This is a genomic window from Eudoraea sp., from assembly GCF_039969275.1.
Taxonomy (GTDB): domain Bacteria; phylum Bacteroidota; class Bacteroidia; order Flavobacteriales; family Flavobacteriaceae; genus Eudoraea.
In genome coordinates this window covers 115344-230686 of sequence record NZ_JBDVOC010000010.1, presented here as the reverse complement: position 1 = coordinate 230686, position 115343 = coordinate 115344, and the positions used below count along the sequence as shown (strand labels likewise).

Sequence of the window (115343 nt, the reverse complement as noted above, 5' to 3'; positions counted from 1 at the left end):
TTTTACATTTTGCCAGATCGACAACCATCACAAATTTTTTCCCAGGAATCCCTATACGGGATTCTTCCGGAGTTGCCGGAAGATGCTGATGATTAAGATCTGCAATTTCTGAATTAGGAACCTGTACCAGTTTACCATCTGTTGTTAATAATGTAGTTTTTTCGTCAGATGCTTGTTTGCAAGAAGTAACAGAAAAATACGCCAAACCAGATACGGCAAGTGCACTTCCGGAAGATAGGTTTTTTAAAAATTTCCTTCGGGTAGGATTTTTGGAATTTTCATTTTCCATGATTCGTTTTTAAATTTAAAACCAGGGTTATAATTAAAAACTAATGTGAAAAGAAAATGGACAAAACGTCTCAATATCTTTTAAGAGATCAAATCAAAAAGAGATCGCATGAACACTAAAGAAAAAAAATAAGCTTATAGTTTAAGTAGCTCGTGTATGATCCCGTTTATTCAAATCTAACATCTAATCATTTGATATTGCATGATATATGTCATGTTTGTAATATTTATTACATAGATTTATACTACTATTTTTAGAATTTTGTCCTATTAAATATTTGAATTTGAGCCTAATGTGATTTTTATGCTAATAGCACAACAATTAAAAAATAATAATGTTTATTAACCTCTTTCTCCTCAAAAGAAAACCCGGGCTAATAGCCAGGGTTTCTCATTGTTTTTGGAACCTAAAGAATCATTTAAACATAAAATTTTTTTAATAAAGAAGCCTGTTCATCTATAATCACTTTCATTTCTTTAGCGGTCATGGACACTTCGGCTTTTTTTAACGATTTTCTAATAAACTTATCGGTCATTTATGTGTTAATGCCAACGATAAAGAAATACAGCAGTAGGTTGAACATTTTATACTTTATATTATAGATGAATCGGATATTGACTCATAGAAAAGGGGTATCTATTATTTATGGGTACTTTTTATTCATATTTATGGAATACTATTGTATAATGGCACCATTTTCTAAAATTAAATCATATGAATAGCCGGCCCCATAATCTTTGTTAATAGCTATGAAGGCCTGTACCGTAATTACATCACCTTCTTGCGCAGACATATCGGTTGTAATTATAAGATCAAAATCATCCTGACTTCCATCTTTAAGATGAATCCAGTTTTTTTTCATGATATTGTTATTCACTTTAACGCATCTTCCTTTTATTTGGACAGCTTGTCCATCAAATTTATTTGGATCTTGCATTAAGTCTGAAATTTCCGTATAAATTTTATAATCGATATTTTTGTCTTCGTCCGTAGTCACTTTAACGGGTTCTTTTTTCTTCTTGCTTATTTGAATATTATCAGTGGTCCCGGATGTATGCTTGGCACCATGCATCTGTGTTACCAGTTTGTTCACAAAATAAATTGTGTCAAAAACCCTATTATGTATTTTACTTTTAAAATCAGTTTTAAGCAAAGCCTCTCCATAAAAATAGGTTGAGTCAAGATTAATCTCACTTTTTTTAGTTGCTATCCAAAATGGATCTTTACCTTCTTTAACCCTTAGATATACATATTTGGATGCAGGGATTATTTCAAGAACCTTTATACTATGAATTTCGTTATCTACAATATCTGAAGATGAGATTCCTGTAGATTTTTTGGCAATGGAGAAGGGTTCTATAGTTTTAGGGCCTCTATTACAGCTAATTAAGGAAATAAAAAGTACAGAAATAAGAAGAATATAATTATAGTTCATAGGAATTGCATGCTGGTAGTTGTTAAAACAGGATTTATAATACCTGGTTTTTTTTAAAATTCAATTCTCAAAAAATATGTTCGTCAATAATGGCATCTAATTCTTCCTCTTGTAGTGGTCTTTCGGAATGTTTTATCAGTTTTCTCATAACCCTATTTGTAGATTGTCTAATTTCCAGAGAATCTTCTTCAATACCATTGGCTTTAAAATAGGCCTTAACCTTATTATTTACTATTATCTTATGTTTAGCTAAAAATACTCTTAAAGGAGCTTCCTTATACCAATGACAGAATGCCAGAAGTTCTTCGGTAATAATTTGATCTACTTTACCAATAGAGGCATTTCTTCTTTCTCTTGTATTTTCCAGCCCTACTGAAATTGTATCAAGATCATAGAGAGTTACATTGTTTCGATGTATCAATTCTTTATTAATATTACTGGGTAGTGCCAGGTCAATTAACAGTAATTTTTTATGTTCATTGACTATATTATTTATCAGCCGGTGAGAATTGCTTGCAGCACTGATAATCACATCAAAACCGTTGAAATCATTTTTAAGTACTTTTTCCCAGGGATAAACCTTGCAAGAATATCTTTTTGCTAAAATAACTGCATTTTTTTCAGTTCGGTTGCTGATATAAATATCATTGTAAGCAAACTTTGAATTATACTTAAAAAGTTGTTTTACAATATCACCTGCTCCTATAAATAGTATTTTTTTTGCTTGTCGTTGGTCTTTGCCGAAAGTACCACTCACCATTTTAAGGGATTTATACGCTACTGAAGTGGTGCCATCTCTGAATTCAGTTTCGTTACTTATTCGCTTATGGCTTTTAAAAACAGTCTGCATTGCCCGTTCCAGCAAGGAACCCTGTAAATGGTTGGTAATTGATAATTGATTCGCTTTCCTGATCTGGTGAATAATCTCTGCATCTCCCAATATCGAAGATGATAATCCTGATGATACTTCTAACAAATGCCTCACCGTATCTTCGGTGGAATTGCTGAGATCAAATAAATTTTTATCAATGGTAAGATTCCGTTCTTTATAGCTAATTATAAAGTCCCTTAGTTCTGTGGCGGTAGTATCCGAAGATTCAATATAAATCTCAGTTCTATTGCAAGTCGTTAGTAGAAATAACCCCACAATATCCGGAAAAGTATTTCGGATAAGTTCTGCTAAACTATTCTTTTCGCCATCTGAAATATGATATTCCTCTCTTTTAGAAACAGAAGCTGTTTTGTGCGAAATACTCATAAAACGCAGTGTCTTACTCATAATTAAGGATTCATCTTTAAAATTAATTTTCGTCATAAGTAGTGTCTCTGTCAAAAGTTTTACCGACTAAAATATTTTTTATTACCAAGCTTATTCAGGCCCTATTCTGCGAGTGTTCTCATATAATTAACAATAAGCCATCTGTCTTCATCATCGGGCATTTTTTTTGTGTATTCCGGCATATCCTCCCTGCCAAAACTGGATTTGTAAAACAATTCCCCGTCGGTTTGTGCCTGGTATTCTGCGGATGAAAAATCCCCTAAATCACCTTCTACATCTTTTGCTTTAGATCCGTCTCCATAACCTTCTTTACCATGACAGGATTTGCAATGCTTGCTGTATAAAGCTTTTCCTATTGCCTTGTCAACAGAAGGATCTGTTGGATTTTTCATATTTACATACTTCTCTGGCACCACCCATTTATCCTGTACTACGGTGGTGAAGGAATAGAATACAAAGGAGACAATTACCAGTATTAATAACATTTTAAGTGTTTTCATTTTTTAAGTTTAATTTTTTGAAATTCTGAATAAATTGGAAATTAGATATATAAATAATCCATATATTACCGCAATAATTAAATTTATAAATACTAATAGAAATATAGGTGTTTTATTTCTTGCAGACCACATTTTTCTTTGATCAAAAGTTATTTCCTCCACAATAGGAGTACCTACCGGGGCATTAACTATAGATATTACAGTTCCGTAGTCATCACTATCGTCGAGCACAACTTCAATAATTAAATTTCCATCAACACCGGGTATTCCTTCTTCAATAGGAACAAGAATGGTGCCATTTTCATCTGTAAAATTAAATTCTTCACCAATTTTTAGGGGATTAAATAATCGCTGCACCTGTATAATTAGTGATTCCCCAGCAAGTAGGCTATCTGTGGCAGTTTCCCTAAGCGTGGCTGTTAAATAATTTATACTGTCTTTTGCAATAAGATTTGCTACTATATGTGCATTTTTAAAACTAGTACTTTTTGAAGCTTTCCTGAACGAATCGTTTCCATTAAATGAAATTCCCAGGTTATAGGTATTTGTTGAGTCAGATTTTAAATCCATTGATTTATTCAATACAAATCTACTTTCACCTTTCATATTGGTTTTGGTATTCCCCAATATAATTTCTTCATCTTCAACCTCATTATAAACTGCGATGTCAATGTTGGGTACAGGCAGAGTTTCGTCCTCTATCTTGGCGGTTGCTTTGATATTTAAGTACGCATCGCCCTCCATTATCTTCACATAATCGGCTCTTAATCTTACCCTGTATTTTTCATCATTTTGCGCATATATATTTGATAAACCCAGGCAAAATAAGAACCCAATAGTCCAGGCTAAAAAAGCACTCCCAGATGTTGATCTATTTTTCATGATTCTGCTTTTTTATCTGTTTTCAACAATCCTTTTTCTTCAGCTATGCGCTGAATAGGAATTACAGGTAGAAACCTTACGAATAAAGTAATTATCAATAAAGCCATTGCCAGAGTTGCCCCGGTAATTAACCATTCATGTATACTCGGAAAATAATGATGCCATGACTCAGGTACTCCTTCTATTGGTAAAAATGGATGCAATAAGGTAGGTGTTACAATGATATATCGTTTCCACCAGGAACCTAAAACCACCATAATACCTACAATAAACACAGGCAACGGTTTTCTGCCATTTTTGAATAATAAAATGAGGATTGGTAAAATCAATCCGACTATCTGAGAAAACCAAAATATTGTCGCATATTCTCCGTAGACCAATGCATTTAAATGAATATCTTCTTCTACAGGAGCATTAAATATGGGAATCAAATATTCGTTTATATTAAAGTAAACGTAAACCAGGCAGGTCAAGAGTAAATATTGGGCTAGTTTATCAAAGTGATAATCCGTAATATAATGTTCGAGTCTTCTTACTTTTCTTATAATATAAACAACGGTAATAAGTGCCCCAAGACCAGCAACAAAGGCTCCAGAAGTAAAATATGCACCCATGTTGGTGCTATCCCACCCAATTCTGTAAGTTGTGGAAAATAACCAGGCATCAATGGTTTGCAACAATATCCCCACGGGTATGACCATTATGGCTATGATTTTGATGGATTTTGACTGAATGGCTTTTTGAACTTTACTCCCTGTCCAATTCAAAGATAATTTCCCGTACCATTTACTAAAGGTTGGCTTTGTTTTTAAGTGGTGCTTCTTAAGGATTGCTAAATCAGGTAACAAAGGAAAATACAGTAATAAAAAACTTAAGATAATTGAAGTTGGAATAATGATCACATCCCAGGTTATGGGGGATTGTAATCTGGCATAAATAAACAAGTTCAATAGCCTGTCTGGTCTTCCCATATCGATCATAATGGTAAAACCTGCCATAACAATGGAAGCCAATGAAATGATTTCCGCAATTCTAACAACCGGCGTTCTCCATGAATTATTTGTCAATCTTAAAACTGCAACCGTTGCAGACCCCACAAAGCTGGTAGCTACAAAAAATACAAAATTGGAGATATAAATTCCCCAAAGCGCATAATCTCGCATGTTGGTAACTACCTGTCCCTTATTTACCTGGTCTATATAAGCAATAAGCCCTAAAATTATAAAAACCACTAAAATGAGAGTCCAGATGGTACCTCGTTTCCCGAACTTTCTCGGTGCTAAATCGTTGATTAGAGACTCATATTTTGTCATCGCTATTCAGGTTTTTCAACAGATTGGAACTCATTGTAATCTTCCAGACCTTTTTCGAAATCCACAAGCCTGTCAACCGGAGGTAAATAGTATACACTGGGCGCGGTACCTAATTCTTCTAACAATCGATACCCTGCTTTATCTGTTAATAATTTACTTAAACGTAAAGTTTCCTCTCCATTGGTAACGGTATCTTCATATTTGTCTCCGAAATAGAAAACGCCATTAGGACAAGCCGTAACGCAATGAGGGAGTTCATTGTTTTTTATAGTATGAGGACAAAAATCACATTTGTCAACTGTACCTTTTAGACTAGGCATTCCGGCATAGTCAGGAGAAGGTGTTTCACCACTCAGGTGCATAGTAATTTCACTCATTTCACCTTGTTTAGGTTCTTCCCAGTTAAAAACCCTTATAGAATAAGGGCAGGCAGCCATACAAAAACGGCATCCGATACAGCGTTCATTGTCAATTAATACAAGGCCGTCTCTTCTTTTAAAGGTGGCATCTACCGGGCAAACAGTAACGCAGGCTGGTTGATCACAATGCATACAGGTTCTTGGCATCCAGTAAGGTGCAGTATCCTTTGATTCCTGCATCTTATGAACTTTTAACCACGCATTCTCTCCTGTTATATAATGGTGTTTATTGCAGGCAATTACACATTTTAGAGCATTTTTACATTTTGCCAGATCTATGACCATCACAAATTTTCGGTTGGGAATGCCTTCCCTTACATTGTATTTTTTATCATGGTCTTCAGAATGCTGTACCTCCATAACCTCGGATGAATCTATCTCTACAAGAGTTCCATCTACGGTCATTAATTCCATTTTATCACCGGAATGATTATTGGGTTTTGCATTTAATTTAGAAGTGATTTTAGAGATGCCCAAACCACCAATGGCCGCCGCAATACCAAGTTTTAATCCCTTATCAAGAAATTTCCGTCGTTCTTTTTTTGTATTATCTCCCATGAGCAGAATTACTTAAATGACATTAGATTTTTTTCCCAACCAGCTAAGAAAGGAGGTATTTGAAATGTTTTTCTTTACAATCTTTGACCTTTTAAGTGCACTAACTTTAACCTTAACGGTGGTGCCGTCTGGTTTTAAGAGGGTTTCATATTCTTCATCTTCTTTAGAAATTTTCACATCTTCAGTGGGTGCCTGGTTAAATCCAAAAAGCGGTAATAATAAAGTACCTCCCAATATGGGCAGGATTCGTCTTCTTGATATTCTTTTCCGGTTTTTGGATTTATCTTTCATACTATTCAGGTCTAAGCAATACTGTTTTTATGATTTATTCAGATTAAAAATTATAGAGTCTTGTAATATTAAAGCCTATTAAGAAATCCCCATAAAAGAAATCGTTTTCATTATACATATAATTTGATTGTGGTAAAATGCCTTGATAGTTGCTAAATGTTAGCTGGAAAGCGTGGCTTGATGTCCTGAATTCAACCCCTAAACCATATCCGGGTTCGGGATCAAAACCTTTGATTGGACTATCTGCATCATCTGGAAATAAATGATGGGTAAATGGTAGACTAATGTCTACCAGTATGGCAGTTTGAGGGCTTACCTTGTACCGCCCGCTAAGGGCAAGGCCAAACATGTCGTTCCTTACTCTGGGCTCTACCGCATTGTAATGTGAAATACTGGGCGCAATCTGCATAGAAAAATTAGGCGAAAACCGCCTGGCGATAATTAGCTGATGAAAATAGGAATATCGAGCCTGGTCTGTGGCAAATTGTTGTTTGTTATCAGCATTAATGGCAAAATTACCGTAGTAAGAAACACTTACAGGAACCTTTTTGGTACGGGTTTGCCTTAAGAGGGCTAATTTCCAGTTAAAATCCTGCATTACGTTAAATTTAGAAGTGCCAAATCCCAGAGTTACTCTGTCATGAACGGCATAGGAAACCCCAATTCTAATATTTGAATTTGCCCAAATCCCGGCCAAATCGGATGTTCCTCCATTGATTAGTCCAAACCTGTGAGCCATTTGTATCTCCATCGTATTTTTGCTGTAGAGTACATTGGTTGGGTTATCAATGATCCATGCACTTTCAAATGCAGCTCTTTCCAGCTTTACAGCTGTGGTATCTTTTACTTTTTCTTGTGAAACGACCAATAATGGTAACAATGAAAAAGCATAAAGTATTATTTTAATATATCTCATGTCTATAGTATTGAATTTAATTATCTAAAGCTCCTCGCTCAATCCAGGTTTTAACCAAGTTTATTTGTGAAGCTGGTAAAGCACCAGCTGGCGGCATCAGTTCGCCACTATTAGTTGTAATAAGGGTTTGATATAATATACTGGCATCTATATCATTTGGAATTATATAGCCACCATCAATAATAGATCCATATGAATTACCTACTGTTAGATCTGGAGGTGCAATGGTCGGATGACATGAAGCACAGCTAGTAGTAAAGATTGGCTGAATGTCAGTTGCAAATGAAACAACTTCTTCCTCGGGTATATCGGGAATAACTTCTTCCACAATTTCGTCATAATAACAGCTAGATAAAGAAAGCAATAGAGTTATGACCGCTGCTTTGCTTAATAATTTTAATATTTTTTTCATAATTGGAAATTTAAAATGTAACTAAAGGCAATGACCAAAATCAAATTTTGAAATTGAAAATTTAGTTTCCGTCATTGCCTGTTTTATCTAATTGTTATTCTTCTACTTCAAATTTTAATGTCAAAAATGCTTTAGTGGCATGTGCTATGGCTGCATTGTTAAATGTTGCGATTCCAAAAGGAAAATCTTGTAGTGATGAAAAATCAACATCTGCTCCTGTAGTATCTCCGGTTGAAAGTTTACGTTTAAATTCAAGTATCCAACCTGTACCGGTATATACGCCTACAGCAGTAATATCTCCTCTACTACCATTTGAAGGTTGTACCCAAACACTTGGCATACCAAATTTACCAGTAGTTTCACCATCACGTTCATAACCTTCCTCAGTGTTAGGATCAATAGTACCACCGTCATAGGTAAGAATACCTGTAGCGTCAACACCTGTTATAAGTTTAGCCTCTCCAGAATTGATTTCATCAATAGTGATCCAGTTATAATATTCCCTACCTGGAATAAAATACAATGGTACACTAACATCGGAAGTTCCGTTATTTAAAGTTTGAGAGTTGTTAGTATAAGGCGCTTGTCCGGCATTGGCATCACTATGTCTTCCGTTTGGTTGTACCTCATCTTGGTATTGGTCATCAGCTTGTTCATAAAAGCTAGTTCTGGCCTGTTTCCAGTGCCACATGTCAACAGATTGACCAGCTGCTACTGTATAATGACGAGCATAGCCGTCCGCTTCAGATAAACCAGTATGGCAGGTGGCAAAACATGTTTGTTCAGGCCAGCCATCTACAGTATTGTCAACATCCCAAAGGATTGCATATTTATCTTCGTAAAATGCATCTCTTGTTTTATTACCAGCTGCATCAAACAAAGGCCAACGACTTTCTTGTGCCCAAAGACTTGTTGCTGGATCAAAATACCAAGTATCCCTGGTAGTGGACTTTTTTTCATCTTTCCATTCTGCTAAAAAATAAATGTATTCATCGTCATAAAGCGCTCTTAAAGTAGATTCTTGAGTTTGACCCACATATCCTCGAAAAACCTGTGTCCCGTCATCACCTAGGGGATCAAGCACTTCTGTAGGAGCTATTAATATTTGTGCGTCGGCCCAAGCGACATCTATAACACCATCAATCAACGGACCGGAAAATACTCTTTTTGCCAATAAATCTGTCGTACTTGTGCCTGCACCCGTACTAACACCGTCCTGGCCGTCCTGGCCATCTTGGCCATCTTGACCATCTATACCATCAGCTCCTGGAACTCCCGGAACAGGATCACTAGTACATTGAATAAACAGTAAACTTGATACTAGCATCAGCAAGAATCCGAATAATTTAAAATTTTTCATAAAATTTAATATTAATTAAAGCCTTTTCTGTTTAGAAAATTAATTCTGTAATGCGGCTAATGAGTTTGTGATTATAGATCTGGCATAGTCAGGGTTATGAACACCACCACTTTTATCTTCATAAAAAAATAGGAAATTCCATGCAGCTTCAGCATCTTTTAAGTCAAAAAGTCCCACTTGCGGATGCCATTCACCATCTTCTAAGTGAACAATTCCTACTACAGGAACAGGTGTAACCCCATCGGCTTCAAAAACTGGATAATATTCGCCTAATGAATCCTGAGCAACTTCTTGTCCGACTACAGTTTCTAAAATACCTCCTAAAGTTTCCCAATCAGCTATCAGATCATCCATAACTTTAAGTTCCTCAAATGAAGAGCCAGGATGGCAAGTAGCACAATTATTTCCTGCAGGTGTCCAGGTATGACCATCAGAACCGTCTGTAGTGCCACCCATATGGCATTCTATACAAGAAGATCCTTGTCTATGAGCTGCGACCTGTACCGGTGGTATGGCTTCTACCAGGGTAAACGTGCTGTAAGCACCCAAGAGACCTTCCAATAAGGCGGTTTGTGGGCCATGATGTGGCCCCCAATGTGAACTTGTTTGTAAATACTTACCGTCCATATCACCAGTTGGAGCATCGCTCCTTGGTTGGTGGCAGTTTGCACAAGTGTTACTGGCATTTCCGTAGTCTATAGTGTAATCTATATTTTCTAAATTTCTTAAAGGAACTTCTTCTAGCGTTCTTACCGCGTAATCGTTTCCGTCGGTTTCAAAATCGAAAGATCTGTGAGTGCTGTGGCAACCATTACAATTTAGTGGATTAGAAACGGAATATCCATCAGGGTTAGATTCTCCGGTTTCTATGAATTCTATAAAGCCTTCGTTGTTGTGGCATTCTGCACAACTGGCTCGTGTACCAAAAAATCCCCAGGTAAAGCCTGTAGCGTGTTTGGTGGTAGACCAGGCCTCATAAATTGGTTCTCTTTTTTCATTTGAGTGACAAGCAATACATGAGGCTGCAGAACCGTCAACCCCGTCAACCCCGTCAATTCCATCAATACCAGGTATTCCATCTGCCCCGTCCTTTCCGGGAATAGGATCACTGGTACATTGAACACACAGTAAAGCTGATGCAAAAACCATCAGATAACCTAATAATTTTAAATTTTTCATAAGACTGTCTATTTAACCGGTTTATTAATCTTCTGTTAAAATTATGACAGCAACTAAACATAATTTATGACATATATCATGTTTTTTTTATGTTAAAAGCTTGAAAATCAGACTATTAAAAAAAACAATAAAAATTTGGTGCAAAAATTTAGGTAATTTAGGTTACAATCTAAACATGTTTTGGAACCCAAATAAGAACTGGAAAGGACAGGGCATTTAAAATAAACTTTGCTATTTTTGCGATCTTAAATTCGGGATATGGCTAGTTCCCACATAATGCGGGACAGGCTGGTAGCGTACTCCGCTTACAGCGAGATGGTCGCAAGGTTTCAGAGAGAGATATTATTAATGACAAAGAAAAATTAGAAGGTAAATAAATTCGGGATGTGGCGCAGTTCCCGCTTTCATCGGGACAGGCTTGGTAGCATACCCCACTTGCAGCGGGATGGTCGCAAGGTTTCAGAGAGAGAGATTATTAATGACAAAGAAAAATTAGAAGATAAATAAATTCGGGATGTGGCGCAGTCTGGTAGCGTACACGGCTGGGGGCCGTGTGGTCGCAGGTTCAAATCCTGTCATCCCGACTTAACCAAAAGTGATTTGTAAAACAAATCACTTTTTTTATTTGCACAGAGGGTTTATTAGGATTATCTAAATCCTGTTAGTAAGCTGAAGGAAATAAAAAAGGTGAAACGCAGTCCGTCCACTTTTCTACCCATCATGTTCAGCACTTGTATTTTCTCTTTTTCTACATCCTTATCAGAATCAATAAGGATGATTGAATTATGTGCTCTTGAGGCCCATTTTTCAATATTTTTTGCCATTGTGGCGAAAAATGGATTTGCAATATCGGGCACCATTAAGCCGATAGTAAATGTTTGAGACGCTTGCAGCCCTTTGGCAATTAAGTTTGGGGAATAACCAACCTCTTCGACATATTTCAGTACGGAGGCCATGGTAGCATCGCTTATTCTCCATTCTTTACCCTTGCCGTTAAGGATTCTAGAAACGGTGCTTACCGAGATACTAAGATCTTTTGCAATTTGTTTTAAGGTGGGCATCCAATTGATTTAAAGGAAGAAAAGGCAGCTAACAAAGCACTGCCGGAAAGAATTGACGGGCAGAACGGATAAGAAATAATTCAATGCACGAGAATGGTATTTTTTTGTAATTTGCCGCCATGTTACAAACACGCCAGCTAAATGCCATTATGTTTACCGACATCGTTGGGTATACTGCCCTGATGGGTAAAGACACTGACAAGGCTCTCGAATTGTTGCGCCTCAGCATGGAGATTCAGAAGCAATTGGTTGAGCAGTACAATGGCAAGTGGCTAAAGGAAATGGGAGATGGTTCCCTGGCAAGTTTTAATAGTGCCTTGGATGCAGTGAATTGCTCAATTGCGATTCAGGAATCCGCCAGGTCTAAAATCAACGCTAAGTTAAGGATAGGAATCCACCTGGGTGATATAACAATCGAAAATAACGATATATTTGGGGATGGTGTTAACGTGGCATCAAGACTTGAATCAATTGCTGATCCGGGAGGAATCTATATCTCAGATAACATAGAAAAATCCATCAAGGGTCAAACAAATGTTCAGGCTAAATATTTAGGGGAAATTAAGTTAAAAAATGTTGCTTACAACGTCAGGACTTATGCCTTACAAGGTTCTGGCTTACCAGTGCCTCAAGTAGAAGAGTACAAAGAAATATCCGGTCGATTCCTTGCTGCGGTGCAGAGACGCGGAGTGATTAGGGTTGCAATAACTTATCTTGCCTTCTCCTTGTTTTTGATGTTGTTACTGCCATATGTCGGTACAGTGGTAGCTTTGCCAATTTGGTCATCAACTGCCCTGCAAATAATACTGGTCCTGGGCTTCCTCATTGCAATGTACCTTGCCTGGAATTATGAACGGAGTCCAAAGGGTTTCGTCCGCACCAGCTCGCAACAATCCTGGCAGAATCCCAATAAAGGCAGTCAGAGCAAACCTCTTACCAGTAATTTAATAATTATATTGTTAGTTGTCGCCAGTGCTGTATTATACTTTTATCCCAGGTCCCCGGGCACACAAGAAAAGGTTGCTTCAGAAATTATTGACAAATCTATTGCCGTAATACCTTTTGATGACATGAGCCCCGGAAGTGATCAAAAATACCTCGCTGATGGAATGCAGGAGGCGATATTGAATCACCTGGCAAAAATCAAGGACATGCGAGTAATTTCCAGAACTACCATGGAAGCATATCGGGAATCCAATAAATCCACGCCATCGATTGCCAGGGACGTGGGCGTATCGTACATCCTCGAAGGAAGTATCCAGCGTATAGCAAATAAAGTTAGAATTACTGTTCAATTAATTCAGGGAAATTCAGATAAACATCTGTGGTCAGAAAATTATGACCGGGATCTCAGTGATATTTTTACTATCCAGACCGAAATTGCTAAACGTGTTGCAAAAGAATTGAACACGACCATTAGTGTCAAAGACCGGACGCTCATTGAAACCATTCCTACTACTAACCTCACAGCCTATGACTACTACTTAAAAGGAATGGATTTCAGAAATAGAAGCAATGAGGAAGAAGATCTTCGGTTTGCTGCTCAAATGTTTTCGCAGGCGATTGAAATCGATTCAACATTCACCTTAGCCTGGGTGGGGCTTGCCTCAACCTCAAGATCAACATACTGGTACCGTTTTAACAGAACGGAAGAGCTACTTGTGAAAACAAAACAGTATTTAGATAGGGCTATTGCACTGGATCCAGACAATTTTGAGGTCCGGCTAGAAGCCGGTAAATATCATTATCAATGTAAACTGGATTATGGAAAAGCCCTACCGATCTTCGAAAAGTTAAGATCTGAATACCCAAATAATTCCCAATTGTATGCATGGACAGGGTACATTTATCGAAGGATGGGTAACTTTGAAAAATCATTTAATAGCCTGGACCGTGCCATTTTACTAAATCCTTCTTCATGGAATGAAAGAGCGAACGCAGCCTATACATTGGTTATCCTCGGAAGATATGGAGAAGCTGAAGACTATTATACAACTGTTTTAGATCTGAATCCTTCCTGGGACGATGGCTATTCCAGCCTTGTGGAGCTATATCAAATTACGGGAAAAATTGAGCAGGCCAGAAGATTTACGAGAAACAAAAATCCTGATGACCACCCATGGATGTATATGACTATGAGTAAGACTGAACTCCTGGAAAGAAACTACGATGAAGCCATTCGTATTATTGAGGCTTCTCCTAGTGAATTTTTGGTATACGAAGATGAATTTATACCGAGGTCACAGCAACTCGGACTTATTTATTTAATGATGTCCAATAGGGAATTAGCAACAACTCATTTTCAGGAGGCCAGGCTAATTTTAGAAGACAAACTGAAGGAATTGCCCGATGATCCTCGTCTCTATAGTTCATTGGGAATTGTTTACGCCGGACTAGGGTTGAAAGAAGAAGCTGTAAAAGCGGGTAACAAGGCCTTGTCTATTATCAATTTCTCTGTTGATGCTATTGAAGGATACTACAGGGAATTGGATATGGCCAGGATCCTGACAATGAACGGAAGGTACGATGAAGCTATAAAGAAACTGGAGTTTCTTCTCCAGAGAAATGGCCACCTGTCCATGGAACTGCTCAAAAGAGACCCTTTCTGGGACCCCCTGAGGGATATAAATGAATTCAAGGAACTGATAGAAAACCCAAAGTATCAATTAAGTTTATAAATTATATAAACGCCGAACTTATTGACAATTAAGGAAAGAGGAAGAAATCATGAACTTGTTTGTATGTTTTAGAAGTACTGATGAATACGAGGGTGTTTCTGTAATGAATACATTAAAAACAAAATCCCAAAATGCCCTTGTTATATTAGAAGAAACAGACCGCAATCCTGAATGGAAAAAAAATGTATCTGATAAATTTTCGATAGCACATTATGTAGTCTTTTTAGTGGGGAGCACTACTTTTGAAAGTAAACATGTAAATTGGGAATTTAATAAAGCTGAGGCCCTGAATAAATACATTATTGGTATAAAACTTAAAGGGGCTACAGAAGAATCGTATTTAAGGTTTAAAAAGTATAAGATATTTGATAGTGCAGAAGAATGCCTGGAGTATATGTTAACAATGAAGGAAATGGGCGCTATTTACACCTATACAGATTGATTAATTATAATTATAGATTTATCCTATGAATGATCTTGTTAAGTTAACCTATGACGTTTTTGGCCATGTAATACCAGGAATGATCATCTTTTTTTCATTATATCTATTTTATGCCCCTCCAGACCTTATGCCCTGGCTGGATACAAAGGCAGCGATAGTAGCTGATAAAGGTTCGGTTATAATTATCATATCCTATATTATTGGTTTTGCTATTAACCCTTTTGGGAAATACGTATACCAAAACCTGGGTAAAAAACTTTGGCCCAAAAAGGAAAAAGAGAAGAAGAAAAAGAAGGAAAAGCATAATTTGGATATGAAGGTAAAATACAATGTGGAAATGGGGGTTTCAGATAATTTTATCCTAATCCGTGAAAAAAGCCCCAAAAATTTTGAATATATAGAACGCTGGTTCACGTATTGTGCAATGGCTCATAACCTTGCTATTGGCAGTCTGGTTCTGGCATTGGTGTCAGTATTTCAAATAATTACAATAATAATAGAATGGAAGGATTTTTATTGTTATTTAAATATATGGTTGCCCATTTTACTTTTTTCTATTTTTCTATTTTTTGTTTTATTAAATAGAGCCGTTATATTCTCTATTTGGGGGACCGATGATTTGTACGCCACAGTTTCACGATGCCTGCAGGAAGAAGAAGACAATAAAAATTAACCGCCCTACCCCGCTGTTTTATTTGCAACAATAAATCTATTCTTTGAAAGCTTACAAAAGTGGAGAAAATAGCTACATTTCAGAAGGCAGGTACAGATATTCGGTTTTCGGATCATTAAATACATTTTCGATTACTATTCTGTCATTTACATCAAAATATTCCTCGTCTACAAAAGTGAAGTAGATTTCATCAATTTTTGGTTTTTCTTTCTGAATTTTTGAGGCAAATATATTATAGGGATCATTATATTTATTATCTCGGATATCAACATCTTCGTCTCCTGCAGGGTTTTTAAATCTCTTTGAAACCAAAGTTAAACTATCCTTGTATAGTTGCTCACGCTGCAGAGAAACACGCAGGTCATATCTTTTCTGACTTACTAACATACAATCTTCCTTTAACATGGGAGTAGTACTTTTGTAGTAAAATACCCTGTCAGCTATTACTAAGACCAATAGTAACCAATCATGGCTTTGAGTTTGAACTGAATTTGGTATTATATGTACTGAATCCGGTGTTATACGTATCCCGATAAGATGTGCTTCATTGTCATTAAAACGCCAGTTACGCACTTTACTGCTTTCACATGGTTCAGTCTTCATCTTTTCTTTTATTCTCAATATTCTGTGAAACCAGGGTCTATTATCTTTCTCGGCAATTCCGATATTAGGGGGGAACTTTTTTACTTTATTTGGTGGCCTAGCTGAGTCAATTTTAATAGGTTGTTTGACCACTGAGTATGTTATTGGTGGGTTTTCATCAACAATAACTTTCTCTTCTTGTGATTCACAATCATCGGGCAAATTAAATGTGTCCGTCTTTGTAATTCCACTGGCATCGGTAACAGTAATGGTATAGGTACCAATTTGTGAGAGGTCCAAAAAAGCATTCTGGTCTTGTGGCCCAATTTTAGTGTTGTCTGGTTGTATTATTTCATAACTATACCCTTCTAAGCCATTCAATACGCTGACTGTAACATGGGCCTTGTTATTAGGTGTACAAGGATATTTTTCAATGGTAAATTCCAGCGAGCCTGGTGGTATCGTATCTTTTGTATCAAATGTTATTATTCTTCTTATTGGTAATTTTGGTTTTTCTATGGGTTTAATTGCCAACAAAGACCCTAATACCAGGACTAACAGGGCTAAAAATCCCAATGCAAATAACAATAGTCTTTTCTCCTTTTTGCGGCGCTTTTCTGTACTTATTAATATGGGCTCCACGAGGGTATCATGACTTAATTCATAACTAGTAGTGCCAACGGAGTTGAGAAAGGGTCGTAGTAAAAGATTATCTTCCAGGTTGTCTAATATAATTTTAGGTATTTTGTGTTTTTTTTCTATCGTAACTATATCTACAGGCACCCTGTTGCCTTCCACTATTAGCACAGTTTCAATGAAGTTTTTTACCTTAGGCCTGCTGATTAAACTTTTTCTAATTACGGTTATGGGGTTTTTAGGTTTTAGTGGATCCTTAACTAAGTTTTGACGACTTTTACCTATTGGTAGACCGGCAATTATTTTATTGTAATATTTCTCCCAAATAAGATCCAGATTCCCAATATTCTTATCCTTTTTCCAAAGATCCTTAACAGTAAATTGAAATTCAGTAGTTTCAGGGTTCGTTTTTTTTCTGTTTGAGATTTTTTCTTCAGCGTACTGGCCAATCAGCTGCAATTGAAAGGCTTCAAATCGTTTATTCTTAGTATCCATCAACCCTTTTAGGATATGCTCAAGAACCTCCTGGGTATAAGTAAATGAAGGCGAAGAAAAGTCACCTTCCATCTGCGCAGGTTTTACCAAAGCTTCCAGTGTCTGTGGCCCACTCAGCGGCAATAATTCATAGGTATAATTAAATACTTCTGGCAAAAACTTTTTAAGCCTGTCTAATTCCCCCATATAGTCATTCCGTAAGGATAAGACCACCTTAAGGTTTAAAGGTGCCAGAAGCTGCTCTATTTCAGTTTCGGTGAAGAAATTCTTATCAGACTTTAATTTTTGCGTAAGCAGGTCGCGTACGGATTTTGGAGACCTAAAGTTGAGCATTGTAGCCATCGATTGACTAAAGGTGTCCACATGATTGGGGTATTTAACAAAAAGTTCTTCAAAATGGTCAAATATCAAGGAGACTGCCTCAGCACCTTCGTGCAATAGTTGAATGATCTTAGCGTAATACCATAATTTTGCCGTTGGGTCTTTCGGCAATTCAGTAGCTATATTGAATTTATTTGATAAAAAAGTTTTTTCATTGGTTAGGCTCTCCAAGCGTTGTAACAGCAAATCCATAGGACTGCGCGCTTGCTCCTTCAAATGAATATTCAAGACTACATGCCGTTCCTGCTCAATCAGTTTTGGAATCACCCCAGCGTTCAATAAGGAGGTCTTGCCAAAACCTGATCTACCTACAAGTACCACCAGTTTTTCCAGTACAATAAGTTGGGATAGTTTCTTAATATCTTCAGTTCTCCCAAAAAACAATGCGCGGTCCTTCACTGAGAAAGGTCGGGTGCCCGGGTATCTGTAATGTTTTTCCATTGAATGCGGCTTATCGAAGGACGACTCTACGTTTTTTTAATATTCCCTTAAAATACCTTTTTTATATCTTCTATTAACACTTTAAAATTGGTGTCTTTCATCTTTTGAGAAGAGGAAAGGTTTATTTTTCGAAGAATCAGGGTGATGTCTGTAAAATTTTCTATTATTTCCTTTATAAAATCATAGTCCTCATCGAGTACTTTTCCGGCAGATTGACCTATTTCTTGATATTGCTTATCTAAATCTTCTTTTTTAACTATCCACTTTTGTTCATATTTTAATAATTCTTTGCGATCAAAAAAATTAGCGTCCTCCAGGCAAATTGGAAATATCCGAGTCAAAAACTCCTCATTTTTATATGTTTTGTGTAATTCCAGGAGTTCACGCATACAATTAATAGATTCCAAATACTTTTTACTTATCACAACAACAGCTCCATCGGTCTTTCCTATGCGTTTCATAAAATCTGGAATGTCGGCCTTATAGGCTAAGTTGTCCTTATCGATAAGAACGCGTAAATTTTCTTCTAGTAATCGCTTTTTCAGGCTCTCTGTTATTTTATCACTTTCCTTTCCCCAGGCATAAGAAATGAATAGTTCTGGTTGATAGGTATTTTCTTTATCCTCTATTAGCCCTTGTGATTTTGCCATGCATAGTCCTTCAATAATCTCGGCGGCTTTTTTATCATCATAAAATTCAACATCAAATTCGTCTTCGCAAAATTTCATAAGGTTTTCTTGGTCAATCAGGTGCGAGTGGAGGCCTTTATTGTCCACCTTCATAATCCAAAGTAAAAGTTGAAAATACCATTTCTCAAAACTGAATCCCAAAAACAAGACGACCTTGAATTCCTTCAATTGATCTTTAAGTTTAAGCTCCTTAGTTCCCATTATACTCTCTAAATATTCAAACAGATCTTTATAGGTTAATATCATGGAATTTATATGTTCGTAGTCACCAAAAATATTGTAGATCTGAGTATTATATTTTTTAATTCTTGATTGAGGAGTTTCTTTTTTATGGTAAAACCCATAATCATACCCCTTCCCTTTTTTATCAAATACTTTATTCAAGGTCTTATCCGGAGACGTATTTATTATCAAAGGAAATGGAATTTCCGCAAGATTTTCATAAATATCATTAGACGGAAGTGCCTCTTCAAAAAACTTTTTAATAGGTGCTTCAATTTTAATGTCCCTTGTTTTATCGTCAAAACTTAAAAATCCTTCATTTTCAGTTTGTGTTACCTTCCTAGGAAGCTTTGTTGTAAGGTAATTATTTAGTTTATCGTTGATACTATTGCCATCATTATCTTTTAATAAATTTGGGCCCAAAATTACCAGACAGGTACCATTGTTTATGTATTCTATTATTTCTTCTAAATCTTCATATTTAGTTGCAAGTTCTGTCTCCATAATCTTAATTTGGTTGATTATAATTTAATTCAGATGCCGTAATAAATCTGTGACTATTTGATCAATAAGATACTAAATTATCATATTACTTTCCTTTTCTTTCCTATTATAAGCAGCCGCTGTTGTGGCTTAAATAAAGTATCTGCTATTTTTTTACAGAAACAATGTAATTAGATTGTATTGTAAAATAACATAAGTGGGTTGAAATCAATAATTTATCAGATAAAAGTATCGCAATCTGGCATATTGTGGATTTGGATGTTCTCTATTGCATTTTGTTTGCCAATAAGCCGTCTTTACATAGGCCCCCATAGTAAATACCATCTTTTTGCGGTATCCTGGAACTTTTCATTTAAAGACGGTATAACCCTTATCTGTTGTGCGATTTTCTCAAAAGCATTACCTTAACACCTAATTCAATTATATACCAACCAAGGATAATTTACCGTAAGTTATTTTTTTTGGGAGGTGTTATAAATTTCTGAATCTGAAAACCATAAAAAAATCGAACAAAATTTCCTCAGTAAACCATGTCGAAGAGTACAACCAAATACTTTTTCAGTGGAACGAGACAGATAAGGACTATCCCAGGGACAAAACCATCATTCAATTATTTGAAGCACAGGTGGAAAGGACGCCTGACAACATTGCTCTGGTCTTTGAAGGGCGGAAATTGACTTATAGGGAGCTCAGCGAAAAGAGCAACCAGCTGGCCGGGCACATCAGGGTTCAATACAAGAAAAGGACGAATCATACGCTTAAACCTGATACAATGATTGCTTTGTGTCTGGATAGAAGTCTGGAGATGGTAATAGGGATACTGGGTGTACTCAAAGCAGGTGGTGCTTATGTTCCTATAGACCCATCTTATCCACAGGAGAGACTTGATTATATACTTAATGATAGTCAATGTGAATTACTGCTTATAAGGGACCTTACCTTTGATTGTAACTTAAAGTTGCCAAAGGATAAGGCAGTTCACATAGCAATGTCCGAAGGGTTTTATCAGAAAGAAAACTCTTCCAATCTCGGGCTATACAATCTATCAACGAATGCTGGTTATGTCATTTATACCTCCGGAACTACGGGAAAACCAAAGGGGGTGCTGGTTGAGCAAAGAGGGGTAATAAATTTGATAACAGACTTACTTTATAAATACAATACCGAATCTTCAGAACGATTCCTGCTTTTTGCCAATTATGTCTTTGACGCCTCTCTGGAACAAATTCTCTTATCCTTGTTTTCAGGAGGGACATTGTTTGTAATTGACGATAAAACAATTCTTGATAATAGCGGTTTTACAGATTTTGTAATTAATAATCGGATTACTCAAATAGATGCAACACCATCATATTTGAGTTCCATAGATCCATCAAAATTTAATTCTGTCAAAAGAGTTGTGTTTGGTGGCGAATACCTTTCAAAAAAGTTATTTGATAAATACAAGAAAAGCATTCCTACGGTTATAAACACATATGGTCCAACAGAAACCACGATAACATCGCATATATCAATCAATTCTTACTTACTGAATAATGTCAGGATTCAAAATGTTAAATCTTATGTTCTTGACACAAACAGAACTCCTGTTCCAATTGGAGTTGTAGGGGAATTATACATAGGTGGAGCTGGCCTTGCAAGGGGTTATCTGAACAATGAAGAACTAACGAAAGAACGTTTTATTCCCAATCCATTTGCAACCGAAGAGGACATAGCCAAAGGGTATACCCGCCTGTATAGGACGGGTGATTTGGTGCGCTGGCTTCCCGACGGCAACCTGGAATATGTTGGCAGGAACGATGACCAGGTAAAGATCCATGGCTACCGAATAGAGTTGGGGGAGATAGAGCATGCCTTGACTCAAGTTTCAGGTGTAAAGCAAAGTTGTGTACTGGCCAGGGAGCGGGAAACAGCAACAGGCAGTAATAAGTACTTAGTGGGTTACTATATAAAGGAGAGTGAAGGAGAGGTACCAACACAAACCACGATTTTAGAGAAGTTGTCCGCAGTGTTGCCGGACTACATGTTGCCGGCGGCTTTGGTAGCGTTGGAAGCCTTTCCATTGAACATCAATGGTAAACTGGACAAACTCTCCCTACCCGAGCCTGACTTTAGTTTAACTAACGCAGATTTTGTTCCTCCAACTACAGAAATAGAAACGGCCATATGCCAGATCTGGCAGGACGTATTGGGTTTGGAACAAGTAGGTATCACCGATAACTTCTTTAGGTTGGGTGGTAGCTCTATCCAGGCCATTCAGGTATCCCATCGGATGAATAAAGTGTTGGGTTGTGAAGTAAGGGTGGCTGATATATTTAAGTATAAAACTCCATTACAATTACTGTCTAAAAATTTAGGACAAACACAGATTAATATTCCCAAAACAGAGACCAACCCAGCTGTTCTTTCATTTGCTCAGGAGCGGTTATGGTTTATTGAGCAGTATGAAGAAGGGAGCAGCGCTTACCATATACCAGAGGTACTTGAGTTGGATAGCAAAGCAGATATGGAGGGGATAAAATATGCCCTTCAACAGATTGTTTCCAGACATGAAGTATTACGAAGCACGATTGAACATAGCAATGATCAGGGGGGAATGCAACGGGTACATGAAGGATCCTTAAAAATTGAAGAGGTACGCTTAACAGATAAGGATGACTTTGAAGCGATTATTAAAGAGGACATTAATCACCCCTTCGATTTAATTACTGAATATCCCATCAGGGTAAAGTTGTATAAGATTTTATCAGGGAAAGTAGCATCAGATAAAAAATCAGCAAGAACATTTTTGCTAATCAATACGCACCATATAGCGAGCGATGGATGGTCATCCAAAGTTTTTCAAAAGGAGCTTCTTGCTTATTATGAGGCGTATGTTAACAAGGACACCAAATTTAGTTTGCCCCCTCTGGAGATCCAGTACAAGGACTATGCCTTTTGGCAGCGCTCTTATTTGAACGGGGAACTTCTGGAAAAACAGCTAAACTATTGGAAGGATAAACTTTCGGGGTACCAGCCTCTGGAGTTACCCACAGATTATACAAGGCCAAACCAGACAGACTATAAGGGGGCTTATCAGGAATTCACACTCACCAGGAAAACCAGTGAAAAGCTAAGGACCCTGGCCAAAGACCTTGGTACTACCTTGCATAGTGTGCTGTTAAGCAGCATAAATATCTTGCTCAGTAAATACACAGGGCAACAAGATATCCTAATAGGAAGCCCAATAGCCAACAGGCATCACCGGCAAACCGAAGGGCTTATCGGATTCTTTGTTAATACACAAGTAAACAGGACTTTATTAACACAATTCCAGAGTTACGAAGACTTGATCCACCAGGTTCATCAGGATCAGATTGCTGCTCAACTACATCAGGACCTGCCCTTTGAGAAATTAGTTGAAGTAATTGGAGTAGAACGGGATGTGTCCCGTCATCCTATTTTTCAAGTCATGTTTGGGGTTCAAAGTTTTGTTCAAGACAGTAAAACAATAGATGAGCAAAGAAGATACTTCAAACCTTTTCAGAGATCTAATGCCTTCGAAACCGTAAAATTTGATTTGTCGATCTTCATAGATGAGGGTCAGGAAGAACTACATGGAGAAATTTGTTATTCTACCAGTTTGTTCCACAAAAATACTATTGCAAGGTTGATTGATCATTACACCTGTATTCTGGATCAACTGGTTGAATCACCGCAAGAAAAATACAGCAAACTCAGTTTACTCCGTCCTGAAGAATACAACCAGATCGTTTACGATTGGAATAAGACAGATAAAAACTATCCTAAAGACAAGACGATTAACCAGTTATTTGAAGAGCAGGTGGAAAAGGCGCCTGACCTAGTAGCCCTGGTTTTTGAAGATCAGGAGCTTACCTATCATCAGCTCAACGAAAAAAGCAACCAGCTGGCCAGATACATAAGGGCTCAATTCAGGAAAAGAACAAAACAGGAGTTAAAGCCAGATACTTTAATTGCGTTATGTTTGGACAGAAGCCCGGAGATGGTGATCGGGATAATGGCAGTGCTGAAAGCAGGTGGCGCTTATGTTCCTATTGATCCTTCTTATCCTCAGGAAAGGATAGATTACATCCTGGAGGATACTAAGGCGGAGCTGATACTTAGTCAGAAGCAGCTATCTAAAAACATTGGAATAGAGCTTCAAAAGGATAAGGTAATATATATTGACCTTTCAGAAGAATTATATCAAACAGAAAATACCTCCAACCTGATAGCATATAGCAGTGCCACTGACCTGGCTTATGTAATCTATACCTCGGGGACTACCGGAAAGCCGAAAGGGGTAATGGTGGAGCAAAAAAGTATTTCCAGCAAAAGTATTTTTTATAAGAATATATACGGGGTTAACTCTAAACAGATCAGCCTATTTTATCGAAGTTATGGGTTCGATGGGGCCATTGAAGAGTATCTAATTCCATTATTACATGGTGCCAGAACAATAATTTATGGCTCCCGAATTTTCGATCTATTCCTTTTCATAAGTATGATCAAAGATTACAATGTCACTAAAATTAATGTGCCCCCACAACTTTTGTATCAAATATTGGAGTCGGATAATTCAATTTTAAACAATATTAAAATATTAATTTCCGGAGGCGACAAGCTGGATTTCTCAATTCTTGATGATTTCAATTTTAATTGTACGCTATTTAATACCTATGGTCCGACAGAATGTACAATTGATTCGCACATTTACAAAGTAGACAATCATAAGAAGACTTACACTGCATACCAATCTTGTATTGGAAAGAATGTATTTGATGGAAAATCCTATGTTCTTGACGCAAACAAAACTCCTGTTCCAATAGGAGTGGTTGGAGAACTTCATATAGCGGGAGCAGGCCTTGCCAGGGGTTATCTAAACAATGAAGAACTGACGAAAGAACGCTTCATTGCCAATCCTTTTGCCACCGAAGAGGACATAGCCAAAGGGTATACCCGTTTGTATAAGACGGGCGATTTGGTGCGCTGGCTTCCCTATGGTAACCTGGAATATATTGGCAGGAACGATAACCAGGTAAAGATTCGGGGCTTTAGAATAGAGTTAGGTGAGATAGAGCATGCCTTAACCCAGGTCCCTGGTGTTAAGCAGAGCTGTGTACTGGCCAGAGAAAGGGGAACAGCAACCGGCAGTAATAAGTACTTAGTTGGTTACTATACATTGGATGGTGGAGATGCGGGGTTAAGCCAAACCACTATATTAGAGAAGTTGTCATCGGTGTTGCCGGACTATATGGTTCCCAGTGCTTTGGTAGAGATGGAGTCCTTTCCCCTGACTATCAATGGTAAACTCGATAAACGAGCCTTTCCTGAACCTAACTTCAATTCATTAGCTGAAGATTTTGTTCCTCCAACTACAGAAATAGAAACGGCCATATGCCCAATCTGGCAGGAGGTTCTGGGATTGGAACAAGTAGGAATCACTGATGATTTCTTCAGGATAGGTGGTGATTCTATTTTGAGCATCCTGGTATCAAGCCGAATCCGACTGTTAGGTTTTAATTGTCAGGTACGAGATATATTTTTACACAAAACCATTGAAAAGCTTTCAAAACATCTGAGTAGTAATAATACAATTGAAGTAACGCAATCAGAGCAAGGAATATTATCAGGAGAATTTGGGTTATTACCTATACAGCAGTTGTTTGCTGAGCGGGTCGAGGATGGCGAAATCGAGGCACCCAATCATTGGAACCAAAGCTTTTTAGTCAAAGTACGGGAATTAGATCAAAATAAGCTTAGTGCTGTTATTGGAAAACTGGTCTATTATCACGATGTGCTCAGGGTTAAATACCTCAGAAAAAAAGCCTGGAAACAGGTCTATCGACCCAGTATAAAATTGCCTCAACTTAACACCTTGGATGTCAGCCGGCTTTCGGAAACGGAAATCCAACAAAAACTTACTGAATGGCAAAGTGGCTTTGATTTGGATCGGGGGCCATTGTTCCAAATGGGGTACTTATACGGATATAAAGATGGCAGTGCAAGGCTCTTCTTTGCCTTACACCATATGATAGTAGATGGGGTGAGTTGGCGCATACTTGTAGATGATGTAAAGGACTTATATACTGGAAAAAGCCTGCCTGTTAAAGGAAGTAGCTACCGTCAATGGATAAAAAGTGTAAAGGCCTATCCCGCACAACACCCTGAAGAAGCATCCTATTGGGAAGCTCAACTTGAAGGGATGCCCTTATACGATATACCTAAATATAATCTGACCAGTCCAACTATAGCGTCCCTGGAATTAAATAAAACATTAACAAGGTCATTGTTACAAAAAGTATCAAAGGCATATCATACAGAAATCAATGATCTGCTACTGACCGCCCTGGCATATGCGCTTAAAGAACTCAACGGCAATGATACCCAGGGCATTACCTTAGAAGGACATGGCAGGGAAGCGATAGATCCATCCATAGACCATAGCCGTACGCTGGGCTGGTTTACAACGATGTTCCCGGTTAAACTGGAGTTGCAAAAAACCTTGAAAGAAAGCATCCAGTTTGTTAAAAAGAGATTGCGAAACATACATAACAAGGGTATAGGGTTTGGGGCTTTTGCGGTAGATGATACTACTACATTTACACAGAAAGAATTACCTCCGATTAGCTTTAATTATTTAGGGCAATTTGACACACAGCAAGAAGACTGGCAAATCTTAGCAGAGGATAGCGGTATCAGCATGCACCCCTCTAACACAGATCATAATTTGATTGACATTAACGGAATGGTCAGTAATGGAAAGCTTGGATTTAGTATTACAACTCTGTTTGGAGAAGAGACTACATTACAATTGTGTTATAGCCTGAAATCCCATCTGAAAACCATCATCAACCATTGTGCGGAAACCTTAGAAAAGGATGGGAGTAGTTATACCCCCAGTGACTTTAACTCCATTCGATTAAGTCAGTCTTTATTAGACATCTTACAATCTTATGCACGAGCCACCCAAAATGAGATAGAACACATCTACCCCGCCAGCAGTTTGCAGCAAGGATTCATTTATCATGCCCTAAGCCAGACTGAGGACGATGCTTACAGAGTACAGGATCTGTATGATTATCATCAGTCCATGGATATCGAAAAGTATATCAACGCATGGCAGTCATGTATTGCCCAATATCCTATTTTACGTACTGCCTTTAATTGGGATGAGGAGATTATCCAGGTTATTCATAGAAAGGGCAGATTGGAATACGAGATACACGATATCAGTGAACTTCCTACTCAACAAGCCAGGGACGAGCAGATCGAAACTATCCGGAGTGAAGATATAAAACGAAGATTTGATTTAACCCAGCCAACCCTGCTCAGGCTCCTTATCATTAAGCAGTCAGAGGATTTTTATACGATAATAAAGACTGAGCACCATAGCATATCAGACGGATGGAGCGGGCCTATTCTATTAACAAGATTGCATCAGTATTACCAGGCATTCACAGCGAACAGGATAATACCCATAAAAGAAGATACCGCCTATCTTGAAGCACAGGAATATATAAGCAACCATAAAAACACTATCGCAGATTACTGGCATAAAATGTTAGCTGAAGTTGACACTGCAAATGACATCAATGCCTTGCTTAGTAAACCTATAGATCTCAGCAGCTACAGGCGGGTAAATCAGCCCGATACATTCTCTTTAGAGATTAAAGGAAAAATTTATGATAAACTCAAATCTTTCTGTCAGCGCGAAGGGATTACGATTAATGTAATCGTGCAGTTTATCTGGCATAAGTTGCTACAGGTGTACAGCAGTAATACGAGAAGTATAGTTGGCACTACGGTATCAGGCAGAAATTTACCTATAGAAGGGATAGAAGAAAGTGTAGGAGTCTATATCAACACCCTTCCTTTGGTTATTGATTGGGAGAACAATGATACCATACACTCTCAACTACATCAAATTCAGCAGAAGATATCAGAATTAAACTCACATAGTTTCACTGATCTGGCGAAATTACAAAGCAAAGGTGAGCGACTATTTCATAGTCTGTTTGTTTTTGAAAACTACCCAGCACCCATTGTTAACGGTAAAGATGCTCTGAAAATCAGCATCCGTAATGTAATAGAGAAGGTGGATTATCCATTTTGTATTTCGGCTTATGAACAAAAGAGCTCCCTCACCATCAATTTAAATTATGATGCCAAACACTTAACCAGGGATAAAGCAAACCACCATATTGAAACCTTGAACAACATTCTTGATCAGGTCTTGAGGGACCCGACCCAATCGCACGCTCAGATTTCATTACTTCAACCTGAGGACTACAACCAGATTGTTTATAACTGGAACAGGACCAATAAAAACTTTACGCGAGACAAGACAATCTATCAGTTATTTGAAGAACAAGCAGAGAAATCACCAGCCAGCATTGCTCTGGTATTTCAAGGGGAGCAATTAACCTATGGGGAGCTCAATGAAAGGAGCAACCAACTAGCCAGGCATATTCGGGCTCAATACAAGAAAAGAACCAATCAAGTCTTAAAACCAGATACCTTGATCGCTTTGTGTTTGGACAGAAGCCTGGAGATGGTCATTGGTATTTTGGGTATCCTGAAGGCAGGAGGAGCGTATGTGCCGATAGATCCATCCTATCCAAAGGAAAGGATCGAGTTCCTTTTAGCAGATACAAATGCCGAGTTTGTTTTAAGTCAGAGACATTTAACACAAAACAGCGCTGTACTTCTTCCTGACAACAAAGTGGTCTATATCGACTTAACGGAAGAGCTCTATCTTGTTAAAAATAAGTCCAATCTAGAACCATATAGCAGCGCTTCAGACCTTGCTTATGTTGTCTATACCTCTGGAACCACAGGAAATCCCAAGGGAGTGATGGTGGAGCATGGAAGCATAACTAATTTGATTAGCGACTTACAGGAGAAATATAGTATAGAGTCCTCTGAGAGATTTCTTCTTTTTGCAAACTATGTCTTTGATGCATCAATTGAACAATTGTCTTTGTCCCTGTTTTCGGGAGGTACCTTATTTGTTATTGATAATCAATCCATTCGTGACAGTGGTGTTCTGGTAGACTTCATTGTGAATAATCGAATAACACATTTACATTCGACACCGTCTTATTTAGGTGCCATTGAACCCACAAGAATAAACACATTAAGAAGAGTAGTCTTTGGAGGTGAATACCTATCTGAAGAATTATTTACAAAGTACCGAAAAGTTATATCCAAAGTTATCAATAAGTATGGGCCAACTGAAACCACTATAACATCACTCGTATCTATCAATTCTCATTTGTTGAATAATGTCAGGATTCAAAACATTAAAATCTATGTCCTAGACCACAATGCTGTGCCCGTTCCGGATGGAGTTATTGGAGAGTTATGTGTTGGAGGAGCAGGTCTGGCCAGGGGATATCTAAATAATGAAGCCCTTACAGAAGAACGTTTTATTTCTAATTCATTTGCAACAGAAGCAGACAAGGCTGAGGGATTTACCCGCTTGTATAAGACAGGCGATTTGGTGCGCTGGCTCCCCGATGGTACCCTGGAATATATTGGCAGGAATGATGACCAGGTAAAGATCCGGGGTTATAGAATAGAGCTGGGCGAGATAGAGCATGCATTGACTCAAGTCCCAGGTATAAAACAGAGCTGTGTACTGGCCAGGGAAAGGGGAACAGCAACAGGCAGCAATAAGTACTTAGTCGGTTACTATGTAGTAGATAGTGATGGTGAGGAGGCAACACAAACCGCTATCTTAGAAAAGTTGTCAGCCCTGCTACCGGACTATATGGTACCCAGTACGTGGCTAGAGATGGAGTCCTTTCCCCTGACCATCAATGGTAAACTGGACAAACGAGCTTTACCCGATCCAGACTTTAGATCGGGTGAAGAGTATGTTCCTCCAATGACAGAGACCGAAATAGCAACATGCCAGATCTGGCAGGAGGTATTGGGCTTGGAAAAAGTAGGTATCACCGATGACTTCTTCAAGTTGGGAGGTAACTCTATACAGGCCATTCAAGTATCACACAGAATAAATAAAGCATTAGGAAGTACCATAAAAGTGGCCGACATGTTTAAGTTCAAGACAATCGATGGAATCTTGTCGATTTGTGGGCAATTTTCTGAACTGATAAAACCCTTTCAGCTTAATTACAATGCTAACCTGACTGATATGATATTTATTTCCCCTGGGCGCGCTGATTCAGAAATGTATCAGAATTTAGCTGAAATTCTAAATGCAAACTATAATTGCATAGGAATTGACAATTATAATATTCACAATAAAAAGAAAATAAATTCCTTAAATATACTTGCTAGTCACTACCTATCCGAATATGAACAAAAATATGTATTGAAAGAGCCCATAAATTTACTTGGTTGGTCTCTCGGTGGGCAAATTGCCCTTGAAATGGCCGCAATTCTGGAAATGAAAGGTTTTAGAAGTATTAATGTTGTTCTATTAGATACTTTTATACCTGATGACAGTATGCTTAACTTGAGAGATCTAAAGGAAGAGGAGGATTTTCTCATACAGGAAAGAAATGCGATGTTAAAAAAATTTGAGGCAGCATATGTAGAAAAAGTAATTTCCGCTTTGATTGCTGAGAGGGATTTGGCAAATTCTTCCATAAGTAACCATTTGAATCATACCAAGGTCGTTTTGTTTAAAGCCACTCAAAATCAGTCATTCGATGGCAATAATCAAGGAAATTCAAATTCGGAGGGAGAAAATACTAATAACTCTACCGCAAATAATGTTGATTTAATAGCAACACATGTGGAGGTAATAAATTTGGATTGCAACCACTATAATATTCTCGAGACAAATGCCGAAAAGATAAGCAACTCTCTTTTAACCAATCATACGACAAATAACTTAGATATGAAGCATACAAGCAATCCAGCATAATTACTTTTCCATTTATTAGTAATCAAATTGACAGCATTATTCTATACATATTTTGATAAACCACTGAGATCAGATCTTTTCTGGAGATTAACAAATCAATTACCACCTGATACAATTTCAAAAATTAAAAAATTTAAAAAATGGCAGGATGCTCATGCATGCCTTTTTGGTAGATTGCTATTGAGAGAGATGTTAAGTTCGTTTTGTATAGACCATGATCTGAGCAAACTAAGATATACCAAGTATCAAAAACCATATTTTGAAAACTCGGATTTCAATTTCAATATTTCTCATTCAGGAAAGTATGTGGTTTGTGCGGGATCCAATCAATCAAAACTGGGAGTAGATATAGAAGAAATCAAATCAATCAATATTCTGGATTTTAAAGAAGAATTCCATACTGAAGAGTGGGCACAAATTAAAGACTCCGGCAATAACCTGACCACCTTTTATGAATTTTGGACAATGAAGGAGGCAATCATAAAAGCAGATGGTAAAGGATTAACTATTCCCCTAAATGATCTTAATCTGTCGAACAACAATAATCGCGTAAAAATTGACCAAACTGTTTGGAGCCTCCATGAGATTCACCTAGATGAAGATTATGTTTGCCATATGGCTTACCTGGGGGAACCTGTCGATGGCATTATCCGAAGACTCGTTAATTTGGAATTATTGTGAAAAACAAAGTGCCAAATGCAATAGCTATTTGTTAAATGGTCAGAAAACCATTTAATTATGATATATGGTTGGCTTATCACTTTAGTAAGGTATTGGAAATATATTCCTGAGAGTTGAAGATACTTCGGAAATGCAGTAAATAAAAAATGATAAGGCGCAAGCCTTCGCTTTTCTATTTGCAATGAGGGTTTATTAGGATTATCTAAATCCTGATTTCTCAATCTTTCGGTTCCTGATAACTATCGAGATAGGGCTTGCAGCACGAAACTTCGTTTCATTTACTTTCTTTAATATTATAATTTCTTATTAGAAATTCAATACCTTTTTATAAGGAAACTACGGGTTTATCCATAGGGAAACCTGTCCCATAAAAGGTGAATTAACGGAACTACTAAAAGAGACCACAAATGGGACATTCCATGGAAATGTTTTCTCCTATATCTATACTGTTCTTTAAAATGGCCGCTTTTTAGCACCAAATTCGCCATAGTCATGCCCTTGCATTGGCGGTATCAATTCAATCTCCTATATTCATTAGGAGTATACCCCACTTTATTTTTGAAGAGACGGGTAAAATGCTGTGGATATTTGAATCCAAGCTCGTAAGCGATCTGACTTAAAGATTTATCGGGATCAAAAATTTTTTGCTTTGCTATTTCAATAATCTTATCCTGAATATGTTCATTGGCACTTTTTCCGGTATCTTTTTTGATCAGGTCTCCAAAATAATTGGAAGATAGGCTTTGTTCCTCCGCAAAATAACTTACCGAAGGTGTACCCAACTCCCTGGCTTTTCCTGTTTGGATATAGGAATTCAAGGAATTTTCAAACCGTTGGATAACTCCAAGATTTTCCTTTTCCCTTGTAATGAACTGACGATCGTAGAATCGAATACAGTATTTCAAAAAGAGCTCAATATTGGCAACGACGAGCTCTTTACTGTGTTTGTCAATACCTTGGGATAGTTCTGCACGTATCTTATCAAATAAGTCTAACACCAATTGTCGCTCTTTTTTTGAGACATGAAGTGCTTCATGAAATTGATAGGAAAAAAAAGTGTAATCGGTCATTGTTTTAGCCAGGTGGGTACCCCAAAGCAAATCAGGATGAAATAGCAGCGCATGGCCGGAAGGTTTAAAATTATTATCGATGTGCTCTACATGCACTAATTGTCCGGGTGCTAGAAACACCAATGTACCATCTTGGTAATCATAGTTCTGACGACCATATTTCAAAATACAGCCCTCCCCCTGTTTAAGAAAAATACCGTAAAAATGATACCGTACGGCATCAGCATGTTCCTGCCCCTCCCAAGTTCCTTCTGATAGATCATGCACACTTACCAATGGGTGCAATGTTGATAGATTGAATTTGGAGCAATAATCATCGACCTTTACCAAATCTTTAGTTGAAGGCATACTAATTTATATTTTTCCGAATTTAGTTAATGTTTTGTGAATAAACCATATAGCTAATCAAAATCAGTAAAAATGGTAGGTAATTCCGTAAATAGGGTAACTGATCTGTTTTAAATATTCCATAAGTTTGAGAAGTAAATATTTATAGACTACATAATGAACTTTAGGTATAAGGTCTAAAAATAAAAATATCCATTAGTAACTCTTAAACACATAAAATTGAAAAAATTATTATTCGGAATACTTTTAGTAGTAATTAGCGTTCCATCTTTCGCACAAAGTGCCAATATTGAAGAAGAAATCAAGGAACTCTCAAAACAAAAATGGCAATGGATGGCAGAAAAGGATGTGGACAAACTGGCATCCCTTTTCCATGACAAATCAAAATTTGTACACATGAGCGGCTCCTGGAAAAAGGACAGGGAGCTTGAAATCATTGAAACAGGAAGTATTTGGTACAAGAATGCTGATGTGCATGACGTGGCCGTCGAAGTTTTTGGAGACGACACCGCGGTGCTTTGGAACCGTATTACGCTTACCGCCCATGTAAGGGGAAATGACGTTAAAAATGAATTTACTGTAACGGAGTTTTATCAAAAGGAAGAGGACGGTTGGAAATTACTGGACCTGACCTTTAGCAGTGTACGGGACACGCATGAAATTGAACATTAAATAAAGTATAAACACTATTATGGCAAGAAAAATAATATGGAGCCTCTTTTTGGTCTTTTTAAGTGGACAGGTGGCCTTGGCTCAATCCACGGACATCGAACAGGAAATTACTCAACTCTCCCAACAAAAATGGCAATGGATGGCCGACAAGGATGCGGACGAGCTTGCAGAACTTTTCCATGACAAGGCCAAGTTTGTCCATATGGGCGGTACTTGGGGGAAAGACCGGGAGGTGGACATCATTAGAAGCGGATTCATCCATTACAAAAAGGCGGATGTCCATGAAGTCATGGTGGAAGCACTAAACGAAAATACGGTTATTCTTTGGAACCAAATTACACTGTTGGCGGTCGTTGGTGATAATGAGGTAACCACACCCTTTATGGTCACGGAAGTCTATGTAAAAGAAAACAGCAACTGGAAATTGGCCGATTTGACATTCAGTAAACTCCTCACCAGAGATTAATACAAGTTTGAAGGTCAAACTTGATGTAGCGAGGATTGAAATTTAAAGAAATACCAATGAAAAAGAACACTATTTCAAAACTGAACAAAGCAAAAAACAAAGGAGTAAACAGAAGGGATTTCAGGGAGGCTTTGGAAAAAATCCCATTGGTGGGCGTCCGAGGTCCTGAAACAGCATTGATAGATCAGTAAAATTTGAATCTGAATATGATGAGTAAATTTTTGACTTTGCTTTTCCTTTTTTCTTGTTGTTTGCAGCATGAAGGAGGTAAAGAACTACGTCAAAAACCCGAAGGCATTCTTATTGTCTATTTGTCAAGAACAAACAACACCAAAGTCCTTGCGGAAATCATACATCAAAAAGTTGGGGGTGATTTGGTGGCCTTGGAATTGGAAAATCCCTACCCTGATGATTATGATGCCATTGTAAAACAGGTGGCTCATGAAAATGAAACTAGATTTTTACCTCCTTTAAAAACAAAAGTTGATATGACCAGATACAATACCATTTTCTTGGGATTCCCAACATGGGGTATGCAACTGCCCCCGCCCATGAAAAGTTTTTTGCATGAAAATAAGCTGTCGGGAAAGTCCGTGATCCCCTTTAACACCCACGGAGGTTATGGTTTGGGCAACAGCTTTGAAAAGTTCAAGGAACTTTGTCCTTACAGTAATGTCCTCAAAGGATTTTCTATGAAAGGTGGCAGTGAGAGGGATGGAGTTTATCTGGCGATTAAGGGGGATAGAAAAAATGAAGCTGAAAGGCAGGTTGAAAAATGGTTGGGTGAACTCAAACTGTTGAAAAACAAGCCATAAGGCAATAAGAATTAACATTTTTTTAAATAAATCCATTGCCTCATAAGCGATAGGATTCCAACAAAATAGATAACTTTAAGCAAATCATTAGAAATCATGGCAAAATTCAACTTAAACATCAACGGAAAAACACAAACGGTGGACGTTGATCCCAACACACCTATGCTTTGGGTACTTCGGGATCATCTTAAACTGGTCGGAACAAAGTACGGTTGCGGGATTGCACAATGTGGTTCTTGCACTATTCATTTAAGTGGTATAGCGGTTAGGGCTTGTGTGCTTACCGTATCTGCCGTGGGCAATCAAGAAATCACTACGATTGAGGGACTTTCTGAAAATGCGGATCACCCGGTTCAAAAAGCATGGTTGGAAGTTGACGTACCCCAATGTGGTTATTGTCAACCTGGTCAAATTATGACCGCGGCAGCTCTTTTGGATAACAATCCCAATCCTTCCGATTCCGAGATTGAGATGGCCATGAATGGTAACATCTGCCGATGCGGAACGTATACCCGAATAAAAAAAGCCGTTCAACTAGCTGCTGAAAGTAATAACTCCTAAAGCCAAAACAATGACATTCATAAAAACAAAAATCGGAAGACGTGCCTTCATCAAGAACACGAGTCTAGCCAGTGGAGGACTTGTATTGGGCTTTAGCATCTTAAATGCCTGTAAGCCTGAACAAACCAAAGTAATGGCCGCTGTCGAAATGCCCAAGGAATGGTTCGAGATAAACGCCTACCTGAAAATTGGTGACAATGGTCTGGTGACCGTTTATACGCCCAATCCCGAATTCGGACAAAACATCAGAACCTCCATGCCCATGTTGATTGCAGAGGAATTGGATGTGGATTGGAAAAACGTCATCGTAGAACAAGCTCCCTACCACCCTGAAAAATACGGTTTTCAATTCACCGGTGGTAGCCAGGGAATTAGAAGAAGATGGGAACCCCTTCGCATGGCCGGTGCAACTGCCCGACAGATGTTGCGAGAAGCGGCGGCCCAATCTTGGCAAGTACCCATAGAAGAGATTACAGCCGAAGGAGGTCTATTGCAACATGAAGCAAGTAATCAATTGGCCGGGTATGGAGAAATGGCCTCCGCGGCTGCAAAGCTGCCCGTGCCCGATGAGGTAAAATTGAAAGAAGTCAAAGACTTTAGGCTCATTGGTAAATCCCATAAAAATGTGGATGCAAAAAGTATCGTCACGGGAGAACTTATGTTCGGATCCGATTATCAAAAAGAGGGTATGCTTATCGCTATGATCGAACATCCTCCCGCTTTCGGTATGACCTTGGAATCGGTAGATGGTAAAGCCGCAAAAGCCATGCCCGGCATCAAGGATGTAGTGACGATTAAAAGTTTTAAGGATGGATTTGAAAAAGGCGGGTTCGATACCAATGCCTTTCCTGAACTTGTGGCAATAGTAGGCAACTCCACATGGGAAGTGATGCAGGCCAAGAAACAATTAAAAGTGGATTGGAAACCTATTGCCGCCCAAACCGAAACTATTAGTGGTTTTAGAGGAAAAGAGACAAGAAATATTCCTGCTGGCCTTGAATCTACAGAAACCCATATGGCCAAAATTGAAGAATTAGCAGCCAAAAAAGGAAAACTGGTTCGTAAAGACGGTAATCCTGAGGAAGCTTTCAATAATGCTGCCAAAATTATAGAAAGAAGTTATTCCGCACCTTACCTTGCACATAATTCCATGGAGCCGTTGAACGCTTTTGCACATGTAATCGGGGATAAAGTAAAGATTGCGGCACCTATTCAGATTCCTTCATTGATTGTTCCCACGATTGCCAGCAGCCTGGGTATTCCAGCAGAAAATATTGAAATGGAAATGCCCCGTATGGGGGGTGGTTTTGGCCGTAAGGCCTACGCCCACTACGTGGTGGAAGCGGCCTTAATTTCCCAAAAAGTAAATGCACCGGTAAAGTTGATCTATACTCGGGAGGATGATATGACTAATGGAATCTATCGTCCTACCTATCATGCAACCTACCGTGCCGCTTTGGATGAAAACAACAATTTGATAGCCTTACATGTAAAGGCGGGTGGTATTCCGGAAAGTCCTTTGTTTGCCAATCGATTTCCTGCAGGTGCCATAGATAATTATTTGGCCGAAGAATGGTCAATTGATAGTAATATTACCATTGGCGCATTCCGTGCGCCACGCTCCAATTTCATGGCCGGGGCAGAACAAGCTTTCTTGGATGAATTGGCGGAGGCTATGGGTAAAGACCCAATCGAATTTCGTCTGGACTTGCTAAAACGGGCCGAGGAAAACCCCGTTGGCGAGCAGAATGATTATGATGCGGAGCGGTACGCAGGGGTGTTGAAGCTACTTCGCGAAAAAGCAGCGTGGGGAGAGAACAAAGCCAACGTCCATAGGGGCGTATCGGCCTATTTCTGTCATAATTCCTATGCTGCACATGTCTTGGATTTAGCCAATGAGAATGGCAAACCCGTAGTACAAAACGTCTGTTGTGCCATTGATTGTGGAATCGTGGTGAATCCCGATGCAGCTAAAAACATGGCAGAAGGAGCCATAATCGATGGCATTGGTAATGCCTTTTATGGGGAATTGACCTTTCAGGATGGTGTGCCCCAAAAGAAGAATTTTGACCAATATCAAATGATTCGAATGGCAGATGCTCCCAAAGGGATAGACGTTCATTTTGTACAAAACGAAATAGCTCCGACCGGAATGGGAGAACCACCGTTTCCACCTATTTTCGGAGCCTTGGCCAATGCCTTATACAAGGCTACCGGAAGAAGACATTATCAGCAGCCTTTTATTTCTGATAGACCGCCCATAGTAGGTTAATTATTCAAAATATCATTTATACAATGTCATTTGCAAGAACAAAGATTGGAAGACGTTCTTTTATAAAAACTACTTCTCTGGCCGGCGGTGGAATGCTATTGAGCTTCAATTGGCTGGCATCCTGTAAAATGACCCGGGAAGAAGTATCTGCTTTGCCCAAGGAATGGTTCAAGCTCAACGGATATTTAAAAATTGGTGACAATGGATTGGTCACCATCATGTCGCCCAATCCCGAAGGAGGTCAGGGGGTAAAAACCTCCATGCCAATGATCGTTGCCGATGAACTGGATATCGACTGGAAGGATGTAATCGTAGAACAGGCCGATTTGGATACCGATGCTTTTACACGTCAATTCATCGGTGGAAGCCAAGCTATAAGGCGCAGTTGGGTAAGCTTACGAATGGCCGGAGCTTCTGCGCGGCAGATGCTAAAGGAAGCTGCATCCCAAATGTGGCAGGTTCCAGTGGAAGAAATTACTACAGAGGCAGGGATTTTGCTTCACAAACCAAGTGATCAATCTGCAGGATATGGGGAAATGGCCTCAACCGCAGCTAAAATTCCGGTTCCTGAGGAAGTTGAACTAAAAGATTCGAAAGATTTTGACATCATCGGCACCTCTCGAAAGAATGTTGATGGTCCAAAAATCATAACAGGAAAACCTTTGTTTGGGTCGGACACAAATAGAGAGGGAATGTTGATCGCCATGATCGTGCACCCACCAGCATTCGGACTCAAATTGAAATCAATTGATGATGCGGCCTTGAGAAACATGCCTGGCATAAAAGATATTTTTACCATAAAAGTCTTTAATGACGATTATGAAAAGACCTTTTTTGATACCCGCACCTTTAACGAGGTTGCGGTGATAGTTGGCAATTCTACTTGGGAAGTCATGAATGCCAAGAAGGCGTTGAGAATAGAATGCGAGCCTATAGAAAGTGCTACGGAAATTAGAGATCGCTTTGGTAATAAATGGGAACAGCATACTCCTGCTGGACTGGAAAATACAGATGGCCATTATGCCCAAATGGAAGCCATGGCCAACAAACCAGCAACGGTGCAACGAAAAGATGGTAACCCTGTAACCGCATTCAAGAAAGCTGCTAAAATTATCGAACGCATGTATACCGCTCCTTTTTTGGTACATAACTGTATGGAGCCGATGAACTTTTTTGCCGACGTAAAAGATAGCAGGGCAGAACTTATTGGGCCACTTCAAAAACCGGAATTCACCGAGCAAACCCTTTCCGCTCGCACTGGAATACCCTTGGAAAATATCGAAATAAAAATGACCCGTTTGGGTGGGGGCTACGGACGAAGATCATACGCCCATTGGGCAATCGAGGCCGCACTGATTTCACAAAGAATGAAAACCCCTATAAAATTGATCTACACCCGTGAAGATGATATGACCGATGGTGTGTACCGTCCTGCTTACCATGCAAAATTCAGAGCAGGTCTTGATGCCAATAATAACCTAATCGCCTTTCATGTTAAAGCTGGTGGCATTCCCGAAAGTCCTTTGGCAGCAAATCGCTTCCCTGCTGGTGCAGTGGATAATTATTTGGCCGAGGATTGGACCATTGACAGCAACCTTACAGTTGGTTCTTTTCGCGCACCGCGCTCCAATTTTATTGCCAGTGCGGAACAATCTTTTTTGGATGAAGTAGCGGAAGCCGTCAGAAAAGACCCCATCGATTTTCGATTGGAATTGTTGGAACGGGCAAAAGAAAATCCAGTTGGGGAGGATAATGACTACGAGGCCGACCGCTTGGCCGGAGTACTCAAATTAGTCAGGAAGAAATCAAATTGGGGCGCTTCAGAGGCCAATGTCCATCGTGGTGTTTCGGCCTATTTTTGCCACAACTCCTATGTCGCACAGGTTCTTGATTTGGTAATGGAAAACAACAAGCCAGTGGTGCAAAAAGTTACTTGTGCGCTCGACTGTGGTGTTGTGGTCAATCCTGATGGCGCGAAAAACATGGCTGAAGGAGGAATTGTCGATGGAATCGGTAATGCCTTTTTTGGGGAACTTACCTTTAAAGATGGTATGCCCGAACAGAAGAATTTCGATACCTATCGCATGATTCGAATGAGCGAATCGCCTAAAGAGATTGATGTGCATTTTGTTGAGAATGATATAGACCCAACCGGACTAGGAGAACCGACCTTTCCACCCATTTTCGCGGCAGTAGCAAATGCATTATATAAGGCTACTGGTAAGCGTTTTTATAATCAACCTTTCACTATATAAAAGAAAGAGGTGGCGTATAACTTCCGAGCTATCAGTAGTGCGGGGGCAAAGCTGGGTTTTCCTTTCCGCCATTTACCTTAGCAAAGGCTTTTAGTTTAGATTTATTTTTCGTCAAAGGCAAAAGCGTAAAGATTTTACGGACTTCACAAAAATACCTCAACCTTTTGATTAAGAACCAGGGTCCGAATTGCTTTTAGGTTTTGTTAGCAAATGTTTTATTCTCTTTCTTTAAACGGTACTACTATTCCTTTCTCTACATAATTTTTTAATCCGTTTAGCAACATTGCCCAACAATATGATGATCCTCTAAAGTGTGCATTACACTCTGGCCATCCTACATGCCAGAATTTTATCAGAACATCGCCTTTTTGTTTTTCCAAATCGAATCCAAAAGAAGTTGGATCCCAATCTGCGTCAGATTTAGTCATTTTGATGTAAAAAGATTTGTTCTTCTCCAATTTTATAACTTTCCCGTACCAATTGTATTCTGATGTAAAGAAAAAATTATAATCTTCGTTTTCTTTTGGAATTCCTTCACATTTTAGCGGCCACCAGTTTATTAGATGTTCGGGTTCAGTTATAGCCTCGAAAATTTTGTGTATAGGAGCTTTAATCAGTAAATCGTGGTGAATGGAATAAGCCATGTATTAAATTAAAAATAAGATAAATTTCTAGTTAGTAATCTAGCTAAATGAATTATAGCCATTGTTAGCCTTTCTTTATTCCTTTTTTAATTGTTTATCAATTACATCAATTAATTCATTTACGGATTTTTGAATATCATGAAGTATGTTTTTACCGGCCATATTTGTTATGTAGTTCATCTCACATGAAAGGACGAGTTCACTATAATTTTCTTCAAATTTCTCCAAATCTACAGATTTTTTGATCACATCCTGAAATCCCATAAATCCTAGATCTCTGCTAAGCATGGGGACTACGCCAAATTCAAATTTCTGGTCTATCACTGCATCAATATTCTCATATCTCTTGTACTTATAATCATATAGATCAATCAATAACGATTTTATCTTTTCGGATTTGATATTATCCATGCCACTTGTTGACAAAAGCGTTTTGTACGTTCCATACCTTGGGAAAAAACTAAGTACCCCATTTCTAAATTGAAGCAAATGATGGTCGATTTCATTTGCTCCCAATGAGCCAAGTAAAATAGAGTGATCTGTGGTCATAAACATATTTTGACTCTCTAAACTTAGGTCCTGAATTCTAATAATTTTTACTAATTCTAAGGAGTCTTTCTGTAAACTAGAAAGAATTTTTTGATATGATTTATATTCAGATTTTCGATCTTTTTTTCTTTCATTCCAATTATTCACTTGAAGAGCAATGAGAATTCCTACCACTACAAGTAATATTTCTCCAATAGCGTAGAACAGATATTTGCTGAATTTGTTTTCAGTCAATAATTTTTGTCTAATTTTTCTAAAAAATTTGATCATAGTTATCACTTAAATTAACCCATACCACCTGGCTTCTCACGATTAAAGGTCTACCATATCTTTGCCTATCGTTGGGCCCTCAAAAGAATTTTATCATTAGTTAGTTGTTGGTCATAATGTCTGCTACGGTAGCTTTTCAGCCTTCGTAGCCTAGCTATTTGTGCCTCCGCTAAAGCTTCAGCGATACACGGTCGGCTAAGTAGGCCGAAGTAGCAATGAAGGCTAACGGTCTTGAATATGGCTTGTGGCGGGTTTAATTTTTTATCTGGTCGGACCGGCAATGTTTCCTTGCAGGTCTGGGCGTTCAAGATGCTGCTCTGAAAGCCATAAGCTATATTCGATATTAAGCAACGTTTTTTTCGTTGTATCGTTTTATTTCCTTAAAGTCTGCCTCTTTAGTTTCTCGTTCTTCCTCAATATCGTAGTCGTCCTGTAATCCCAGCCAAAACTTGGCAGAGTTACCAAAATATTTACTTAGTCGCAGCGCGGTATCGGCGGTAATACGTCGATTTCCTTTTATGATTTCAGATACTCGTGTTTGAGGAATTTTCAAATCTTTGGAAAGTCGGTAAGCAGTTATCTCCAAAGGTTCTAGAAATTCGAATATCAATATTTCTCCCGGATGTACATTTGCTAATTTTCTCATGACAATTCTTTTTAGTGATAATCTATAATTTCAACATTACTGGCATTTCCTCTGCTCCATTTGAAAATAATCCGCCATTGTTTATTGATTCGTATGCTATAAACATTTTTAAGTTTCCCGGTCAACTTTTCAAGTCGATTTGATGGAGGAATCCTTAAATCGGACAGATCCTGTGAGTTGTTCAACATTCTTAATTTTCGCCTTCCCATATTTTGAATATCGAGTGGCATTTTTTTTACACGCGCTCCATTCCAAATCGATTCGGTCTCTTTAGAGCCAAAGGATATTATCATACCTTTTACGTTACTAACGCCAAAGATAAGTATTTTATTTTAAATCGAGAATCCCTTTGATGTGTTGCCTAACGTTTAAATAAACGCCTGTTTTAATAGCGTTTATTTTGGGTTAAGCAATGTTCTTTGGTTTCATCCATTTTGATATCCAGGCAGACATCAAAAGCCCTTGAATTATTATCTCAGGCTGTACCTTCAAATGTGTCATTATTGTTATTTCAGGTCGCATGTAAATCATTCCATCAATTGTTCCAGGGGCGCAACTGCACTTGCCCAAAATCCAATGACTATATATATAGACGCGATAGTCCGAAAACGCTTTTGATATGTCCATGAATTTAGAACGGAATAAAATGGATAAAATACCAATCCCCCGGTTGCCGCCAGTCTTTGACTAGTGGTATACTACAGCTAGCCTTCTAACTATTGGCCTGCCCGGTATACCAATCCATTACAATAACTATTAGAATTACCATATTCTTATGAAATGATATTGCACTAACAAAACATACTTTGCAGGGATGAGTAGAAATTATAAATTTCACAATCCATCTGCGCCCTACTTTATTTCATTTGCTACTGTTTACTGGATAGACGTTTTTACAAGGCAGGTTTATTTTAATATTCTAGCACAAAGTGTAGATTATTGCAGAAAGGAAAAAGGAATGGAGTTGTATGCTTATTGCTTTATGCCAAGCCATGTTCATTTATTGTTTCGTTCTGCAAATGAAGATCCATCAGGCCTTTTACGGGATTTCAAAAAATGTACTTCAAAAAAAATAACAAAATCAATAGAAGAAAACCCAAAAGAAAGCAGGAAAGAATGGTTGTTATACATGTTCGAAAAAGCCGGCAAGAAGAAAAGCAATATATCTAATAGGCAATTCTGGCAGCATCATAACAAACCTATTGAATTGTGGAGTACAAAAGTTATTAAACAAAAGATTAATTACATTCATAATAATCCGGTTGAATCTGGTTTTGTAATGAATCCTGTGGATTGGAAATATAGTAGTGCAAGAAACTTTTCCGCAGATCATGCCATTTTGGAAATAGATAATATGGGCTTTTTAGGATAGGTTGTATTTTATCTGCTTTATTATGATACCCGCCATTTGCAAACTGGCGGTAGTGAGGTTTACCCACCAGTTACAAACTGGGGGTAGCAAGAGGTAGTGATGGTTACAAACTGGCGGTAGCAACGGTTTAATGCGATTATCTAAAAACAAAAGTACGGCCTGCTTTTTTGGCTATCTGCATACTAGGATTCCCTTGGTATACTCCTTATCTTGTACTTATAAATGTTATGACAGAGACCATAGATAATTAAATTGGGCTAATTCCTCAAACAAAATAAATAAGCATTGCTACAATTAATCTCATTAGAAGTTACAAATTTTAGAGCTATTAAACATGCACTTCTGAACTTTGACCAGATTACGCTTCTCATTGGCGAAAACGATTTAGCGAAATCTACACTCATGGAAGTCCTTTCAGCATCCCTTAACCCCAAATTGGATGATAAACTCCCGGAATTTACCTCATTTCACTTCTATAAAGATCCTGAAAAGGAGGTCCCGGAAAAAAGGCTTGAGATCAAACTTTTATTAAAACTTCAAAACAATGCCCGGCTTGACGAATTTAAAGAGCTAGAATTGCTTTCCGTTAAATCGGAAGAAGAGCTAAAAAAGGAACCCAAGTTAGAAGCTTCTTTTGTTTCATTATTATCCGGTTCCGATAGTACTATGGCATGGAGCTGTACTAACTTACAAAACGGAGCAGTTACCAAAGACCCGCGGGTACTTGCGGCGATAAGAAGGATAATACCCGTAATCCATCTGAGATTTGGGATTTTAACAGGGTTTTTAAATATCGTGGAAGCTGTTGAGGATGAAAATCCTGCAGATACTGATCATGAATACCAACTCAGGCATCAAATTTTTACTTCGGTAAATGAGATACTTCTTGGTACCACTCAGGATACCAATGCTTCTGTGAATAAGGGATTTCATGCCGTGGAAGAATTAATTGAGCATTATGGGCAACCCAATCAGGAATTAAAGAAAGAGGATGGACTGGTGGTAAGAATCAGGGAAATTTTACAAATGGTATCCCTCACTGAGAAAGAGAATTTGGCAGAGGCTTTAAAGCGATTTCAAAGGCTCACAGAAAAACTGGCAACCCTCGTATTAGTAAATGCGCTACTACGCTCCGGCCCTAAAAAGTTTGAAAAATATTCGCGCCCCTTGCTTATTTTTGAGCACCCCGAAGCTTTCCTGCACAAGACTACTCTTGCAACTATTGGCATCTTACTGGGTAGGATCCGCTGGCAAAAGATCATAACCACAAATTCAGGTTTGTTACTGAGCAGGGTTCCTTTAAAATCGATCAGAAGGTTACGCAGGAAGCAGGGTTTGATCCAGGTAAATAGTATCGATTCGCAGCTTTACACCAATGAAGATTTACGCCGCTTATCCTATCATCTCAGAGCTAAGTACAGTTCGGCTTCCTTTGATCGTTTCTGGATTCTCGTTGAGGGAGAATCTGAATACTGGATACTACCTCACCTGGCAAGGATCATGAACTATGAATTTCTGCAGGAGGGCATATCAGTTATCGATTTTGCTCAATCAGGTCTAACTCCCTTATTAAAATATGCTACAGACCTGGGTATTGGCTGGCATGTCCTGGTAGATGGTGATGAAGCCGGTCAGCGCTATGAAAAACAGATACAGGATTTTGCAAGTAAACACAACATTAAGAATCCCACGACCAGGCTAAAGCAAAAGGATATTGAGCATATGTTCTGGTACAATGGCTTTAAAAAAGAATATATTAAAGCCGCCCAACGCTTAAATGTTCCGGAGAATGAGAATAAACCGGGCCTAACTATTCGCAGGGCCATAAAAAATAAATCTAAACCATTCCTGGCCTTAAGTATTATTGAAGCTATTGCCGCCAAGGGCCTGGAAGCCATCCCGGATACGCTCTCCCAAATGATAGAAACTTGTATTGAGCAGGCCCGTAAAAACTAAACCTTGGTATTGATTAAATGGGTCACCCTCCGTTTCGAGGTATATACCACATATCTTTTTCCAGATCTATGCCTCCACCCATTTCTTCCTGCACAACCCGGTCAATTATATAAATGCCTTTTTTGGCCATTTCATCAAAAGTATCTAATCCGTCATTTGGAAAATTAACCCGCGTTCTATGGATATTAAATTTATCAGAAAATTTTCGTCCGAAGGCTTCTTCCACGCCTTCTTTCCCGAGCATAAAGCCCAAAAGACCACCCCAGGTGGCAGTGGGGTTATCCGAATCCCATCCGGCTAATGCTCCAATCTTAATCGTCTCTTTTATGTCTCCTTCCCCGTATAAAAGACTCACTATACTAGCGCCAAAATTAATTCCGGCAGCGAAACAACCATTGCAAAAAATATTTTTGGAGGTTATGGTATACCCATCTTCCTGGTTTACCTGATACCGTTCATACAAGTCGTCCCGTGCTTGTTCCCATGGGATGTTTTCATCGTACTTACCTTTCACAAAGTCGTACATTTTTGCAGCATATGAATCATTTGGAAGGTGTTCTCTGGCTTGAAGTGCCATCCATGCTATCTGTTCTTTTTTGGACAACTTTTCGTCGACATCTGAGGCCAGTGAATGCATGATCACATAGAATTCCGAGATCCATTGTGCATTTTCCCGGGCTGTTGTGCGGATGGGTAAATTGGCCATTTTTAAGGCTACATCGGGTCGGGAGGGAGAGAAAAGACCAAAAATTTCAGTAGTTAGCTGGGCATCAATCATCTCATGGTAATTATCATAGATACTGTCTTTAGTAATCTCCGGGTCACTTGTTTCAGGAGGAACCGCACCATTGAGCATCATATCAAGTGCTTTTTGATTTGACACCCATAAGAAATTTTCTTCTTCGTGTTTTAAATGCTTCAGCCAACCTTCTTTAATCTGCTTTCCAGATAAGATGCTGGTTTTGTTCGTATACAGTAAATGCTGATACATATATTCAATATCTGTATCATCATCTGCACCCCAAATCTCATCTTCACCCCTAAATACAAAATCTATGTTTTCTGATAATTCACTAGGAACGCCTTCACCCCAAATACTTGGCTGGTCTGGTGTTCCCCAATCCTCCCTGGTATAAAATGGCCCGGTTTTAACTTCCCCTATGTTCCCAATTTTGTCCATTTCGGTAACGAGGCCAGTCCAATTTGCGATGCATTGGCCCAGCCAAAATCCATATAGTTTGCTGGAATAGTCCGCACGAGAAATCACCTTATCTGTAGTTTTTGATGAATAGGGATTATATGTAAGTTCAGGATCAGCCAGTGTATTTTCAACCGGCTTTGACTTGTCTTTTTGAGCATCCTTGCATGATAAAATAAGTAAACCAAATAGGAGGGAAGTCACTACTGGAAATATTAATTTAAGCGTTTGCTTCATTTTGCTTGTAATTTAGGTGGTTAGTTTAACTTAAGTCTTTAAAAATAGGTTATTTTGTTTATTATTAAAAGCTAAAAGAACATTGCTAATTGATAAAAGATACAAATCTCAATTTTCTTATATCCTATTGTGATTCCGGCTAAGATTATACATTTATTCCAAGTCTTCGACCTTTAACTGTTTTTGGAGCCAGTATTCATCATCTCTGAATTCATAAGCTGTCGGTTTAAAATCGCCAACAAGGTCTACATCTGCTTTTGCGGGTATGGTCATATTCATACTCCAGTAGACCGCATTTACTAATAGTCTACGTGTGCCTTCATTTAACAAATCACTTGCTGCCCCAATAGTAGATGTGAATGCCTGACCTTCCTTCCCCCCCGGTATCTGATAACTTTTTGTCCAGGCAATAGGCATCATGGGATCATTAAGTAGCACTCCATTATCATTGGTTGTAGCTGCAATACTATCCGTAGGTCGCATTCCATAAAAGAGGTCTTCCTCATTGAACTCGCCTTCTCGCTCCATAACTTCTCCTAAGATAATGGGCTGTGAATCCCCGGGAAGAGGTAGTCGAACTCCGTAAACATCTGTGGGTCCCCAGATATCGCTATCTTCAATCCCGTTTATGATTGGATGTGTTTTACCTACTTCCGATATTACTCCTCTTGTACTTTGATGTTTATGATGCCCGTGATGTGAAATCCATTTTTCTCCTAAAACAAGGCGCCCAAATCCGTCTGCCCACTCTTTTTTGTCGCCGGCATACCCGTTACTATAATGTTTAAAATTAGAAGTGGATTCCGGATCAAAATTAAAGGCATGGGTAGCCGTTCTGATTCCTATTACGGGTCTTCCACTATGTAAATAACTATCTATGATTTGCATTTGTTCATCCGGGAGGGCCCTAAATCTTGTAAAAATTATCATAAGGTCTGCTGTATTCAATGATTCCAGACCTGGAATATTTTTGACATAATTGGCATTGATGATTCCTGGTTTTGAAGGATCCTGGGCAAAAAGTACGGTACACCTGAAACCATGTCTTTTAGATAAAATTTTGGCCAGCTGTGGTAAGGCCTCTTCAGATCTATATTCCTCATCTCCGGAAATTAAAACCACATGTTTGGCTTCTTTTGTTTCTGCATTAAATGTGAGCCATTGTTTTGGGCCTACATCTGCCTTTTCTGAACTTTTTTGTTCTTTTTTTTGGCCGCAAGCCATTATCAAAAGACAACCAAATAATAGAACTATTACTTTTTTCATGCGTTGAGTTTAAGTGCGAAGTGGTTATCAGTCTTCCATACTTTTTTTAATAAAAGAATATCCTTTGGTGTACACTTCCTCCATTGGCGAATAATCTCGCCAGACATTAATGGCATTGGCAAATTCTGGAATTATAGTACTAAAAGCCTCAATAGTAAGCCAGCCCTGATAATCAATTTCCTTTAAGCTTCTGAATACTTCATCCCAGTTTACCTGTCCGCTACCTGGGGTGCCCCGGTCATTTTCACTAATATGCACATGCCTCAAATACGGAGCGATTGTCTCAATTGCTTCAGCCTGACTTTTCTCTTCAATGTTACTGTGGTGTGTGTCGTACATGGCTCCAAGACTCGGATGATTTACTTGCTCGACTAAAGTCTTTAAACCGGCCATGGTGTTGTAGAGATAACATTCAAATCTGTTCAATGCTTCCGGCGCAAGAATAATCTCAGCCTCCCCTGCATATTCCGCTGCTTTTTGCAACATTTCAATACTCCATTGCCTTTCTTCCTCCTTAGGGGGCTGGCGGGTAAAATAGGCAAAGCTTGAATGGAATGGGCCACAAATAACCTCTGCATTGAGCGCTGCTCCCATGTCGATAGACCATTTTAACTTATCCAAGCCTGCATTACGTGTTTTCTGATCGGGACTGGCAATATTTTCTTCAGGGGCCAGGGAGGCAACACAAGTAACTCCCATTGCGATATCGGAGAAATGATTACCGAGCTTTGAATAGTGTTGTTCATTTCCTTCACCTAAGAATAATTCAATCCCATCATAGCCGGTTTCTTTTAAAGTATCGATTATGTCATAGTGTTGATCTGTAACATGATTGGTCCAGAGCAACATGTTCATTCCAATTTTCATTACATAAAATTTATAGACGTCGTTCAGAAAGAAAACCACATTCAATATCGGCGACTACAGTTTCCTGTTAAAGTTAGTAACAAATTAATGCCTACGCTAACACGGGTTCATTCTTCCGGTATTTCATCCAGAACCATAAGATGGTAAATAATACGATAAGGATTGCTGGAAAAATCACCATTGTTCCCAGGGTTTCCTGCCCGGCTATTAACTCCAGTTCATCGCCTTTAAGTCCTCTGGCAGCCACTTCGGCCCTGTCAGAATCGATCCAGTTGCCTATAATTGGCTGAAAGATAGAAGTTGAAAACATACCGACGGCTCCAATAACTGACATACCAAGAGCTCCGCTTTTTGGAATTTTGGTAGCTGTAAAACCAATCATATTAGGCCAGAAATAGGCAATTCCCAACGCAAAAATTACAGCAGCAACATAGGCCATTCCGCCAGTTTGCGTACTAAAAAGATAAAGACCAATCGTTGCTAAAATCGAAGATCCAAGCAGAACACCCTTTTGATGGAATTTTTTAACTATTGTACCTCCAAAATACCTTGCAACTGCCATTAGTCCGGTTATTAAAGCTAATATCAACATAGGATGCGCCCCACTTTTGGATAAGATAAGTCCAACCCATTGTTGCGGGCCAAACTCCGTTATTGCGGTAAAGGCCATACACACCATCATAAAAACAAATAAAGGTGAGAACATTGCCTTAAAATTACCTGCAATAGAGGCTGCCTCACGCATTTTGGCTTTTGGCCAGGTTTGTCCAAAGAATAAATAAGCATAAATTATTGTAGGTATCATAATAATCCAAATCTGGGATTCCCATCCGAAACCGGCATCGGTCATAAATTTGGAAGCCAGACTTCCTATAACAATACCGCCGGGAAACCACATATGAAATCTGTTCAACATTTTACTTATCCTGTTACTCTGATAGGCATCAGCGATCATTGGATTACAAGCCGCCTCTGTACAACCGTTACCCAACCCGATTAGCAAGGTGGATATTAATAGACCTGTATAACTGCCCGAATAAATGGTCATAATTACGCCAACCGCATGGGCGAAAAAGGCAAATTGCATAATTCGTTTTCCACCTACACTATGATATATCAATCCACCAATTACCATTGAGATGGGAAAACCTAAAAACCACATTGAGTTAATAAAACCCAATTGTTCAGCCGATAAACTTAATTCTTCACCTAGTTGTGGTAGAATACCGGCTCTTATACTAAAAGATAAAGCGGTAGTGATTAAGGCAAAACAACTACCATAAAAAAGTCGTTGAGAATTAATTGGGGGGGCGTTTGTAGTGTTTTCCATTTGTTGGTTTTGGTTTATTTACAAACTAAGAGTATTGAAAAAGAGTTAGTTTGAATTTATAAGATTAATGTCTTTTTTGCTAAAATCATAATTAATTTGCAAATGTCTTATCTAATCTCTGAAAAATCCCTTAGATTCTTGTCCAATTGATAAATTTTATTGATAATTGATTTTTAGCTAATTTAGGACAAAATACTGTCGCCCGCTTTTAAGAAAGCGGAAATCACAAAAAGAACAAATAAGTAAAAGCATGCAACAAAACAATTATCCTAAACTACACAATGCATCCTGGCCGGGTGTTGTAGGGAAAGGTCCAGATTCTGAACCACCAATTGCTATTGATACCATGATAGAGCTCACAGCAAATGCTGAGGTCAATGGTGTTAAATTTGATGGATTTGACCTTTTTCTTTTCGATCCGCATATGAATATTGATGCATCGGAAGATGAAATAAAAAAAATGGCCGATAAAGCCTTTTCAAAAAACCTTGAAATAGGAAGTTTGGTGGCTCCTGTCTGGACCCCCACCGGTGGAGGTTCTGCAATGGGCACTAAAGACGAAAGAGCTCAATTTGTAACTCAGGTTAGAAAATCCTGTATAATTGGACAGAAACTAAGAGAAATTGGCGTAAGGCCCAATGGAATTATACGAATAGATTCATCTATTGATCCGGAGACATGGGCTGCAGATCCTGTGGGTAATACAAAACTAATTGCTCAGACGTTCCGCGAGGCCTGTGATGTTGCAGCTGACTTTGGGGAATCTCTTGCCGCGGAAGGTGAGATTTGCTGGGGTGGGATGCATGGTTGGAAATCTATGTTAAATACTCTTGAGGCTGTGAACAGACCTAATATTGGATTTCAGGCAGATATGGCACATACCCTTTTATATCTTTTAGGGTATAATAAACCCGATGAAAGAATCTTGCCAGAGGACTTTAAATGGGAAGACAGAGACACTTTAACCGAAGGTCTTAAAACACTTACCGCTGCACTTAGACCATGGACTATAGATTTTCATGTTGCTCAAAATGATGGTACTGTTTTTGGCGCCGGATCTCATGATAAAACCGGTAGGCACTGTCAGGCTTCCGATCCAAAAGGGAAGTTGAACATTCCTGTTGACGCGGGGCACTGGTTAAGAAATGAGGATGGAACTCTGACTAAAAAAATCAGGCATATATGTTGGGATGGTTGTATGTTTCCCAATGAAGTGATGATGCAGCCTAAAACCTGGAATGATGTTTTGGGTGCCATGATAAAAGTTCGTGAACAGCATGGCTGGTATGAATCTGTTTAATTGCTAATCAAATACTACAGTACTAAAAATGGGAAGTAAGAAACAAATCAGAATAGGATTAATCGGGTACGGATTTATGGGGAGAACCCATTCTAATGCCTATAAAAGGGTAGGGGACTTCTTTCCGGAATTGGAATATCGCCCTGTTCTCAAAGCAGTTTGTGCACGAAATAAAGAACGTGTAAAAGTATTTGCAGAGCAATGGGGATACGAATCTGTTGAAACTGATTGGAAGGTATTAATTGCGAGGGATGATATTGATGCCGTGGATATCTGCACTCCTAACAACATGCATGCACAAATAGCTATAGCCGCTGCGGAGGCGGGAAAGATGGTGCTTTGTGAAAAACCACTGGCCAGAACAGTTGCAGAAGCACAACCTATGGTAGATGCCGTTGAAAAAGCAAGAGTCAACAATACAGTTTGGTACAATTATCGCCGGGTTCCAGCTGTAACTCTGGCCAAGCAACTTATTGATTCTGGAAAACTGGGCAAAATATTTCATTATCGTGCTAACTTTCTGCAGGATTGGACGATCAGTCCGGAACTTCCACAAGGAGGAGAGGGCTTATGGCGCTTAGATAATGAAGCGGCAGGTTCAGGGGTTACAGGAGACCTTTTGGCTCATTGTATTGATACGGCGATGTGGTTGAATGGCGGAATAAAAGACGTTTCTGCAGTAACCGAGACTTTTATTAAGGAAAGAGTACATACTGCCTCAGGGGAGGTGCAAAAAGTAGATATAGATGATGCATGTATCTTCCATTGCCATTTTGATAATGGTTCGCTTGGCCTTTTTGAATCTACTCGATATGCCCGGGGTCATAAAGCACTTTACACCTTCGAGATTAACGGGGAGCATGCTTCAATAAAATGGGACTTACATGACCTGAATCGTTTGGAATATTTTGATCACAGGGACGAATCAATAGAACGTGGTTGGCGTTCTATACATGTAACGGATGGGGATCAGCCCTATATGGATAAATGGTGGGTACCCGGTTTGTCAATAGGATATGAACATAGCTTTGTACATCAGGTAGCAGATTTTTTTAAAAGTTTAGAAAATGAAACTCCTTGCTCGCCAACTTTCAGGGAAGCACAGGAAACACAAAAAGTATGTGAGGCAGTCCTCGATTCGGCAAAATCAAGAAGTTGGAAAGATACCGGTGTCTCCTGGTGAGGAGTTAATGCAATAAAATAATAAAACATAATGAGTGAATCAATAAGGGGGTTTTGCCTACATGGAACAGAAAAGATTTTGCCTAATTCTGGTGTTGCAGTGACAAGCAATACCTCAGTTGTAGACATGGAAATACCTGAATTAAAGGAAGGGGAAATTCGGGCGAGGACTTTATATACTGGTATTTGCGGTTCTGATAATAGCGCCGCCTTGGGTAAGTCAAACTTTAATTGGGTAGAACGACCAAGAATTATTGGTCATGAATTTAGTGCAGAAATATTGGAATTAGGACCCGGGGAACATGGTGATGTGAAAGTAGGAGATGTGTTCACACCTTTAGCCATGCTAGGTTGTCAGGATGAGGATTGTCCGGCCTGCAGCGTGGCAAAATGGAATTTATGTCCGTCCAAACAAATCATTGGATTTCATAGAAATGGGGGTTTTGGGCAAGAGGTTATTCTGGAGTCAGATCGGGTAGTACCCTTAATGGAGGGATTAACGCCGGAGCAAGGGGCTTTAGTTGAGCCACTTTCTGTTATAGTCAACGCACTCCATAATAAGTGTAATATAAAACCCGGACAGGATGTAGTAGTTACCGGTTGCGGAATAATAGGTTTAATGTCTGCCGAATTAGCCAGGGCCGCAGGAGCCAGGGTAGCTGTAACGGGGATAGTCCATGATTTGAATGTGCGTTTAAAAAAAGCTTCCGAACGTGGATTTATTACCTTGGTTGTTTCTCCGGAGAATTCTTTAGAATCTCAATTGTCAAAGGGTATAACGGACAATAATGCTATTCCTTTTGCTATAAATGGAAAAGTAGATTTGCTAATTGAATGTTCCGGTGTTCCACAGGTACTTACAGAAGCTATTTCAGTAGTAAGGCCGGAAGGTGACATTTGTGTAATTGCAACTTATCCAAAGGATGTAGAGATCAATGCTACACATCTCACCCGCACATCTTTGAATATGAGGGGCTCAATGGGTTCCTGCCGGGATGATTATATGGTGGCACAAAAGCTAATGGTGACGGGGATATTCCCATCAGAACATTATATTAACCGCTATGCGTTTAATGATATAAGTCAGGCTTTTGAAGATTCGATTTTGGCGAATAACGTAAAAGCTGTTATAAAAATGAACTGATTTAAATCGAGAAATATCAAATAATCTAACAATATTATATGCATACAATTTTCATTACCGGTGGTACGGGTTGTATTGGTTCCGTAACCATAGCTAAATTATTACAGTCGGAGGAAGTTGGGAAAATTGTAGTTGCTGCAAGATCTGGTAATCTGGAGACTTTGAAATTATGGCTGGGTGATGAATTCGATGCCCGTTTGAAGTTTGTTACCCTGGATATTGCAGATTATGAAGCAATATCTGAGCTGCTAAGAGAGGTTAACCCAACACATATTATACATTTGGGGGCTTATCAGAGTCCGGACTGTTCCAAATATCACATTCGTGGTATGGAAATAAATACGGGAGGTACTATGGCCCTTTTTGATGCTGCAGAAAAGCTAGCTAACCTTAAAAGGTTTGTATTTGCCAGTTCCGCTGCCGTTTACGGGATGAGATCCATGTACCCGGAACCAACTATTGCAGAAGACGCCCAGTTGATGCCACCAAATCACTACGGAATCTGGAAGCTGGCCGGAGAACACCTGGCGCGTTTGTTTTATGACAATACGAAGGTACCCACAATATGCCTGAGAATTAATACAACCTACGGGAAAGGAAGGGATAAAGGAAAAACTGCAGCACCTACAAATGCCTTAAAGGCTATTGCTATGGGATCTGTAGCTGGTGATATAATACCTTTTGAAATGCCATATGAGGGAAGGGAGAATTACCATTATGTAGAAGATGTGGGTGCACATTTTGCCGCATGTACTCTGCAGGCTTTTCAGGGTTATGAGGCGTTTAATATTAAAGGAAAGACTATTGCTATTGAGGAGTTTTTGAGCATTATAAAGGAACAGGCCAATTATCTTGGTGTAGGTGAGTATGCTGAACTTTCCATTACCGAGGGGGCACCACCAAATTTGTTCGCCCACGATCTAAGTCATGAGAAAATTGAAAGGACGTTTACTAATTTGCCTTTAACCTCTATTGCCGAAGGGGTGCGAATTTCCCTTGAGGAATTCCAGAAGATGGCGCGTAAAGGAGTTTTGAAATATTCAGTAGAAAGCACATGAACACAATAAGAATTGGATTAATTGGAGCAGGTGATATAGCCGATCTGCATGCTGAGGCCATTAATGGCCTACAGGGTGCCGAACTTGCCGGGCTATGGAACAGAACTCCCGAAAAAGGAAAAATAAAAGCAAAACAATACAATTGTAATGTCTATTCCTCCGTGGAGGATTTGCTTAATGATCAAAAAATAGATGCAGTTTTCATCCTTACCAATATGGAAACGCATTGTGAATATACCGTAAAGGCAGCCATTGCAGGGAAACATATATTGGTTGAAAAACCAGCTGCATCAAGCATACAGGAGTTGGAAAAAATGCAAAAAGCTGTACTGGAGGCTGGGGTAAAATGTATGCCGGTACATAATTACATATATGAATCGGGGATCTTAAGAACCAAATCCATGATTGAGAATGGTAGCCTTGGAGATATCACCCAATTTTATATGATGTATAACATCCATCATGCTGATGACATTAGGGTACGTTATCCGGGTGTAATTCGACAGATATTAACTCACCATTGTTATACGATGCTCTATCTTGCAGGAAAACCTAAGACCATATCCTGTATGAAGCATACCGTGGACAGTACTCTTGCTCCACAGGAGAATGTGGCTATGGCCAATATTCAAATGGAGAATGGAACACTGAGCCATTTATCGGCAAGTTTTGCGAATGACGACCATGCCGGAGATCCCTGGACGTGCATAATCAAGGTAATTGGGACTAAAGGGAGTACCCGATATAGTTATCGCGATTGGGTTATAAACGAACGCAAAGGGGCGCATTCTCAAACCTATTACAGTTATCCTGAATCCATAAAAAATACAGCGAAGCATTTTATTAATAAAGTATTACGCTCCCATGAAGAACCACTTTCGACTTTGGAAGATGCTATTACTTGTCAAAGAATTATAGAAGCATGTGAACGTTCTGAAAAGGAAGGGATTCATGTGAATTTTTGATATATGAACTTTAGATTTATTATTCAATACTAATATGAGGAATAAGAAAAAAACGGGTATCAAAGAACTGTATATAATGCTCATTTTAGCACTAATTGTGGGCTCCTGTAAGAAAAAAGACAATTCCCTGGCCCTTAATAAGGGGGACCATATAGTCCTTATCGGTAATAATCTGGGATCACGGATGATGAATTTTGGTCACTTTGAAACTGAAATGCAGTTGCGCTACCCGGATAGTTTACTATTCATTCGTAATATGTGTGATGGTGGTAACACTCCCGGATTCAGGCCCCACTCGGCACGAAATTCACCCTGGGCATTTCCTGGCGCTGAAAAATTCCAGACAGAATATGCCCAGAAATCAGGAAGCATCGGACATTATGAAACGCCCGATGAATGGTTAAGCAGACTTAAAGCAGATATTATCATAGCATTTTTTGGATATAACGAATCCTTTCAGGGCAAGGAGGGTCTGGAGAATTACAAAGCCGAATTGCATGCTTTTATTCAGCATACCAGGAAACAAAAGTACAATGGTACAGAACCACCACGGTTAGCGCTGGTTTCTCCAATAGCTTTTGCAGACTTATCTGCTCAAAAAGACCTGCCCAATGGTGTGAAAGAGAATCGGAATTTGTCTTTATACGCCGAAGCAATGAGGGAAATAGCGACGGCAGATAGTGTGTTATTTGTAGATGCTTTTAACCCAAGTAATGAATGGTTTAGAAAGGGAACTGAAGAACTTACTTCAGACGGATTTCAATTAAGCGATTTGGGCTATCAAAAGTTTGCGAAGTTACTGAGTGACCAAATATTTGGGAAAAACAAAAGCAAGGCTGAGGAGAATCGCAATTTGGTACATGAAGCTGTAATTGATAAAAACTGGTATTGGCACAACGATTATAAAATGCCCAATGGGGTACATGCCTTTGGTAGGCGCTATGATCCTTTTGGACCCGCTAACTACCCCTTTGAAATAGAAAAAATACGCGAAATGACCGCCATTCGCGATTCCGCAATTTGGGCGGCTGTAAGGGGTAAAAAGACAGATGTAGAAGCCGCCGACGCCAAAACTAAAAAACTTCCACCTGTGGAAACTAATTATGACCCTGGTCAAGGAGATGTTGAGGCAGGTTATTTGTATGGAAAAGATGCGTTAGACAAGATCAAAGTGGCCAAGGGTTATAAATTGGAATTATTTGCTTCTGAAAAGGAATTTACTGACCTCGCTAATCCTGTACAGCTCTCCTTTGACAACCGGGGAAGACTTTGGGTGGGGGTAATGCCCAGCTATCCCCATTACAGACCGGGTGATAGTAAACCTAATGATAAACTGCTAATTTTAGAAGATACAGATAATGATGGCAAAGCCGATAAACAAACCACCTTTGCGGATGGACTACACCTGACAATTGGTTTTGAATTTGCTCCTGAAGGAGTTTACATATCCCAGGGTACCAACCTGGTGTTGTTAAAAGATACAGATGGCGACGACAAGGCAGATGTGAAAGAAATTATTTTAAGCGGATTTGATGACCACGATACGCACCATACAACCAGTGCGTTTACAGCAGATCCATCAGGAGCTATCTATATGGGAGAAGGTGTATTTTTGCATACTAATGTAGAAACGGCGTATGGTCCGGTACGTGCTACCAATGGTGGGTTTTATCGCTATAGTCCACAAAGGCACCACCTGGAGCGGACTGCACAATTGCCAATTCCTAACCCCTGGGGTATTGCTTTTGATGAATGGGGACAAAATTTCTTTGCGCATACTTCCGGCCCGGATGTTACCTGGATGATGCCTGGAACTATTAAACCAAGATATGGTCAGGCCTCTCCTTTGCCTTCAAACCTGATTCAGGAAGAACACCGGGTTCGTCCTACTTCAGGATTGGAATTTATTTCGAGCAGGCATTTTCCGGATGAGGTACAGGGTGATTTGATTATCAATAACACTATCGGATTCCTGGGAACCAAACAGCACACTATGAAAGACGATCCTGAATCATCTGGATATACTAGCGAACATAGGCTGGATTTGGTGACAGCGGACGATACTAATTTTCGCCCGGTAGATATGGAGTTTGCTCCTGATGGGTCATTATATTTAATAGATTGGCATAATGTGTTGGTTGGGCATATGCAGCACAATGCACGGGATCCGTTAAGAGATCATGTTCACGGCAGGATTTATCGTATGACTTATCCTTCACGACCCCTGGTAGAGCCCGCAAAGATAGAGGATGCCACGGTGGGCGAACTATTGGATAATTTAAAGTTACCGGAGTATAGAACACGCTATCGGACACGAAGAGAACTACGTGCCAGGGATTCCGATGAAGTATTGGCCAAAATTAAAGGTTGGGTCGGTGACCTCGATAAAAATGATAGCAGGTATGAGCATCAAATCCTGGAGGCCTTATGGGTAAGTTGGGGGTTAAACCAAATTGATGATGATCTTTTAAGGCAACTTTTAAATGCAGAGGATTACAGAGCCAGGGCTGCTGCAGTAAGGGTTTTGAGATATTCTGGTCATCAAATACCTGACCAGGCAGAACTTTTAATGACTGCGGCTAAGGATGATAATCCACGTGTACGACTGGAGGCCTTTGTGGCAGCTTCATGGTTAGAGAAGGAATCTGGCCTGGCTGTACTTGAAGCTGCAGGCCAAAAACCTCTGGATGATTGGATGAAGCTTCCTTATGAGGCTGCGATGGCACATTTAAATGACCATAATATGGGACAGGACCCGGAAACAAAAGGTATAAAAACGGATCTTGAAGGAAAAGAACGGGAATTGTTTGTTAAAGGGGAAGAGATCTATAAAAGGGAAGGATTTTGCATTACCTGCCATCAACCGGATGGAAAAGGTTTAAGTGCATCTCAATTTCCACCATTGGCCGGGGTTGAATGGGTTACCGGAAGTGAGGAGCGTCTTATTAAATTAACACTCAAAGGAATTATGGGGCCTATTGATGTACAAGGGAAAACATATCCGGGGCAGGTTCCTATGACCCCATTTGGCGGTATGCTAAACGATGAAGAAATAGCCTCGGTACTTACTTTTGTAAGAAATGCCTTTGGTAATAAAGCATCTGCCATTGTACCCGAAAAAGTGAAGGAAGTAAGAGATAATATTAAGGATAAAGAAGGTTTTTACTCTGCGGAAGAGCTTTTAAAGGTACATCCAATGAATTAATTATCTGCTTGAAATTCAAAGATTTTATCCATTAATAGCCACTTTTCACCAGGTTGAGCAAAGGGTAAAGCCTGCTGATAATTCCACATTAAAACCTCCCAATCCTGCACTCTGTCGTTATCGGCATCCATCCTGGCCTTTTTCTCGAATGAAAAATGATCATCAACTTCTATAATCATAAATAAACGATTTCCAAGGCGATAGATTTCCATGTGGTTAATGCCAGAATTTGAAAGACTGTTTAAGACCTCAGGCCATACATTATTATGATACTCCTCGTACTTAGCAATTAGTGCATCGTCATCTTTAAGATCCAATGCCAGACAATGTTTTCTCATATTTTAATTTTGGTTAATTCCTTTCAAATTCAGAGCTCTGAATCAAAAACAAGCGTATCCAATTCGGTTGCTTTCCAAGGCGTTATTTTTCCCTGCGTACGAAATCTTATTCTGCCAACGGTACCATTGGAGATGGCCTCCGCAGAATTCCCCCAGCTATTTCTTATATAGGTAGAAATGGCGGCTATGTCCTCATTCTGCAGTGTAGAGAATGAAGGCATATTGGGTAATATATCCGGAATCCCATATTCCCTACCATTAACTAAAACAGGCCCTTCCATACCGTGTAATAAAATCATAGCCAGTTTTTCTTTATCACCTGTAACCCATTCAGATTGCTTTAATGGTGGAGCAAATCTGGCCATACCCTCTCCCTGAGTTCCATGGCAATTAGCACAAAGATTTATATATTTTTGTCGGCCGGAGGCCATAACGCTCTGGTCAATTTCAATTAAGTTTTGTTTGGAGTCAGCGGCTTTCATTGGTTTGCCCGGCCAGATGAATAATTTTTCCAAGTTGGCCAACATATTTTGATCTGTCTTTTCCAAGGCTTTTAGCTTTTGGAAAACAGGAGGTTCATGAGTAAGTTCAATTTTGGCATCATCCTGTGATGCAGAACTGTTGAGGATTCCATTTACAATGGCATTGGTCACCCATTGAGTTTTTTGGGTTTGAGGGGAATTCAATTTGTTCAAAATGGGTAGAATTTCTTCTTCAGCTCCCTTTGAAGCAATTACTCCAACCAGCATTTCAATAAATATTTCGCGATTCTGATCATAAGTATTCCATTCCTCGTCAGATAACAAGTTATTGAAAAAAGCAAACTCCCTATCGAACATACTGCTCATAACTACATCACGCGCCACAGGATTCTGATCGTATTCTTCAAGGAATTTCTTTGAAATACTATAAGCAGATTCTGCTTCTAATAGGTCGGAAGTCAATACCATTTGCATCTTTAAAATGGGTTCTGCCTGACCATATGTGCTAGAAATAAATTGTTGTATTACTTCACGTACATCTGGTTGTTCAACAACTAAATTGGAAGAAAGACGAAGAGCAGTCTGTGCTACTATTGGGTCTGCAGCATGCAGGGCAGTGAGGTAAGGTTTTGAATCTGTATTTCCTAATCCCTCAAGGGTCCATAGTGCATGGAGTTGCCCTAAAGAGTTATCCGAAGAAAGAAGATTTTCTAATTCCGGAACAATAGTAAGATCCCCACTTTCTACCAGTAAGCGCTGGGCCATATCTCTGGTCCATCCATTTGTGTGCTTTAAAAGCTTAACAAGCTCTGCCGGTTTTAATTTGGAAAGATCCTCTGCTTTTTCTGCTGTATTTTTTTTTGAAGTAATGCGCCATATGCGACCCATATTTATCGGTTTGTCGAGTTTCCGCTTTAAGCTTACTTCCCGCAGATATTCTGTCATATAAGGTCCGTGCTGAATTATACCTTTATACATATCCACCACATAAAGTGCGCCATCCGGCCCTGAAGCCAGAGAAATGGGTCGAAATCGCTCGTCTGTTGAAGCAAGAAATTCACGATTCTCATAAATGCCTGAAGCGCTTAACATAAATCCATCTTCAAGTACTGAATTTCTCTTGATCAGGTTACCGGTTGGTTCACAAACAAAGGCATTTCCCATATATGAATCAGGAAGGACATCCCCACGGTAAATTAAAGGTCCACAAGCCGATGCAAATTCCAGCAATTTTCCTTCTTCATCCAAGGTCCCCGGAACATAACCGCGGTTTACCGCTGTATTACTTCTAATGGGATATATTTTCCGATCGAGTGTCAGTCCATGATCTATACCACTGCTGCTTTTATGATGTTTATTTCTTTGAAGCGCATTTGGAGGGACAAGATCTGCATGTAATTGTGACCAATTATAATTATAAAACAAACGTCCCGAATTATCATGACAAATTCCCCATTGTCCCCTGAATTCGGTTTCTTCTTTAATCCATTTAGAATCAATTTTCCGGTAGCGGCTTTTAGATTTGGCATTGTAATACCAATTGTCCATTCCTCTCCAAAGCGCATTGGCCGAATGTTCAGGCATTCCTTGTCCGCCATATGTAGGATCAATCAATGTTTTTGTATCTGCTTTAAAATCCCCATCAGTATCCTCTGCAAACCAAAGTGGAATATTTTCGGCAACAAGGGCTCCTCCGTTGACCACTGCAATGGCTCTTGGAAGCACCAGACTATCTAAAAATATGGTACTCGCGTCCATTTGGCCGTCACCATCGTTATCAAATAATACGCTAACTCTTCCTACAGGATCTTTTTCCCCGGTGCCGTCAATATCGCGCATAAAACCTATCATTTCAACCACCCACAACCTGCCAGCCTCGTCAAAAGAAATTGCCACAGGGTCTTGTACAAGGGGCTCAGCTGCCACTAGTTGAATTTCAAGATCGGGATCCGCAAGTTCAAAAGATTGAAGGGCTTGAGAAGGCGATAAAGGAGGAGAGGGATCTTGTTTACAGCTCTGAAAAATCATCAATAATCCATAGCAGGATAATATTGATAGTAGATGAAAAAATATTTTATTTTTCCTGAGCATGAACCTTTAGAATTCTATTGCGATTATATGATAAACGTGGCTACATATACAAGTAATGCTGCGAATGAGCCAACGACAAATGTACCCAGGGTATATACTTTATATCCCGTTTTCACATCTATACCAGAGAACTGAGTAAGGATCCAAAATCCACTATCATTTGCATGGGAAACTACCATCGCACCTGCGCCTATAGCTGCAACAACCAAAGCTTTATCTACTTCTGATACAAAACCTAATGAAAGCAATAATGGAGCAATAATTGAGGCAGTTGTTATAAGTGCCACTGTTGATGAACCTTGTGCTGTTTTAATTGCAGCACATAACATGAAGGGAAGCCAAATACCAAGATTGGCTGTAGAGAGCGTATCTGCAAGCGTAGTGGCAATCCCACTATTCTGTAATATGGTTCCAAAGATACCTCCTGCACCGGTAATAAGGATAATGTTTGAAGCATCTGTCAGGGCATTCCCAACCCAACCAGTGGTAGATAAAATAGTTTTATCCCACTTCTTTGGGAGTAAAAAGGCGAAAAGCATACCAATTATAAGTGCAATAACCGGAGAACCAACAAAGGAAATAAATTTAACCCAGGCAGTTTCCGCCTGGCCTTCAGCCAAATTAAATTCTACAAGAGATTTCCCTACAATGAGTAAGATTGGAATTAATATGGGTAAAAAAGATTTAAATGCATTGGGTGCTTGCTTAATTTTTTCCTTAATCTCATCTTCTGAAATTTCGGGATTTGGATCAATGTAATGCTTAGACCCCATTTTCTTGCAGTAAAATACTGCTACCACTAGTGAGATAAGACCAATGATTAGACCAATTAGCATTACCAGCCCTACGTCTGCGCCAATTATTCCTGCAGCCGCAATAGGACCAGGGGTAGGAGGCACCAATACATGCGTGATCATCAGCCCTAGAATTAAAGCCGTAGCGGTTCCAACAATCGATAAGCCGGCCCTTTTAGAAAGGCTTTTGTTTAATGGGTTGAGAATTATGAATCCACTATCCGCAAATACGGGTATAGAGACCACAAAACCAACTAATCCCATAGCTTCATGAACGCGGTTTTTACCAATTATTTTAAGGATTATTTCCGCCAGTTTATAGGCACCTCCTGAATGCTCAAGAAAGGCACCAATTATAACTCCCAGGACAATGACCACTCCAATTTTACCCAAGGTGATGCCGAATCCGTCATTTATAGATTGTACTATTATGTTCAAGTCCATACCTGAAAGGAGGCCAAAGAAGATGGCCGCACCCAGCAGTGCTAAAAATGGGTGAACTTTTAATTTAGCTGTGAGGAATACGATGATTGCCACACTCAAAAGGAGTAATAAAATAGTTGTCATAAAGTGATTGGTTTAGTGTGCATCTCGTTTTACCACGGAACTTGATTTTCCTACTAAAAAATCAAAATCTGCGCCCAGATGGGCCTGTTGCACGGTTCTAGTATATAAGTTGGTATATCCTCTGTCTGCGGGTTGCTGAGGGGGTGTCCAGGCCGCTTTTCTTTTTTCCAGTTCAGGCTGTTCCACTTCCAAATGCAATTTCCTGTTAGGAACATCAAGGATAATATAGTCTCCGGTTTGCACCAAGCCCAAAATCCCGCCTATTGATGATTCCGGAGAAACATGTAAAACTACGGTACCAAAAGCAGTACCACTCATTCTGCCGTCCGAGATACGAACCATGTCTTTTATCCCCTTTTTTAATAACTTTTCGGGTAAATCCACATTACCAACTTCCGGCATACCGGGATAACCAACAGGGCCGGCTCCTTTTAGCACAATTACGCTGTTTTCATCTATTTCCAAATCAGGCCTGTCTATATTAGCATGGCAATCCTCAATAGTTTCAAAAACTACCGCCCTTCCCCGATGTGTCATTAGTTCCGGAGTTGCTGCCGAGGGTTTTATTACAGCCCCATCTTCACATAAGTTGCCATATAATACTGCAATCCCTGCTTCTTCAATAAAGGGTTGGTCAATTGCTGCAATTACCTCGTAATTATAACATTCCGCTTTTTTATTATTCTCTCCTATTGGTTTGCCATTAACGGTTAAGGCATCGTTGTGGAGGTGATCTTTCATTTGATTGATGACAACCGGTAAACCGCCGGCATCAAAAAAGTCCTCCATCAGGAATTTACCTGAAGGCATTAGATTTACCAGTAAGGGTATTTTACTGCCAAGCGTGTCAAATTCCTTTAAATGAAGTGGAACCCCAATTCTTCCCGCAATAGCTTGCAGGTGAATAATAAAATTAGTGGAACCTCCTACCGCGGCATTTAATTTTATGGCATTTTCAAAGGCCTCGCGAGTGAGGATTTTAGATAGCTTCAGGTCTTCTTTTACCATTTCAACTATCCGTCTTCCAGATAGTTGTGCCAATACCTTTTTGCGCGAGTCAACGGCAGGTATAGCCGCAGCACCTGGTAAAGTAAGCCCAAGAGATTCAACCATGCAAGCCATAGTGGAAGCTGTTCCCATAGTCATACAATGTCCTGCGCTTCGTGCCGAGCATATCTCGGCTTCAATCTGATCTTCCGGAGTAAAACCCTCATTTTTAATCTTGTCTTTTAAGGTCCATACAAATGTACCCGATCCTATACGTTCTCCTTTGTATTTTCCATTTAACATAGGTCCTCCAGGCACCACAATTGTAGGGAGGTCAACGCTACAGGCCCCCATTACGGTAGATGGTGTGGTCTTGTCGCACCCCGTTAGAAGAACAACTCCATCAAGTGGGTTAGCACGTATACTTTCCTCGGTATCCATACTTGCCAGGTTTCTGAAAAGCATTGCTGTTGGGCGCATTAATATTTCCCCCATACTAGTGACCGGGAATTCAAAAGGGACACCACCAGCTTCCAGAACCCCCTTTTTAACAAACTCGGCAAATTCTCTTAAATGACCATTACATGGAGTTAGTTCGGACCAGGTATTACAAATACCAATTACAGGTCTTCCATTGAAATAATCATTTGGATAACCCTGATTACGGAGCCATGACCTGTGAATGAATGCCGATTTTGGATCTCCGGGGTTAAACCAATCTTCACTTCTCAATCTTTTTTGCTTATCTTTTTCCATTAACTGATACTTCTAAGGTGGAAACACTTAATATTTTAGATTAACATTAATCATTTATACGGAAATCAAGGTATCATCTTTAAAGCAGTTAACAAAATGGATTGCGTATTTATTTCGATACCAAAGTCTTTTTTGCTAAATATTAGCAGGTACTGAAAATCTTTTGTTACTTTTAGTTATATACTATTATGATGTGATTACGGACTGTTTTGTTTTACAGATTAACTGCAGAAAAGTTTTCATTTGTTATTTGAATGAATCACAGGGTTTCTTTTTGAACGGATAAGAATAAAATAATGGACAATTGTTAATTTGATCTTATGAAACGAAGGAGTTTTATTAAAAAAAGCAGTTCAGCGGGATTACTCACTTTATCTATTCCGGCAATTCCTTCTTTTTCTCCTTTAGTTGCTGAAATGAGGTTTGGGATTGCAGAAGCTTCCTATGTGCAGCGTAGATATGGAAAATTAGATAGCAAAATCTACCCCCCTTTCACTGACTCTTTACAAATGATTGAACATTGTAGTTCTGCAGGATTTGGCGGTGTACAATTTAGTGTCAAAGGTTGGGATGCTGAGTATGCCAAAAAGGTAAAAAATAGAGTTGAGGAATTGGAGCTCTTTCTTGAAGGCCAGATTAGGTTACCAAAAGACGATTCAGATCTTCAAAGGTTCACTGCTGAGGTATCAGTTGCAAAAGAAGCAGGAGTAGATATTCTTAGGACAGCCTGCCTTTCGGGCCGCAGATATGAGACCTTTGATACCATGGGTGCTTTTCAGGAATTCAGGACAAAATCAATTAATTCCTTAAAGCTGGCAGAACCCGTTGTTCGCAAATTAGGTGTTAAGCTTGCAGTAGAGAATCATAAGGACTGGCGGATTACTGAAATGATAGAAATATTGAAACTGATTGACAGTGAGTGGGTAGGGGTCAATCTGGATACCGGCAATAACATCTCCCTGCTGGAAGATCCAATGGAGGTGGTAGAAGCACTAGCTCCTTATGCTTTTACAGTCCATTTAAAAGATATGGCTGTTACGGAATATGAAGATGGATTTTTACTGGCTGAAATTAATTTAGGACAAGGATTTTTGGATCTTGATAAAATGATTACTGTGATAAAAAATCATAATCCGGATATTAGGTTTAATTTGGAAATGATCACCAGAGATCCCTTGAAAATCCCATGTTTAACAAAGGGTTATTGGGCAACATTTGATGAAATTTCTGCCAGTGAATTGGCCGGGTTTCTTTACAAGATTAAAAAGCAAAAAAGTTCGTCACCATTAACCGTGATATCCAAAAACTCAGCAGATGACAGACTGGCTCTGGAAATAGAGAATAATAAAGCTTCACTAAAATACGCCAGGCAACGTTTGGGCTTTATTTAAAAAAACATAAGAATATGACAGATACTCGTTTACCCGGAATAAAACAATTTGACATGAAAGGGCGAATAGCCATGATTACTGGTGGTTCCAAAGGTCTTGGGTTGGCAATGGCGGCCGGTCTGGCATCCGCAGGTTGTTCAACTGCACTAGTGAACAGAAATTTGGAAGAAGGTATCAGTGCAGCGGAAGAACTTAACAAGGATTTTGGAGTAAAGGCTAAGGCCTATTCTGCTGATGTTACGAATTTAAAACAGGTAGAGGCCGTTGTAAAGGAGATTGAAAATGATTTTGGTAAAATAGATATATTAATTAATAGTGCCGGGATTAATATCAGGGGGGCCATAGATGAATTAAGTCCGGAGGATTTTAACCAGGTTATGAAGGTTAATGTAGAAGGTACCTGGAACACCTCCCGTGCGGTCACACCTCAGATGAAACAAAATAACTACGGAAGAATTATTAATATGGCTAGTACCTTGGGATTAGTAGGTCTGGCAAATCGTACTCCATATGCCACGAGTAAAGGAGCTGTGGTTCAAATGACCAGAGCACTGGGATTGGAGCTGGCACCTTTTAATATTACCGTTAATGCGATATGCCCGGGGCCTTTTTTAACAGAAATGAACATCCCGATTGCCAATACCGAAGAAGCAAAGAATTTCATTGTTGGGGCTACAGCGGTCGCCCGTTGGGGAGAGTTACGCGAAATACAAGGAGCAGCCATTTTTTTAGCCAGTGATGCAGGCAGCTATATGGTAGGTTCTATGCTTACCGTAGATGGGGGTTGGACGGCAAAATAAACAGATCTAATATAGACCCATTTAATTAAAACTTTCTTTCTTTTATTGCTAAGTAACAGTTGTTACACAAGCTGAATTTATGACTTATGTCATATTTTTCGGCACTTCCTATAATTAATTTTACATCATTAAATACAGGTCAAAATTCCTGTATTCAGAATTATAAAAAGGTAAGTAGTCATGAAAAATTTAGTTATATTAGGTGCAGGGACTTCCGGAACCATGATGGCCAATCATTTGGTATCCAGTCTGCCTAAAGGAGAGTGGAAGATTTCCATTGTAGATCAGTACAAAACCCATTATTACCAGCCTGGGTTCTTATTTCTTCCTTTTGATATTTATACTACAAAACAGGTTAAGAAAAAAGGGTCCAAATTTTTACCTAAGGGTGTTAACTATATCCAGGAAAAAATAGATCTCATTGTACCTGAAAACAATAAAGTACTCCTTGCTGATGGCCAGGAGTTGTTGTACGATGTTTTAATTGTAGCGACAGGAACGAAAACTGTACCTGAAGAAATAGAAGGTATGAAAGGGCCAAAATGGTATAAAAACATCTTTGATTTCTATACCTATGAAGGTGCCAAAGCACTCAGGAATAAATTTAGAACCTGGGAAGGTGGAAAACTGGTGGTCCATATAACCGAAATGCCCATAAAATGTCCGGTAGCTCCTTTGGAATTTGCATTTTTGGCAGATTCCTATTTTAAAAACAAAGGGATGAGAGATAAGGTAGATATAACCTTTGTAACACCGCTGGATGGTGCTTTTACAAAACCACGGGCTACGGAAACCCTTCATTATTTGTTGGAAGAAAAAAACATTAAAGAAGTTACAGATTTTAATATTGAGCGTGTTGATTACGAGAATAATAAGATCATAGATTACGCGGATACTGAGGTGGAATACGACCTTTTAGTAACCGTCCCTACGAATATGGGCGATCCATTACTGGAACGCTCAGGCCTGGGAGATGATCTGAATTACATTCCAACTAATAAAACGACATTACAGTCTACAGATCATGAGAATATATTTGCTATAGGTGACGCTACTAATGTACCAGCATCAAAAGCAGGTTCAGTAGCCCATTTTGAAGCTGAAATCTTGACGGATAATATATTGAGATATATAAATGGTGAGGAGTTAAAAGAAGATTTTGATGGTCATGCCAATTGCTTTATTGAAACCGGAGGAGGTAAAGCATTATTGATTGATTTTAACTACACCACCGAACCGGTTGAAGGTACATTTCCCTTTCCTGGAGTAGGTCCTTTAAGGCTTTTAAAAGAGAGCAGAATGAATCATATGGGTAAGCTAGCATTCCGCTGGATATATTGGAATATGCTGTTAAAGGGTGTCCCTATACCATTTGTTGACGCACAAATGTCTGAAAAAGGTAAACAAATAGAAAAAGTTCAATAGATAATTATAAACTAAAAAAACATGAAAAAAATAATAGCAGATCGCGAAATTGATGTAAACGAAGAAGGGTATCTAGTCGATTTTAATCAGTGGGATAAGGACGTTTGCGCTTATTTGGCAGATGAACAGGGTATTTCCATGACAGATAAACATTGGGAAGTTATAGAGTACCTACAAGATAAACACCATAAAGAGGAACCTCTATCAATCCGTGGTATTAAGAAAAGCGGTGTCATAAACATTAAAGAGTTCTACAGTTTATTTCCTGGAGGACCTCTTAAAAAGTCTACTTTGATAGCAGGGATCCCTAAACCAAAGAGTTGTATCTAACTAATTAAAAGGTAATCTAAGATTTTAATAAAATCATAAAAAAAATAGAGATGAGCGAAACTAGCGTAAAAGAGATGAGCGAAACTAAAGTAAAAGAGACGAACGGAACTAAAGTAAAAAAGATGCTTTTTATTCTTTCCAAGGGTACCATAGAAAATGCATATGCAGCATTTGTTATGGCAAATGGAGCCAGGATGGAAGGTATTGAATCGGAAATATTTTTCACTTTTTTTGGACTGGAAACAATTCAAAAGAAAAAATTAGAACACTTACGTACGGCTACCGTTGGTAATCCAGCTTTACATATGCCAACTATGTTAGGTGGTCTGCCTGGAGTAGAGGCATTGGCTACTAAAATGATGAAGAAGGAAATGGAAAAATTAGATATGCCTCCTATTGGTGAGTTCCTTGAAATTTTGTCAGACTCCGGTTGTAAACTATGGGGCTGTAAACTGGCCGTTGACATGTTCCACCTGAAAGAAGAAGATTTAATTGATGAATTGGATGGAGTAATAACTATTGGGGACTTTTATGGCAGAGCTAATGAAGAAGGCACCCATTTATTATTTATTTAAATACGATGAGTTAATAAAAAAAATAGGTTCCATTATTAGATTGTTTTAAACCCTGCCGATTTCTTTTGGCAGGGTTTTTTTAAATGAAGTATTTTGGAGTCTTTGACTAGTTTAATACTTGAGCTATTATAAATTAAATTCTATATAAGGCAGGGAGTGTAACTTAGGAAGATAACAAGGAAAACAAAAAAGGGGCGCCGTAATTGGCGCCCCTTTTTTGTTTTACTCATCCTAATTCGGTGTATACCAAATTGGACTGGTATAGGCACGCTCCTGCTGGCTTGTTGGAGCACCCTCAGGTATTTCCTTCCCAAAACGGAAGGCATCATATAAATACCAGGGGGGTGTCGGAATTTCCATTACTCTGACATAATAGAATGCCCTTTCAGAAGGATCAAAATCCGGGTCTGTCCAAACTGTAGCCAGTTCAGATGCGCCTATGGTATTTGTCCAACTTGCCGTAGCAATATCCACTGTATTACCCACAGCAGGTAACTTGCCATCACGTCCAAGTTTGCGATCACCCGACCAAGCCACATCATAGACTTTTTCATGGGTTTTACCATCAGCGTCGAGCCATCCTTTAATAATTTGCATACGATCCAGGTTGGCCCCAATGGCATCCCGGATGGCATAGATCATAAAATTTGGCGATTTGCCAGAAGGAGGATTTACCAGATCACCTCCCATAGGAACGCCTTTCGCATAACCAGCGAAAGCTGGTTCCCGGCTTTGGATGTCTTCAGCTGTATATTCCCAGCCACCAAAGAAACGCACCATCATCCGTGGACCAGTAGTAGCATAAACTTCTTTACGGTGCATGGCATCCCATATAGACTCTCTGGTATTCTCTTTAGCCCAAACCCCAGTAATCCCAGCTGCAAGTTGTGACCAACCCAATATTTCTCCATTTTCATTTTTCATAAAGGGATGTGTCATCCTTTCCGGAGAAGGTTCGTAACCCGTATGTTTTCCAAAAAAATTATTTTCCTCAGATGTTGTCAATGAAGTATGACTATCTGTAGCACCCTGCAATCCGAATTTATAAGGATTTGTTCCAAACTTTTCCTCCAGGACCAGTCCATTTTTAAGAGCTTCACGGGTATACTCATACTGAAGCATATCATCCGTTTTTGCCTCTGATAGATCCAAATTACCTATATCCCATTTATAGTAGTCTGCAAACTCATCATTTACCGAGAGAAAAGGATGCGTTTCGCCGTCTCCTTTTATTTGCGTTATTTCATAAGTGCGTTCCCATTTGGCACGCTGCTCTACATAAAATTGGTCAAGTTTTTTACCCGTATACTGTGCGTCAATTGGAAACATAATACCATTGGACAGGTTTCCATTATGAGCTAAAGTTTGCACTTGTCCCCCGGTTTTAGCTACATAGTCTTCGAGATACTTATAAAGATCCAGAGGATCAGTACTTCCAACGGGGGCCTGAGTCGTAAATGGCACGACTTGTCCTGCCTTTTCTGCTCCATCACGAAAAATCACGTTTCGATGCATGTTTCCGCCCCTAACCAAAGAAGTCCACTCAAAACCTATAAATGCAGTAAAGTGCCCCGGATCATTAAATTCCTCCGCCGCGGCAATTACATCTTCCCATATAGTTTCATACCTTTTAGCACCTGGTGAATAATTCCCAAAAAGTTCAGGATCTACCTCTCCCTGTGAAAAGGTAGTAATCAGGTTCAAGGTAGCTTCAACAGCCTCTTGTCCTCCTGCCCTAAAACCCTTAGACCAACGTTCACCCTGTTCATATTCCATTACAAATGGCTCTGCCGCTAAAAGATCTGTAACAAATCCCAAACCATCTGAATGATCAGCTATAACCAGCCAATCTAAAGGCCTGGCCAATCTGGCTTGCTGGCCTGAAGAAGCTGTTACTTCTTCACCTCTGGCAAATCGATAAGCATCACGCACACCCAGCCGGTTTCCAAATCCACCGGCATCCATGGATAGTCCCGTATGCAAATGGGTTTCTCCAAATAAGGGTAAGGTTGCAAATTCGCGTTTCGCATATGGTGAATAGGTTTCCCCGGTATATTTAGTAGAAAGAATACGTCGCATATCTTCCTCAGTATTGGTGGTTTCACCCACCTTTAAAGGTCCTTGTGAACCAGTCACGGTCTGAGAATCTGTCTTAGATTCTTTGGATTTGTCTTGAGTACATGAAATAATGAGTGAAAATGAAATAAGTAATACAATTAATCCGGATAACAATTTCATAATTTTATCAATTAAAGTGAGCAAAATAATTTGAATATTGAAGGGGAATAATTCTATATAAATATACTTATTTATTGAATTCTAAGCAATGTCTATGTGAGTTATTTTTATGATGTACAAATAAAAGTATGATGTGTGAATAAATGAATTAAAATATGAGTTCATTTATTGCTAATCATCATTTCTTCCTCGTAAGCTGCCATATTCAATATATTAAAAATTTGGAGGCATAAGGCGGGATATGCGTAAAACAATTTATATTTGAAACAATTCGCTAAGTATTGGATTTATTTTTATTTGAACTATTTAAATTGGGTAATTACTTTATGTTGAGATTAACCTCTTTTGGCCATATCAGATGAAAAATAAATATTAATTGTACCAATCAAATGGAAAATATTAAAGAAAGAAACAGTGCCGGCAGCATCATAGCTGTTACTTGTATACTCTCATTGCTTTATGCAATACTCAGATACCATGTAATGGGCCCTGTACCCTGGAAAGATTTTCCATTTTTTATTCTCAATAAAGGAATCTCACTCGCTGCTTTTGTATTAATTACCTTCAATTTTAGTCTGGGACCTTTGAACAATCTTGGCGCGAGGGTAGGGGAAGGCTGGTTAAACGCCCGCAAAGCTATTGGTATGACAGGATTTCTACTGGTGCTAATTCATGCCCTTATAAGTTTTATGATATTTAAGCCGGCCATATTTGGAAAATTTTTTGAAGCCGATGGGACACTTACTCTTCTGGCAGGAATAAGTATGCTAGGAGGAGTTTTAGGTTTTGTAATTCTTTGGGCTTATAATTTGAGTTTTCAGACCCACTTAAGTGAAGATAAAGCATTTATTAGATTTATTACCTCCCGAAACTTTTTGCTGGTAGCTTTATTATTTGGTATAATCCATATCTTTTTTATGGGTTACCCGGGTTGGATGAACCCGTCTGGATGGCACGGTGGCCTTCCTCCAATTAGCTTAGTGGCATTTGCTATTTGCAGTTTGGGTTATATCATTAATCTTATAGGAAGAAAATAAACTAAAGTATTATGAAATCGTTTATTAAACAGCCCTTGGTTCATTTCCTTTTAATCGGACTTGGATTTTTTCTGATCTTTAATTTTTTTGGCTATGGAGATAAATTAGATTCCAAAACCATTGTTGTTGATAAGGAATCTTTGATGACTTATTTACAATACCGTTCCAAAGCATTTAACACCCAGGTCTTTGAAGATAAACTGGCTTCAATGACAAAAGAAGAGCAAGAAAGTCTTATTAGTGAATACGTAAGGGAGGAAGCCCTTTATCGTGAAGCTATGGCCATGGGACTCGATAAGGAAGATTATATTATTAAAAGGAGAATGATTCAAAAAGTAGAGTTTATTTCACAGGGAATAGCAGAAGCAGTTACGGATATGACTGATGAGCATATTAAAACGTATTATAAAGAAAATATGGAAGACTATTTTGTTGAGCCTATTGTTACTTTCACCCATGTGTTCTTTGATTCTCAGAAATGGTCACCAATGGAAGCCATGAAAAAGGCCGAGGCCGAGGTGAAATATTTAAATAACCATAATATTACATTCAGCGAGGCTCCCGGCAGAGGTGACCGGTTTTTTTATCATACCAACTATGTGGAACGAAACCTGGAATATGTAGAAAATCATTTTGGGTCGGCTATGACCAAAACTATCTTCGAATCCGACTCCTCGGATAAGAAATGGCTGGGTCCATTTCAATCTCAATACGGTTTGCACATAGTGATGCTCACAAAAAAAGTAGCAGGCAAATATCCTGACTTGGATGTTGTCATAGACAGGGTAACAGAGGATGCCAGAAGGGAATACACACGAAAGAGAAGTGATGAAAACATTCAAGAGATTATTGATGAATATGAAGTAAAACTCGTATACGATCTCCAATCAAAGGCTGAAAAATAGGTTAATGATAAAAATAAGTTTTGATCTTGTGTACAAAATTTAAGACGTTAAATCCTTTATATAGTAGATGGCTACATTAATAAAAAAAATCATTACTCTTAGCATTTTTCTTATCCTTGCTACGGTTAGTTGGGCTCACGAATCCCGTCCCCTTTTCGTTGAAGTTAGCGAAAAGGAACCCGGTGTTTATGAACTACAATATAAAATCCCTCCTACCATACCGGAGTTTAATCTACCTGAGATAGGTCTATCAGATTCTTACAAAGCATTAGATCGATTAGCTGTGTATCAAACAGAAAGCGGCTTCATTAAAAAGCAGACTTTTAAATCAACTATAGCACTCAACGGAACTCTGATAAGTATTAAGTACCCGGTAATGAATCCTTCGGTGGCTTCTATTATTAAAGTTAGCTTGTTGAATGGACAGAAATTTACTAAACTTTTAGGACCTGACGAATTGATATGGCGAGTACCGCAAGAGGAAAGCTTTGCCGCTGTGGCCCGGCAATACAGCATTTTAGGCATCAAACACATACTTGAAGGCTGGGATCATCTATTATTTTTAATTTGCCTTATGCTGGTGGCAGGAATAGGTAAAAAACTGTGGATCACCATTACCGGATTTACCATTGCACATTCAATAACCCTTGCCTTGTCTGCATTAGATGTAGTGCGTTTACCTATCCCTCCTGTTGAGGCTGTAATTGCGCTTAGTGTAGTATATCTTGCAGTGGAAATTACACTACAGAAAAAGGATTCGCTTACTTATAGATATCCTATAGCGGTATCTTCATCTTTTGGGCTCCTGCATGGTTTTGGTTTTGCCGCTGTTCTGTCTGATATAGGGCTTCCTCAAATTGAGGTAGTTACCAGCCTGTTGTTCTTTAATGTTGGGGTAGAATTGGGACAGATCATTTTTGTTCTTGGGATTTTACTATTGTGGCTATTAATCCGTAAAATATCTTTTGATAAAAATTTGAATTCCAAATTTAAATTCAAAAGGGTTGCTTTAGAAAAGTCAGCAGCTTATTTCTGTGGTTGCCTGGCTAGTTACTGGATGATTGAAAGATTGTACGGCTTTTTTATTTGAGTAGAACTTTAAGCATTGCATCACAAAATAATTCTTGGACATTGAAGAATTAGGGTAATTATGATTATTTGATGTGAATCACTTCTCGAAACAGCCAAATCGTATTCATAAAAAACGGCGCCATAATTGGCGCCGTTTTGAACTAGGATAATTCTAGTTGATGGATTATTAATTAAGGAATTTGTAACTCGCTCCAACCATAAGCATGGAAGTTGTCATATCATAAGAAACTTCACTGCCGGGAACAGCTCCGTAAGGAGGGAAGCTGGATACTAACTCAGGATTTAGGATTGGTCCTGAAGTGGCTTCTCCACTAAAGCCCATATGGTAAACTCCATCAATGGCCCAACGATCGCTTATTTCATAACTCAAGCCCAGTTGAAATGCATTTTTAATGATGGCCGTGGCTGGTACGTTAAAGAACGCTACATCACTGCCAATTGGATTAGAACTATAGGTATATCCAAGCCTTAAAGGTAATCTGTCAACACCTTTGTATTGAATACCAGCTGAAACAATACTAATGTTATCCCAGCCAAATCCGGCAACGGAGGCTGTTGGTGTCCAGCCTACAGTAGAAAATCCGTCAGTTTTATCATATTGAACATATCTGTAATCTAAAGCCAGATCAAATTGGCCAGGAGAAAAACCGAGGCCTACGGACCAGATAGCGGGGTAATCCATTTTGAATTCATTTTCACCGGTACTTGAATCCAGATAGGTGTTATCAAATTTAAAATCGCCAAACGATTGCTTGGTTTTATAAGAAGCACCTGCAGAGAATCCGTTCCCGGAATCATAGAATAGGCCCAATTGCCCTCCAAAACCAAAAGCTGTTGAATTGTCTGTTGATGGATATCCTGCTAATGTTGGATTAGCTGTTGGGTTTGGGATTAATTTTAAAGTTGCGTAATTAAAAGTGGGTTGAAGACCTATGGAAAATTTATCCGATAATTCATATGCATATGTGAATCCTAATTGCAGTAAATTATAGTTAGATTCTATTCGTCCAAATCCACCCATGCTTTGAGGCATATTAATAGGATTAGTAGTGCTTTCAGGGAAAGTAACCCCAAATCCGCTGATACCAAAAGCAGACGCGCCAAATGTATGTCGGCTGCCTTCTTTTCCCCATACCATTGCCAAAGCTGGCAGAGGTGAGACACCCCTGTCGTCTTCAGTTGTACCGCTAAATACGTTTCCGGTAGGATCGGTTACAGTAGAACTCAATTCCGGTGAGGAGAAGAATAAACCTAAGTCAAACTTTATGATCTTCTCATCAAATGTTGAAATAGAAGCAGGGTTCCATTGAATTGCACCTGAAATATCCAAAGGCTGACCTGTTGCGGCACCACCCATTGACATATTTACAGCCCCCACACCCTGCATGATATGGCCTGCCTGTGAATATGCAGCAGTTGCAAATAATAGAAAACAAAGTTTTAAAAAATATGCTTTCATTTTTAAGTAATTTATGCAACTAAAAACAAATCCTAACCGCTTCGAACTATGGTTATTTTTTATTGATAATTGCTGGTTAACATCTCAATTAAAAAGCAAAGTTAAATTCAAGCTTTTCTAATAATTATGACAATTATCATAGATTATAATTATATGTAAAACCGTGATCTAAGGTATGATTTCAGTAATAGTTTTTGGGGATTAAAACCTGTGAAAAGGCCTGTATTAATTAGTGTTTACGACACTATACTATTTAGGATAACTTAAGAAATGACTTAAGTAACATAGGTTACATTCACTCAAAATTGATAAAAACAGATTTGATTCATCCAAAATAGCAATGTGGGACAAATAGAAGTTCCTGGACCAATGCAACGCACAATGATAAAAGTCATTCTTTTTTAGTTAGCAAAAAGAGAGCTTTGTAACCTTGGTTACTGTGCAAGTGCTAATTGCTTAATACTTTTATACTATAAATTTAATTATTTAAAAAATGAAAATAGAACAGATCTATACGGGATGTTTAGCCCATGCAGCTTATTACCTGGAGAGCAAAGGTGAAGCCGCAATATTTGATCCATTAAGGGAGGTAGAACCATATATTGCAAGAGCAAAGAAAGATAAAGCGGCGATAAAGTATGTTTTTGAAACACATTTTCATGCAGATTTTGTTAGTGGTCATTTAGATTTAAAGAAAAAGACCGGTGCAGAAATTGTATTTGGGCCAACCGCTAAACCCGGATATGAAGCTACTGTCGCAAAGGATAATCAGATTTTTAATGTTGGGGATTATCAGGTTAAAGTGATTCACACTCCTGGTCATACTATGGAGAGTACTACTTATTTGTTAATTGATGAGAATGGAAAAGAGCATGGTTTAATAACTGGTGATACATTATTTATTGGAGATGTTGGTAGACCAGATCTTGCTCAACATGTAGTTTCTGAACTTACTGAGGAAAAATTGGCAGGACATCTATTTGATTCACTTCGTAATAAAATCATGCCATTAAATGATAATTTGATTGTTTACCCAAATCATGGGGCAGGTTCCGCTTGTGGAAAAATGATGAGCAAGGAAACAACTGACACTCTGGGGCATCAGAAAAAAGTAAATTATGCATTGAGGCCTGATATGACAAAAGATGAATTTATAAAGGAACTTCTTACAGGCTTAACAGCACCTCCTGGCTATTTCCCACAAAATGTTTTGCTGAATATTAAGGGGTATGAGAGTCTTGACACTGTAAGAGAAAGAGGGGAAAAGCCTTTGCCACCAAATGCCTTTGAAGTTGTTGCGAATGAAACAAATGCGCTAATGTTGGACACGCGTAAACCCGAAGACTTTGCGAAAGGACATATTCCCAACAGTATAAGTATTGGCCTTGATGGCAATTTCGCTCAATGGGTTGGAGAAATGATACCAGATGTACAACAGGAAATTTTGTTAATAACCTATCCTGATAAAGAAGAAGAAGCTATTACCAGACTTTCAAGAGTTGGTTATGACCATACTATTGGTTTCTTAGATGGTGGATTTAAGAGTTGGCAAAAAGCGAGGAAGCAGGTTGAAAGAATTAAGAGAATTACGGCAAATCAGTTTGAAAAGGCATATTTTGGGGAAGGACCACTTGCCTTTGATATAAGGAAAAAAAGTGAATTTGATTCTGAACATGTTATTGGTGCGATTAATGTTCCTTTAAATGAATTAAATGAACACCTTTCTCAATTTCCCATAGATAAACCCTTTGTGCTTTATTGTGAAGGAGGTTACAGAAGTATGATCGCTGCATCAATATTAATGCAACGAGGGTGGGAAGATTTCGTTGATGTCGCAGATGGTTTCGATGAAATTAAGAAAACAAAGGTTGAGAAATCGGATTATATATGTCCGACAACCATGTTATAGAAATTTGTTTTAAAGTTTGTTTTGGTTGATTGTTACGGGAATGACCAAATTATTTTTGGTCGTTCCCTTTAATCAGAACTTTAATATTTAATAAAAAGAGTTATACTAATGTCATTATTTAAAACACTATTCGGGTCAAAAGCGGAACAATCAGACAAATTTGAAGTTTTAGAGGCCTCAAAATATAAAGAGGCTATTACAGATCCGAAAGTTCAGTTGGTGGATGTTAGAACAGCCAAAGAATATAAACGTTGGCACATCGGGAAGGCCATTAATATTGATTTCTTTGATAAAGTTGATTTTCAAAAATCGTTTGAAAAATTGCAAAAAGATAAACCAGTTTACCTCTATTGCCAATCTGGAAACAGAAGTCAAAAAGCAGCAAGAAAACTTATCGAGATGGGATTTGAAAAGATTTACGATCTAAAAGGAGGAATTATAAGATGGAAATAACAATGTAGATATTCAAACAAGACAAAATAAAATAAATTATGAAGGCCTCAGTAATAGTTCAAAACCTAAAGTGTGGCGGTTGTGCAAAAACCATCACTAGTAAATTATCGGAAATGAACCATCTTTCAGACATTGATGTGGATACAGAAACGGCCACAGTTCATTTTACCTGCGAAAATGTGGATGATGCCATATTAGTCAAGGATAAACTAAAAGCACTGGGATATCCTTCTATTGAGTATAAAAATAGCGTATCTGCTAAAGCACGTTCATTTTTTAGTTGTGCCAGCGGGAAAATGTCGAAATAATGAAGTACCTATTACTTCTTATAGGGCTATTTTTCCTGACCTCATGTAAAGACTCGCCTAAACCTAGCCTTCAGGCCGTTGAAAAAACCTCAGGAACCGAATTATTAGTTGATCAATCTCACTCGGGAAAAGTATCCATAGATACACTTGAAAAATATAAGAAGTTAGGTCAGAAGTACGCAGCTACTACGAAGGGTGTATTAGGTAAGAAACTAGTGCAGGCTATTACGGAAAAAGGCCCGGACGGCGCAGTTGAATTTTGTAATATAAATGCACTTCCACTAACAGACAGTATATCTTTGGCTCATGGGGCCAAAATAAGACGTGTTTCTGATAAGCCCAGAAATCCTTTAAACAAAGCCAATGAAAAGGAGCTGGTATTTATAACTGACTTTAAAAAAATGCTGGCATCAGGTAAGGCTGTAGAACCCATATTGGATACCACAGGTGGGCAGATAGACTTCTATTATCCTATTATCACAAATGCCATGTGTCTTCAGTGTCATGGAGTGCCGGAAGAGCAGATCGCAACATCCACTTTAGCTATATTAAATAAACTCTATCCAAAAGATATGGCCCAAGATTACCAGGTGAACGAGGTCAGAGGTATCTGGGCCATAAATTTTAAAGAAAATAATTAACTGATATTTTACTTATTATTCATCCTTGGGCTTCACAAATCCATATATTTCCTGATGCACAAAATCATGGGGAAATTTATCATCTCCCGGGAAACCAAGTTCTATTGTTCCGCTGTCTTCAGGAACATGACTAGTTTTAAAAATATAATCCCAGAGACTTAAACTGATTCCAAAATTAATACCATATTTACCTTCTGGTAAGTCCATTGCATGATGATATAGATGCATGACCGGATTGTTTAAAATATACTTTAATGGGCCATAGGTAATTTTAATATTGGAATGATTTAAATGACCAATGGTAATAGCGAGAAAGTGAACCACATATGCCTGTTCTGGTTCAAATCCACCCAGAATCATTACGCCGAAAACTTTTAGGGGTTTGTATAAGATATTCTCCATCCAATGATAGCGTAGATGGGCGGCAAACCCCATTTCTTTGACAGAATGATGTACTTTATGAAAATTCCATAAAATAGGATACTTGTGAAGCAGGATATGTGTAAACCATTGTACAAAGTCTAAAACAATGAAAAACAAAAGCAATTGCAACCACATTGGCATGCTGGATATATCTACAATAGCCAGGCTTTTAGCTGTTATACCTAAATCGCTGAATAAAGCTTCCAATATTTTATAGAATCCACTAATGGCTATAGCGAACATGAAAAAATTAAAGAACATGTAAAAAGCATCCAGCCAAAAGTCTTTTCTAAAAATAGATTGGTCCTTTCTCCAGGGAAAAAGAATTTCGAGAATCCAAACAGCCAATGAAATTACTACAAGACCCCAAAAATAGTTTGTATACCATGGGACTTCAAATAGAATAGACTTCCATGTCCATTCTAAACTTCCTGTAAAAGCCGAAACAAAAGCGTCAATATATTTTTCCATAATGTTTTGATTTTATAATATTATACTATCTTTTTCATAAGGTAATTCGTCAAAATAACTCCATTCCACCCAGGATCCATCATAGTTCCTTACGTTTTCAAACCCCATTAACTCAGTTAAAACAAAAGTTGTCAAAGATGATCTGTAACCGGTATGACAATAAACAACAACCGTATCTTTTGCACTCATTTCCACACCCTTGTAAACCTTTTGTAATTCCTCAATAGACTTAAACTTTTTATTGCCCTCCAGATCAACGGCTTCAGCCCAATCTGTGTGAATGCTTGTTGCTATTCTCCCTGCTTTTGAGGCACCTTTTTTTATAAGGGATCCTGAGTATTCTTCAGAACTCCGGGTATCAATAAGAATAATATTTTTACTCTCATTGGTTATTAAACCTATTAGTTCGTCTTTGTCAATCCACAATTTTTCACTCCTTTTTTCCGGAAGATAGAATTGGGTAGGAGGGTATGAGATAGGTTTAGTCGAAAGTTTTCCACCTATGCTTTCCCAGCTCTTTAGTCCGCCATTTAATATCTTCACAGATTTAAAATCATAATAGGTTAATAAACACCATAAACGAGCAGCATCAGAGGATCCCTTATCGTCATATACAACGATAAGATCATCGTTACTTATTCCGATTTTGCCAAAAAAAAGCTCAATATTTTCCTTATCAGATCTCATCCCTTCGTATGGGTATGAACTATCAGAAACGTCTGTACGCCATATATTTAAGGAACCATAAATATGTCCATTCTTATAATTCTTCGGATTTCTGAAATCCACTATTTTTATATTTTCATCTTTAAAAATTCTTACTAATTCTTTCGCCTCTATAAGATGTTCCGATGAGGCATAATTTGAAAGGACAAGGTTTGGTTTTTCTTTTACTCCATTACAGGATATAAGCAAAATATACAATACTGTATAAATACTAATCTTTGAGCTCATACCATTCAATATCTGATAATAATTCACGTCTTCCCTTTTTCTTAGGTGGGTAATTGGTTACCAGATAGTTTACAATTATTGCTTCATTATTTCCCAGATCCCATAAATTTTGGGTTTCCTGCATCCATCTGATAGTAGCAATCCATCTTTCCTCATTCATTCTATTTTGGGTGACTAGTTTTGCAGAATGACAATTTGTACAATTATTTACCACTGTCATTAGTCCGTCGGCTTCTATAAGACCGGTTCGCACATGTACACCATTTTCAATCTTGTCAAAATCATCTGATTCCTGAACAGCAACATATTCCGGCTCAACTTCTGATACTTTTTTCATGGTCCAATCCGGGTTAGACAACAAAAACAGGATTCCTATGGCAGCTACAATGAATAAGCCAAATAAACCTGCCATAAGTCTATAGATGGCTTTTACCTGTTGTTTAAACTTAGAGTGTTCCTGCATTTATGTAACCTTTACTGCAATTCTATGGCATGCGTTATTAAGGTAACCCTTTGGATTCCAACCTGGTAATAACATAGGTTGACTTATACCGTTGGAATCTGTGGCCCGCGCCCACACTTCATAATAACCTTCCTTTGGAAAGCCTATTGAAGCATTAAAATGTTGCCACGCCAATCTGTTTGCCGGTTTTTCTATTGGACAGGACTGCCAGGTGGAACCAAAATCTATGGAATATTCCATTTGCGTTACTTCAAGCTCTCCGGCCCAGGCATGTCCCCGGATGTCCAGTTTTTTACCTTTATTAATTATAGCCCCTGATTTTGGATAGGTTATTAATGATTTTACAGGCATAGATTCAATTATACACATATCCTCATCTTTAACTTTCTCGCCTGGAGCCACAGGATTACAAGGTACTCTGTATGCCGTGCCGGTCATTTTAGTGCCATCATGTACCTTATTTCGAATACTGATTCTATTTATCCATTTCCCGGAAACCGAAGCGGGCCAGCCCCCGGCAATCAGCCGTAAAGGGTAACCATGAGCTAATGGAATGTCCTTGTTGTTCATTTTAAAAGCAAGTAAGGTTTCCTCCTGCAGTGCCTTTATCATAGGGGCACCACGTGAAATTGGTTCTTTCCCCGGATCCCTGCTTAAATGTACATCCGCAGCGTGATATCCAATATAAACTGCGTCATCTTTTATTCCAACATCTTCCAAAACGTCTTTTAGCCTGATTCCGGTCCAGGTAGCACAGGAAACCGCCCCAATTGTCCATTGATTTCCCTTTGCGGGCGGGTCAAATTCACTTCGGCCATTCCCGCCACATTCCAGGGTTAATTGGTAGGTATACTGCGGAAATTTTGATTTTAACTCTGCCAGGGTATATGTTTTCTCTTGCCTTACCGACTCTCCATCAAATGTTAAGGTCCATTTGTCAGCGTCTATGTTTTCCGGGATTAATCCATTGTTACGAATAAACATAAACTTGTTAGGCGTTATTTTATCATCCAAAAGGTGAGCCTTTGCTTCAATATTCCAGGGTTTGTCGTTTAGCACGACCATCCCTTTATCCTTGTCAAACATTTTGAAGGGGTCGGGGTCCTGGAAGGCCAGTGGTTTGTATCCTTCGGGCATAACCGAACCAAAAACAATATCCGCACCTATTACGGAGGCCATGGTGCCTATAGTCGCCTTTTTAACGAAGTTTCGTCTTTTCATTGAGTCTGTTTCTTTCTAAAGATTCTAAATTAAGAATTTATTTAATAAAGTGAGTGTAACAAATGTTACTATGCTTGAAATATTTGTAAATATATTTAGGATATCGTAAAAATATTTTCAAAATAAAATCTCATCATCAAATTCTGATTATTGGACGAGGAGCTGCCGGAATTATGATTACAGTCCCTTTATTGTAAAACATCACACTTCTAAAGTAAAGCAAACTGTATATTCATTTTTTCTTATATTTAAAATCAACATTATTATCCTCGGTAAAGAAAATATTCTTTCTCGCGGATTAGATCAAACGGGATCAGATTCCGTTCAAAATTTCAATATATGATCATTCATAATTACGGAACTGAAAATTCTTTACTAAATCAATTCGTTGCTGAACTCAGGGATATAAATATTCAAAAGGATTCCATGCGTTTTCGAAGGAATATTGAACGGATTGGTGAAATTCTGTGTTATGAATTAAGTAAAACGCTAAATTATAAGGTAAGTACGATTCAAACGCCTTTTGGGCATAAAACCATGGCCTTGCCATTAAATAATCTTGTTTTGTGTTCTGTATTAAGGGCCGGTTTGCCTTTACATCGTGGACTTTTGAATTATTTTGACAAAGCTGAGAACGCTTTTATTTCAGCCTACAGGCATCATCCGGAAGGGGGTAATGAATTTGATGTAATCGTAAAATATTTTGCGGCTCCGGCTTTGGGGGGTAAGACCTTGATACTAACAGATCCTATGCTGGCAACCGGTAAGACCTTAGAGAATGTATTAAAGGCTTTAAAAAACCATGGCCAACCCAAGCAGATTCACATAATTTCTGTAATTGGCTCTACAACAGGGATAGCATATGTAAAAAGTGTTTTCCCGGAAAATACGCATCTGTGGATCGCAGCCATTGATGATGAATTGACTGCCAAAGGATATATCATTCCCGGATTGGGCGATGCCGGGGATCTTGCTTACGGGACCAAACTTTAGTTTCTATTTAATCACCCCAAGATTATCAACCAGCCGTCTGCATTCTCAGAAACAAGTAATGAGTTCTTTCATTATATATGCAATTCTGTTCACATATTCTGTAACAAAAGTTACCAGATTTCGGTAACATATGTTACTGCCTGCACATTCTTCTAAGGTTAATTTTGCTTCAAAATAATTAGTTGATGAAGAATACACTGCAAATACTGATCATGTTAAGCGTTTTTTTTGTAAATGCCCAAAAAGGCGTACTGATTACCAAGGGAGAGATTATGAACAAGGTGATGGAGTTCAATGCAACCTTAAAAATCTCAGAAAAAGACATTATGGCTGCTGAAGGTGATTTTAGACAAACCAATGCAGTACTATTGCCCAATATTAGTCTTTCACATACGGGGATAGCTACGAACAATCCGTTGATGGCTTTTGGAATTAAATTAAATCAGCAAATTGTAACACAAGCCGATTTTAATCCAGACCGCCTGAATAATCCAAGTCAAATTGAAGATTATGCAACCCGGTTTGAGATTCAACAACCTTTGTTAAATTTTGATGGCTTCTACCAACGCAAAGCGGCAAAAGCCAAATTGACAGCCTCGGAATACCAATCCGGGCGCACTCGGGATTACCTGATGCTGGAGGTTGAAAAAGCATACATGCAGTTGCAGCTGGCCTACAAAACAGTAGAAGTTTTGGAAAAAACAAAGGTGGCTGCAATGGAAAATAAAAGGCTGGCAGACAACAGCTTTAAACAGGGATACCTTCAAAGATCTGATGTACTGGCTGTGGAAGTACGGGTAACAGAAATTGATAATCAACTGCAATATGCAAAAAGTAATATTCAAAATGCCTCCAATTACCTATCGGTTATGATGAATGACTCCACCTACCAGCTAATGACTCCTGTCGATTCACTTAAGGTTTTTGCAAACCAATTTTCTTTGAAAAGTGTATCGGAGAATAGAAAAGATATTTTGGCTATGGAATCAGCTAAGGAGGCCTATTATCAAACATATAGGTCTGATAAAATGAGTTTTTTACCTAAGCTGAATGCTTTCGGGACCTATGAATTACATGATGAACAGGTGTTTCGGGGAAGTGCCAGTGGCTATCTCTTTGGGGCAGAATTGAGATGGGATGTCCTGAACGGGACTAAGCGATTTGGTAAAGCCCATAAAAGTAAGGCAGAATTTGAAAAAGCCAAATTGGAATTAGAGCAATACAAATCAGAAAGTCAGCTAGAGCTCAACAAAGCCAGGCGTATGCTACAGGACACAAAAAATAATCTGGAGCTTACAATCCTCGCTTTAAATCAATCCAAAGAAGCGTTGAGAATTCGCAGCAATCGTTTTGCACAAGGTTTGGAAAAAACGACGGATCTGCTCTTGGCCGAAACGCAATATGCACAGAAACAACTGGAATATTATTTCACCATTTTTCAGCATAATTCTGCGGTGGCTTACATGGAATTTTTAACAAAAGAGTAATTAAATAATGAAGATTAAAAACCAAAATATGCAAAAATTATACGTGATACTTCTGATATTTCTTGTCTGGAGTTGTAGTAATAAAGAGAAGAAAGAACAACAGGCAAATGAGCTTGTTATTCCGGTAACAGTAAGAATGGTTGGCGAGATTGATGGCCCGAATATGATTTCCACCAGCGGAACGATAGAAGCCGTTAAAAGTGCCAACTTAAGCACCCGAATCATGGGCCATGTAGACAAGATTCATGTCGGGATAGGGGATAAGGTTACTAAAGGACAACTGCTATTGAGCATCAACAACACGGAACTGTCCGCGAAACTTGCTCAGGTAAATGCCGGAATTGCTGAAGCTACAGCAGCCTATAACAATTCAGAAAAAGACCTGAAAAGATTTACAGCATTGTTTAACGAAAATAGCGCTTCCCAGAAGGAACTGGATGATATAACTGCTAATTTCAATATGGCCAAAGCGAGACTGGAGGGCGCAAGGCAAATGAAAAATGAAGTAAATGCACAATTTTCTTATGCAGATATTCGTGCTCCTTTTAACGGAGTAGTAACCAATAAGTTCATAAACCCCGGTGATATGGCAAATCCTGGAAAGCCTCTTCTTGAAGTAGAAGCTCCCGGGAAATATCAGGTACTGACTTTAGTACCCGAATCTGAAATAACAAAAATCAAACAGGGCATGGAAGTGCAGGTGAGTTTAAACTCCTTGAATGAGAATGTCCCGGGAGAAGTTGTTGAGGTAAGTAGCTCATCTAAAAATACAGGTGGTCAGTATCATGTTAAAGTGTCCTTATCGGAAACAAGCGCGCCTATCCTATCCGGGATGTATGCCACAGTCAAATTTTCTATAGCAAGAGATAATCAATCAAGAGCAACTTTAATACCACTTGAGGCAGTTGTTCAAAAAGGACAATTATCCGGAGTATATACAGTAAGTGAGAGTAACACCGCCCTTCTCAGATGGCTTCGTTTGGGACGGTCCTATGGTGATAAGGTTGAGGTTTTATCCGGCTTAACAACAGATGAAAGTTTTATTATTTCATCAAATGGAAAATTATATAACGGAGCTAAAATATCTATACAATAGATCCGGGTTAGGTTTGTTTACCACCCATCAAGAAAAGAAGTTTATAAAGCAATAATAAAAATATGAAAGAAGGATTAGCAGGGAAAATTGCAAAGTTGTTTATAGGATCAAAGCTAACAGTGCTCCTAATGATAGTTTTTATGATCATTGGGGTATACAGCTCCTTTTTAATTCCAAGGGAGGAAGAACCTCAGATTGATGTTCCCATTGCTGATATTTTTGTGGGATACCCAGGAGCCAGCCCTACCGAAGTTGAGTCAAGGGTGGTAAAGCCTCTGGAAAAACTTATCTCCAATATCAAAGGGGTTGAATATGTTTATTCTACTTCCATGAATGAACAGGCCATGGTTATTGTGCAGTTTTATGTGGGTGAGGATATTGAGCGGTCTTTTGTTAAACTATATAATGAGATTAACAAGCATATGGATATCATACCGCAGGGTGTGACCTTTCCATTAGTAAAAACCAGGGCTATTGATGATGTGCCAATGCTGGGTTTAACCTTGTGGAGTGAGAATTATGATGATTACCAGCTGAAGCAGATTGCACAGGAGCTTACAGACGAAATTGAAAAAATAAGTGATGTTTCGGCTATTCAAAAAATTGGTGGCAGGAACAGGCAATTAAGGGTAGTTCTTGATAAAGATAAGATGGCAGAAAGCGGTGTGGATTTCCTTTCCGTTGCCCAGATGATAAAGGCCAACAACAGCCAGCTTCGTAGCGGTACTTTTGATAAGTATGACACAGAGTTCACTGTAACAACCGGGAGGTTTTTGGAAACTACGGAAGATGTTGAAAATTTGGTTGTAGGCGTTCAACAAAATCAACCAATATATCTGAAACAAATTGCCGAAATACATGATGGAGCTGAATTGCCAAAAAATTATGTTTCTCTTGGTTATGGCCAGGCAAGTGAAAATGCACAACTTTATAACTCTGAGTATCCAGCTGTTACCATTTCAATAGCCAAACGAAAAGGAGCAGATGCCATGAAGATTTCAGATATTATTCTGGATAAGGTTGAACATCTAAAACAAAACCTGATTCCCAGCAATGTACATGTGGAAGTAACAAGAAATTATGGCGAAACCGCTTCTCAAAAAGTATCAGAACTATTAATGCACCTTATAGGGGCAATTATAGCGGTAACTTTCGTGGTGATGTTGGCCATGGGTTGGCGAGGTGGTTTGGTGGTGTTTTTATCAGTTCCAATCACATTTGCCCTTACATTACTCAGCTATTATATGCTGGACTATACGCTAAATAGAATTACTCTTTTTGCTTTGGTATTTGTAACAGGTATTGTGGTTGATGATTCCATAATCATTGCCGAGAATATGCACCGCCATTTCAAAATGAAGCGTTTGCCATTCAAACAAGCTGCTCTATACGCGATTAATGAAGTTGGAAACCCAACAATTTTGGCAACTTTCACGGTCATTGCATCGGTACTACCTATGGCATTTGTTTCTGGGTTAATGGGGCCATATATGTCCCCTATGCCAATTGGAGCATCTATTGCAATGATTTTGTCTTTGTTTGTGGCACTTACAATTACTCCTTACCTCGGTTTTATTTTTCTACGTGAAAAAGAAAAAGTGGGTAAGAAAAAAGAAGAGAAACAACTAGAGGATACATTTATTTATAGGATCTATGAGAGATTTGAAAAGCCTCTGCTAGAAAATAAAAAGATACGCTGGATATTTTTGGGAATAACTTTCATTTTGTTACTGGCTTCGGTGGCCATGTTCTTTACTAAATCGGTAGCTGTAAAAATGCTTCCTTTCGATAATAAAAACGAATTTCAGGTGGTCATAGACATGCCTGAAGGTACTACTCTTGAAAGGACTGCAGTTGTTGCAAAAGAAATTTCTCAGTATTTATCTACTCGTCCGGAAGTCGTTAATTATCAAAGCTACGTTGGGACTTCAGCTCCTATAACCTTTAACGGATTAGTAAGGCATTATGATCTCAGAGCCGGGAGTAATGTTGCAGATATTCAGGTAAACCTGGTTGATAAACACGAAAGAAGTGCTCAAAGTCATCAAATTGCCAGCCTTTTGCGTCCCGAAATAAGAAAAATTGGAAAAAAATATAATGCGAACGTAAAAGTAGTGGAAGTACCCCCTGGACCACCGGTGTTATCCACTATTGTGGGGGAAATTTATGGGCCGGATTATGACAAGCAGATTGCCGTCGCTAGTCAGGTGCAAAGTCTATTAAACAATACCAAAGATGTAGTGGATGTGGATTGGATGGTAGAAGCGGACCAAACCGAATATGAATTTATCATTGACAAACAAAAGTCTATGCTTTATGGAGTGGCACCAGAGCAAATTACGCAAACATTAAATTTGGCGCTTTCTGAGAGACCCATTACTAACTTGTATGATGAAGACGCATCCAACCAGGTAAGCTTGATACTCGCCCTGGATGAAAAAGAGAAATCCACCATGAATGATATTTCTCAACTCAAAGTTAAATCCGGAATGGGAACTATGAATACTATAGGCGACTTAACGGAAATTAATAAAACCATTACTGCCAAAAGCATTTATAGAAAAAATCAAAAACGGGTGGTTTATGTGATTGCTGATATGGCCGGAGAACTTGAAAGCCCCGTTTATGCTATCTTGGGCATGACAGATAAATTAAAGGAAATTGATATTCCGGAAGGATATAAGCTTGAGGAACTTTACATTAATCAGCCAAATTTTGAAGATGATTACACTATAAAATGGGATGGAGAGTGGCAGATTACTCTGGAAGTATTCAGAGATTTAGGGATTGCATTTCTAGGGGTAATTGTCATTATCTATATTTTAATTGTAGGCTGGTTTCAAAATTTTAAGGCACCTATTGTGATGATGGTAGCCATTCCTCTATCCTTAGTAGGGATTGTATTTGGCCATTGGATATTAGATGCATTCTTTACGGCTACTTCTTTTATTGGAATGATAGCTTTGGCCGGAATAATGGTAAGAAATTCCGTGCTGCTAATAGACTTTATAAATCTTCGTGTTGCAGAAGGTGTTCCGTTAAAACAAGCTGTTATAGATGCCGGGGCAGTTCGAACGACCCCTATTCTTTTAACTGCAGGAACGGTTGTCATTGGTGCTTTTGTTATTCTTTTTGATCCGATATTTCAGGGCTTAGCTATTTCACTAATGGGTGGGACAATTGCCTCAACAGTGCTTACTCTGTTAGTGGTACCACTGGTATATTACTTAATAGAACGTAAAAATCACAAAATATGAAACTACTTATTGTTACCGTAGTCGAGCAGTACGAAGAGATCATACTGCAACTTTTTAAAAAAGCCGATATTGAAAATTTTAGCGGTTCAGAAATCGAAGGATATAAACAAAAGGCATCCATTTTAATGACCTCAAATTGGTTTCCTGGTGTAAAAGGAGGTGTCGAATCCACTCTGTTTTTCTCCTTCACCAAAGATGAAAAAATAGATTCGCTCTTTAGCTTGATAAAAGAGTTTAATGAAAATTTGGCAACCAACAATCCAATAAAAGCGATTGTAGTTCCCATAGAAAGATCAATTTAAAAGATTATTAATATGAAAAACAGAATTGTTAGGGCTGTTGCCGGAACCTTTATTTTAATTAGCTTAATACTAGCCATTTACGTAAATATTAATTGGTTATGGTTTACTGCCTTCGTGGGCATAAACCTCTTACAGTCATCATTCACAAAATGGTGTTTAATGGAGGATATTTTATCCAAATTTGGTGTAAAGGATTAGCTAAATTCTTTCCGGCCTGATATATTTATAAGTAAGGTGCCAGTCTATCATAAGGAGTAAATACTTCGATTATACTTCAATAATTGATTTGAACTACCTTGGAAAGACAACATAGATCTACTTATATAAGTATAATAACTTTTTATAACTTTTAAAGTAAGGTTTATCCTGAAAATCCTACTTTTATGGCATAATAATTATAGTTTAATATTTAATCATGTCAGAAAAAATTGAACGTGTAAAAACACTCATATTGGGTTCAGGCCCTGCAGGTTATACGGCTGCTATTTATGCAGCCAGGGCAGATTTAAAACCACTTATGTATACCGGGATGGAGCCCGGAGGGCAGTTAACCACCACCACGGAAGTCGATAATTTTCCAGGTTACCCTGAAGGTATAGATGGACCTACAATGATGGTCCAGTTGCAGCAACAGGCCGAGCGCTTTGGAACAGAGGTTCGAATTGGTATGGCAACTGCAGTTGACTTCAGTGACGAAGTCGGAGGGATTCACAAAGTAACCATAGATGATTCTAAAGTAATTGAGGCTGAAACCGTAATTATTTCCACAGGAGCAACTGCAAAGTATTTGAATATACCAAGTGAACAACGTTTACGAGGAGGTGGTGTTTCGGCATGCGCTGTTTGCGACGGATTTTTTTACAAAGGACAAGATGTAGCAATTGTAGGGGGTGGAGATACCGCGGCAGAAGAGGCATCTTATCTTGCTAATATTTGTAATAAAGTTACGATGTTGGTTCGTAAGGATTATATGAGAGCTTCCAAGGCCATGCAACATAGGGTAGACAGTCTGCCAAACATTGATTTAAGATATAATTCGGAAGTGGATGAAATATTAGGGGATCAGGTCGTTGAAGGTTTACGAATTGTGAATAATAAAACTGGTGCAAAAGAGGAAATTCCGATTACAGGATTCTTTGTTGCCATAGGTCATAAACCCAATACGGAAATTTTCAAGGGTCAGTTAGAGATGGATGACACTGGATATCTTATAACACATGGTAAATCCACTAAAACAAGCAAGCCAGGGGTTTTTGCAAGTGGTGATGTTCAGGATAAGGAATACAGACAAGCCGTAACGGCAGCAGGAACCGGTTGTATGGCTGCTTTGGATGCAGAACGCTATTTGGCTACTATAGAATCCCCGCAAGTAGTATCCTGAAGTATATAATAAATATATTTGTTGCAATAAAAAAAAGACCGCTATTCCTAGTGGTCTTTTCATTTTTCAAGGATGCCAGATCCTAATCTATTCTTTTGTAATTTTCTGAGAAAGTCCTGTTACCTTCAGAATCAGTTGTTATCTGACTATAGGTATTATCCTTCATTTCTAATTCAAAAGTAAATTTTCGTAAAGTCTCCAAATCTCTCATCATACCTTTATCACCATATTCTATGGTTTCTATTAATTCGTCATCTGTTAATTTATAGCTTCCAAAGCCAAATCTCCCTATAACGTCATTACCATCTGCGTCCTTAGTATCACTAGAGGTAGTACGAGACCACATGACCTTGCCGTCATAATACATTTTGACCTGTCTGTAACCTTCAGCAAGAGGTACAGTATCAGTAATATTTTCGCCATCATAGTTATAAAAGCTTTGGAGTTCCCAGTTGCCTTGAATGCTATGCATAGTGTTAGGTTTCATCGATGTGATTGAAGTAACAATGATCAGGAGCACCATCAATAAAACCATTCCCAGTATTTTCTTCATGTTAGTGTATTTTAATGTGATTCTTAAATTGATCTTAAAAGTTACAATTTTTTTGTGAAACCAACGGATTATAGGGCAATAAATTATGAATTGTAAATTACTGGCTACCAGTTTAATAGTTAATCATAAAAAGAATTTATAAGCGAAGTCAGTTTTGTAATGTCTTTCTCAGTATGTAAGGCAGTTAATACGATCCTGTTTTTTAAGCTGGCCTCTTCTGAGGGATAATTGAAATCAGTTACAATAATTCCGTTTTCATACAGAAATTTTGTTAATTCAGGATCGGAATAACCAAATACGGGAAATCCTTTTATAAAGCTAAATTTCTTACTATCATTTATTTGATTTAGGAAAAAACTCATATTATAATCCAAAATCCTTTTTTTAGATCTATATATTTCTTCGACCTCAATTAATGTGGCCATACTTGCAGGCGACGGGGGTGAAGCTCCGGCATAAAAATCGGTTTTTATTACTTGTTTTAACCTTTTACTGGTACCAAAGATTGCTCCTGCATCTATACCTAACGCTTTACCCAAAGAGCAGCAAATTAGTAGTTCTTTTGGTTTGCAATTCGAGAGAATTTGGAAAACTCCACTATTTGCCGGGCCTATTTGCCCAATACCGTGTGAATCATCTGCCACAAGAATGCATTTATTTAAAGGTAGTGACATTAACCCTTGAAATTCTGGGTAGTTGTAGCCCGAGAAATCTATGGAATCTAAAAGAATTACAGGTATTGCTTCTTTATTTGATGACAGATGGTCCCTTAATGCAATATGCAAAGCCGAATAAGTGATATATGGTTTAACGTTAGATTGGTAAAGGGCGGAATGACTGTTTGGTGTATAGAACAACTGATATTTCTTACCGCTGAATAAGCTGCAAATCAATTGACCCGCAAGATATCCTGATGATAGAACTGCACAGTCTTCACTACCAACCCATTTTGAAAGATGAGTTTCAGCGTCTCTATAAACTGATAGCTGAACATTGGACTTTCTGGAAGCGCCGTAGCTGGTGCCATATTTTTTGATATTTGCGATAAAAACATTCTGGAATTCCCTATCAGTTTGCATCCCAAAATAGGCGGTTCCACCAAAGTAAAGAAATTTCTTTCGCTCAATTATAATTTCGCGTCCCGGAAAAGAATCAATATTAGAGGTCATTTGAACAATTCTATTCCGCTGCCATTAATATCAGGAAAAACTACACGGCCTTTTTCTTTAATTTGAACCCCCTTTGCAATATCCTCAGCTAATAACATTGCCCCATCCATATCTACATAATCCAATTTTGGCAATAACTGGGCAATAGCGGAAATCCCAACGGTAGATTCGGTCATGCACCCTACCATGACTTTCATCCCTAGTTCGCTGGCTTTATCTATCATACGGAGAGCTGGTGTAAGCCCCCCACATTTTGTTAACTTAATATTTATACCATTAAAATGGAGATAGCATTTCTCTACATCACCCTCTTCAATACAGCTTTCGTCGGCAATTACCGGAAGAACACTTTGGTGAATTACTTTTTCCATTCCCTCCCAATTATCAGCTTTTAGGGGTTGTTCCAGGAACTCAACGCCCAGGTCTTTTAGCAAGGGTGCATTATGAATAGTCTCCGTCGCCGTCCATGCACAATTGGCATCAATCCTGAAAATAGATGTTGTATGTTTTCGCAACTCCTTAATAATGGCCACATCATTATCCGTTCCTAACTTAATTTTGTAAATAGGCCAGGGTTTTTCTTTCATTTTTGCAACCATTTTATCTACGGTATCCAGACCAATCGTATAATTGGTAATTGGATAATTCTCAATAGAAGTACCCCAAATCTCATAAAGTGGTTTTCCCATGATTTTACCATAGAGGTCATGAGCAGCCAGATCTAAAGCACATAAGGCAAAGTTGCTCAATCCTCTGGAGGCAATAAAAGAATAAAAGTCTTCAGTATTATGAAAATTATAGGCCTCTATTTCTGGACGAATTCCTTCTATTTCAGAGATCATGCTTTCACAGCTAATGCCGTAATACGGATTGGAAGTTGCTTCTCCATAACCGTTACAATTTTCAGACGAAAGAGTAACTATTAAAGTATCTTGTGAATCATAGGATTCCCTTGAAATACTAAAGGTATGTTTCAAGGATAAAGTATACTTCTTTAGAGTGAGATTCATTAACCAATTGTTTAATACGAATATAAATAAATCCCAACTATCATAAAATAAAACCCCGGCAAGAATACCGGGGTTATAAAATTAGTTTAAAGAAAATATATGTTATTTAAAATTGAATATAGAATCTTAATTTTTATGAACACTTCCGGAAACAGATTTTTTCATTTGAACTGTTGCTTCTCCGGAATAGGAAATATCACCACCGCTACTGGCGTCAGCAGTCAGAGATTCAGATACATTTACAGAAATATCTGCTCCGCTGCTAGCATCGGCACGGCAGGTTTGTACGGTAAAATCTCTGGCCTTAATATCTGAGCCACTGCTGGCATTGGCATATAACATATTGGCTTCGCCGGATAATCTAATATCCGCCCCACTGCTGGTATTGGCATCAACCTCATCGGCATTTAGTTCTACCTGCAGATCTGATCCACTACTGGCATTCAATGATATTTTATCAGATTCAATAACACTTTTCCCAATTAAATCAGCACCACTTGAAGTTTCCAATCCTGTAATATCGGGCATAGAAACATATACTTTTTTAGTTGCTCTGCCAATATTTTCTATAGCATGGATTTTTAACTTACCATCCCTGATATCCGTACCAATTAAATCGATAACGTTGTCATCGGCTTCCACGGTGATTTCAAAATCTTTGGCCTGCGTAACATAAACATCCAGGCCTTCCTGGGCAGACACAACGGTAAACTCTTCAGTTACTTCTCTTCGGTCTTCGGCAACAACCCCGTTTCCTTTTTTGCCGTCACCAATATTAATGTCAAAGGCACAAGAGGAAAGAAATAGTGCCAGGATAAATGCGATTGTAATTCTTGCTAATGTTGTCATGATAGTCGTTTTTTTATTGTCCAAATTTTAGCTGGACTCTGATTTAGTGATTATTGTTTTAATTTGATTGATTAAAATTCCATGTTTTTGTTAGAAAAATCGAATATGAATTACTCAGTTGTTGAATAGCAATGATGAATTGTAAACTTTCAATTATTATCATCGGTTTTGATCTTTACTCCGTCCTCATCGATTTTCATTTTAAAGGAATCCCCATTGTCTTTAATGTCTATATCTACTCCTTCCCCATTAATAATTATACGACCATCTTCATCTTCATTCTCCTCCTCTTCCAGATCTTCGGGACAGTCCAAACACTGTAATACACCATTGTCTTTCATAAGCCATTGGTAATCTATTATTTCGCTACGATAAATATCCTTGTCGTATCGGGTTACTCTCCCAATGTGGCGTTTGGCAGATTCGTCAAACCTTATGACGCTTTTTACCGGAACAAAAACCGTAACGCGTACTTCCTGGTCCCTAACCTTATTTTTAGCATCTGTTGTGTGAAAATTATCTAGTAATATGGTATTATCAACAACGGAATAACTGTAATCGATTGCACTTGCCCGTTCTTTTGCAGTTGCAAAAGAATTTCCGTCTGCGTCCTTTCTGATTCGAATATGAGCAATGGAGTCCTCAGACTTCTTAATATCAAAACGCACGTCGTTGGCAAATAACAGTTTGTCCCCATTTTCATCATAGGTAATAGTCATCCCATTGATCCCTACATTTTCCTGATTTTCATAAAGATCACTAGATATTAGGCTAATGCGTAAGGTGTCAATTCCTTGATCAAAATTCAAATCTTCTTTAACAGTGGTTGTCCCGTTAAAAGCGTGAGCAGAAGCTTGTTGAATTCCTAATACACTCAGTCCGATAATAGATAGTAGCCATAATCCCAGCAATGAAAATTTAGCTATGTTGCCGATAGACTTAAGGTTATTCACAAGAATTTTTAATCCCAGGTATAACAGAAAGAAAAATGGAATTCCTATTGCGAAAAAGCATAGTAGAGAAACAAGCCATACCGGGGCGGAGGTGGAATTTACCATATCATAAAAGTCTATACCAGGGATATGTACAATGTCTAAAATTCCAACAGTGAATAATCCTACAAAGAGACCAATTAAGGTTGCAGCTCCTATTATAATTAATAAGATCCCAATAAATTTTCCAAAAACTTTGAATAGGAACATGATAATGTCGCCTAGGGCATCAAAAAATGTTTTGCCACTGCTTTTTACCTGGTTACCTACTTTTTCATAATCTACACTCTTTACTTTATCTGCAACATCATCAAAACCCTCTTTTACTTTTCGTTCAATATTACTGATGTTTACAGGCTCACCTCTCATATCCAATTTCTGAGAAGTGGTTGCGGCTTCTGGTACCAAAATCCACAGTAAGATATAGGCAATAAAACCAAAACCTGTAAAAATACCCAATACAATGAATATCAGGCGTATCCATATGACATCGAACCCTAGATAATGTTCTAGCCCGGCGCAAACTCCTCCAATATATTTGTTGTCAATATCTCTGTAGAGTTTTTTAATTCTTGGACGTGATTCACTAGTTCTTCTTGGTTCATCTTCAAAAATGTCTTCATCTACCATGTAGTCTTCGGGTTGTCCCATAATGTTGATGACTTCATCTACCTCCTTAAGAGTTATAACCTGCCTGTCGTTTTCCATTTTCTCCTGGAAAAGTTCAGCTATTCTGGCTTCAATATCAGCAATGATTTCATCGCTTCCGGCAGTTCCGGAAAATGAGCGCTTAATTGATTCCAGGTAGCGCTGTAATTTGTTAAATGCTTTTTCATCTATGTGAAAAAGTATATTTGCGAGATTTATATTTACTGTTTTGTTCATTATTAGTTGTTTTTAGTATTGGTAACCAAATTAACTGCTCCTCTGAGTTCATCCCAGGTAATATTTAATTCTTTCAGGAACACTTTACCTGTTTCTGTAAGTGCATAATATTTCCTGGGCGGACCGGAGGTTGATTCCTCCCAGCGGTAATTGAGTAAACCGGCATTCTTTAGCCTGGTTAGTAAAGGATAAATAGTGCCTTCAACCACCAGCATCTTTGCGTCCTTAAGGGTTCCAAGAATTTCAGAAGCATACTTATCTTCTCCTCTTAGAATGGAGAGTATGCAATATTCCAAAACCCCTTTTCGCATCTGCGCTTTTGTGTTTTCTATGTTCATAATTTCATAATTCTGTTTTGTGCTGTTCCTAGTCTCATGGATTTATTTCAGCATCTGGTTAACTGTTCGTTTTTTTGTTTTTCATTTGATGATGATTGATAAATAAACTCTTTTTTTAATTGATGAATAACTCCTATTTATACAGCCTGATTAATGCTGTTTATTACTTTATAAAATTGATCGTAATTGGATATTTAAAATACTGCCCTTCATTTGTCCTTAAAGTCGCCAAAATGGTGTAAACTATATTGATAATAAAGAGCGCAACCTGCAACATACCTGTAATTCCAATAGGCCAAAGCCACCATCCAAAATGTAAATTTTCACCTATAAAATGAAAATTGATATTGTTGAACTCGTTGTAATCACGAATATTTAATAACCCTCCATCAAAAATGCTTGGTATAAATCCAAGTATAAAAGGAACAGATATGATTCCAAGAATGACAGAGTACAATAAAAGGCTAATTTGAAAATTTAAAGCCTGTTTTCCATTGTAGTCAACAAAGCTGTGTTCCTTCTTATTTGCAATCCATAAAACCAGTGGTAAAAGGAAGTTACCAAAGGGAATAAAGTACTTGCTAAGGGTAGACGCATGAATAACTGCGGATAAATTTCTTTCGTGTCTGGTCAATGTCTCTGTCATGGCATATTAGTTTCTTATGCAAATATATGGCTAAAAGAAGGTATTATGCAAAACATAGTACTAATATTTAACAAAGAATTAACATTTATAAGTTAAAATAGAATACTTATTTTTACCCTATATTTATAATCCAATGAGCCTAAGTCCCAGTAAATTCAATGTCTTTGCCTTTTTTAAATTACCGTCGGCCTGGTGGTGTGGTGTTAGACTCAGATCGTGTGATGAAGTGAAAGCTGTAGTTAGTGTAAGACATAAATGGTTTAATCAGAACCCATTTAAATCTATGTTCTGGGCTGTTCAGGGGATGGCAGCCGAACTTAGTACCGGGATTATGGTTAGTTCACAGATTAGAGAACGCAGTGAAAGCATTTCCATGCTTGTTGCCAGTAATAATGCTAATTTTTCTAAAAAAGCGACCGGTAAAATTACATTCACCTGCGAGGATGGGCAGAAGATAAAAGAAGCATTAGACCAAACCATTGCCACAGGAGAGGGGCAAACATTTTGGATGAAATCTGTTGGGATAAATGAAGCGGGACTAGTGGTTTCTACTTTTAATTTTGAATGGACAGTAAAATTAAGAACCTGATATTTTTATATTTAAGTAGTAACTGTAACATTTTCATTTCTAAATCAACTAACTATTGATAACTTAAAACATTAACAATGAATGCACACGAGATAGACTACCACATATATGGGGAAGAAATGCAATATGTGGAAATAGAATTGGATCCGCAAGAGGCTGTTGTTGCCGAAGCCGGTAGCTTTATGATGATGGATACGGATATAAAGATGGATACCATTTTTGGGGATGGTTCCAATCAGGATAACAGTGTACTTGGCAAGATATTTTCCGCAGGAAAACGAGTTCTTACCGGTGAGAGCTTATTTATGACTGCTTTTTTAAATGTGGGTCATGGTAAAAAGGAAGTTAGTTTTGCTTCTCCTTACCCAGGTAAGATTTTGCCCATTGATTTATCTGAAAAAGGAGGAAAATTTATTTGTCAGAAAGATGCCTTTCTCTGCGCTGCCAAAGGAGTTTCTATAGGTATAGAATTCTCTAAACGACTTGGTAGGGGCCTCTTTGGAGGTGAAGGTTTTATAATGCAGAATCTGGAAGGTGATGGGATGGCTTTTGTTCATGCCGGTGGTACCCTGGCCAGGAAAGAGTTAGGGCCGGGTGAGATTTTAAAAGTAGACACGGGTTGTATTGTTGGGTTTACCAAGGATATAGACTACGATATTGAATTTGTTGGAGGAATCAGAAACACTGTATTTGGTGGTGAAGGCTTGTTCTTCGCTTCTTTAAGAGGACCCGGAACGGTCTATATTCAATCCCTGCCTTTTAGCAGGCTGGCCGGCAGGATATGGGCTGCAGCACCAAAAGGGGGAGGAAAAGACAAAGGTGAAGGAAGTATTTTGGGAGGAATAGGGGATCTACTGGATGGCGATAATCGTTTCTAAATAACACCTATAAAGCTTTAGTACCAGACCTGATGTCTTTATGAATTTTAAAAAGCTATTAGATTTTTTAAGTGAATTGGAGAAAAACAATTCAAAGGCTTGGATGGATATCAACCGAAAAAGATACAAAGAAATTCGCGCAGAATTTATTAGCTGGTTAGATGATTTGGATAATACCCTGGCGGGCATTGATAAGAATTATTACCCCACTCCGGGAAAAAAGGGCATAAACAGGATTAACAATAATCTTATGTTTCACCCGCACAAACCTGTCTATAAAGATCACTTTGGCGCGGGCTTGGATAAAGCACCAGGGACAGGGGATTTCTATATTCAGATTGGTATAAATGAATCTTTGCTTGCAGGTGGTATTTGGAGGCCGGATCCGAAATCACTTCGAAGTATAAGAGATGCTATAGATTATAATGGTGAAGAACTAATAAAAATTATCAATAAAGAATCATTCAAAGAAACTTTTGGCTCGCTATATATTGATGAAAAGTTGAAAGCTGCTCCCAAAGGTTTTACAAAGGAGCATCCTTACATTGATTTGTTGAAAAATAAGTCATATGCCGTAGTTCACCAGCTTTCAATAGATCAGGTATTAAGCAAAGATTTTAAAGAAACTGTGATCAATGTTTACCAAGAAATGATTCCCTTTAGAAGATATTTAAATAATGCACTTACCGTATAAACCTATTATATTTAATACTTCAAATAATATAAACCCTGATTAACGTGAATAAAAGCAGGATTAGAAATATAAGAAAAGAAGTTTTATCAGATAATTGGTACACCTTATATAAATACACTTACGAATATCAAAAGGATGATGGAGATTGGGAAACTCAGATTCGCGAGTCATATGACCGTGGAAATGGAGCTGCAATATTGTTGTATAACAAACAGAAAGGAACAGTTATTCTTACCAAACAATTCAGGATGCCTACCTATGTAAATGGTAATCCTTCCGGAATGATGATAGAGGTATGCGCCGGATTGCTGGATGGGGCTGATCCGAAAGAGTGCATCATAAAAGAAGTAGAGGAAGAGACCGGATATAAAATACATCATGTAAAGAAGGTATTTGAATCATATATGTCACCGGGCGCCGTAACTGAAATACTTCACTTTTTTATTGGGGAATACGAAGAGCAAATGAAAGTAGGAGAAGGTGGGGGCGCTGCAGATGAGAGTGAAAATATAGAAGTACTGGAAGTTTTTAGTGATAAGGCACTGGAGATGATTAGAAATGGGGAAATAAAAGATGCAAAAACCATTATGCTCCTACAATACGCAAGCTTAAATAACATAATTTAATAGTTGTCCCTTACCCATTCGAAAACATATTGCATTTGTTTTTTTATGTCTGAAGAGGAATTCGTAAAATGATTATTCATAAAACTGAATATTAGGGTTTTCCCAGATTTAGTATTTAAATACCCACTAATATTATGATTGTTACCCAGGGTGCCAGTTTTAGCATAGATATATGGATGGGGATTTCCCGGGTACCAATCAGCTATTGTACCCGATTCTCCTCCTACTGCAAAAAGATTGAATAGTCGCTCTTTTGGAACATCTCTATAAATTGCGTTCAAAACATATACAATAGCCTCAGGGCTAAAAAGATTATATCTCGAAAGTCCCGAACCATCTACCCATCTAGGTGGTTGTTTTAAATCTTTAAGGTGATTTTTAAGTATATATTCTATGGCTGTTCCTGTGTTTAAAGAGTCTGATAGGGTAGAGGAAGCGAGTAGCAGTAATTGTTCGGCTAAAAAATTATCACTTTCCTGCATCATTCTTTTATTAATGCTATCGGTTAGTATTCCCGAGAGTATCATTTTCTCTTCGCAAGGCATTTTTTGAACTACCGATATTTCCCGGTCGAGCTCTGCTTCCAAAAGTACCTTTACAATATTACCATCTGCAATAAATGGAATTTCAAGAGTGTCTTTTCTTGATGGATCGAAATAAAAAGTATTGGCGTCTATCTCTCGGTTAACTGTCTTTTTTATCCGGTTTACATTCGAAATAAAATAGTTGGGAATAACACGCAAGGTATCCGGATTAGAGATTCTTACCACATTTCCAAATATAGGTAATGCACTGCGTTCTGCAGAGTAATATCCATCATAGTCTTCCCATGCCCAACCAGGTCCGAATTTGCTATCAGAAAAGTTATTCTGGTTTAGGGATATGTTTTTAAAGCCCTTTAAAAACCGGGTAACAGAACTATCGTTTAAATATGGGTGCAAGAGGGATGGATCACCCGTACCTTCTATAAAGAGGGTGTCGTTCACATTACAATATTTTAATGCGGGAATCTGTTTGGGCAGAAGCAATAACGAGGTATAAAGGGTAAAAATTTTTGTATTACTGGCCGGAGTAAAATATTTGTCGCTGTTGAGCTGGTACAAAGTATCACCGGAACTTGGATCGTAAATCAAAATTCCAGTAAAATGATTTCTGAAAGATTCAAGGTTCAATGTGGTAGTGATGGTTTTGTCTAACTTTTTGCCAGATGCACAGGCCCCAAGAACAAGTGAGAAAAGGATTGGATAGCAGATGTTTAGGAATTTTTTCAATAGTGAAATTTTGATTTTAACATGAATTTGTTTAATTTTTAACGAAATGTATACAATAATATAAAGCTATTTTTGGTTATTTTTGGAATAACAATCTAATTAAATTAAACTCTCAATATGGCAAAAGCTATGCTGGAGTATTATAAAACAGTACTCCAAAAAGTAAGTTTTGATGTAAAACTCTTTAGTAAAGAACTCAAAAAAGCAATAACTAAACTATTGCCTGACGAAATTGAAGAATTGAAAGCCTGGTTACAAAATTTTATAACAGATAAGCCAGAGTTACAACCCACATTAATTTATCTAAAAGCATAACGTAAAAGCCACCCAAAAAGGTGGCTTTTAATTTTTATTGATTGGACTAATTATTTTTACATCCTGAAACGCGATTGCACCGCGCACAATCCCCGAAATAACTTCTTTAATTGCCCTTGTAATCTGGATCTTAAGTTCACTTTTGTGATAAATAAGGCTTACTTCCCTGGCAGGAGAGGGATTATTAAAAAATTTTAAATTTTTCTTTTTTTTCTCATCCAGTTCCAGGGTATTGAGGTAAGGTAATAAGGTCATTCCCATATCTTCATCAGCCAGATTTACCAATGTTTCAAAACTACCGCTTTGTAACTGAAAATGTTCATCTTCATATTTTTTTGGTGTTTTACAAAGATTTATTACACCATCCCTAAAACAATGCCCGTCCTTTAGCAATAAAATATCACTAATATCCAAATCACTGGGATTTAGTTTATCTGCTTCTCTAAGTCTATGATTCTTTGGCACATATCCAACAAAGGGTTCGTAGTACAACGGTCTTTCTTTTATGTACTCTATTTCAAGAGGCGTTGCGGCAATAGCACCATCTAAATGCCCTTCCTGTATGTTCCTTATAATGGTTTCTGTACTTTGTTCTTTAATTATCAGATTTACCTTCGGGTATTTATTGATAAATGTTTTAAGAAACATGGGCAGCAGAGTGGGCATGACTGTTGGAATAATACCCAGTGTATATTCACCACCAATAAACCCTTTTTCCTGATCAACAATATCCTTTATTCGTTCGGCTTCATTTACAATGTTTTTTGCCTGAGCAACGATTTTTTGACCCGCTTCTGTAATACGGATCGGTTTCTTGCTTCTGTCAAAAATAAGCACGTCCAGTTCGTCTTCAAGCTTTTGCACCTGCATGCTCAATGTAGGTTGTGTAACATAACTTTTTTCGGCAGCCAGGGTGAAGTTCTGGTACTCCGCAACAGCCAAAACATATTGCAATTGGGTAATGGTCATTTATGATAGATATGTGAATTACAAATATAAAAACTATCAATAAAATTTATACTATAAGAGATAGATATTTAATAATTTGATGATAAATTGAAAAATATTAATGATCGAACTAATACCATGAATTGTGGTTTTATAACGGAACAGGAAAAAACAGTTTGGATGATGAAAGCCTGCCTGGCAGAGTAGATATACTGTTTTGTGCTACAGAATGATAGTTTAGACATTCAGGATATAATTTATTTTCTTTTAGACAAAACATAAAATAAAGATGCCCGCATTAAGCGGGCATTTTTTTGTTTTTATACTTATTTAAAAACGAAGATTTAATTCAAGATCTTCGCCGTTTACCTCGAACTTGACATCCTGAAAAGTGGGAGGTCCCTGATTCATCTCATTGCCGCTCATCGCATAGTTTTCTTTTGGCATACCACTATCCTCGAAGTCCATACGTTGATTTTCATTTGCATCATGTAATGAAGAAATAGCATAAGCGCCGGGTTTTACATCTTCAAATACAAAGCTAATGCTGCCGGTTTTTGCCTTGCTTTGAAAATTTTGAATTCCCAGACCTCTCATAAAGGTATCCTGGGTATGTAGTGCTGCAAGGATTTGACCTTCATCACTTAGAACATTTTCAATAGTGACTTTAACGGTGATGCCTTTTATATCCTGTGCGTTTGCAACAATTCCCGTTATAAATAAACCTAAAATAAGTGCTAATGTTTTCATGCTTCTGTTTTTTAATTGTTAATGATGGCTCAAAACTCTTAATTCTCGCAATCATTCTAAATTATTCCGTACCCAACTGTAGAAAATAAGGATTGAATTGTGTTCATATTTTAGAACCTCAATTCATCTTAAACAAAAGACAGTTGGGTAAGCGTAGGTTTCTTTTGGACAATTAGTACCGATAAAAAAAGCAATCAATTAGATAATTTATAAGCGGTCCAAAACCAAAAATAAGATCATGGATCACTTATTTTTTTGCTAAATCAGAATTAGCTTCATTGTCTTGAACAAAAACACATAAAAAGCCGGCAATAATCATTGAAACGCCTCCAATAATCAATGCATAGATAGAAATATTACCAAAAAATGATTTTAATAAAAAGCCCAGGATACCCGCCGCCACAATTTGCGGAATAACAATAAAGAAATTAAAAACCCCCATATAATATCCCATCTTATTAGATGGTAAAATACTGGATAACATGGCATAGGGCATTGACAAAATGCTTGCCCAGGCAATACCAACTCCTATCATAGATACCAGTAATAAATTTGGATCGGATATAAAATAAATGGAAATCAAGCCTATGCCTCCCAGGATAAGAGCAATTAAATGTGTCATTTTTCTGCTAAGTTTTTTGGCCACTAAAGGCAAAAGAAAAGCCACCAGAGCGGCTATTCCGTTATATACAGCAAAACAAATTCCAACCCAATCAGCTCCCTCATTATATATTGCTGAGGTGGTATCTGAAGTTTCATAAATATGGCTGGTCACAGCTGAGGTAGAATATATCCACATGGCAAATAATGCAAACCAGGAAAAAAATTGTACAAATGCCAACTGTACCATGGTTTTGGGCATTTTAAAAATACCCATAAAGGATTCTTTGAGTCCGGTAAATATTCCTATTTCTGCATTTTCACTTTTAAGTTTTTCAATGTCATCCGGCGGATATTCCTTGGTATTAAAAACAGTCCACATTACGGCAGTGAAATAGGCAATGCCCCCAATGTAAAATGACCATTTTACAGAATCCGGGATACCGCCATCTGCAGCTATATTTTCTACTCCAAACCAATTAGTCATTATAAAGGGCAGGGCAGAAGCAATTACAGCTCCTAAACCAATAAAAAAACTTTGCATAGCGAATCCACTGGTCCGCTGTTCATTGGGCAGCATATCACCGACAAATGCCCTGAATGGTTCCATGGTTATGTTAATTGAAGCATCCATCAGCCAAAGCATAATTACTGCCATCCAAAGCGCGGTTGAGTTAGGCATTGCAAAAAGAGCGATTGTGGCAAGAATGGCACCAATGGCAAAAAAAGGTCTGCGCCTTCCCCATTTAGGATGCCAGGTTCTATCACTGTAGTAGCCAATAATGGGCTGCACTAGAAGACCTGTAACTGGCGCTGCTAACCATAAAATAGGCAATTCGTCTTTAGATGCGCCCAGGGTTTCAAAAATCCTGCTTACGTTGGCATTTTGCAATGCAAATCCGAATTGTATTCCCAGGAAACCAAAGCTCATATTCCAGATTTGCCAAAAAGTTAATCGGGGTTTAACCGAGCTAATAGAAATTTGCGACATATTAATTGGTTTAGTTTGGATTGATCTAGTAAGGTATTAAAAGTAGTTTTTTTTTATGAATCTACCCGATTACGGACTTTATTGACATCCAGCTATAAAACTGATTTATTTGAACACCACCTCTATCTATCCAGGGAAGGACTTTTAAATACCAAGTATGTTCTGAAATTGTAATATCGGTTCTAATGATACTATTTTACGGAGTCACTTTGGATTTCTTATATTTACCTTCCTATGTTAAGCCCGAAAAATTATCGTTATTTAAGACAGACGCTTACGTTTGGAATTATCTGGCTACTATTCGGACTTATTTATGTAATTCTTGAATATGGATTACTGGGTGATTCTCCAATATACCCTGCAACGGGCAACAAATATGATTTTAAGAATGCCCTGATATATACGAGTCTTGGAAGCTTTCTTATGGGATTGGCACAAGGTTGGATAGAGGTGACCTGGTTAAGAAAGCGATATCAGGACAAATCGTTTTGGAACAAGATATTCATCAAAGGAACCTTTTATACCATCCTGCTAATCATTTTTACTAGTATTCTCACTTTAGTTACAAATTCAATTCGCTTTAATAGTACCGTTTTTGATCCGGTAGTTTATAACAGCTTGATAGTCTTTATGAAGGAATTCTCTTTTTGGAGTATTATCCTATATGCGGGATTAATATTAGATATCGCATTATTCTATTCTGAAATAACTACATACTTGGGAAACGAGGTGTTCTATAATTACTCCTTTGGAAAATACATAAAACCTAAACAAGAAGTTAGAATATTTATGTTTCTTGATATGAAGTCTTCTACAACTATAGCAGAAAAGATAGGACATAGAAAATATTTTGACCTCATAAAGTCTTACTATGCAGACATGACTGATGCAATCCTGGAAACCAAAGGGGAAATATTTCAGTATGTAGGAGATGAAATCGTGGTTTCATGGCCAGAGAAAAAGGGATTATTTAATAATAATTGTATTGTTTGTTTCCAAATGATTTCCGAAGTGTTTAAGGTTAAAAAGGCTCATTATATTGAAAATTTTGGACTGGTACCGGAATTTAAAGCGGGTTTCCATATTGGGGAGGTCACAACCGGAGAAATTGGAATTATTAAAAAAGATATAATATATACTGGTGATGCCTTGAACACCACAGCCAGAATCCAGTCGGAATGTAATAATTATGGGGTTAGGGCTTTGATATCAGAAGATCTGGTTATAAAATTAAATGCGGCCCCCATTTTTTCGTATACCGAAATTAGCAAACTGATACTACGGGGAAAACAGGATGCCATTCAATTACTTGCGATTAATTTTGAATAATTCAAATGAATATTGGTTTAGTTTTGACTAAATAAGAAGCTAAAAACTGCCTTATTCTAAATTGAGCCATACTTTTTCAATCAACGACTTGGTTGCTTTGATACCTTCTGGTTCACTTAGTTTTTCGCCCTCGTATTCTATCCCTATATAACCATCAAATCCCGAATCTTTTACCGTTTTAAGTAACCTTCTGTAATCCAAAAAAGTTTCATTACCATTAGTGTCAAAATTGTAAGATTTTGCACTTACTCCTTTTGCATATGGTAAAAAATCGGCAACTCCTTGATAGGGATCATACATTTCACTGCATTTGTTATTTTGTGTGCTTCCCCATTTGGCATTAAGGCACCAGTTGCCAAAGTCAGGTAAGGTTCCCAAATGTTTATTGTTAACTTCTTTTAGTATTGAAGTCATAAACTTACCATCTGAAGTATGCAGGCCATGATTTTCAATCAGAACATTAATATTTACCTTGGCACCATAATCACTTAACCTTCCCAAACCATCTATTAATGAATTTTTCAATGTTATCTTATCTCCCTGTCCAAAGGCATTCACCCTAATGGAGTGACACCCTAGTAGTTTGGCGGCATTGATCCATTTATAATGATTTTCAATGGCTAGAGTTCGTTCATTATTATTTGGATTTCCCAATTCTCCTTCATCATCAACCATGATCAGGAGATTTCTAACGCCAGCTGCATTCGCATTACTTTTCAGTTGATTCCAATACTTCTCACTTTTTGCAACTTCTTTATAAAATGCATTTACATATTCAACTGCATTTAGGTCAAAAGAATTTTTGGCAATATCCGGAAAGTCTATGGGCTTTAATTCCCCTTTGAAAAATGCCCGGTTCAATGACCATTGTGCCAAAGATATATTTGGGTAGGAGGTTTTCATTAATAGATTTGAGCCAAATAAACTGGTATTTGGTAACGAAAGTGCCGTACTGCCAAGAACTGTTTTTTTAATAAAGGACCTTCTGCTAACCATTATAAGATTATTCTAATTGTTTATTATGGTTTCGTTTTGCTACAATCTCCACAAGCCAATAGATCAATTCTCCCAAACCGCTAACAAAAATGAATAATAAGATCCACAACAGTAACGTATGCCCCTCCTTGAGATTCGGATTTTGAACGGCATGTACAATAAAGAACACCAAACTTGCAACAGAAAGCAGTATCACTAAAAAAATCACAATAAAGAAAGAGCCTATCCATTCCATAATTAGCTCAGGTGGCCCATCATGAGCTTGTTCCAGTTCCGGAATATTACTTAACATGGAGAATAGAAAGCCGAAATAACCCAGCATTATAATAAAGAAAATAATTATGGGTGATAGAGCGAAAAAAGCCTGCCAATATTTATTGTGTATCATTTGTCTGACTTATAGTTCTATAAGTTAGTTATAATTTCACAGAATTTTGTAAAAACAGCAACAGAATATTAGTGATGTTAGTCTTTTTTATATTTTTCAAACCAGGCCAGTACACTCGCTATCTTGGCAATCAGATTACTTGGTTTATTGGCTATACCATGTGATGCTCCTGGAATTCTCACCATTGCTGTTTCTACTTTTTCCAGTTTAAGTGCCGCGTAAAACTGTTCGGACTCGGCTATCGGGGTACGGTAATCTTCTTCTCCTGTAAGCAACATTGTGGGCGTTGAAATATTTCCAACATATGAGAGGGGTGACCGTTTTAGATAGCTACTTGGATCTTCCCAGGGTTTATTTGGAAACCAGTATTTATAGAAAATCCCTACCCCATCTGCATAAAGCACAAAACTATACCAGTTAATGACCGGTTTGGCTACAACCGCTGCCGCAAATCTATCAGTTTTACCAACAATCCATGCAGATAGTACACCTCCACCGCTACCCCCTGTGACAAACATGTTATTTTCGTCTACAATACCTTTTTTAATTACTTCATCAACGCCCGACATCAGGTCGTCATAGTCATGGTTGGGGTAATCATGATGGATGAGATTTCCAAATTCTTCGCCATAACTGGTACTTCCTCTGGGATTTGTATATAATACTAAATAGCCTTGAGCCGCGTATAACTGGATTTCAGCTGAAAATACCGTGCCATAACTTGTAAAAGGCCCGCCGTGGATTTCCAGTATGAGAGGGTATTTTTTGGAAGGATCATAATTAGGTGGTTTTACCAGCCAACCTTGTATTTTTCTCTGGTCAAAAGAAGATTCCCACCACAGTTCTTCCACTTCAGCAACATTTCTATAAGAGAACAGATCATCATTAAGTTTGGTGATTCTTTGATTATTTCCTTTATAAAACGTCCCTAAATCGGCAGGATGTTCTGTACCTCCCAAGGTATATGCAAATTTGTTGTTATTTGAGACTGTATAGGATGCCGAGTTATATGGTCTGCCCAAAGAAAGGCCTCCTAAATTTTCCGAAATCTGTGACACCTTTCCTGCTGTTGATATATGACCAATTTTTGTATCCCCTTTATCATCATATTGAAAGTATAGACCTTTACCGTCATTAGACCAATTAATACTTTGAATGTTCCTGTCAAAATTGCCGGAAATCGTCCTGGAATTGGTTCCGTCCGCATTCATAATATACAATTGAGTAAGCTGATATCCCTGATATTTATCATCAAAGCCGGTATAGGCAATAAATTTTCCATCTGCTGATAGAGCCGGTCCATTATCTGGTCCCAATCTATCGGTTAGGGCTCTAATAGAATTATTCCCTAACGTTAGTTCCTGAATTTCACTATTACGTGGTTCAAATTCACGGTTTTCGTGAAGGTTTGCCGAAAAATATAATTTTCGATTGTCTTTGGACCAAATAGGAGCCCCATGATCGTATTCTGAAAAAGTGAGTTGCCGTGGTGTGCCTCCATCAGTGGATAGAATAAAAAGCTGTTGATTCCCGCTTTTGTAATAACCCTTGCCATCTCCACGGTAGTTCATCTCATCAATGTAAACAGGCGGTTTGTTCCATTTAGCACCTTCAGGTTTAGGAGGTAACTTAATAATGGACTCAGATTTTTTAGGGACAAACATTGTAAATGCCAAATGTTTATCATCATGAGACCAACTAATTCCTCCAGGGGATGTAATTGTATTTGTAAGTGCAACATATTCCTTGGTGTCCATCCACATCATAAAAAGTTTGATTTTATCATCCTGCATGTTCGATTTAAATACAATTTTATTGCCATCATGTGACCAACGTGGGGCAAGATCATTTTGGTTTCCAGTCGTTAAGGGCCTGTTTTGGGAACCATCAAAATTTACGATCCACAAATTTGATAGATTCTTGTCCGTCATTATATCCTTAAAATTCCTTACATAAATAATTTTTGTTCCATCCGGGGATATCTGAGGATCGGAGACAAATTCCATATTAAAAATATCTGTGAGCTCAAGATTGGTTTTTTGCTGTCCGTAAGCAGTAAGGCCTATGAAGAATGCAATGAAAAGAAATGAAAGATTTTTTTGCATGATTTGTATTTTGGATTGGAGGGGAAATTAATGAAGAATGTTGTAATGCCCTAATAAAGGGTTTAAAGTATTTTTAAAGTCTTATACTTCACAGAAAAGTAATAGACAAAACAAAACCCGGTATTTACCGGGTTTTGATTCGTTGGTTTGAAGTCTGCTTCAGTTTAAAACTTCAGTAATGGTTTTTATTTAGATTATTGTCTTTCAAGAGCATTGACAGTTCCGCTAAGTCCACTTAGGTCTTCCCTAAATGTCCACATTTCTGAACGATCTCCGTTAGTAGCTGCTTCCACATCCTTAAGAAATTTCATAAAACTTCCTTCGCCATGTACTTCATCAAACTTTTTAGGAAAGTTATCTTCACGCCCCATCCATCCTGAATTACTAAAGAAATTTACAAAGGCCATATCTCTGCCGTCTTCGGTGTCTGGCATTTCATTAGTGTAAACTCCATAGGCTTCATCAGGATTTTTTTCCGTATTCACCTTCTTAACTCTTTCCAGAATACTTATCATTTCAGGGTATTTAAATCGCTTAAAATCTACCATAAAAACAGATAAATATTTTAAGTTAAAATCGCTGGGAAAATTGGAGAATTGTGGATGAAACTTCCAGTAAGTAACGTCACTTTCTGCCGTGGTATAAGGAACTACATTATTACTCCAATCCTCATCATGCCCGTCAGCGGCCGGTCTGCTATCCATTGCGCTCCAGGGTAAAGGTCCCATTGCCCAAATATATTTTCCGGCATTTTTCCCATTTGAAATCCAATAAACACGGGCGCCATGCGTACCTTCTGCGTGGTACTTTTTATTATGTGCAGCTAAACCTGCTTCAAATTCCGCAGTTTTTGCCGGAATAGCGGTTAACATGACATTTTCCATGACCATGTATTCTTCTGTTCCTTGAGATATTACAAAAAAGGGAATAAGTAACATCAGATAAAGAAATTTTCTCATTTTGATTATAATTAAAGGTTAGAAATTTATTTTCATTTTTACTGTTAGTTGGCCTTGGGGGGTGTAAGTGTGTATCCTAATTGACTTAACATATCCATATTGTCAAAAAAGGAATCTTCCTGAACGGCGAGGCCGTTGCTGTCAAATGCCCATACACTATATCCATGGATCTCCATTTTATTACCGGTTGGAGGATTGTCCATAAATGGTCCAGTGTTGGTGCCAGTGCAGGTCCAGTTTAGATAGGATTTTCCGTCTTTTAGAAAATAGGATTCCATTTTTACTTTGAAATCCGGGAAACCGGTATGGAATTGTTTCATCATAGCTGCATATTCAGACTGATTGTTCGCCTGCCGTGCGCCGTTAGAGTTTCTAATAACATTAGCTGCGGTAATTGCCTTAAAGGCTTCGGTATCATTTTTGTTCCAGGCTTCAACCATTTTATCATGGTTGGCCATAATGGTTTTTTCCAGTTCAGGCGTATTTTTCATCTCTTCAATTTCTTCGAGAGCCGTTTGCATAATGGAGTTATCCCAAAAACCATTTTCCTGCACTACTTTACCGTCTAAAACCCGGACGGAGAGATGCACAGGTAATACAAGTACTTTATTATTTTCTTTAAGGGTGCCTTCCCATCTTCCCCAGAAATTAATCCATGTATTCCCACCATCACTTATTATTTTTTCATAAATGACATCCTCACCAAAACCATATGAGCTTAACAAAGCAATAGTACTTTTATGCCCTTCCAAAGATTGGGCTACGGTTATACTGTCATCCCATTGATTGTAGTAGACTTTTGCGGTATCTGCATATTTTTCCGTCCAACTGTCCCAATCCCCTTTTTCATAATCGGCTAATAAAGCTTTTACTAAATCCACTTCAGGTCCTGATGTGCTGTACCTTTCAGCTTTTTGCTCACATGCTATAAAAAGAATTGCAGCAAGTCCTATCAAAAATATTTTTTTCATTTATATTAAATTTTATTAACAGATTATTCTTCCATAACTTCTTCTTCCTCCACCATTTCTGATTCAATTTGTTGCATCACTGCCATATACTCAGATAAATCGTAGTAGGCATGTTCTTCCACTATTTTGCCATCCACATATTGAGCCGTGAGGTGAACTGGTATTATAAGTTTCTGATTATTGGCTGCGATGGTTCCTTCCCAGGTACCCCAGAAATTCACCCATTTTTCAGCTTTATCGTCAATTACCATTTCGTAAAATATGTCCTTATCTGTAAATCCATAACTAGATGCACCTGCGAGCAAACCTTTAAGTGCTTCCAATACTTCAGCCGGTGAGCTCTCGTCCAGGGTATTGTGAGATAATTTAGCAGTATCGTCGTAGTGAGACATCCAGGTAGTCCAATCTCCTTCATTATAGGCTTTTATATGAGCTTTTGCCACATCTATTTCCGGTGAAGAAGAGAAGTATCTTGGCTCGGCATTTTTACAACTTATAAAAAATGTAGTTGCCAGGCAGATTAAAAGAATTTTTTTCATGATTTTAATTTTTAATAGTTAGTGTATAGTAAAAACCCCAATAGGTTTAGACTATTGGGGGTAGTAGTTAATATTTATTTAGATGGACTATATGCCATATCTGGTCTCATACTTCCTGTAAACACCTCAAATTTCAACAAATTACTTCTTAGCTCATTGTATAATTTAGGCCATTCAGCACCTAAGAGTTCATTGTTTACGGTTACTTTCGCACTATAGTCAGTAGCATTTTTTGCAGCAGCTGCTACCATATAAAACTCACCCCTGGTACCGAAACCACTTTTGTATACCCTGTAATAGAATTTCGAGCCTTTACTGGCAAATAAACTTGTTATAGCTTCCATATTCTTTTTTACCATAGCCCGGCTGGCCGGAGTAATATGGAAATAGAAGAATTTACGATAATTTTCACCTTCAGGTGTTTGTGTTATGCCTTCTGGCATGTAAGACAGTGCCTTGTCTAAATGTATGATATAATCCTGTTCAACATCATAACACTCATCCATTCGGTTAAACATATTGGAAAAGGCCTCTTTACCCATTTTTTCCATCAAAGTTGGGAACAAGGGTTTGTCGATAGCCGCCATATTTGCAATAGGGGATACCCAGAGATAGCGGTCATCTTCTGTATTGGTAACTATGGTACTAATTTCCTGAATGTTATGTTTTTTCAGGTTCTCTGTAAATTCTTTACAAATTGATTCGTAGTCGGCTACCTTAGAAGGTTTTACAACATCCTCATGTACCCAATATGCCTGGGTGTTACTTTCTCCCTGGGCGAGGCCTATAGCCCCGGTAAGTAATAGTAAAATTAAACTTGTTAATCTTGTCTTTAATGTTCTCATCATTGATTCAAATTATGTTAAACTAATTAATGTATTGGATTTAAATTATTCAAGCACAGGCGCAGTAAGGGAGTAACCCAGTTGTTGCAGAAGGTCGAGCTCGTTATAATAGACGTCTTCCTTATATAATTTTCCTTCTTCTGTGAAATAAAGGTGCGTAAGTCCCTGAATCTTAATTTTTTTACCCGTAGCCCGCATCTCACCAAACACGCCCGTGTTACTGCCAGTGCATTCCCAATTCATAAAAATGTTGTTGCCTTCAATGTACGCGTCACTATATTGAATATTTAGGTCAGGAAAACCTGTAAAATAAACATTCATGTGAGCCGCCATTTCATTTTCATTCCCGGCAACATTGATACCATTAAGCATTCTAACAAAATTCTTCGCTACCAATTCATTTAATTTAGAGACATTTTGATCATTCCAGCACGAATCAATAAATACAGTTAAATTATTGGAAAGTCGATCGTTCATAGACAATTCCGCATTTTTGTTCTCTGGTCTGCATGCTGTAATTACAACGAATAAAATAAAAATATAAATGACAGATTTGGACATGGTTTTCCGCACAAATTAACCGATAAGCGTTCATTATACCTATGCGGTATGCTAAAGAAGCAATATATTGGTACAAATAAAAGTATGTATGGACGAACAGCCCTATTTACTGTCCGAATGTCTATTTTCACTTAACGAAGCAATTATTATGTTAAAATTTGTATATTTAGAGAATTAGGTGCCCCCCTCGACTATTTATAAAATATCATGGTAAGCCGATTTTTAACGGTTTTGGTTTTCTTCATATGTTCATTTTTGAGCCCTAAACTTTTGCAGTCCCAGATTATTGACTTTCAAAGCGAAAATTCCTACAATAGAGTATTTGTTGATACAGATAATTTTGGTGTTTCCTACCTGGACATCCTTGAGGGTGCATACCCATTAGCCAAAACAGATACCATCCAATTCAATATTCTAAATGACCTAGCCTATTACTGGCATACCAGGAATTTAACAAAAGCCTTAAATTTTACAAATGAAGGCTTACAACTAACCCGTGAAAGGAAAGATACCCTATGGGAAGGCAGGTTTCAAATTACTGAGGGGGCTATTCTTTTAAGGATGGAGAAATTGGATAGTGCGCGATTTACTTTAGAATCCTCAATGAAAAAAGTTTTAGAAAAAGACCTGCCATTGGTCTATACTCAGTTGGGGTATGTATATGAAAGACAGGGAAAACTAGATAAGGCGGCCGATATTGCTATGGAAACCCTGCTTTTAGGAGATCAATTAAAGGATAAAAGAGCCATGGCGGTGGCGTTTAGCGATTTGAGTAATTTATTTTGGAAACAATCGCGCTTTGAAAAAGCTTTGGAATATGGATTAAAGGCCTTAGTTCTTTTTGAAGAAAGAGGATTAAACGATCTGGATTATGATTTTACGCTCTATGTTGTTGGGAATTGTTATCTGGCACTTGATAAACATGAAGAAGCTCTTAATTATTACGAACATTCTATTGCAATTGGTGAGCGATATGGCTTTTATAATAATTTATGCGACGTATATATATCTATGGTATATCTGAAGGCCTATCTGAACGATTTTGATGCAGCAG

General features: G+C 38.3%; 100 protein-coding genes and 1 tRNA gene (2 of these 101 cut by a window edge). 47 read left to right on the top strand and 54 right to left on the bottom strand.

The annotated features are described in order from the left end of the window. From ABJH90_RS08895 to ABJH90_RS08840, 12 genes are all read right to left on the bottom strand, one after another. Positions 1-289 carry the beginning of a 4Fe-4S dicluster domain-containing protein gene (locus ABJH90_RS08895; protein WP_348138472.1) on the bottom strand. It extends 626 nt beyond the left edge of the window, so 289 of the gene's 915 nt are visible here — the first part of the coding sequence; the start codon lies at positions 287-289; its stop codon lies off the left edge, out of view. 676 nt (positions 290-965) lie between these two features. Beyond that, positions 966-1724: a hypothetical protein gene (locus ABJH90_RS08890; RefSeq protein ID WP_348138470.1), complete on the bottom strand. Its 759-nt coding sequence runs from the start codon at positions 1722-1724 to the stop codon at positions 966-968. A 67-nt stretch (positions 1725-1791) separates the two neighbouring features. After that, a complete protein-coding gene (locus tag ABJH90_RS08885; protein WP_348138468.1) occupies positions 1792-3003 on the bottom strand; it encodes a hypothetical protein in 1212 nt (403 codons plus the stop codon). 101 nt (positions 3004-3104) lie between these two features. Next, positions 3105-3503, bottom strand: coding sequence for a cytochrome c (locus ABJH90_RS08880; RefSeq protein ID WP_348138466.1), 399 nt, complete (start codon positions 3501-3503; stop codon positions 3105-3107). 9 nt (positions 3504-3512) lie between these two features. Further along, positions 3513-4385, bottom strand: coding sequence for a hypothetical protein (locus ABJH90_RS08875; protein WP_348138464.1), 873 nt, complete (start codon positions 4383-4385; stop codon positions 3513-3515). Continuing rightward, positions 4382-5698, bottom strand: coding sequence for an NrfD/PsrC family molybdoenzyme membrane anchor subunit (gene nrfD, locus ABJH90_RS08870; protein ID WP_348138462.1), 1317 nt, complete (start codon positions 5696-5698; stop codon positions 4382-4384). The genes ABJH90_RS08875 and nrfD overlap by 4 nt, the downstream gene beginning before the upstream one ends. Before the next feature lie 2 nt (positions 5699-5700). Next, positions 5701-6675, bottom strand: a complete 975-nt coding sequence (locus ABJH90_RS08865) for a 4Fe-4S dicluster domain-containing protein (protein WP_348138461.1) — start codon at positions 6673-6675, stop codon at positions 5701-5703. A 12-nt stretch (positions 6676-6687) separates the two neighbouring features. Then, entirely contained in the window at positions 6688-6966 is a 279-nt protein-coding gene (locus ABJH90_RS08860) for a hypothetical protein (RefSeq protein WP_348138459.1), read from the bottom strand. 43 nt (positions 6967-7009) lie between these two features. After that, positions 7010-7882: a DUF5777 family beta-barrel protein gene (locus ABJH90_RS08855; RefSeq protein WP_348138457.1), complete on the bottom strand. Its 873-nt coding sequence runs from the start codon at positions 7880-7882 to the stop codon at positions 7010-7012. 16 nt (positions 7883-7898) lie between these two features. Further along, positions 7899-8294, bottom strand: coding sequence for a hypothetical protein (locus ABJH90_RS08850; RefSeq protein WP_348138455.1), 396 nt, complete (start codon positions 8292-8294; stop codon positions 7899-7901). 94 nt (positions 8295-8388) lie between these two features. After that, positions 8389-9654, bottom strand: coding sequence for an ethylbenzene dehydrogenase-related protein (locus ABJH90_RS08845; RefSeq protein ID WP_348138453.1), 1266 nt, complete (start codon positions 9652-9654; stop codon positions 8389-8391). A gap of 39 nt (positions 9655-9693) precedes the next feature. After that, positions 9694-10833, bottom strand: a complete 1140-nt coding sequence (locus ABJH90_RS08840) for a hypothetical protein (protein ID WP_348138451.1) — start codon at positions 10831-10833, stop codon at positions 9694-9696. A gap of 510 nt (positions 10834-11343) precedes the next feature. Between ABJH90_RS08840 and ABJH90_RS08835 the strand changes: the two genes are divergently transcribed. Continuing rightward, positions 11344-11417 (top strand) — tRNA-Pro (locus ABJH90_RS08835). 63 nt (positions 11418-11480) lie between these two features. On the opposite strand, the gene ABJH90_RS08830 is transcribed toward ABJH90_RS08835, so the two are convergent. Further along, entirely contained in the window at positions 11481-11894 is a 414-nt protein-coding gene (locus ABJH90_RS08830; RefSeq protein ID WP_348138449.1) for a LacI family DNA-binding transcriptional regulator, read from the bottom strand. 119 nt (positions 11895-12013) lie between these two features. Between ABJH90_RS08830 and ABJH90_RS08825 the strand changes: the two genes are divergently transcribed. Genes ABJH90_RS08825 through ABJH90_RS08815 form a run of 3 tightly spaced genes read left to right on the top strand, consistent with a single transcriptional unit; the run spans position 12014 to position 15687 of the window. Continuing rightward, entirely contained in the window at positions 12014-14572 is a 2559-nt protein-coding gene (locus ABJH90_RS08825; protein ID WP_348138447.1) for an adenylate/guanylate cyclase domain-containing protein, read from the top strand. Between the two features lie 49 nt (positions 14573-14621). Further along, positions 14622-15014 carry a TIR domain-containing protein gene (locus ABJH90_RS08820; RefSeq protein ID WP_348138445.1) on the top strand — a complete coding sequence of 131 codons (393 nt, stop codon included), beginning with the start codon at positions 14622-14624 and terminating at the stop codon, positions 15012-15014. Positions 15015-15039: 25 nt separating this feature from the next. Continuing rightward, entirely contained in the window at positions 15040-15687 is a 648-nt protein-coding gene (locus ABJH90_RS08815; RefSeq protein WP_348138443.1) for a hypothetical protein, read from the top strand. A 72-nt stretch (positions 15688-15759) separates the two neighbouring features. Here ABJH90_RS08815 and ABJH90_RS08810 read toward each other — a convergent pair whose 3' ends face one another. Both ABJH90_RS08810 and ABJH90_RS08805 read right to left on the bottom strand, forming a co-directional pair. Further along, the gene (locus ABJH90_RS08810; protein ID WP_348138442.1) at positions 15760-18222 is read right to left on the bottom strand and encodes an ATP-binding protein; all 2463 of its coding nucleotides are present in this window, start codon (positions 18220-18222) and stop codon (positions 15760-15762) included. Positions 18223-18269: 47 nt separating this feature from the next. Then, positions 18270-19637, bottom strand: a complete 1368-nt coding sequence (locus tag ABJH90_RS08805) for a TIR domain-containing protein (RefSeq protein WP_348138440.1) — start codon at positions 19635-19637, stop codon at positions 18270-18272. A 454-nt stretch (positions 19638-20091) separates the two neighbouring features. On the opposite strand from ABJH90_RS08805, the gene ABJH90_RS08800 reads away from it, so the two are divergent. Then, positions 20092-30537 carry an amino acid adenylation domain-containing protein gene (locus ABJH90_RS08800; protein ID WP_348139357.1) on the top strand — a complete coding sequence of 3482 codons (10446 nt, stop codon included), beginning with the start codon at positions 20092-20094 and terminating at the stop codon, positions 30535-30537. A gap of 27 nt (positions 30538-30564) precedes the next feature. Beyond that, positions 30565-31218 carry a 4'-phosphopantetheinyl transferase superfamily protein gene (locus ABJH90_RS08795; protein WP_348138438.1) on the top strand — a complete coding sequence of 218 codons (654 nt, stop codon included), beginning with the start codon at positions 30565-30567 and terminating at the stop codon, positions 31216-31218. Positions 31219-31730: 512 nt separating this feature from the next. On the opposite strand, the gene ABJH90_RS08790 is transcribed toward ABJH90_RS08795, so the two are convergent. Beyond that, positions 31731-32636, bottom strand: a complete 906-nt coding sequence (locus ABJH90_RS08790; protein WP_348138436.1) for a helix-turn-helix domain-containing protein — start codon at positions 32634-32636, stop codon at positions 31731-31733. A 219-nt stretch (positions 32637-32855) separates the two neighbouring features. Here ABJH90_RS08790 and ABJH90_RS08785 point away from each other — a divergent pair, with 219 nt between their 5' ends. From ABJH90_RS08785 to ABJH90_RS08760, 6 genes are all read left to right on the top strand, one after another. Then, positions 32856-33308 (top strand): nuclear transport factor 2 family protein, encoded by a 453-nt coding sequence (locus tag ABJH90_RS08785; RefSeq protein WP_348138434.1) that lies wholly within the window; start codon positions 32856-32858, stop codon positions 33306-33308. 19 nt (positions 33309-33327) lie between these two features. Continuing rightward, complete coding sequence (locus ABJH90_RS08780; protein ID WP_348138432.1) at positions 33328-33774, top strand: nuclear transport factor 2 family protein; 447 nt, start codon at positions 33328-33330, stop codon at positions 33772-33774. A 56-nt stretch (positions 33775-33830) separates the two neighbouring features. Continuing rightward, the gene (locus ABJH90_RS08775; RefSeq protein WP_348138430.1) at positions 33831-33965 is read left to right on the top strand and encodes a hypothetical protein; all 135 of its coding nucleotides are present in this window, start codon (positions 33831-33833) and stop codon (positions 33963-33965) included. A gap of 15 nt (positions 33966-33980) precedes the next feature. Continuing rightward, positions 33981-34589, top strand: coding sequence for a flavodoxin (locus ABJH90_RS08770; RefSeq protein WP_348138428.1), 609 nt, complete (start codon positions 33981-33983; stop codon positions 34587-34589). A 96-nt stretch (positions 34590-34685) separates the two neighbouring features. Beyond that, positions 34686-35150 carry a (2Fe-2S)-binding protein gene (locus ABJH90_RS08765; protein WP_348138426.1) on the top strand — a complete coding sequence of 155 codons (465 nt, stop codon included), beginning with the start codon at positions 34686-34688 and terminating at the stop codon, positions 35148-35150. A gap of 10 nt (positions 35151-35160) precedes the next feature. Next, positions 35161-37422 carry a molybdopterin cofactor-binding domain-containing protein gene (locus ABJH90_RS08760; protein ID WP_348138424.1) on the top strand — a complete coding sequence of 754 codons (2262 nt, stop codon included), beginning with the start codon at positions 35161-35163 and terminating at the stop codon, positions 37420-37422. Positions 37423-37438: 16 nt separating this feature from the next. On the opposite strand, the gene ABJH90_RS08755 is transcribed toward ABJH90_RS08760, so the two are convergent. Next, entirely contained in the window at positions 37439-37594 is a 156-nt protein-coding gene (locus ABJH90_RS08755; RefSeq protein ID WP_348139371.1) for a hypothetical protein, read from the bottom strand. Here ABJH90_RS08755 and ABJH90_RS08750 point away from each other — a divergent pair. Continuing rightward, positions 37521-39677, top strand: a complete 2157-nt coding sequence (locus tag ABJH90_RS08750; protein WP_348139355.1) for a molybdopterin cofactor-binding domain-containing protein — start codon at positions 37521-37523, stop codon at positions 39675-39677. The two genes, ABJH90_RS08755 and ABJH90_RS08750, sit on opposite strands and share 74 nt — an antisense overlap. Before the next feature lie 215 nt (positions 39678-39892). On the opposite strand, the gene ABJH90_RS08745 is transcribed toward ABJH90_RS08750, so the two are convergent. The 4 genes from ABJH90_RS08745 to ABJH90_RS08730 form a co-directional block, all read right to left on the bottom strand. Continuing rightward, on the bottom strand, positions 39893-40321 hold the full coding sequence (locus ABJH90_RS08745) for an SRPBCC domain-containing protein (RefSeq protein WP_348138422.1): 429 nt from the start codon (positions 40319-40321) through the stop codon (positions 39893-39895). Positions 40322-40396: 75 nt separating this feature from the next. After that, positions 40397-41140 (bottom strand): DUF6090 family protein, encoded by a 744-nt coding sequence (locus ABJH90_RS08740; protein ID WP_348138420.1) that lies wholly within the window; start codon positions 41138-41140, stop codon positions 40397-40399. Between the two features lie 343 nt (positions 41141-41483). Beyond that, on the bottom strand, positions 41484-41786 hold the full coding sequence (locus ABJH90_RS08735) for a HigA family addiction module antitoxin (protein ID WP_348138418.1): 303 nt from the start codon (positions 41784-41786) through the stop codon (positions 41484-41486). Between the two features lie 11 nt (positions 41787-41797). Beyond that, positions 41798-42079, bottom strand: a complete 282-nt coding sequence (locus ABJH90_RS08730; protein ID WP_348138416.1) for a type II toxin-antitoxin system RelE/ParE family toxin — start codon at positions 42077-42079, stop codon at positions 41798-41800. A gap of 521 nt (positions 42080-42600) precedes the next feature. On the opposite strand from ABJH90_RS08730, the gene ABJH90_RS08725 reads away from it, so the two are divergent. Further along, positions 42601-43158, top strand: coding sequence for a transposase (locus ABJH90_RS08725; RefSeq protein ID WP_348138414.1), 558 nt, complete (start codon positions 42601-42603; stop codon positions 43156-43158). Positions 43159-43443: 285 nt separating this feature from the next. Then, on the top strand, positions 43444-45114 hold the full coding sequence (locus tag ABJH90_RS08720; protein ID WP_348138412.1) for a DUF2813 domain-containing protein: 1671 nt from the start codon (positions 43444-43446) through the stop codon (positions 45112-45114). A gap of 22 nt (positions 45115-45136) precedes the next feature. On the opposite strand, the gene ABJH90_RS08715 is transcribed toward ABJH90_RS08720, so the two are convergent. From ABJH90_RS08715 to ABJH90_RS08700, 4 genes are all read right to left on the bottom strand, one after another. Continuing rightward, positions 45137-46549, bottom strand: coding sequence for an ADP-ribosylglycohydrolase family protein (locus ABJH90_RS08715; protein ID WP_348138410.1), 1413 nt, complete (start codon positions 46547-46549; stop codon positions 45137-45139). A gap of 153 nt (positions 46550-46702) precedes the next feature. Further along, a complete protein-coding gene (locus tag ABJH90_RS08710; RefSeq protein WP_348138408.1) occupies positions 46703-47815 on the bottom strand; it encodes a hypothetical protein in 1113 nt (370 codons plus the stop codon). Between the two features lie 27 nt (positions 47816-47842). Continuing rightward, on the bottom strand, positions 47843-48682 hold the full coding sequence (locus ABJH90_RS08705; RefSeq protein WP_348138406.1) for a sugar phosphate isomerase/epimerase: 840 nt from the start codon (positions 48680-48682) through the stop codon (positions 47843-47845). A gap of 91 nt (positions 48683-48773) precedes the next feature. Further along, positions 48774-50012: an MFS transporter gene (locus ABJH90_RS08700; protein ID WP_348138404.1), complete on the bottom strand. Its 1239-nt coding sequence runs from the start codon at positions 50010-50012 to the stop codon at positions 48774-48776. A 250-nt stretch (positions 50013-50262) separates the two neighbouring features. Here ABJH90_RS08700 and ABJH90_RS08695 point away from each other — a divergent pair, with 250 nt between their 5' ends. Genes ABJH90_RS08695 through ABJH90_RS08670 form a run of 6 tightly spaced genes read left to right on the top strand, consistent with a single transcriptional unit; the run spans position 50263 to position 58866 of the window. Next, complete coding sequence (locus ABJH90_RS08695; RefSeq protein ID WP_348138402.1) at positions 50263-51312, top strand: TIM barrel protein; 1050 nt, start codon at positions 50263-50265, stop codon at positions 51310-51312. Positions 51313-51340: 28 nt separating this feature from the next. After that, complete coding sequence (locus tag ABJH90_RS08690; RefSeq protein ID WP_348138400.1) at positions 51341-52495, top strand: Gfo/Idh/MocA family oxidoreductase; 1155 nt, start codon at positions 51341-51343, stop codon at positions 52493-52495. A gap of 30 nt (positions 52496-52525) precedes the next feature. Then, complete coding sequence (locus ABJH90_RS08685; protein WP_348138398.1) at positions 52526-53638, top strand: alcohol dehydrogenase catalytic domain-containing protein; 1113 nt, start codon at positions 52526-52528, stop codon at positions 53636-53638. Between the two features lie 38 nt (positions 53639-53676). Further along, positions 53677-54696, top strand: coding sequence for an NAD-dependent epimerase/dehydratase family protein (locus tag ABJH90_RS08680; protein WP_348138396.1), 1020 nt, complete (start codon positions 53677-53679; stop codon positions 54694-54696). Continuing rightward, entirely contained in the window at positions 54693-55661 is a 969-nt protein-coding gene (locus tag ABJH90_RS08675; RefSeq protein WP_348138394.1) for a Gfo/Idh/MocA family oxidoreductase, read from the top strand. The genes ABJH90_RS08680 and ABJH90_RS08675 overlap by 4 nt, the downstream gene beginning before the upstream one ends. Positions 55662-55695: 34 nt before the next feature. Next, the gene (locus tag ABJH90_RS08670; RefSeq protein ID WP_348138392.1) at positions 55696-58866 is read left to right on the top strand and encodes a PVC-type heme-binding CxxCH protein; all 3171 of its coding nucleotides are present in this window, start codon (positions 55696-55698) and stop codon (positions 58864-58866) included. On the opposite strand, the gene ABJH90_RS08665 is transcribed toward ABJH90_RS08670, so the two are convergent. From ABJH90_RS08665 to ABJH90_RS08650, 4 genes are all read right to left on the bottom strand, one after another. Then, positions 58863-59204: an L-rhamnose mutarotase gene (locus ABJH90_RS08665; protein WP_348138390.1), complete on the bottom strand. Its 342-nt coding sequence runs from the start codon at positions 59202-59204 to the stop codon at positions 58863-58865. The genes ABJH90_RS08670 and ABJH90_RS08665 overlap by 4 nt on opposite strands. Positions 59205-59233: 29 nt before the next feature. Next, the gene (locus tag ABJH90_RS08660) at positions 59234-61714 is read right to left on the bottom strand and encodes a c-type cytochrome (RefSeq protein WP_348138388.1); all 2481 of its coding nucleotides are present in this window, start codon (positions 61712-61714) and stop codon (positions 59234-59236) included. A gap of 86 nt (positions 61715-61800) precedes the next feature. Then, entirely contained in the window at positions 61801-63138 is a 1338-nt protein-coding gene (locus tag ABJH90_RS08655; protein WP_348138386.1) for a GntP family permease, read from the bottom strand. 12 nt (positions 63139-63150) lie between these two features. Then, complete coding sequence (locus ABJH90_RS08650) at positions 63151-64881, bottom strand: IlvD/Edd family dehydratase (RefSeq protein ID WP_348138384.1); 1731 nt, start codon at positions 64879-64881, stop codon at positions 63151-63153. Positions 64882-65201: 320 nt separating this feature from the next. Between ABJH90_RS08650 and ABJH90_RS08645 the strand changes: the two genes are divergently transcribed. From ABJH90_RS08645 to ABJH90_RS08625, 5 genes are all read left to right on the top strand, one after another. Continuing rightward, entirely contained in the window at positions 65202-66272 is a 1071-nt protein-coding gene (locus tag ABJH90_RS08645; RefSeq protein WP_348138382.1) for a TIM barrel protein, read from the top strand. A gap of 14 nt (positions 66273-66286) precedes the next feature. Beyond that, entirely contained in the window at positions 66287-67072 is a 786-nt protein-coding gene (locus ABJH90_RS08640; protein ID WP_348138380.1) for an SDR family oxidoreductase, read from the top strand. 180 nt (positions 67073-67252) lie between these two features. After that, positions 67253-68497, top strand: a complete 1245-nt coding sequence (locus tag ABJH90_RS08635) for an FAD/NAD(P)-binding oxidoreductase (RefSeq protein ID WP_348138378.1) — start codon at positions 67253-67255, stop codon at positions 68495-68497. A gap of 21 nt (positions 68498-68518) precedes the next feature. After that, positions 68519-68827, top strand: coding sequence for a TusE/DsrC/DsvC family sulfur relay protein (locus tag ABJH90_RS08630; RefSeq protein WP_348138376.1), 309 nt, complete (start codon positions 68519-68521; stop codon positions 68825-68827). Positions 68828-68877: 50 nt separating this feature from the next. Next, complete coding sequence (locus tag ABJH90_RS08625) at positions 68878-69402, top strand: DsrE/DsrF/DrsH-like family protein (RefSeq protein WP_348138374.1); 525 nt, start codon at positions 68878-68880, stop codon at positions 69400-69402. Between the two features lie 231 nt (positions 69403-69633). On the opposite strand, the gene ABJH90_RS08620 is transcribed toward ABJH90_RS08625, so the two are convergent. Further along, positions 69634-71640: a DUF3604 domain-containing protein gene (locus tag ABJH90_RS08620; protein ID WP_348138372.1), complete on the bottom strand. Its 2007-nt coding sequence runs from the start codon at positions 71638-71640 to the stop codon at positions 69634-69636. 389 nt (positions 71641-72029) lie between these two features. Between ABJH90_RS08620 and ABJH90_RS08615 the strand changes: the two genes are divergently transcribed. The 3 genes from ABJH90_RS08615 (at position 72030) to ABJH90_RS08605 (ending at position 74672) form a co-directional block, all read left to right on the top strand. Continuing rightward, positions 72030-72677: a hypothetical protein gene (locus ABJH90_RS08615; protein ID WP_348138370.1), complete on the top strand. Its 648-nt coding sequence runs from the start codon at positions 72030-72032 to the stop codon at positions 72675-72677. Between the two features lie 11 nt (positions 72678-72688). Then, positions 72689-73582, top strand: coding sequence for a peptidylprolyl isomerase (locus tag ABJH90_RS08610; RefSeq protein ID WP_348138368.1), 894 nt, complete (start codon positions 72689-72691; stop codon positions 73580-73582). A gap of 67 nt (positions 73583-73649) precedes the next feature. Continuing rightward, a complete protein-coding gene (locus ABJH90_RS08605; protein WP_348138366.1) occupies positions 73650-74672 on the top strand; it encodes a HupE/UreJ family protein in 1023 nt (340 codons plus the stop codon). A 168-nt stretch (positions 74673-74840) separates the two neighbouring features. On the opposite strand, the gene ABJH90_RS08600 is transcribed toward ABJH90_RS08605, so the two are convergent. Next, positions 74841-76133, bottom strand: a complete 1293-nt coding sequence (locus ABJH90_RS08600) for an outer membrane protein transport protein (protein ID WP_348138364.1) — start codon at positions 76131-76133, stop codon at positions 74841-74843. A gap of 493 nt (positions 76134-76626) precedes the next feature. Between ABJH90_RS08600 and ABJH90_RS08595 the strand changes: the two genes are divergently transcribed. From ABJH90_RS08595 to ABJH90_RS08580, 4 genes are all read left to right on the top strand, one after another. Beyond that, complete coding sequence (locus ABJH90_RS08595; RefSeq protein ID WP_348138362.1) at positions 76627-78042, top strand: MBL fold metallo-hydrolase; 1416 nt, start codon at positions 76627-76629, stop codon at positions 78040-78042. Positions 78043-78150: 108 nt separating this feature from the next. Next, positions 78151-78495, top strand: coding sequence for a rhodanese-like domain-containing protein (locus tag ABJH90_RS08590; protein WP_348138360.1), 345 nt, complete (start codon positions 78151-78153; stop codon positions 78493-78495). Positions 78496-78533: 38 nt separating this feature from the next. Continuing rightward, a complete protein-coding gene (locus tag ABJH90_RS08585) occupies positions 78534-78803 on the top strand; it encodes a heavy-metal-associated domain-containing protein (protein WP_348138357.1) in 270 nt (89 codons plus the stop codon). Beyond that, positions 78803-79444, top strand: a complete 642-nt coding sequence (locus tag ABJH90_RS08580; RefSeq protein WP_348138355.1) for a DUF3365 domain-containing protein — start codon at positions 78803-78805, stop codon at positions 79442-79444. Before ABJH90_RS08585 ends, ABJH90_RS08580 begins: the two co-directional genes overlap by 1 nt. Before the next feature lie 15 nt (positions 79445-79459). Here ABJH90_RS08580 and ABJH90_RS08575 read toward each other — a convergent pair whose 3' ends face one another. The 4 genes from ABJH90_RS08575 to ABJH90_RS08560 are packed head-to-tail and all read right to left on the bottom strand — an operon-like array spanning position 79460 to position 82976. Continuing rightward, a complete protein-coding gene (locus tag ABJH90_RS08575; protein WP_348138353.1) occupies positions 79460-80338 on the bottom strand; it encodes a sterol desaturase family protein in 879 nt (292 codons plus the stop codon). Between the two features lie 12 nt (positions 80339-80350). Next, on the bottom strand, positions 80351-81292 hold the full coding sequence (locus ABJH90_RS08570) for a rhodanese-like domain-containing protein (RefSeq protein WP_348138351.1): 942 nt from the start codon (positions 81290-81292) through the stop codon (positions 80351-80353). Beyond that, entirely contained in the window at positions 81276-81755 is a 480-nt protein-coding gene (locus ABJH90_RS08565; protein ID WP_348138349.1) for a monoheme cytochrome C, read from the bottom strand. The genes ABJH90_RS08570 and ABJH90_RS08565 overlap by 17 nt, the downstream gene beginning before the upstream one ends. Next, positions 81756-82976 carry a sulfite oxidase gene (locus ABJH90_RS08560; RefSeq protein ID WP_348138346.1) on the bottom strand — a complete coding sequence of 407 codons (1221 nt, stop codon included), beginning with the start codon at positions 82974-82976 and terminating at the stop codon, positions 81756-81758. Positions 82977-83315: 339 nt separating this feature from the next. Between ABJH90_RS08560 and upp the strand changes: the two genes are divergently transcribed. From upp to trxB, 7 genes are all read left to right on the top strand, one after another. Further along, positions 83316-83969 (top strand): uracil phosphoribosyltransferase, encoded by a 654-nt coding sequence (gene upp, locus ABJH90_RS08555; RefSeq protein WP_348138344.1) that lies wholly within the window; start codon positions 83316-83318, stop codon positions 83967-83969. A 185-nt stretch (positions 83970-84154) separates the two neighbouring features. Then, complete coding sequence (locus ABJH90_RS08550) at positions 84155-85456, top strand: TolC family protein (protein ID WP_348138342.1); 1302 nt, start codon at positions 84155-84157, stop codon at positions 85454-85456. 28 nt (positions 85457-85484) lie between these two features. Beyond that, positions 85485-86552 (top strand): efflux RND transporter periplasmic adaptor subunit, encoded by a 1068-nt coding sequence (locus ABJH90_RS08545; protein WP_348138340.1) that lies wholly within the window; start codon positions 85485-85487, stop codon positions 86550-86552. Positions 86553-86614: 62 nt separating this feature from the next. Further along, on the top strand, positions 86615-89809 hold the full coding sequence (locus tag ABJH90_RS08540) for an efflux RND transporter permease subunit (protein WP_348138338.1): 3195 nt from the start codon (positions 86615-86617) through the stop codon (positions 89807-89809). Beyond that, positions 89806-90111: a hypothetical protein gene (locus ABJH90_RS08535; RefSeq protein ID WP_348138336.1), complete on the top strand. Its 306-nt coding sequence runs from the start codon at positions 89806-89808 to the stop codon at positions 90109-90111. Before ABJH90_RS08540 ends, ABJH90_RS08535 begins: the two co-directional genes overlap by 4 nt. Positions 90112-90123: 12 nt before the next feature. Next, positions 90124-90309, top strand: coding sequence for a DUF2892 domain-containing protein (locus tag ABJH90_RS08530; RefSeq protein ID WP_348138333.1), 186 nt, complete (start codon positions 90124-90126; stop codon positions 90307-90309). A 217-nt stretch (positions 90310-90526) separates the two neighbouring features. Continuing rightward, complete coding sequence (gene trxB, locus ABJH90_RS08525) at positions 90527-91492, top strand: thioredoxin-disulfide reductase (protein ID WP_348138331.1); 966 nt, start codon at positions 90527-90529, stop codon at positions 91490-91492. A gap of 82 nt (positions 91493-91574) precedes the next feature. Here the strand turns inward: trxB and ABJH90_RS08520 are convergent, their stop codons facing one another. From ABJH90_RS08520 to ABJH90_RS08490, 7 genes are all read right to left on the bottom strand, one after another. Then, the gene (locus ABJH90_RS08520) at positions 91575-92045 is read right to left on the bottom strand and encodes a hypothetical protein (protein WP_348138329.1); all 471 of its coding nucleotides are present in this window, start codon (positions 92043-92045) and stop codon (positions 91575-91577) included. 119 nt (positions 92046-92164) lie between these two features. Further along, a complete protein-coding gene (locus tag ABJH90_RS08515; protein ID WP_348138327.1) occupies positions 92165-93214 on the bottom strand; it encodes a pyridoxal phosphate-dependent aminotransferase family protein in 1050 nt (349 codons plus the stop codon). Next, positions 93211-94224 carry a dipeptide epimerase gene (locus ABJH90_RS08510; protein ID WP_348138325.1) on the bottom strand — a complete coding sequence of 338 codons (1014 nt, stop codon included), beginning with the start codon at positions 94222-94224 and terminating at the stop codon, positions 93211-93213. The genes ABJH90_RS08515 and ABJH90_RS08510 overlap by 4 nt, the downstream gene beginning before the upstream one ends. Positions 94225-94350: 126 nt before the next feature. Then, on the bottom strand, positions 94351-95073 hold the full coding sequence (locus ABJH90_RS08505; protein ID WP_348138323.1) for a head GIN domain-containing protein: 723 nt from the start codon (positions 95071-95073) through the stop codon (positions 94351-94353). Between the two features lie 149 nt (positions 95074-95222). Next, on the bottom strand, positions 95223-96950 hold the full coding sequence (locus ABJH90_RS08500; protein ID WP_348138321.1) for a PspC domain-containing protein: 1728 nt from the start codon (positions 96948-96950) through the stop codon (positions 95223-95225). A 2-nt stretch (positions 96951-96952) separates the two neighbouring features. Further along, positions 96953-97288 carry a PadR family transcriptional regulator gene (locus tag ABJH90_RS08495; protein WP_299161429.1) on the bottom strand — a complete coding sequence of 112 codons (336 nt, stop codon included), beginning with the start codon at positions 97286-97288 and terminating at the stop codon, positions 96953-96955. Positions 97289-97451: 163 nt separating this feature from the next. Continuing rightward, a complete protein-coding gene (locus tag ABJH90_RS08490) occupies positions 97452-97934 on the bottom strand; it encodes a DUF4870 domain-containing protein (RefSeq protein WP_348138318.1) in 483 nt (160 codons plus the stop codon). 133 nt (positions 97935-98067) lie between these two features. Between ABJH90_RS08490 and ABJH90_RS08485 the strand changes: the two genes are divergently transcribed. The 4 genes from ABJH90_RS08485 to nudK all read left to right on the top strand — a co-directional run bounded on the left by ABJH90_RS08485 (position 98068) and on the right by nudK (position 100721). Beyond that, a complete protein-coding gene (locus tag ABJH90_RS08485; RefSeq protein ID WP_348138316.1) occupies positions 98068-98523 on the top strand; it encodes a DUF4442 domain-containing protein in 456 nt (151 codons plus the stop codon). A gap of 77 nt (positions 98524-98600) precedes the next feature. Continuing rightward, positions 98601-99401, top strand: a complete 801-nt coding sequence (locus ABJH90_RS08480) for a TIGR00266 family protein (RefSeq protein WP_348138314.1) — start codon at positions 98601-98603, stop codon at positions 99399-99401. A gap of 40 nt (positions 99402-99441) precedes the next feature. Then, a complete protein-coding gene (locus tag ABJH90_RS08475; protein WP_348138312.1) occupies positions 99442-100095 on the top strand; it encodes a DUF2461 domain-containing protein in 654 nt (217 codons plus the stop codon). 44 nt (positions 100096-100139) lie between these two features. Next, positions 100140-100721 (top strand): GDP-mannose pyrophosphatase NudK, encoded by a 582-nt coding sequence (nudK, locus tag ABJH90_RS08470; protein ID WP_348138310.1) that lies wholly within the window; start codon positions 100140-100142, stop codon positions 100719-100721. On the opposite strand, the gene ABJH90_RS08465 is transcribed toward nudK, so the two are convergent. Beyond that, on the bottom strand, positions 100718-101992 hold the full coding sequence (locus tag ABJH90_RS08465) for a D-alanyl-D-alanine carboxypeptidase (protein ID WP_348138308.1): 1275 nt from the start codon (positions 101990-101992) through the stop codon (positions 100718-100720). The genes nudK and ABJH90_RS08465 overlap by 4 nt on opposite strands. 117 nt (positions 101993-102109) lie before the next feature. Here ABJH90_RS08465 and ABJH90_RS08460 point away from each other — a divergent pair, with 117 nt between their 5' ends. Then, positions 102110-102307 (top strand): hypothetical protein, encoded by a 198-nt coding sequence (locus tag ABJH90_RS08460; protein ID WP_348138306.1) that lies wholly within the window; start codon positions 102110-102112, stop codon positions 102305-102307. Between the two features lie 27 nt (positions 102308-102334). On the opposite strand, the gene ABJH90_RS08455 is transcribed toward ABJH90_RS08460, so the two are convergent. The 3 genes from ABJH90_RS08455 to ABJH90_RS08445 form a co-directional block, all read right to left on the bottom strand. Then, on the bottom strand, positions 102335-103276 hold the full coding sequence (locus ABJH90_RS08455) for a LysR substrate-binding domain-containing protein (RefSeq protein ID WP_348138304.1): 942 nt from the start codon (positions 103274-103276) through the stop codon (positions 102335-102337). A 309-nt stretch (positions 103277-103585) separates the two neighbouring features. Next, positions 103586-104005 carry a DUF2141 domain-containing protein gene (locus tag ABJH90_RS08450; protein WP_348138302.1) on the bottom strand — a complete coding sequence of 140 codons (420 nt, stop codon included), beginning with the start codon at positions 104003-104005 and terminating at the stop codon, positions 103586-103588. A gap of 247 nt (positions 104006-104252) precedes the next feature. Beyond that, entirely contained in the window at positions 104253-105536 is a 1284-nt protein-coding gene (locus ABJH90_RS08445) for an MFS transporter (protein WP_348138300.1), read from the bottom strand. A gap of 294 nt (positions 105537-105830) precedes the next feature. Between ABJH90_RS08445 and ABJH90_RS08440 the strand changes: the two genes are divergently transcribed. Further along, positions 105831-106925, top strand: coding sequence for an adenylate/guanylate cyclase domain-containing protein (locus ABJH90_RS08440; RefSeq protein ID WP_348138298.1), 1095 nt, complete (start codon positions 105831-105833; stop codon positions 106923-106925). A gap of 51 nt (positions 106926-106976) precedes the next feature. Here ABJH90_RS08440 and ABJH90_RS08435 read toward each other — a convergent pair whose 3' ends face one another. The 8 genes from ABJH90_RS08435 to ABJH90_RS08400 form a co-directional block, all read right to left on the bottom strand. Further along, a complete protein-coding gene (locus tag ABJH90_RS08435; protein ID WP_348138296.1) occupies positions 106977-107828 on the bottom strand; it encodes a TIM barrel protein in 852 nt (283 codons plus the stop codon). Positions 107829-107928: 100 nt separating this feature from the next. Beyond that, positions 107929-108309: a hypothetical protein gene (locus ABJH90_RS08430; RefSeq protein WP_348138294.1), complete on the bottom strand. Its 381-nt coding sequence runs from the start codon at positions 108307-108309 to the stop codon at positions 107929-107931. Between the two features lie 77 nt (positions 108310-108386). Then, a complete protein-coding gene (locus ABJH90_RS08425; protein WP_348138292.1) occupies positions 108387-110414 on the bottom strand; it encodes a S9 family peptidase in 2028 nt (675 codons plus the stop codon). 194 nt (positions 110415-110608) lie between these two features. Further along, positions 110609-111373, bottom strand: coding sequence for a hypothetical protein (locus ABJH90_RS08420; RefSeq protein ID WP_348138290.1), 765 nt, complete (start codon positions 111371-111373; stop codon positions 110609-110611). Positions 111374-111417: 44 nt separating this feature from the next. Continuing rightward, positions 111418-112344 (bottom strand): ester cyclase, encoded by a 927-nt coding sequence (locus ABJH90_RS08415; protein ID WP_348138288.1) that lies wholly within the window; start codon positions 112342-112344, stop codon positions 111418-111420. Positions 112345-112367: 23 nt separating this feature from the next. Further along, positions 112368-112883, bottom strand: a complete 516-nt coding sequence (locus ABJH90_RS08410; protein ID WP_348138286.1) for a nuclear transport factor 2 family protein — start codon at positions 112881-112883, stop codon at positions 112368-112370. A 74-nt stretch (positions 112884-112957) separates the two neighbouring features. Continuing rightward, positions 112958-113731 (bottom strand): hypothetical protein, encoded by a 774-nt coding sequence (locus ABJH90_RS08405; RefSeq protein WP_348138284.1) that lies wholly within the window; start codon positions 113729-113731, stop codon positions 112958-112960. Positions 113732-113773: 42 nt separating this feature from the next. Then, the gene (locus tag ABJH90_RS08400) at positions 113774-114289 is read right to left on the bottom strand and encodes an ester cyclase (RefSeq protein ID WP_348138282.1); all 516 of its coding nucleotides are present in this window, start codon (positions 114287-114289) and stop codon (positions 113774-113776) included. A 255-nt stretch (positions 114290-114544) separates the two neighbouring features. Between ABJH90_RS08400 and ABJH90_RS08395 the strand changes: the two genes are divergently transcribed. After that, positions 114545-115343, top strand: the 5' end (the start) of a protein-coding gene (locus tag ABJH90_RS08395; RefSeq protein ID WP_348138280.1) for a histidine kinase dimerization/phosphoacceptor domain -containing protein. Its footprint extends 1115 nt past the window's final position; 799 of the gene's 1914 nt are visible here — the first part of the coding sequence; its start codon is at positions 114545-114547; the stop codon falls past the right edge of the window.

Excerpts from the sequence above, each read along its gene's own strand:
- ABJH90_RS08890 (WP_348138470.1), bottom strand. The coding sequence starts at position 1,724 with ATGAACTATAATTATATTCTTCTTATTTCTGTACTTTTTATTTCCTTA.
- ABJH90_RS08885 (WP_348138468.1), bottom strand. The coding sequence starts at position 3,003 with ATGAGTAAGACACTGCGTTTTATGAGTATTTCGCACAAAACAGCTTCT.
- ABJH90_RS08880 (WP_348138466.1), bottom strand. The coding sequence starts at position 3,503 with ATGAAAACACTTAAAATGTTATTAATACTGGTAATTGTCTCCTTTGTA.
- ABJH90_RS08875 (WP_348138464.1), bottom strand. The coding sequence starts at position 4,385 with ATGAAAAATAGATCAACATCTGGGAGTGCTTTTTTAGCCTGGACTATT.
- nrfD (WP_348138462.1), bottom strand. The coding sequence starts at position 5,698 with ATGACAAAATATGAGTCTCTAATCAACGATTTAGCACCGAGAAAGTTC.
- ABJH90_RS08865 (WP_348138461.1), bottom strand. The coding sequence starts at position 6,675 with ATGGGAGATAATACAAAAAAAGAACGACGGAAATTTCTTGATAAGGGA.
- ABJH90_RS08860 (WP_348138459.1), bottom strand. The coding sequence starts at position 6,966 with ATGAAAGATAAATCCAAAAACCGGAAAAGAATATCAAGAAGACGAATC.
- ABJH90_RS08855 (WP_348138457.1), bottom strand. The coding sequence starts at position 7,882 with ATGAGATATATTAAAATAATACTTTATGCTTTTTCATTGTTACCATTA.
- ABJH90_RS08850 (WP_348138455.1), bottom strand. The coding sequence starts at position 8,294 with ATGAAAAAAATATTAAAATTATTAAGCAAAGCAGCGGTCATAACTCTA.
- ABJH90_RS08845 (WP_348138453.1), bottom strand. The coding sequence starts at position 9,654 with ATGAAAAATTTTAAATTATTCGGATTCTTGCTGATGCTAGTATCAAGT.
- ABJH90_RS08840 (WP_348138451.1), bottom strand. The coding sequence starts at position 10,833 with ATGAAAAATTTAAAATTATTAGGTTATCTGATGGTTTTTGCATCAGCT.
- ABJH90_RS08830 (WP_348138449.1), bottom strand. The coding sequence starts at position 11,894 with ATGCCCACCTTAAAACAAATTGCAAAAGATCTTAGTATCTCGGTAAGC.
- ABJH90_RS08825 (WP_348138447.1), top strand. The coding sequence starts at position 12,014 with ATGTTACAAACACGCCAGCTAAATGCCATTATGTTTACCGACATCGTT.
- ABJH90_RS08820 (WP_348138445.1), top strand. The coding sequence starts at position 14,622 with ATGAACTTGTTTGTATGTTTTAGAAGTACTGATGAATACGAGGGTGTT.
- ABJH90_RS08815 (WP_348138443.1), top strand. The coding sequence starts at position 15,040 with ATGAATGATCTTGTTAAGTTAACCTATGACGTTTTTGGCCATGTAATA.
- ABJH90_RS08810 (WP_348138442.1), bottom strand. The coding sequence starts at position 18,222 with ATGGAAAAACATTACAGATACCCGGGCACCCGACCTTTCTCAGTGAAG.
- ABJH90_RS08805 (WP_348138440.1), bottom strand. The coding sequence starts at position 19,637 with ATGGAGACAGAACTTGCAACTAAATATGAAGATTTAGAAGAAATAATA.
- ABJH90_RS08790 (WP_348138436.1), bottom strand. The coding sequence starts at position 32,636 with ATGCCTTCAACTAAAGATTTGGTAAAGGTCGATGATTATTGCTCCAAA.
- ABJH90_RS08780 (WP_348138432.1), top strand. The coding sequence starts at position 33,328 with ATGGCAAGAAAAATAATATGGAGCCTCTTTTTGGTCTTTTTAAGTGGA.
- ABJH90_RS08775 (WP_348138430.1), top strand. The coding sequence starts at position 33,831 with ATGAAAAAGAACACTATTTCAAAACTGAACAAAGCAAAAAACAAAGGA.
- ABJH90_RS08770 (WP_348138428.1), top strand. The coding sequence starts at position 33,981 with ATGATGAGTAAATTTTTGACTTTGCTTTTCCTTTTTTCTTGTTGTTTG.
- ABJH90_RS08765 (WP_348138426.1), top strand. The coding sequence starts at position 34,686 with ATGGCAAAATTCAACTTAAACATCAACGGAAAAACACAAACGGTGGAC.
- ABJH90_RS08760 (WP_348138424.1), top strand. The coding sequence starts at position 35,161 with ATGACATTCATAAAAACAAAAATCGGAAGACGTGCCTTCATCAAGAAC.
- ABJH90_RS08745 (WP_348138422.1), bottom strand. The coding sequence starts at position 40,321 with ATGGCTTATTCCATTCACCACGATTTACTGATTAAAGCTCCTATACAC.
- ABJH90_RS08740 (WP_348138420.1), bottom strand. The coding sequence starts at position 41,140 with ATGATCAAATTTTTTAGAAAAATTAGACAAAAATTATTGACTGAAAAC.
- ABJH90_RS08735 (WP_348138418.1), bottom strand. The coding sequence starts at position 41,786 with ATGAGAAAATTAGCAAATGTACATCCGGGAGAAATATTGATATTCGAA.
- ABJH90_RS08730 (WP_348138416.1), bottom strand. The coding sequence starts at position 42,079 with ATGATAATATCCTTTGGCTCTAAAGAGACCGAATCGATTTGGAATGGA.
- ABJH90_RS08725 (WP_348138414.1), top strand. The coding sequence starts at position 42,601 with ATGAGTAGAAATTATAAATTTCACAATCCATCTGCGCCCTACTTTATT.
- ABJH90_RS08715 (WP_348138410.1), bottom strand. The coding sequence starts at position 46,549 with ATGAAGCAAACGCTTAAATTAATATTTCCAGTAGTGACTTCCCTCCTA.
- ABJH90_RS08710 (WP_348138408.1), bottom strand. The coding sequence starts at position 47,815 with ATGAAAAAAGTAATAGTTCTATTATTTGGTTGTCTTTTGATAATGGCT.
- ABJH90_RS08705 (WP_348138406.1), bottom strand. The coding sequence starts at position 48,682 with ATGAAAATTGGAATGAACATGTTGCTCTGGACCAATCATGTTACAGAT.
- ABJH90_RS08700 (WP_348138404.1), bottom strand. The coding sequence starts at position 50,012 with ATGGAAAACACTACAAACGCCCCCCCAATTAATTCTCAACGACTTTTT.
- ABJH90_RS08695 (WP_348138402.1), top strand. The coding sequence starts at position 50,263 with ATGCAACAAAACAATTATCCTAAACTACACAATGCATCCTGGCCGGGT.
- ABJH90_RS08690 (WP_348138400.1), top strand. The coding sequence starts at position 51,341 with ATGGGAAGTAAGAAACAAATCAGAATAGGATTAATCGGGTACGGATTT.
- ABJH90_RS08685 (WP_348138398.1), top strand. The coding sequence starts at position 52,526 with ATGAGTGAATCAATAAGGGGGTTTTGCCTACATGGAACAGAAAAGATT.
- ABJH90_RS08680 (WP_348138396.1), top strand. The coding sequence starts at position 53,677 with ATGCATACAATTTTCATTACCGGTGGTACGGGTTGTATTGGTTCCGTA.
- ABJH90_RS08675 (WP_348138394.1), top strand. The coding sequence starts at position 54,693 with ATGAACACAATAAGAATTGGATTAATTGGAGCAGGTGATATAGCCGAT.
- ABJH90_RS08670 (WP_348138392.1), top strand. The coding sequence starts at position 55,696 with ATGAGGAATAAGAAAAAAACGGGTATCAAAGAACTGTATATAATGCTC.
- ABJH90_RS08665 (WP_348138390.1), bottom strand. The coding sequence starts at position 59,204 with ATGAGAAAACATTGTCTGGCATTGGATCTTAAAGATGACGATGCACTA.
- ABJH90_RS08660 (WP_348138388.1), bottom strand. The coding sequence starts at position 61,714 with ATGATTTTTCAGAGCTGTAAACAAGATCCCTCTCCTCCTTTATCGCCT.
- ABJH90_RS08655 (WP_348138386.1), bottom strand. The coding sequence starts at position 63,138 with ATGACAACTATTTTATTACTCCTTTTGAGTGTGGCAATCATCGTATTC.
- ABJH90_RS08650 (WP_348138384.1), bottom strand. The coding sequence starts at position 64,881 with ATGGAAAAAGATAAGCAAAAAAGATTGAGAAGTGAAGATTGGTTTAAC.
- ABJH90_RS08645 (WP_348138382.1), top strand. The coding sequence starts at position 65,202 with ATGAAACGAAGGAGTTTTATTAAAAAAAGCAGTTCAGCGGGATTACTC.
- ABJH90_RS08640 (WP_348138380.1), top strand. The coding sequence starts at position 66,287 with ATGACAGATACTCGTTTACCCGGAATAAAACAATTTGACATGAAAGGG.
- ABJH90_RS08635 (WP_348138378.1), top strand. The coding sequence starts at position 67,253 with ATGAAAAATTTAGTTATATTAGGTGCAGGGACTTCCGGAACCATGATG.
- ABJH90_RS08630 (WP_348138376.1), top strand. The coding sequence starts at position 68,519 with ATGAAAAAAATAATAGCAGATCGCGAAATTGATGTAAACGAAGAAGGG.
- ABJH90_RS08625 (WP_348138374.1), top strand. The coding sequence starts at position 68,878 with ATGAGCGAAACTAGCGTAAAAGAGATGAGCGAAACTAAAGTAAAAGAG.
- ABJH90_RS08620 (WP_348138372.1), bottom strand. The coding sequence starts at position 71,640 with ATGAAATTGTTATCCGGATTAATTGTATTACTTATTTCATTTTCACTC.
- ABJH90_RS08615 (WP_348138370.1), top strand. The coding sequence starts at position 72,030 with ATGGAAAATATTAAAGAAAGAAACAGTGCCGGCAGCATCATAGCTGTT.
- ABJH90_RS08610 (WP_348138368.1), top strand. The coding sequence starts at position 72,689 with ATGAAATCGTTTATTAAACAGCCCTTGGTTCATTTCCTTTTAATCGGA.
- ABJH90_RS08605 (WP_348138366.1), top strand. The coding sequence starts at position 73,650 with ATGGCTACATTAATAAAAAAAATCATTACTCTTAGCATTTTTCTTATC.
- ABJH90_RS08600 (WP_348138364.1), bottom strand. The coding sequence starts at position 76,133 with ATGAAAGCATATTTTTTAAAACTTTGTTTTCTATTATTTGCAACTGCT.
- ABJH90_RS08595 (WP_348138362.1), top strand. The coding sequence starts at position 76,627 with ATGAAAATAGAACAGATCTATACGGGATGTTTAGCCCATGCAGCTTAT.
- ABJH90_RS08590 (WP_348138360.1), top strand. The coding sequence starts at position 78,151 with ATGTCATTATTTAAAACACTATTCGGGTCAAAAGCGGAACAATCAGAC.
- ABJH90_RS08585 (WP_348138357.1), top strand. The coding sequence starts at position 78,534 with ATGAAGGCCTCAGTAATAGTTCAAAACCTAAAGTGTGGCGGTTGTGCA.
- ABJH90_RS08580 (WP_348138355.1), top strand. The coding sequence starts at position 78,803 with ATGAAGTACCTATTACTTCTTATAGGGCTATTTTTCCTGACCTCATGT.
- ABJH90_RS08575 (WP_348138353.1), bottom strand. The coding sequence starts at position 80,338 with ATGGAAAAATATATTGACGCTTTTGTTTCGGCTTTTACAGGAAGTTTA.
- ABJH90_RS08570 (WP_348138351.1), bottom strand. The coding sequence starts at position 81,292 with ATGAGCTCAAAGATTAGTATTTATACAGTATTGTATATTTTGCTTATA.
- ABJH90_RS08565 (WP_348138349.1), bottom strand. The coding sequence starts at position 81,755 with ATGCAGGAACACTCTAAGTTTAAACAACAGGTAAAAGCCATCTATAGA.
- ABJH90_RS08560 (WP_348138346.1), bottom strand. The coding sequence starts at position 82,976 with ATGAAAAGACGAAACTTCGTTAAAAAGGCGACTATAGGCACCATGGCC.
- upp (WP_348138344.1), top strand. The coding sequence starts at position 83,316 with ATGATCATTCATAATTACGGAACTGAAAATTCTTTACTAAATCAATTC.
- ABJH90_RS08550 (WP_348138342.1), top strand. The coding sequence starts at position 84,155 with ATGAAGAATACACTGCAAATACTGATCATGTTAAGCGTTTTTTTTGTA.
- ABJH90_RS08545 (WP_348138340.1), top strand. The coding sequence starts at position 85,485 with ATGCAAAAATTATACGTGATACTTCTGATATTTCTTGTCTGGAGTTGT.
- ABJH90_RS08540 (WP_348138338.1), top strand. The coding sequence starts at position 86,615 with ATGAAAGAAGGATTAGCAGGGAAAATTGCAAAGTTGTTTATAGGATCA.
- ABJH90_RS08535 (WP_348138336.1), top strand. The coding sequence starts at position 89,806 with ATGAAACTACTTATTGTTACCGTAGTCGAGCAGTACGAAGAGATCATA.
- ABJH90_RS08530 (WP_348138333.1), top strand. The coding sequence starts at position 90,124 with ATGAAAAACAGAATTGTTAGGGCTGTTGCCGGAACCTTTATTTTAATT.
- trxB (WP_348138331.1), top strand. The coding sequence starts at position 90,527 with ATGTCAGAAAAAATTGAACGTGTAAAAACACTCATATTGGGTTCAGGC.
- ABJH90_RS08520 (WP_348138329.1), bottom strand. The coding sequence starts at position 92,045 with ATGAAGAAAATACTGGGAATGGTTTTATTGATGGTGCTCCTGATCATT.
- ABJH90_RS08515 (WP_348138327.1), bottom strand. The coding sequence starts at position 93,214 with ATGACCTCTAATATTGATTCTTTTCCGGGACGCGAAATTATAATTGAG.
- ABJH90_RS08510 (WP_348138325.1), bottom strand. The coding sequence starts at position 94,224 with ATGAATCTCACTCTAAAGAAGTATACTTTATCCTTGAAACATACCTTT.
- ABJH90_RS08505 (WP_348138323.1), bottom strand. The coding sequence starts at position 95,073 with ATGACAACATTAGCAAGAATTACAATCGCATTTATCCTGGCACTATTT.
- ABJH90_RS08500 (WP_348138321.1), bottom strand. The coding sequence starts at position 96,950 with ATGAACAAAACAGTAAATATAAATCTCGCAAATATACTTTTTCACATA.
- ABJH90_RS08495 (WP_299161429.1), bottom strand. The coding sequence starts at position 97,288 with ATGAACATAGAAAACACAAAAGCGCAGATGCGAAAAGGGGTTTTGGAA.
- ABJH90_RS08490 (WP_348138318.1), bottom strand. The coding sequence starts at position 97,934 with ATGACAGAGACATTGACCAGACACGAAAGAAATTTATCCGCAGTTATT.
- ABJH90_RS08485 (WP_348138316.1), top strand. The coding sequence starts at position 98,068 with ATGAGCCTAAGTCCCAGTAAATTCAATGTCTTTGCCTTTTTTAAATTA.
- ABJH90_RS08480 (WP_348138314.1), top strand. The coding sequence starts at position 98,601 with ATGAATGCACACGAGATAGACTACCACATATATGGGGAAGAAATGCAA.
- ABJH90_RS08475 (WP_348138312.1), top strand. The coding sequence starts at position 99,442 with ATGAATTTTAAAAAGCTATTAGATTTTTTAAGTGAATTGGAGAAAAAC.
- ABJH90_RS08460 (WP_348138306.1), top strand. The coding sequence starts at position 102,110 with ATGGCAAAAGCTATGCTGGAGTATTATAAAACAGTACTCCAAAAAGTA.
- ABJH90_RS08455 (WP_348138304.1), bottom strand. The coding sequence starts at position 103,276 with ATGACCATTACCCAATTGCAATATGTTTTGGCTGTTGCGGAGTACCAG.
- ABJH90_RS08450 (WP_348138302.1), bottom strand. The coding sequence starts at position 104,005 with ATGAAAACATTAGCACTTATTTTAGGTTTATTTATAACGGGAATTGTT.
- ABJH90_RS08445 (WP_348138300.1), bottom strand. The coding sequence starts at position 105,536 with ATGAGCTTTGGTTTCCTGGGAATACAATTCGGATTTGCATTGCAAAAT.
- ABJH90_RS08440 (WP_348138298.1), top strand. The coding sequence starts at position 105,831 with ATGTTAAGCCCGAAAAATTATCGTTATTTAAGACAGACGCTTACGTTT.
- ABJH90_RS08435 (WP_348138296.1), bottom strand. The coding sequence starts at position 107,828 with ATGAAAACCTCCTACCCAAATATATCTTTGGCACAATGGTCATTGAAC.
- ABJH90_RS08430 (WP_348138294.1), bottom strand. The coding sequence starts at position 108,309 with ATGATACACAATAAATATTGGCAGGCTTTTTTCGCTCTATCACCCATA.
- ABJH90_RS08425 (WP_348138292.1), bottom strand. The coding sequence starts at position 110,414 with ATGCAAAAAAATCTTTCATTTCTTTTCATTGCATTCTTCATAGGCCTT.
- ABJH90_RS08420 (WP_348138290.1), bottom strand. The coding sequence starts at position 111,373 with ATGAGAAAATTTCTTTATCTGATGTTACTTATTCCCTTTTTTGTAATA.
- ABJH90_RS08415 (WP_348138288.1), bottom strand. The coding sequence starts at position 112,344 with ATGAAAAAAATATTTTTGATAGGACTTGCTGCAATTCTTTTTATAGCA.
- ABJH90_RS08410 (WP_348138286.1), bottom strand. The coding sequence starts at position 112,883 with ATGAAAAAAATTCTTTTAATCTGCCTGGCAACTACATTTTTTATAAGT.
- ABJH90_RS08405 (WP_348138284.1), bottom strand. The coding sequence starts at position 113,731 with ATGATGAGAACATTAAAGACAAGATTAACAAGTTTAATTTTACTATTA.
- ABJH90_RS08400 (WP_348138282.1), bottom strand. The coding sequence starts at position 114,289 with ATGTCCAAATCTGTCATTTATATTTTTATTTTATTCGTTGTAATTACA.